This window comes from Gemmatimonas sp. (assembly GCF_031426495.1).
GTDB lineage: Bacteria > Gemmatimonadota > Gemmatimonadetes > Gemmatimonadales > Gemmatimonadaceae > Gemmatimonas.
The window spans coordinates 230687-321014 of record NZ_JANPLK010000059.1 but is presented as its reverse complement, the minus strand read 5'-3'; the positions used below and the strand labels follow the sequence as shown (position 1 = coordinate 321014).

At 65.4% G+C, this 90328-nt stretch carries 82 protein-coding genes and 1 pseudogene; 47 read left to right on the top strand and 36 right to left on the bottom strand.

All coding sequences use genetic code 11. The features are described from left to right. Nucleotides 1-202 precede the first annotated feature (202 nt). Nucleotides 203-310 carry a hypothetical protein gene (locus tag RMP10_RS23435; protein ID WP_345785811.1) on the bottom strand — a complete coding sequence of 36 codons (108 nt, stop codon included), beginning with the start codon at nucleotides 308-310 and terminating at the stop codon, nucleotides 203-205. Nucleotides 311-682: 372 nt separating this feature from the next. Beyond that, nucleotides 683-1249: a hypothetical protein gene (locus RMP10_RS16170; protein WP_310571206.1), complete on the bottom strand. Its 567-nt coding sequence runs from the start codon at nucleotides 1247-1249 to the stop codon at nucleotides 683-685. A gap of 213 nt (nucleotides 1250-1462) precedes the next feature. On the opposite strand from RMP10_RS16170, the gene RMP10_RS16165 reads away from it, so the two are divergent. The 3 genes from RMP10_RS16165 to RMP10_RS16155 are packed head-to-tail and all read left to right on the top strand — an operon-like array spanning nucleotide 1463 to nucleotide 2784. After that, nucleotides 1463-1738, top strand: a complete 276-nt coding sequence (locus tag RMP10_RS16165) for a hypothetical protein (protein ID WP_310571205.1) — start codon at nucleotides 1463-1465, stop codon at nucleotides 1736-1738. Beyond that, complete coding sequence (locus RMP10_RS16160) at nucleotides 1735-2130, top strand: PIN domain-containing protein (RefSeq protein WP_310571204.1); 396 nt, start codon at nucleotides 1735-1737, stop codon at nucleotides 2128-2130. The genes RMP10_RS16165 and RMP10_RS16160 overlap by 4 nt, the downstream gene beginning before the upstream one ends. A gap of 30 nt (nucleotides 2131-2160) precedes the next feature. Continuing rightward, the gene (locus RMP10_RS16155; RefSeq protein ID WP_310571203.1) at nucleotides 2161-2784 is read left to right on the top strand and encodes an AAA family ATPase; all 624 of its coding nucleotides are present in this window, start codon (nucleotides 2161-2163) and stop codon (nucleotides 2782-2784) included. Nucleotides 2785-2801: 17 nt separating this feature from the next. Here the strand turns inward: RMP10_RS16155 and RMP10_RS16150 are convergent, their stop codons facing one another. From RMP10_RS16150 to RMP10_RS16140, 3 genes are all read right to left on the bottom strand, one after another. Then, on the bottom strand, nucleotides 2802-3746 hold the full coding sequence (locus RMP10_RS16150) for a VOC family protein (RefSeq protein ID WP_310571202.1): 945 nt from the start codon (nucleotides 3744-3746) through the stop codon (nucleotides 2802-2804). A 128-nt stretch (nucleotides 3747-3874) separates the two neighbouring features. Next, complete coding sequence (locus RMP10_RS16145) at nucleotides 3875-5806, bottom strand: potassium transporter Kup (protein WP_310571201.1); 1932 nt, start codon at nucleotides 5804-5806, stop codon at nucleotides 3875-3877. A 64-nt stretch (nucleotides 5807-5870) separates the two neighbouring features. Next, nucleotides 5871-7487, bottom strand: coding sequence for an ATP-binding protein (locus RMP10_RS16140; RefSeq protein ID WP_310571200.1), 1617 nt, complete (start codon nucleotides 7485-7487; stop codon nucleotides 5871-5873). Nucleotides 7488-7544: 57 nt separating this feature from the next. On the opposite strand from RMP10_RS16140, the gene RMP10_RS16135 reads away from it, so the two are divergent. Next, nucleotides 7545-8279 carry a response regulator transcription factor gene (locus RMP10_RS16135; protein WP_310571199.1) on the top strand — a complete coding sequence of 245 codons (735 nt, stop codon included), beginning with the start codon at nucleotides 7545-7547 and terminating at the stop codon, nucleotides 8277-8279. A 28-nt stretch (nucleotides 8280-8307) separates the two neighbouring features. On the opposite strand, the gene RMP10_RS16130 is transcribed toward RMP10_RS16135, so the two are convergent. Further along, nucleotides 8308-12897 (bottom strand): ATP-binding protein, encoded by a 4590-nt coding sequence (locus RMP10_RS16130; protein ID WP_310571198.1) that lies wholly within the window; start codon nucleotides 12895-12897, stop codon nucleotides 8308-8310. A 184-nt stretch (nucleotides 12898-13081) separates the two neighbouring features. Here RMP10_RS16130 and RMP10_RS16125 point away from each other — a divergent pair, with 184 nt between their 5' ends. The 6 genes from RMP10_RS16125 (at nucleotide 13082) to RMP10_RS16100 (ending at nucleotide 19011) form a co-directional block, all read left to right on the top strand. Then, complete coding sequence (locus RMP10_RS16125) at nucleotides 13082-13522, top strand: hypothetical protein (protein WP_310571197.1); 441 nt, start codon at nucleotides 13082-13084, stop codon at nucleotides 13520-13522. Nucleotides 13523-13663: 141 nt separating this feature from the next. Further along, nucleotides 13664-14509: a hypothetical protein gene (locus RMP10_RS16120; protein ID WP_310571196.1), complete on the top strand. Its 846-nt coding sequence runs from the start codon at nucleotides 13664-13666 to the stop codon at nucleotides 14507-14509. Between the two features lie 15 nt (nucleotides 14510-14524). Beyond that, complete coding sequence (locus RMP10_RS16115; RefSeq protein ID WP_310571195.1) at nucleotides 14525-16105, top strand: nuclear transport factor 2 family protein; 1581 nt, start codon at nucleotides 14525-14527, stop codon at nucleotides 16103-16105. Between the two features lie 23 nt (nucleotides 16106-16128). Beyond that, nucleotides 16129-16689 (top strand): DUF305 domain-containing protein, encoded by a 561-nt coding sequence (locus tag RMP10_RS16110; protein WP_310571194.1) that lies wholly within the window; start codon nucleotides 16129-16131, stop codon nucleotides 16687-16689. Nucleotides 16690-16730: 41 nt separating this feature from the next. Continuing rightward, the gene (locus RMP10_RS16105; protein WP_310571193.1) at nucleotides 16731-18494 is read left to right on the top strand and encodes a hypothetical protein; all 1764 of its coding nucleotides are present in this window, start codon (nucleotides 16731-16733) and stop codon (nucleotides 18492-18494) included. A gap of 121 nt (nucleotides 18495-18615) precedes the next feature. Beyond that, nucleotides 18616-19011, top strand: coding sequence for a hypothetical protein (locus RMP10_RS16100; protein WP_309670648.1), 396 nt, complete (start codon nucleotides 18616-18618; stop codon nucleotides 19009-19011). A 73-nt stretch (nucleotides 19012-19084) separates the two neighbouring features. Here the strand turns inward: RMP10_RS16100 and RMP10_RS23430 are convergent. Continuing rightward, a pseudogene (locus tag RMP10_RS23430) lies at nucleotides 19085-19293 on the bottom strand (LLM class flavin-dependent oxidoreductase); the annotation flags it as partial. A 142-nt stretch (nucleotides 19294-19435) separates the two neighbouring features. Here RMP10_RS23430 and RMP10_RS16095 point away from each other — a divergent pair. The 7 genes from RMP10_RS16095 (at nucleotide 19436) to RMP10_RS16065 (ending at nucleotide 27294) form a co-directional block, all read left to right on the top strand. After that, nucleotides 19436-20134: a PEP-CTERM sorting domain-containing protein gene (locus RMP10_RS16095; protein WP_310571192.1), complete on the top strand. Its 699-nt coding sequence runs from the start codon at nucleotides 19436-19438 to the stop codon at nucleotides 20132-20134. Nucleotides 20135-20261: 127 nt separating this feature from the next. After that, the gene (locus tag RMP10_RS16090) at nucleotides 20262-21305 is read left to right on the top strand and encodes a serine/threonine-protein kinase (protein ID WP_310571191.1); all 1044 of its coding nucleotides are present in this window, start codon (nucleotides 20262-20264) and stop codon (nucleotides 21303-21305) included. 173 nt (nucleotides 21306-21478) lie between these two features. Then, on the top strand, nucleotides 21479-21835 hold the full coding sequence (locus RMP10_RS16085; RefSeq protein ID WP_310571190.1) for a PCYCGC motif-containing (lipo)protein: 357 nt from the start codon (nucleotides 21479-21481) through the stop codon (nucleotides 21833-21835). Nucleotides 21836-21860: 25 nt separating this feature from the next. After that, the gene (locus RMP10_RS16080; RefSeq protein ID WP_310571189.1) at nucleotides 21861-22775 is read left to right on the top strand and encodes a DUF2911 domain-containing protein; all 915 of its coding nucleotides are present in this window, start codon (nucleotides 21861-21863) and stop codon (nucleotides 22773-22775) included. 87 nt (nucleotides 22776-22862) lie between these two features. Continuing rightward, complete coding sequence (locus RMP10_RS16075; RefSeq protein ID WP_309670643.1) at nucleotides 22863-23381, top strand: 2Fe-2S iron-sulfur cluster-binding protein; 519 nt, start codon at nucleotides 22863-22865, stop codon at nucleotides 23379-23381. 10 nt (nucleotides 23382-23391) lie between these two features. Then, nucleotides 23392-25629, top strand: coding sequence for a molybdopterin cofactor-binding domain-containing protein (locus tag RMP10_RS16070; RefSeq protein ID WP_310571188.1), 2238 nt, complete (start codon nucleotides 23392-23394; stop codon nucleotides 25627-25629). A 36-nt stretch (nucleotides 25630-25665) separates the two neighbouring features. Continuing rightward, complete coding sequence (locus RMP10_RS16065; RefSeq protein WP_310571187.1) at nucleotides 25666-27294, top strand: alpha-D-glucose phosphate-specific phosphoglucomutase; 1629 nt, start codon at nucleotides 25666-25668, stop codon at nucleotides 27292-27294. A gap of 248 nt (nucleotides 27295-27542) precedes the next feature. On the opposite strand, the gene RMP10_RS16060 is transcribed toward RMP10_RS16065, so the two are convergent. The 5 genes from RMP10_RS16060 to RMP10_RS16040 form a co-directional block, all read right to left on the bottom strand. Continuing rightward, nucleotides 27543-28412 carry a protein phosphatase 2C domain-containing protein gene (locus RMP10_RS16060; RefSeq protein ID WP_310571186.1) on the bottom strand — a complete coding sequence of 290 codons (870 nt, stop codon included), beginning with the start codon at nucleotides 28410-28412 and terminating at the stop codon, nucleotides 27543-27545. 74 nt (nucleotides 28413-28486) lie between these two features. Further along, the gene (locus RMP10_RS16055; protein WP_310571185.1) at nucleotides 28487-28888 is read right to left on the bottom strand and encodes a DUF779 domain-containing protein; all 402 of its coding nucleotides are present in this window, start codon (nucleotides 28886-28888) and stop codon (nucleotides 28487-28489) included. Continuing rightward, complete coding sequence (locus RMP10_RS16050) at nucleotides 28885-29463, bottom strand: aldehyde dehydrogenase family protein (RefSeq protein ID WP_310571211.1); 579 nt, start codon at nucleotides 29461-29463, stop codon at nucleotides 28885-28887. Before RMP10_RS16050 ends, RMP10_RS16055 begins: the two co-directional genes overlap by 4 nt. Then, nucleotides 29463-30257 carry an aldehyde dehydrogenase family protein gene (locus RMP10_RS16045; protein ID WP_310571184.1) on the bottom strand — a complete coding sequence of 265 codons (795 nt, stop codon included), beginning with the start codon at nucleotides 30255-30257 and terminating at the stop codon, nucleotides 29463-29465. The genes RMP10_RS16050 and RMP10_RS16045 overlap by 1 nt, the downstream gene beginning before the upstream one ends. 599 nt (nucleotides 30258-30856) lie before the next feature. Beyond that, complete coding sequence (locus tag RMP10_RS16040; protein WP_310571183.1) at nucleotides 30857-32002, bottom strand: PepSY-associated TM helix domain-containing protein; 1146 nt, start codon at nucleotides 32000-32002, stop codon at nucleotides 30857-30859. 108 nt (nucleotides 32003-32110) lie between these two features. Between RMP10_RS16040 and RMP10_RS16035 the strand changes: the two genes are divergently transcribed. From RMP10_RS16035 to RMP10_RS16025, 3 genes are read left to right on the top strand one after another with little or no spacing between them, the layout of a single operon-like run. After that, entirely contained in the window at nucleotides 32111-33178 is a 1068-nt protein-coding gene (locus RMP10_RS16035) for a patatin-like phospholipase family protein (RefSeq protein WP_310571182.1), read from the top strand. A gap of 2 nt (nucleotides 33179-33180) precedes the next feature. Further along, nucleotides 33181-34095, top strand: a complete 915-nt coding sequence (locus RMP10_RS16030; RefSeq protein ID WP_310571181.1) for an alpha/beta hydrolase — start codon at nucleotides 33181-33183, stop codon at nucleotides 34093-34095. A gap of 9 nt (nucleotides 34096-34104) precedes the next feature. Beyond that, nucleotides 34105-34929 carry a matrixin family metalloprotease gene (locus RMP10_RS16025; protein ID WP_310571180.1) on the top strand — a complete coding sequence of 275 codons (825 nt, stop codon included), beginning with the start codon at nucleotides 34105-34107 and terminating at the stop codon, nucleotides 34927-34929. A 16-nt stretch (nucleotides 34930-34945) separates the two neighbouring features. On the opposite strand, the gene RMP10_RS16020 is transcribed toward RMP10_RS16025, so the two are convergent. Genes RMP10_RS16020 through RMP10_RS16010 form a run of 3 tightly spaced genes read right to left on the bottom strand, consistent with a single transcriptional unit; the run spans nucleotide 34946 to nucleotide 37536 of the window. Further along, nucleotides 34946-36196 (bottom strand): PDZ domain-containing protein, encoded by a 1251-nt coding sequence (locus RMP10_RS16020; protein WP_310571179.1) that lies wholly within the window; start codon nucleotides 36194-36196, stop codon nucleotides 34946-34948. A 1-nt stretch (nucleotide 36197) separates the two neighbouring features. Next, entirely contained in the window at nucleotides 36198-36971 is a 774-nt protein-coding gene (locus RMP10_RS16015; protein ID WP_310571178.1) for a hypothetical protein, read from the bottom strand. Further along, nucleotides 36952-37536, bottom strand: coding sequence for a sigma-70 family RNA polymerase sigma factor (locus RMP10_RS16010; protein ID WP_310571177.1), 585 nt, complete (start codon nucleotides 37534-37536; stop codon nucleotides 36952-36954). The genes RMP10_RS16015 and RMP10_RS16010 overlap by 20 nt, the downstream gene beginning before the upstream one ends. 145 nt (nucleotides 37537-37681) lie before the next feature. On the opposite strand from RMP10_RS16010, the gene RMP10_RS16005 reads away from it, so the two are divergent. Then, a complete protein-coding gene (locus RMP10_RS16005; protein ID WP_310571176.1) occupies nucleotides 37682-39199 on the top strand; it encodes a serine hydrolase in 1518 nt (505 codons plus the stop codon). Between the two features lie 37 nt (nucleotides 39200-39236). Then, nucleotides 39237-39578, top strand: coding sequence for a metal-sulfur cluster assembly factor (locus RMP10_RS16000; RefSeq protein ID WP_309670816.1), 342 nt, complete (start codon nucleotides 39237-39239; stop codon nucleotides 39576-39578). Nucleotides 39579-39606: 28 nt separating this feature from the next. Here the strand turns inward: RMP10_RS16000 and RMP10_RS15995 are convergent, their stop codons facing one another. Continuing rightward, nucleotides 39607-40170 (bottom strand): signal peptidase II, encoded by a 564-nt coding sequence (locus RMP10_RS15995; RefSeq protein ID WP_310571175.1) that lies wholly within the window; start codon nucleotides 40168-40170, stop codon nucleotides 39607-39609. A 297-nt stretch (nucleotides 40171-40467) separates the two neighbouring features. Further along, a complete protein-coding gene (locus RMP10_RS15990) occupies nucleotides 40468-41637 on the bottom strand; it encodes an HRDC domain-containing protein (protein ID WP_310571174.1) in 1170 nt (389 codons plus the stop codon). 112 nt (nucleotides 41638-41749) lie between these two features. Here RMP10_RS15990 and RMP10_RS15985 point away from each other — a divergent pair, with 112 nt between their 5' ends. The 3 genes from RMP10_RS15985 to RMP10_RS15975 are packed head-to-tail and all read left to right on the top strand — an operon-like array spanning nucleotide 41750 to nucleotide 44520. Continuing rightward, entirely contained in the window at nucleotides 41750-43066 is a 1317-nt protein-coding gene (locus tag RMP10_RS15985; RefSeq protein ID WP_310571173.1) for an AI-2E family transporter, read from the top strand. Further along, nucleotides 43063-43869, top strand: a complete 807-nt coding sequence (locus tag RMP10_RS15980; RefSeq protein WP_309670812.1) for an alpha/beta fold hydrolase — start codon at nucleotides 43063-43065, stop codon at nucleotides 43867-43869. Before RMP10_RS15985 ends, RMP10_RS15980 begins: the two co-directional genes overlap by 4 nt. A 45-nt stretch (nucleotides 43870-43914) precedes the next feature. After that, on the top strand, nucleotides 43915-44520 hold the full coding sequence (locus RMP10_RS15975; protein ID WP_309670811.1) for an isoprenylcysteine carboxylmethyltransferase family protein: 606 nt from the start codon (nucleotides 43915-43917) through the stop codon (nucleotides 44518-44520). Between the two features lie 75 nt (nucleotides 44521-44595). Here RMP10_RS15975 and RMP10_RS15970 read toward each other — a convergent pair whose 3' ends face one another. The 4 genes from RMP10_RS15970 to RMP10_RS15955 all read right to left on the bottom strand — a co-directional run bounded on the left by RMP10_RS15970 (nucleotide 44596) and on the right by RMP10_RS15955 (nucleotide 46373). Beyond that, nucleotides 44596-44859, bottom strand: a complete 264-nt coding sequence (locus RMP10_RS15970; RefSeq protein WP_171227231.1) for a ferredoxin family protein — start codon at nucleotides 44857-44859, stop codon at nucleotides 44596-44598. A gap of 98 nt (nucleotides 44860-44957) precedes the next feature. Further along, nucleotides 44958-45308, bottom strand: coding sequence for a YhbY family RNA-binding protein (locus RMP10_RS15965; protein ID WP_310571172.1), 351 nt, complete (start codon nucleotides 45306-45308; stop codon nucleotides 44958-44960). Next, a complete protein-coding gene (locus RMP10_RS15960) occupies nucleotides 45292-45963 on the bottom strand; it encodes a M23 family metallopeptidase (RefSeq protein WP_310571171.1) in 672 nt (223 codons plus the stop codon). Before RMP10_RS15960 ends, RMP10_RS15965 begins: the two co-directional genes overlap by 17 nt. Then, on the bottom strand, nucleotides 45960-46373 hold the full coding sequence (locus tag RMP10_RS15955) for a hypothetical protein (RefSeq protein WP_309670808.1): 414 nt from the start codon (nucleotides 46371-46373) through the stop codon (nucleotides 45960-45962). The genes RMP10_RS15960 and RMP10_RS15955 overlap by 4 nt, the downstream gene beginning before the upstream one ends. Nucleotides 46374-46629: 256 nt before the next feature. Between RMP10_RS15955 and RMP10_RS15950 the strand changes: the two genes are divergently transcribed. The 10 genes from RMP10_RS15950 to RMP10_RS15905 all read left to right on the top strand — a co-directional run bounded on the left by RMP10_RS15950 (nucleotide 46630) and on the right by RMP10_RS15905 (nucleotide 54783). Further along, a complete protein-coding gene (locus RMP10_RS15950; protein WP_309670807.1) occupies nucleotides 46630-47316 on the top strand; it encodes a winged helix-turn-helix transcriptional regulator in 687 nt (228 codons plus the stop codon). Continuing rightward, on the top strand, nucleotides 47313-48746 hold the full coding sequence (gene sufB, locus RMP10_RS15945; RefSeq protein ID WP_310571170.1) for a Fe-S cluster assembly protein SufB: 1434 nt from the start codon (nucleotides 47313-47315) through the stop codon (nucleotides 48744-48746). The genes RMP10_RS15950 and sufB overlap by 4 nt, the downstream gene beginning before the upstream one ends. Before the next feature lie 102 nt (nucleotides 48747-48848). Then, entirely contained in the window at nucleotides 48849-49595 is a 747-nt protein-coding gene (sufC, locus tag RMP10_RS15940; RefSeq protein WP_309670805.1) for a Fe-S cluster assembly ATPase SufC, read from the top strand. Beyond that, nucleotides 49592-50935: a Fe-S cluster assembly protein SufD gene (gene sufD, locus RMP10_RS15935; RefSeq protein WP_310571169.1), complete on the top strand. Its 1344-nt coding sequence runs from the start codon at nucleotides 49592-49594 to the stop codon at nucleotides 50933-50935. The genes sufC and sufD overlap by 4 nt, the downstream gene beginning before the upstream one ends. 42 nt (nucleotides 50936-50977) lie before the next feature. Continuing rightward, nucleotides 50978-51481 (top strand): Fe-S cluster assembly sulfur transfer protein SufU, encoded by a 504-nt coding sequence (gene sufU / locus RMP10_RS15930; protein WP_310571168.1) that lies wholly within the window; start codon nucleotides 50978-50980, stop codon nucleotides 51479-51481. After that, nucleotides 51478-51810: a non-heme iron oxygenase ferredoxin subunit gene (locus RMP10_RS15925; RefSeq protein ID WP_309670802.1), complete on the top strand. Its 333-nt coding sequence runs from the start codon at nucleotides 51478-51480 to the stop codon at nucleotides 51808-51810. The genes sufU (RMP10_RS15930) and RMP10_RS15925 overlap by 4 nt, the downstream gene beginning before the upstream one ends. Before the next feature lie 48 nt (nucleotides 51811-51858). Continuing rightward, the gene (locus RMP10_RS15920; protein WP_310571167.1) at nucleotides 51859-53085 is read left to right on the top strand and encodes a SufS family cysteine desulfurase; all 1227 of its coding nucleotides are present in this window, start codon (nucleotides 51859-51861) and stop codon (nucleotides 53083-53085) included. 13 nt (nucleotides 53086-53098) lie between these two features. Next, nucleotides 53099-53569, top strand: a complete 471-nt coding sequence (gene sufU, locus RMP10_RS15915) for a Fe-S cluster assembly sulfur transfer protein SufU (protein ID WP_310571166.1) — start codon at nucleotides 53099-53101, stop codon at nucleotides 53567-53569. Nucleotides 53570-53591: 22 nt separating this feature from the next. Beyond that, entirely contained in the window at nucleotides 53592-54425 is an 834-nt protein-coding gene (locus RMP10_RS15910) for a carboxypeptidase-like regulatory domain-containing protein (protein ID WP_310571165.1), read from the top strand. 64 nt (nucleotides 54426-54489) lie between these two features. Continuing rightward, nucleotides 54490-54783 (top strand): YciI family protein, encoded by a 294-nt coding sequence (locus RMP10_RS15905; RefSeq protein ID WP_310571164.1) that lies wholly within the window; start codon nucleotides 54490-54492, stop codon nucleotides 54781-54783. A gap of 205 nt (nucleotides 54784-54988) precedes the next feature. Here RMP10_RS15905 and RMP10_RS15900 read toward each other — a convergent pair whose 3' ends face one another. After that, nucleotides 54989-56179 (bottom strand): phosphodiester glycosidase family protein, encoded by a 1191-nt coding sequence (locus RMP10_RS15900; protein ID WP_310571163.1) that lies wholly within the window; start codon nucleotides 56177-56179, stop codon nucleotides 54989-54991. A gap of 51 nt (nucleotides 56180-56230) precedes the next feature. On the opposite strand from RMP10_RS15900, the gene RMP10_RS15895 reads away from it, so the two are divergent. The 7 genes from RMP10_RS15895 to RMP10_RS15865 all read left to right on the top strand — a co-directional run bounded on the left by RMP10_RS15895 (nucleotide 56231) and on the right by RMP10_RS15865 (nucleotide 66050). Beyond that, nucleotides 56231-56806, top strand: coding sequence for a VTT domain-containing protein (locus RMP10_RS15895; RefSeq protein ID WP_309670796.1), 576 nt, complete (start codon nucleotides 56231-56233; stop codon nucleotides 56804-56806). Continuing rightward, nucleotides 56803-57429 carry an HD domain-containing protein gene (locus RMP10_RS15890; RefSeq protein WP_310571162.1) on the top strand — a complete coding sequence of 209 codons (627 nt, stop codon included), beginning with the start codon at nucleotides 56803-56805 and terminating at the stop codon, nucleotides 57427-57429. The genes RMP10_RS15895 and RMP10_RS15890 overlap by 4 nt, the downstream gene beginning before the upstream one ends. Then, nucleotides 57426-58655, top strand: coding sequence for a tRNA guanosine(34) transglycosylase Tgt (locus RMP10_RS15885; RefSeq protein WP_310571161.1), 1230 nt, complete (start codon nucleotides 57426-57428; stop codon nucleotides 58653-58655). The genes RMP10_RS15890 and RMP10_RS15885 overlap by 4 nt, the downstream gene beginning before the upstream one ends. Before the next feature lie 55 nt (nucleotides 58656-58710). Then, nucleotides 58711-61581 (top strand): protein kinase, encoded by a 2871-nt coding sequence (locus RMP10_RS15880; RefSeq protein WP_310571160.1) that lies wholly within the window; start codon nucleotides 58711-58713, stop codon nucleotides 61579-61581. 98 nt (nucleotides 61582-61679) lie between these two features. Then, the gene (locus tag RMP10_RS15875; protein ID WP_309673118.1) at nucleotides 61680-62213 is read left to right on the top strand and encodes a sigma-70 family RNA polymerase sigma factor; all 534 of its coding nucleotides are present in this window, start codon (nucleotides 61680-61682) and stop codon (nucleotides 62211-62213) included. A gap of 718 nt (nucleotides 62214-62931) precedes the next feature. Further along, nucleotides 62932-64872: a von Willebrand factor type A domain-containing protein gene (locus RMP10_RS15870; protein WP_345785810.1), complete on the top strand. Its 1941-nt coding sequence runs from the start codon at nucleotides 62932-62934 to the stop codon at nucleotides 64870-64872. 245 nt (nucleotides 64873-65117) lie between these two features. Continuing rightward, entirely contained in the window at nucleotides 65118-66050 is a 933-nt protein-coding gene (locus RMP10_RS15865; protein WP_310571158.1) for a hypothetical protein, read from the top strand. Nucleotides 66051-66062: 12 nt separating this feature from the next. On the opposite strand, the gene RMP10_RS15860 is transcribed toward RMP10_RS15865, so the two are convergent. Genes RMP10_RS15860 through RMP10_RS15845 form a run of 4 tightly spaced genes read right to left on the bottom strand, consistent with a single transcriptional unit; the run spans nucleotide 66063 to nucleotide 70104 of the window. Continuing rightward, on the bottom strand, nucleotides 66063-66404 hold the full coding sequence (locus RMP10_RS15860; RefSeq protein WP_309670482.1) for a hypothetical protein: 342 nt from the start codon (nucleotides 66402-66404) through the stop codon (nucleotides 66063-66065). A 20-nt stretch (nucleotides 66405-66424) separates the two neighbouring features. Then, entirely contained in the window at nucleotides 66425-68965 is a 2541-nt protein-coding gene (locus RMP10_RS15855) for a penicillin acylase family protein (RefSeq protein WP_310571157.1), read from the bottom strand. Between the two features lie 2 nt (nucleotides 68966-68967). Further along, the gene (locus tag RMP10_RS15850; RefSeq protein WP_310571156.1) at nucleotides 68968-69714 is read right to left on the bottom strand and encodes an MIP/aquaporin family protein; all 747 of its coding nucleotides are present in this window, start codon (nucleotides 69712-69714) and stop codon (nucleotides 68968-68970) included. A gap of 6 nt (nucleotides 69715-69720) precedes the next feature. Continuing rightward, nucleotides 69721-70104 carry a hypothetical protein gene (locus RMP10_RS15845; RefSeq protein WP_310571155.1) on the bottom strand — a complete coding sequence of 128 codons (384 nt, stop codon included), beginning with the start codon at nucleotides 70102-70104 and terminating at the stop codon, nucleotides 69721-69723. 158 nt (nucleotides 70105-70262) lie between these two features. Here RMP10_RS15845 and RMP10_RS15840 point away from each other — a divergent pair, with 158 nt between their 5' ends. Beyond that, complete coding sequence (locus tag RMP10_RS15840; protein ID WP_310571154.1) at nucleotides 70263-70829, top strand: PepSY-associated TM helix domain-containing protein; 567 nt, start codon at nucleotides 70263-70265, stop codon at nucleotides 70827-70829. Here the strand turns inward: RMP10_RS15840 and RMP10_RS15835 are convergent. From RMP10_RS15835 to RMP10_RS15825, 3 genes are all read right to left on the bottom strand, one after another. After that, nucleotides 70826-72922, bottom strand: coding sequence for an MASE1 domain-containing protein (locus RMP10_RS15835; protein WP_310571153.1), 2097 nt, complete (start codon nucleotides 72920-72922; stop codon nucleotides 70826-70828). The genes RMP10_RS15840 and RMP10_RS15835 overlap by 4 nt on opposite strands. A 27-nt stretch (nucleotides 72923-72949) precedes the next feature. Further along, nucleotides 72950-74107: a putative sulfate/molybdate transporter gene (locus RMP10_RS15830; RefSeq protein ID WP_310571152.1), complete on the bottom strand. Its 1158-nt coding sequence runs from the start codon at nucleotides 74105-74107 to the stop codon at nucleotides 72950-72952. Nucleotides 74108-74225: 118 nt separating this feature from the next. Next, nucleotides 74226-75086: a class I SAM-dependent methyltransferase gene (locus tag RMP10_RS15825; RefSeq protein WP_310571151.1), complete on the bottom strand. Its 861-nt coding sequence runs from the start codon at nucleotides 75084-75086 to the stop codon at nucleotides 74226-74228. A gap of 123 nt (nucleotides 75087-75209) precedes the next feature. Here RMP10_RS15825 and RMP10_RS15820 point away from each other — a divergent pair, with 123 nt between their 5' ends. Then, complete coding sequence (locus tag RMP10_RS15820; protein WP_310571150.1) at nucleotides 75210-76622, top strand: glycosyltransferase; 1413 nt, start codon at nucleotides 75210-75212, stop codon at nucleotides 76620-76622. Here RMP10_RS15820 and RMP10_RS15815 read toward each other — a convergent pair. Next, nucleotides 76619-78142 carry a hypothetical protein gene (locus RMP10_RS15815; RefSeq protein WP_310571149.1) on the bottom strand — a complete coding sequence of 508 codons (1524 nt, stop codon included), beginning with the start codon at nucleotides 78140-78142 and terminating at the stop codon, nucleotides 76619-76621. The two genes, RMP10_RS15820 and RMP10_RS15815, sit on opposite strands and share 4 nt — an antisense overlap. A gap of 371 nt (nucleotides 78143-78513) precedes the next feature. Beyond that, complete coding sequence (locus RMP10_RS15810; RefSeq protein ID WP_310571148.1) at nucleotides 78514-80460, bottom strand: hypothetical protein; 1947 nt, start codon at nucleotides 80458-80460, stop codon at nucleotides 78514-78516. Between the two features lie 101 nt (nucleotides 80461-80561). Here RMP10_RS15810 and RMP10_RS15805 point away from each other — a divergent pair, with 101 nt between their 5' ends. Next, complete coding sequence (locus RMP10_RS15805) at nucleotides 80562-82046, top strand: NAD(P)/FAD-dependent oxidoreductase (protein ID WP_310571147.1); 1485 nt, start codon at nucleotides 80562-80564, stop codon at nucleotides 82044-82046. Nucleotides 82047-82077: 31 nt separating this feature from the next. On the opposite strand, the gene RMP10_RS15800 is transcribed toward RMP10_RS15805, so the two are convergent. Together RMP10_RS15800 and RMP10_RS15795 are read right to left on the bottom strand one after the other, a co-directional pair. Next, nucleotides 82078-83241, bottom strand: a complete 1164-nt coding sequence (locus tag RMP10_RS15800; RefSeq protein WP_345785802.1) for a glycosyltransferase family 2 protein — start codon at nucleotides 83239-83241, stop codon at nucleotides 82078-82080. After that, entirely contained in the window at nucleotides 83238-84824 is a 1587-nt protein-coding gene (locus RMP10_RS15795; RefSeq protein WP_310571146.1) for a hypothetical protein, read from the bottom strand. Before RMP10_RS15795 ends, RMP10_RS15800 begins: the two co-directional genes overlap by 4 nt. On the opposite strand from RMP10_RS15795, the gene RMP10_RS15790 reads away from it, so the two are divergent. Continuing rightward, nucleotides 84812-85786: an ATP-binding cassette domain-containing protein gene (locus tag RMP10_RS15790; protein WP_310571145.1), complete on the top strand. Its 975-nt coding sequence runs from the start codon at nucleotides 84812-84814 to the stop codon at nucleotides 85784-85786. The two genes, RMP10_RS15795 and RMP10_RS15790, sit on opposite strands and share 13 nt — an antisense overlap. Continuing rightward, a complete protein-coding gene (locus tag RMP10_RS15785; protein ID WP_309668910.1) occupies nucleotides 85779-87065 on the top strand; it encodes an ABC transporter permease in 1287 nt (428 codons plus the stop codon). Before RMP10_RS15790 ends, RMP10_RS15785 begins: the two co-directional genes overlap by 8 nt. Nucleotides 87066-87121: 56 nt before the next feature. Here the strand turns inward: RMP10_RS15785 and RMP10_RS15780 are convergent, their stop codons facing one another. From RMP10_RS15780 to RMP10_RS15770, 3 genes are all read right to left on the bottom strand, one after another. Further along, nucleotides 87122-87814, bottom strand: a complete 693-nt coding sequence (locus tag RMP10_RS15780) for an RES family NAD+ phosphorylase (protein ID WP_310571144.1) — start codon at nucleotides 87812-87814, stop codon at nucleotides 87122-87124. A 62-nt stretch (nucleotides 87815-87876) separates the two neighbouring features. Continuing rightward, entirely contained in the window at nucleotides 87877-88326 is a 450-nt protein-coding gene (locus tag RMP10_RS15775) for an antitoxin Xre-like helix-turn-helix domain-containing protein (protein ID WP_310571143.1), read from the bottom strand. Nucleotides 88327-88488: 162 nt separating this feature from the next. Continuing rightward, the gene (locus tag RMP10_RS15770; protein ID WP_310571142.1) at nucleotides 88489-90024 is read right to left on the bottom strand and encodes a hypothetical protein; all 1536 of its coding nucleotides are present in this window, start codon (nucleotides 90022-90024) and stop codon (nucleotides 88489-88491) included. Nucleotides 90025-90328: the final 304 nt, after the last annotated feature.

Below are 90328 nucleotides of genomic sequence, written 5' to 3'. Positions count from 1 at the left end.
GCGCCGACCTGCGACGCCAGCACGCTCTCGCTGGCCACCACGCCCTGTTTGGACGACACCATCGACCGCGACTGCGAGCGATCCTGGGCCGCGGCGAGACACGGCGTGAGTACCGATGAAAGCAGTGTGGCAGCCACAGATGCGCGGAACGTCGAACGAGCGATCATCCTGCAACTCCGAAAAAGAGGACGGGTCGGGGAGCCTACATGAACATCGCCGGATTGATCTCGAGCGACACTTCAGAAATCTTGTTCGCCGGAATACCGCTGCGGCGCGCGTGCTCGAGCACGGCTTCGGAATTCGGCGCGATGTACTCGCACTAGATCTTGCCTTCCGCGTCCGAGACGTAGCTCTTGACCCAGACTACTTCGGGCATGTCGGCCAGCACGGAGTTCGACATGCGACCGGCGGCGGTCAACTGGTCAGCGGTGCAACGCCGACGCGTCGCCGCTGCCAGCGTCGTGCAACATTCTGGTGATGTCGCCCTGCTCACTCGTATCCGAGCTGCCCATGCGGTGCCTGTCGGGAAGGGGTCTGTCGCGTGTCCTAAGCTGGCATGAGAGGCGCCGGGCGGCCAGCGTCCGGTGCCTCCACAAACCCAAGTCGGGAATTGCGCGCACATCAGCTCATGAGCGGCTCGTCATCAGTCCTGGAACTGGTACTTGCAGCTGACCGCAGGATTTCATGGATAGAACGTGCCATTGACATTCGAGCGCCAGGCCCAGATGTGCAGCGCCCAGACCTGTTGGCCCTGCACGTCGACCGACTTGAACTCCATCCCCAGCAGTGGGTCGGGCTTGGGGAAGCGGCGCGGCACCACGTAGTCGACACCCACGAGTTGCAGCGAGCCGTTCTTCTGCGGTTCGTACATGAGCAACTCCGGGCGCTCGAGATTGATCACGCCGTCTTCCACGAGCGCTTGGTTCATGTAGTGGTAGGCCTGTGCTCCCTCGCTGGGGTCGTCGGGGCCACCGCTCGCGTCGACCGCGCAACCCGCCGGAAACTGTATGCTATAGCCCGCGTCCTCGGCGGCCTTGAAGTTGCGGAAGCGTGCCGTCGCGTTGCGGACCGCCGCAACGCCCTGCTTCTGATCAACGGTGAGGGCCCCGGTCAAGCTTTTGGTGTGGGCGCCGTGGCTATCGCTCACGGCGGCGTGCGTCGAGGTCGGCGCGGCCGTGTCGCCGGCACAGGCGGCGAGCACCGCGGCGATCGAGGCCGTGAGGATGAACGAGGGGGTGCGTAAGGTCATCAGCGTGTCCGGTGAACGTGGCGTCGCGCGGTGTCGAATTCGTCCGCACTGGAGACGGCGGCGCGAGGCGGACATTCGGCTCATCGGGGGAAACCCGCGTTCTGATCATCCGACCAGCACGGATTGGATGACATGTGATGCATGGTTTCGCGGTAACATGGACGCACGCAGGACGTGCCTGTACTGGTTTACTGGGTAACTGGGTATATTGCCATGATGAAAGCCACGATCGAGTTCGACGACGTCCTGTACCGACGCCTCAAGGTGGAAGCGGCGCGACGCGGCCGCACCGTGCGCGATCTGGTCGCCGAAGGGGTCCGCCACGTGCTCGACGCGCCGCCGTCGACCGCCGACGCCAGTACTTCAGCCCTTTGGCAGCCGGCTTGGTTCGGGTTACTTCGAACATATGCCGCCGCCGTCGACGACCACGCGATGAGCGCGGTGAAGCGCAGCGTGGCGCGCGGGCGCGGAGCGGAACCGGCAAGATGAGCGTCGGGCTCGATACGTCGGTCGTGCTCCGACTCCTGACCGGTACGCCGGCCAAACAGGCTGATGCGGCCCGCAGCATGCTCGCGGCAGCGCGTGACACCATCTGTGTTTCTGATCTCGTGGTCAGCGAGTCGTACTTCGCCTTGCGCCATCATTATGCCGTGCCGCACGCTGACGCCGCGCACGCGTTGGCCGCGCTCTTGGACGATCCGCGCATTCAGTGCACCGGCATTGCGCGGCACGTACTGCGGGAAGCGACCGCGCGATCATCACGCTCGGCGCCAGGTCTGATGGATCAGCTTGTCCTGGCGGACTATCGCGCGGATCTGTGTACGATCGCCACATTCGACCGTGAGCTCTCAAAAGCGGACGGCGCCCAGCTCGTCGTCTAAACACGACGCCGTCGCGCTAGTTTTCGCGACATGACCGCTGTCTCCGAACTGCTGCCGCTCGACGCGCATGGACGCCACCGACTGAAGGTGGCGTTCGTGGGCACGCACGGCGTCGGCAAGACGACGCTGTGCTTCGACCTCGCCGCGCAGCTCAAGCGACTCGACTTGGGCGTCGACATCGTGAAGGAAGTCGCCCGTCGCTGTCCGTTGCCGATCAATGAGGACACCACACTCGAGGCGCAGCGCTGGATTCTGCACACACAGATCGCTGAAGAGATCGCGGCGGCGGCCGCGTACGAAGTGGTGATCTGCGACCGGTCGGTGCTGGACAACTACGCGTATCTCGTGGCCCGCGTAGGCCGTCGGCCCGAGCTCGATGCGCTCGTACGCGACTGGGTGTACGGCTATCACGCGTTATTCAAAGTGCCCGTGCTCGGCGCGCCGACCTTCGATGGCAAGCGCGCCGTCAGCGTCGGCTTTCAGCAGGAGATCGATGGCATCATCGACGATCTCATCGCCGATTTCGCCGTCCCCGTGTATCGGCTCGATCCTTCGGCTCGCGACGGATGGACCCTCGATGCCGTCGTACGACTCGGACTGCCAACGCAGCCACCGCAGATCGATCTCTTCGCGTCCGAGCGTCCGGCGGTCTAACCCGGGCGGCGCACCGTTTATGCGCGCACCCGCACGGGGGTTCCCCACGGATCCGCGAACAGGATGCCGGTTGGTTCGTCGGTGACGGCGATACCGTGTGACACCAGGTTCGCGCGCAACGCCGCGACGTCGTTGGCCGATGGCAACACGATGGTCCACGCCAGCAGCTTCGCGTCCTGCGCTCGCGACGGGAGTGCACCACGCGCCCAGGTGTTGGTGCCGAGATGGTGGTGGTAGCCACCCGCCCCGAGGAACAGGGCGCCCGGATATCGCCACACCATGCGGTCGAAGCCGAGGCCTTCGGCGTAGAACGCGACGGCGGCATCGAGATCGCCTACATGCAGGTGCACATGCCCCATGACCGTGTCGCTTGGCATACCGGTCCACGGCGCACCATTCGCCGCGCGTACGAGGTCGGCCAGATCGAGGGGATCGGTCGCCATCATGAGTTCTCGATCAGCGCGTCGCCAGGCATCGCGGGGGCGGTCCACGTACACCTCGATGCCGAGACCATCGGGATCCTGCAGATACAACGCCTCGCTGACGAGATGATCGCTGGAGCCCGCGCGCGCACCGATCTCCGACAGGTGCGTGATGAAACGGCCCATCGCCGGCCGATCAGGGAGCAGGATCGCGAAGTGATAGAGCCCGAGTCGAGATCCCGGAGTTACCGGCCGCGTGCCTTCCACGTGCCGCAGGATCACGATCGGTTCCGTCGCCCCAACGCCGCCGAGCGACACCGTTGCCGCGTCCTGATCGATGACCGCGATGCCGAGCAGGTGCTGGTAGTACTCGAGCGAGCGCTCGAGATGGCTGACCTGCAGCTCCACGGCGCCAAGCCGCGTGGCCGGCGGCAAGCGATAGCCGGCGGGAGGACGGCCATAACTGCCGTCCAGCGCCCGATCGGCGCCCGTATCGGACTCGGCCGGAGCGCCGAACATATCGTGGCTGCTGACACGCATTACACGGGCCTCCCTGCGGACATCGACGGTGACGGACTGAAGGCAGCGCCGAGGGGGCGCCCTTTCCTCAATCTACCGTTTTAACAATGGTTGTCAAGCCAACTATACACGTTACCGACCGACCGGATCTAGAACTCGATCTGCGCCCCCATCTCCACAACCCGGTTCGACGGGAGGTGGAAGAACTGCGCCGCCGACTGGGAGTTCCGCGCCATCAGGACGAACAGGCGCTTCCGCCAGCCCGCCATCTTGGTCGAGCCCGTGGTCAGCAGTCGCTCGTGTCCCAGGTAGTAGCTGGTTTCCATCGGTCGGGCGATGATGCCCTGCTCCGCACATTGGGCGAGCACCGCCGGCACATCCGGGCTTTCCATGAAACCGTAGCGGGCGGTCACGCGCCAGAATCCGTGGTCGAGCGACGACACGGTGACCCGATCCTCGCGCGGCACGGTGGGCACGTTGCTCGCGGTGATCGACAACAGGACGACCTGCTGGTGCAGCGCCTTGTTGTGCTTGAGATGATGCAGCAGCACCACCGGTGCGCCCTTGCTGTCGCTGGTGAGAAACACGGCCGTGCCGGGCACGCGTGGCGCGGGCCGGCGCCCGAGCTCATCGAGCATGAGGTCGAGCGGCAAACCCGCCCGCTGCAGCAGCTGCTGCAACGCCAGACGTCCTCGCTTCCACGTGGTCATCAGCAACACCAAGGCGGCAGCGAGCACGAGCGGCACCCAGCCACCGGCGGCGATCTTGATCACGTTGGCGCCGAGAAAGGCGAAGTCCACGATGAAAAAGAATGCCGCCAGCGATCCCACTTGCCACAGCGGCCAGTTCCATCGCGTCCGTGCCACCACCGCGAACAGCAGTGTAGTGATCGACATCGTGCCGGTCACGGCGATGCCATACGCGGCCCCGAGCGCCGCCGACGACTTGAAGCCAAGCACGATGCACACTGTGCCGATCATCAGCGCCACGTTGATCTGCGGGATGTAGATCTGTCCATACTCTTCATGCGACGTCTGCACGATGGTCATGCGCGGCAGATAGCCGAGCTGAATCGATTGACGCGCCAGCGAGAAGGCGCCGGAGATGAGCGCCTGCGACGCGACGATCGCCGCCAGCGTGGCGATGATCAGCAAGGGGATGAGAAACCACGACGGCGCCAGCAGATAAAACGGATTGCTCACCGCCGCCGGATCCCGCAACAGCAGCGCCCCCTGGCCGAAATAGTTCAGGAGCAGCGCGGGCAGCACGACCGCGAAGAATGCTCGGCGGATGGGCACTTTGCCGAAGTGGCCCATATCCGCATACAGCGCCTCCGCACCGGTCACGGAGAGAAACACTGCACCAAGCGCGACGAATCCGTGGGTCCCATGGTGCACCAGGAAGCGCAGTCCATACAGCGGATTGAGCGCTGTCAGTACCTGCGGAGTGTCGACGATCGACCTGACACCGAGCGAGCCAATCACAATGAACCACACCAATGTGAGCGGGCCGAACGCACGACCCACGGTGGCGGTGCCGAACCGTTGCGCGGCAAATAGCGCCACGAGAATGACCAGCGTGATCTCGACCACATACGCGGAGAGCGTCGGCGTCACGATGTCGAGCCCTTCCACGGCACCGAGCACGGAAATGGCCGGCGTGATGATGCCGTCTCCGTACAGCAGGGCGGTACCGAACACCCCCAGCAGAATCAGCACGGTGCGTCGGCGCCGCCCGATCCGGTCCGAGGTGTCCTGCAACAACAGCGCGAGCATCGCCAGCACGCCGCCTTCGCCGTTGTTATCCGCCTGCAGGATGAACACGAGATACTTGGCCACCACGACCAAGAGGATCGACCACGTCACGAGACTCAGGATGCCGTACACGTTGACCGCGTTCGGCAACAGCCCGTGCGACGGACCGAAGGCCTCTTTCATGGCATACAGCGGGCTGGTGCCGATGTCCCCGTAGACGACCCCCAGTGCCGCGAGGGTCAGCAGTGAGAGCCGGCGCCCGGTCGGGGTGTCGTGCGAGGAGTGCGGCGAGGACTGCGGCGAAGGATCGTGCGACGCGTGTGTCATGCCCGGACGGTAGGGCTGTCGGCATCAAGACCGCACAAAGACGACGGACCGACGCATCAAGATTTCACAAAGATGCGACGGACTCCGCCGCGAGCGACGTGAGATCGGCGGCCGGAAGCTCGAGCACAAAGCGGCTGCCACCGCCCTCGCGCGGCTCATGCAGCAGGCGCCCGCCTTGCATCTCGGCGAGGCGACGGGCGATCGACAACCCGAGCCCGGCCCCGTTGGCATCGGGGATCTCACCGAGCCGGTGAAACGGTTCAAAGATCCGCTCACGTTCCGCATCGGAAATGCCGCGACCTCGGTCGGCGACCGCGAGTCGCACGAGGTGTCCAACCCGCTGTGCGCTGACGTCGATGGGCTGGTCGGCCGGCGAGTACTTGTCGGCGTTTTCGAGCAGGTTCACCACGATGCGCAGCGACTGCGTGAAGTCGAGGCGTGCCAGCAGCAGCGGCTCGTCCGGCGGAAGCTCCACATCAATCACGCGGTGCGTCATCGCGCCGGATACCCGCTGCAGCGCGGCACCGAGCAGATCCTCGATGGCGGTGATCTGCGGCGCGATGGGCGAGACACCGCCATTCAGCCGCGAGAGATCGAGCAGATCAGCCACAAAGCGATTCAAGCGGTCCGCTTCTTCCTCGATGATCGCCGCCCGATCGTCGCCTTCGAGCCGAATGGCGTTGGCTAATGCCTTGATCGTCGTGAGGGGCGTACGCAGATCGTGCGACACCGAAGCCAGCACGGCGTCCTTCATCTTGTCGGCCCGGCGTAGCGCCTCGGCGTGCTCGGCCTCTGTCACCAAGCGCGCACGCTCGATGCCAAGAGCCGCGTAGTAGCTGATTGCCCGCAGGAAGCGCTGGCGCGACGGCGTGAGGTCGAGCAGCAGGCGGCGCTCGATGTGCACCACGCCCACCACGCGACCATGCACGCGCAGCGGCAACAGCAGCCCGCACGCGTCGGCGATGCCGGCTCCGCCGGTGATATCCAGCGGACTGCCGGCGCTCCCGTTCAGGCTCGGCACGGCGCCCACACGCATGGAGCCGTCGCAGCGCTCCACGCCCACCCGCCCGTTGTCCGCCACCCATTGGAGCAGATGGGCGCGCGTGGGCATACCGAGGTCACGCGATGGCGACGCCGCCACCGTCGCGGTTGGTTCAGGGGCCACCACGACCAGGGCGGCGCGTTCAGCCACCAGCGTGAGCGCACCACCTGATTCACTGACGGCATGGATGCGACAGCGATCGACCGCCAGCGCTTCCTGGATCACGCCGGCAATCGCCGCGAGTGCCTGCTCGGCGGGCCCGGCGTTCAGTGACTCGGCGCCGAGTACCGCCAGGCGGTCGATTTCGGCGGCGCGCTCCCAAGCAATGCGCGCCTCGCTTTGCGCCACCGACAGCAGGTGGGCGGCCACCGCGCTCGTAATCAGCAGCGCTACCAGCACCAGCCAATCGAGCGGCTCGGCCACGACGAACGAGTACAGCGGCTCGAGAAAGAAGAAGTTGAAGCAGAAGAACGACACGACCGACAACACGAGCCCGACCCGACGACCGGCACGCGCGCTCGCCGCGAGAATGAGCAGCAGATACGCGAGGGCAACGTGCGCCTTGTCCAGCGACGGGCGCAACGGCAGTAAGCTGAGCGTCAGTAACGAGAGGGCGAGGAACCAGCGGAGCAGTCGCATGCGTGAACGTTACCGTGCCCCTCGTGCGCGGCGCTATCAGCGCCTAGGTTGCCTCACATGGCCTCCAGCCCAGGATCACCGACGGCGCTTCCAGGACCAGTGGTTCTGGTGATCGAAGACGAGCCATCGATCCGCTCGATTGTTCGCGCCGCCGTGGAGTCGGAGGGTGGCATTGTGTATGAGGCCGCGACGGCGCGGACCGCGCTCGAGCTGGCGCGCAACTGCAAACCGTCGTTGATCGTGCTCGATCTCGGGCTGCCCGACGCCGATGGCGCCCAGGTATGTGCACAGATCCGCGCATGGTCTTCCACGCCGATCGTGGTGCTGTCAGCCCGCCACGATGAAGCCGAAAAGGTGCGGTTGCTGGATGTCGGCGCCGACGACTACCTCACCAAGCCATTCAGCACGATCGAGCTGCAGGCGCGCCTGCGCGCTCAGCTTCGGCGCGCGGCGATGGGGCCGGTACGCGGTGGAGACGTGCCGTACGCGTACGATGGTCTGCGGATCGATCTGGCCAGTCGCACCGTGTCGCGCGATGGACAGTCGATTCACGTGACCCCGACCGAGTGGGAGCTGCTGCGGGCGCTGGTCACGTCGGCCGGCCGCACACTCACGCACCAGCAGCTGTTCGATGCCGTGTGGAGTCGCTCGCACGGCGATGCCCAGCAGTACCTGCGCGTGTACGTGGCCAATCTGCGACGGAAGGTGGAGCAGGATCCCATCCGGCCCACGTTGATCGTGACGGAGCCGGGCGTGGGGTACCGGATGTCGCTCCCGACGGCAGCCAGCTAGCGCTCCCGCGCCCCGCGATCGGTAGCGGTCACAGGAACGTGGCGAGCACACGCAACAACGCGGATCGATCGACCGGTTTGACGAGATGCTGACTGAAGCCCGCATCGGCCGAGCGTTGTCGATCGTCGGCCTGGCCCCAGCCAGTGAGGGCCACCACGGGAATATCCTGCCCCCAGGCGTGTTCACGAATCTGCCGACACGCGTCGTAGCCGTCGACGAGTGGCATGCCGATATCGAGCAGAATCAAGTGCGGCACGAAGGTTTCCGCCGCCGCCACAGCATCGGCACCGTCGTGCACCGTACGTACCTCATGCCCCATCATGCCAAGCAGCAGACTCAGCGTCGCCGCCGCATCGATGTTGTCATCGGCTACCAAAATGCGTCGACCGCTGCTCGGGGCCGGGAGTACGGCCGGCGAGTCGGTATGCGACAGCGTTCGCGCTGAATCTTCGTCTTGCCCGATGGCCGGCAGCCAGACGGTAAACAAACTCCCCTCTCCACTGCCCGCACTGTGGGCCTCCACGCGCCCACCGTGCATCTCGACCAACTTTCTGACCAACGAGAGACCGATACCGAGTCCTCCCTGTGCCTTGCTCAGCGAACGATCGCTCTGCGTGAACAGGTCGAACACGATCGGCAGCATCTGCGACGTGATTCCGATTCCGGTATCGCGCACGCGCAGTCTGACTTCGTCTTCACACCGCGCGTAGTCGAGGGTGATCTGCCCTCCGGGCTCACTGTACTTGGCGGCATTGTTTAACAGATTCGAAAGAACCTGCGCCAGGCGCGTAAGATCGCCGTACACCATGATGGCGTTCGACGGCGCCACGATGGTCAGCTCATGCCTGCTCGCATCGATAAGCGGGCGGCTGGTTTCGACGGCGTGCTGCACCACGTGCGCAAGGTCGATCGGCGCGCACTGCAGTTCGACCTTTCCACGCGTAATGCGACTGACATCCATCAGGTCATCGACCAGTCGAACCATCTGTGCGAGTTGCCGCTCCATCATGGCGCGGGTACGCACCACGGTGGCACTCGAGTCTGGCGTCAGGTTCAGCAACTGCAACCCGTTGCTGAGCGGGGCAAGCGGATTGCGCAGTTCGTGGGCAAGGGTGGCCAGAAACTCATCCTTCCGCTGGTCCTGTTCTCCGAGACGGGCCACCAAGCGCTCGCGTTCCTCCTCGTCCAGTTTCCGCTGCGTGATATCGGCTACCGTGCCATCGAAACTCACGACGCGACGCGACGCCCCCGTTCCATCGATCGTCGTACGCCCCTTGGCCACGACCCAACGCAGCGATCCGTCCGGACGGAGGATGCGATACTCAATTGCGTACGGTACTGGATCGTCCAACCGCGTGGCTGCCGCCGCGGCCAGCTCCACGGTCGGCCGGTCGTCGGGATGGATGACGTCGAACACCTGGGCGTAGCTGGTCCACCGCTCGGTGATGCCGAAGATGGCCTGAAAGCGAGCGTCGATACTGATCGCGCGTGTGGACGGATCGACGAACCACATGCCCAGCTCGGCGCCTTCGAGCGCCAACCGGCGTCGCTCTTCACTCGCGCGCAGCCGCTCCTCCGTTTTCTTCTGCGCACTCACGTCGCGGAAGTACACCGACAGGCCGTCTGGCGCGGGGTATGCCGTCACTTCGTACCAGCGGTCGAGACTCTGGTAGAAGGCGGTAAAGGATTCGCCCACGCCCTGGAGTGCGACCCGTCGATAGATCTCCTCGAACTCGCTCCCGACCACAGCGGGAAACTCTTCCCAGATCGACTTCCCGATGAGATCACCCGGCATCCGATCGAGAAGGCGCTCGCCCGCCGCATTGATGTACGTGAACCGCCACTCGGCGTTGATCGCCATGAATCCGTCGGGAATCGACTCCAGAATCGTGCGCGTCCGACCCTCGCTGGACTGGATCGCGTCCTCGGCCCCTTTTCGCTCGGTGATATCCATGGCGACGCCCACGAGCCGCACGCTCTCGCCCGGCACGTGCGCCACGGCATGCCCGCGCTCTTCCAGCCAGACGACGCCACCGTTGTCGGACCGGATGGTGCGAAACTGACTCAGATAACTTCCGCCGTCCGCGACAGCGCGCGCCACCGTGTCGCGATACTGCGCCGCGTCTTCGGGATGAACAAGCGCGAATCGCTGCTCGATGTGATCAAGCGGGGAATCAGAGGTGCGCCCGAAGACATCGTCGGCGTTGTCCGACGCCGCGAACTTTCCGCTCGACGCGTCGTACCGCCACGCCACCATCCGCGCCGCGGTGAGGGCCATCCGCAATCGTTCCTCGCCCTCGCGCAGTGAGGCGCTCGCCTCACGACGCAAACGCGCCATCTGCAAGTGCGCCGAGACGCGCGCCAGGAGCTCCTTGGCGCTGAATGGCTTCACGAGATAGTCGTCGGCGCCGGCTTCCATACCGTCCACGCGACTGTCCTCACCGGCACGTGCGGAGAGCATGATGATCGGCACTCCGCGCGTACGCGGGTCGGCGCGCAGTTCCTTCAGCAAGCCGAAGCCGTCCAACCGCGGCATCATCACATCGGTCAGAATCAAGTCAGGCGGCTGCCGTTTGACAGCGGCCAACGCGGACTCCCCATCCTGCGCGGCATCGACGCGAAACTGCTCGGCCAGGATACGCACGACGTACTGTCGCATATCGGCGTTGTCGTCAGCGACCAGCACCAGCGGGCGGTCGTCGACATCGGCCGACTCCACCGTGGTGCGCACGGCCGACATTGCCTCGGTAACTCCGGGCCCTGCCGTGCTGATCTCCGTATCGTTCGGCAGCCATCGAAGCGCTTCCTCGACAAACGCCGTGGCCCGCGTTCCTGCGTCGGCGGACTGGCCATCCGGTCGAATCTGGTTATCGGGCAGGTGCGCCGATCCTAGCGGCACGCGGACCGTGAAGGCCGTGCCGACGCCGAGACTGCTCTCGGCCGAAATCGTGCCTCCGTGCAGCTTGAGCAGCTCCTGCACCAGCGCGAGTCCGATCCCACTGCCTTCGTGCGTTCGACCACGCGCGTTCTCCACCCGGTGAAATCGCTCGAACAGCCGAGGCATTTCCGCAGCCGGCACACCGGTGCCCGTGTCACGAACGACGAGTTCCGCGTGGTCGCCGGACCGACGGATGGAGACGGCGATGTCGCCCGCGAAGGTGAACTTGAAGGCGTTTGACAGCAGGTTGAGCACGATCTTTTCCCACATGTCCCGGTCCACGAACACCGGTGCTCCAAGTGGCAAGCAATCAACCGTCAGCGTGAGCCCGGCCCGCTCGATCGTCGACCGAAAGACACTAGCGAGCTCGCGGGTCAGGGCCGCCACGTCGGTCGGCTCGAAGGTGGCCCATGCCCGCCCGGCCTCGATTCTCGAGAAATCGAGGAGTGAATTCACGAGTCGCAGCAATCGCCGACCATTGCGATTGACGACCTCAAGCTGATCAGCGACGGTCGCCGTGAGTTCGGTTTCGCGATCGGCCAGCAGGTCCTCGACCGGCCCAAGCATCAGCGTGAGGGGCGTTCGGAACTCGTGGCTGATGTTGGAGAAGAACGCCGTTTTAGCGCGGTCGAGTTCTGCCAGCGACTCGGCGCGCTGCCGCTCTTCGTCAAACGCATGGGCATTGGCGACCGCCGTGGTGACGGCGGACGCCACGAGGTCGTAGAAGCTCCGATAACTGTCGTTCAGTGGTAATCGGCTGCTCACGCCGGCCACCATCACGGCAGTCGGACGCTTGGCGCCAGGCGGAATGATGGGGAGAGCCAGCGCCGTCGTCGGCGATTCCGGATATGGGCCGCACTGCACATCACCCAGCCGCGCGCGCACGTCGCCCACCTGCACCGTCGATCCGGAGCGCAGTACTTCATCGATGGGCCACACGCAGTGGTTTGTCGCTTCCCACTCAACGGTGCTCGAGCGATCGACCTCGGCAGAGCTCATTCCGGATGAACCGGCCAGAAGCACGAGATGCCCACTGGGGTCGAGCGCGTAGAGCTGAACGAACGGCAAGTCGAGGTCGAAGTCGGCCAGCGTTTGCGCAGCCAACGCGAGGGCCTCGTTGACCGATTTGGCCTGACTCGTGCGAGCGGCCAGATCACGCAGCGCGCGTGTGCGGCGTTCGCCGAGCATCTTGGTCGTCATCTCGATAACGGGGTGAAACAGGCCGCCGACCAGACCTGCTTCCTCACGGATCGGGCTGAAGGAAAACGTGAAGAAGCACTCCTCGAGGAACCCGTGCCGCTCGAGAAAGATGCGCTGCGTCTCCAGGAAGGCCGTGTCGCCCGTGAGGGCCAAATCGTGCGCGTCGCCGATCACTGGCCAGGCTTCCTTCCAGCACTCGGGGAAGTTCTGCCCCATGGACCGCGGATGCTTACCACCGCAGATCACGCGATAGCCGTCGTTGTACAACTGAACGAGACCTGGCCCCCAGATCACGCAAATGGGCAGATCGGAGGCCAGGCAGATGTTGACGGTGGTGCGCAGGCTTTGCGGCCAGGAGTCGATCGGCCCGAGCGGCGTGGTGGCCCATTCCATTGAACGGATCAGGCCTCCCATCGCACCGCCACCCGCCAGGAAGGCGATCGGATCGGGGGCCGGGCTGGTCGCGTCACGCTGATTCATGGCCACAATGGTACTCCGGCACCGTACGGCATGCTGACGATGCAAAACGAAACGTGATCAGTCGGGGCGCGCGACCGGCGGCGTACGGCAGTACTCGCTTGCGCAAGAATTGTGCAAGAAATCGGCCTGATGGTCGGTATTCCGCATATACCCCTCTCGGGCATGCGTCATTACGTTCCACTGTATGGACGTCCGCCGACGCATCGCCGCCCTCGCGCTCTTCGGAGTGCAGCTACTGCAGGGAGTGCTCCCTGCCGCCGGCGCGGCCTGTGAACGGACGGCCATCCTCGACGCGCCCGCCCGCGTGGCCACCACCGCCGATCTGCATCAGCATCACGCAGCACAACATGCAGCACATGCCGCAGCGGTAAACGAGGCGTCGGCACCCGGCACCGCCGGCAACGAGCACACGGCCCACCCTGCCCCCCGGCCGGTGCCGGTTAAGCACTCGCACGCGCCGGCGGCCTGTCCTATGGCCATGGCCTGCACCGTGGTCGGCGTCATGAGTGCCGCCGTGGCCGCGACGACCGTCGATGTCGCGGTCGATGTGCACCGCCCCCTGCACGTGGCCGATTGGCCCGTGTCGCTCGACATCGCCCCCGAGCCCCCGCCGCCGCGAGGCTGAGCGTCCGGCCCTCCGGTTTCTCCGGATCGAGCCGTCTCCACGCCATCGCTGCCGATGCCCGCCCGCGCCCTTTGCGTCAGGCGCGAGCATCCGCTCACCGTTGCGCTGCGCGGTCGCGCACCGCTCGCCTCTGTCCCTCCCATGAATCCGTTGATCAACGCCCCACGCTTCGGCGCCAAAGGGCTACTTGTGGCTATCACGGCCCTGTCGGCGCCCCTGGCGTCACTCTCGGCGCAAACCGACTACTACAACACCGATGCCGGACGTCCCGTCCGCACTGAAGACGCCTATGCCATCGAACGACGCGCGGTCGAACTACAGCTGGCGCCGTTTCGTCTTGAGCGTGCCCGAGGTGGCGGCTACCGCTGGGGTATTGAACCCGAGTTCGCCGTCGGCCTCTTCCCACGCACCCAGGTGGAGATCGGATTTCCCATCGCACATGTGGAAGGCGTGGCCGGGACGCGGCGCACCGCGCTCGGCGGCATCGACGCGTCGGTGCTCTACAACCTGAACACTGAGACCCGACTTCCCGCGCTCGCCGTCGTCGCGGATGTGCTGCTCCCGGTCGGCGCCATGGCGCCCGACAAGGCCTATCCATCGTTCAAGGCGATCGCCACCAAGACCTTCCCGTGGGCGCGCTTTCACCTGAACGGGCAGGTGACGATCGGCGACGCACCGAGTACGACATCTGCCGGCAGCGGAACGACCGCGTCGGCCGAACTCTCGCGGTGGCACGTCGGCATCGCGGTGGATCGGACGCTGCCGTTGCGTTCGCTCCTGCTGACCGCCGAGGTGGTGACGTCGCAGCCCCTCGATGCGGCCGAAACACAGGCGTGGGACGTGGCGGGTGGCGCGCGCTATCAAGTCAGTCCACGACTCGCCGTCGATGGCGGTGGTGGCTACCGACTCTCGCGAGCCGACGCCGGTTGGTTTCTCACCGCTGGTGCCGCCGTGTCGCTTGGACTGCCCTGGTCTCCCCGTCGCTAACCACGAGCCGATCTCATGACGTTTTTCCGCTCACACCGCGCTCTGGCTCACAGCCTCGTCGGCACCGCCCTGGCGCTGGCCTCGCTCGCCACGCCGCGTACGGCGCAGGCCCAGTGGACCACCACCTACGAACAATTCTATCTGCAGGCGTCGCACAACTGGACGTTTCGCAATCAGTACGCGTCGGCCGACCGCCTGTTCAATGCTTTCGACTACGGCCACGCGATTCTGTACGAAACGCTTTGGACGAAGCCCAAGGCGCCCGCGTCTCGCCTCGAGGAAAAGGAGTTCGACTTCCTCACCAAGACCGTGCTGGTGAAGCCGCCGCGCGTGCCGCTCGAAGAGGCGGCCATCGAGCCCAAGTACGCACAGCTCGCGCCGGAAGCCAAGGTGATGTTCGACTGGGCACATCTGCTCCACCGGCAGTTGTACGACGTGCTCGCCGACGAGCGCCTCAGCGATGCTCAGCGTGACCGCGAAGCACAGCGGCTCATCACCTACTACAAGAGCCGCCCCGACGTGGCGTTCAGCTCGAAGCCGAAGACGATGGCGTTGATGCAGGAGCAGTCGTATTCGCTCGCGTTCCGCAAGAAGTATCCGAAGTTCAATGGGCTCATCTGGGGATATCACTGGCTACAGATCGGCCTGTACGAACCGCTCGTGGTCGGCAACACGATCGCCGCGAAACAAGCGGGCGTGCGCGCCACGGTTGCGCGATTCTGGCAGATGGTGGACGGCGCGCCCAAAGCCCTGCCGTACCAGATGCCGATGACGGCGGCCGTCGCGCCCGCCTTCGCCGCGCGCTTCCCGGAGGCCGCCATCATTTTCGACAATCTGCATTCGATGCATGATGTGGTGTCGGACATCCTGACCAACGACGCCGTGCCGCGAAGCGCCAAGCGTGCCGAGATCCTGCGCGCCGCCCGCCTGTACCGCGACGACACCTCGTACGTGATGCCGGTGGCCGCCTGGCTTGCGATGTCGAAGCATATGGGTATCGAAAACATGGGCGGAATGTCGGCGGGATTCCTGCCGGCGCTGCCGACCCCGTCGGTGACCTACGGCGCCGTGATGACGCACGACTGGGAAACGGGCGCCATGAAGGGCTTCTCGTACGGCTCAGCGGCGGCCGGTGTTGCTGCTGGTGGTGAGCACGCGGGCCACGACATGGCGGCCATGGCTACGCCTGCGGCAATGCCTGCAACGGCGCCGGCAGCGAACGACAGCGCCGACGTGGCCGCCCTGGTGCACCGCTTCCACGACGCACTCGCACAGGGCGACAGTGTCGCGGCGATCGGCCTGCTCGCGGACGACGCCGAGATTCTGGAAAGCGGGTCGGTGGAAACGGTGGCAGACTACCGTGCACATCACCTGCCCGCCGACATCGCCCTCGCGAAGGCGATCAAGAGCGTACGGGCGCCGCTCCGCGTGCTCGTACAGGGTGACGTGGCCACCAGCACCTCCACCTCGGTGACCAAGGGCACGTTCCGTGACCGTGCCGTCGACTCGGCGGGTGCGGAACTCGTGGTGGCGCGACGGACGGCACTTGGCTGGCGGATCTCGGCCATTCACTGGTCGGCACGGCGACGCAACTGAGTCGGAGCGGGGTACTTCGGGTCATGACGCTCTCCCGAGTTGCACCGTGCGCGATCGTCGCGCTTGCGCTGATAACCGTCGCTCCGGCGGTGTCAGCGCAAGCGGTATCAGCCGCCGACGTGGCGTTCATGCAAGGCATGATCATGCATCACGCGCAGGCGGTTACGATGACGGCGATGGTGCGGACGCACACCTCGCGCGCGGCCCTTCACCTGCTCGCCGAGCGCATCGAGGTGTCGCAGCAGGACGAGCTGGCGGTCATGCAACGATGGCTCGCCGACCGTGGCGCGTCGCTCGAGATGCACACCACGCACACCACGCACACCACGCGGACCATGCCGGGGATGCTGTCGGCCGAGCAGTTGGCGGAGCTCGCGACCGCTCGTGATCTGGCGTTCGACCGCCTGTTCCTGCGCTTCATGATTCAGCATCATGACGGCGCACTGCAGATGGTTGCCGACCTGCGCCGCGTGCCCGGTGCGGCGCAGGCGCCGATGCTGTTGCAGTTCATCAATGACATCGATGCCGACCAGCGTGCGGAGATCCGCCGCATGCAGCGACTGCTGGCGACATGGTCGAAGTGAGCACGCCTCCCGGTTCCACCATTCACATCAGGACGTCTTTCGTGCCACTTTTTCGTTCATCGACCCGCTGCATTCCGGTTGCCTTGTCGCTCACGCTCTCGCTCGCGGTGCTGTCCACTGCCGTTGCGGCGCAGGGCGTCCGCACGGCCGACCCGCGCGCCTCGCTCAAAGGTGGCGTGAAAGACGCGCAGCAAGCGATCAAGCATCTCGAACTCGTCTCGAGCACGCCGAAGGTCGAGGGCTGGTTCAATCCCCGGGATCTCGGGGATTTTGGTTTCGCGAACTCGGATCTCGCGTTCCAGAAGCACCTCGTGTTTCAGGGCGGTTGGCACGGATGGCAGGCGTGGGATATCAGCGATCCCAAGGCGCCGAAACGACGCGCCGCCGTCGTGTGTCAGGGCGGTCAGGGCGACCCCTCGGTGTACGGCAACCTGTTGTTCATGTCGGTCGAAGACGGCGGCGGCCGTCTCGACTGCGGTACGCAGGGTGTTTCCGACACGGTGAGCGCAGCGCGCTTCATGGGCGTGCGCATCTTCGATATCTCGAACCTGGATGCACCGAAACAGATTGCGGCAGTGCAGACCTGCCGCGGTTCGCACACGCACACGCTCGTCACCGACCCGAAGGACAAGGCCAATGTCTACGTTTACGTGCAGGGCACCGGTGGCGTACGCTCGCCGAATGAGCTGGCTGGTTGTGTGCGCAGTCCCGACGACACGAGCACGGCGCTGTTCCGCATCGAAGTGATCAAGGTGCCGCTGGCGTCGCCGCAGGACGCGAAGGTCGTGAACATGCCGCGCATTTTCGCCGATGCGTCGGGGAAGGTCGCGGGATTGTGGAAGGGCGGCGATCACGGCCGCGGCACGCAGAATTCCGACCGCACCGATCAGTGTCACGACATCACAGCGTATCCGGACATCGGCCTCGCCGCCGGCGCCTGCTCGGGCAATGGGATCCTGCTCGATATCTCGAATCCTGCCAATCCCAAGCGCATCGACGAAGTCATCGACCCAAACTTCGCGTACTGGCACTCGGCCACGTTCAGCAACGATGGCCAGACAGTGCTGTTCACCGACGAATGGGGCGGTGGAACGCAGGCGCGCTGCCGTGCAACGGACAAGCCGGAGTGGGGTGCCGACGCCATTTTTACGTTGGACGTGAATCGGAAGCTCAAGCCGGCCGGCTCCTACAAGCTGCCCGCCGCGCAGGGAAGCACCGAGAACTGCGTCGCGCACAACGGCTCGCTCATCCCTGTACCGGGGCGCGACATCATGGCGCAGGCCTGGTATCAGGGTGGCATCTCGGTGTTCGATTTCACCAATCCCGCAAAGCCGCAGGAGATTGCGTACTTCGATCGCGGGCCCATCGACCCGTCACGTATCACGCTAGCCGGCTTCTGGTCGGTGTACTGGTACAATGGTCACCTGATCGGCTCTGAGATCGCCCGCGGACTCGACATCTTCACGCTGCAGCCCAGCGAGTTCCTGTCGAAGAACGAGATCGACGCGGCGAAGCTGATCACGCGCGATGAACTCAACGCCCAGCTTCAGACGAAAATCGTATGGCCAGCGCATTTCTCGGTCGCGCGCGCCTACGTCGATCAACTGCAGCGCGACAAGGGCCTGTCGGAATCACGGATTTCTGCCGTCCGTGGTGCGCTCGATGCGGCCGAGCAGTCGAGCGGCGGCCCGCGCCGAACGGCGCTGACGGCGCTCGCCGCGTCGCTGGTGCAGGACGTCGCCGCATCCAGCGATGCTGCCAAGGTGCGTTTGCTCAGTGGCGTGGTGCGCGAACTGGCGAAGTAAGCCGGTTCAACGTCGGGACCGCTTCCAGACCGATTTCCCCGGGGGTACCTCCTTCCCGCGTGGGGGATCGATTACGTTTCTGAAGAAGTTTTTTTGACGCCCATCAGCGAAGGTTTTGCCCATGTCGGACGTACTGCAGGAATTTTCCTTCGTTGACCGAGGTCGGACGTTTCAGTGTCGTGTGGCCGCGTCGCGCGTAACGGGACCGGATCCGTGGTGGTGGTTCGAAGTCTCGACCGAACAACATCAGCGCCATGCGCCGTTCCGCGCGGACCCCGATGATACGCTCGAAGTGGTGCAGCAGCGGATGGTCGCCTACTACGACAATCTGCTCGAGCGTCGCGCCGCCCCGGTGGTGAAGAAGTGGAGCCGTCCCGCGCCGCAGGCTGCCGCCGCCACCAGCGATGAAGGCTCCGACGTCATCGAGATGGACGCTGAGACGGAAGAGGTCGTGGCCGAGATCGAGGAAGAGATCGCCGAACTTCCGGCAGACGACGAAGACGCGCCCGCGGCCTGATACGGCCTGAGTGCAGATCACCCCGGCGACGTCGCCGGGGTGGCCACTCCGAGCACTTTGCGGGTTCACAAAGAATGAGCAGCTCCGCGAGCTTCGCCGCGATGAGCACATCGTAGTCATAGAGGCTCTGCTCGAACAATGAATACGATTCGGTAAAGCTGACGTGTCCGGCCGTGATTTCGGCCCGACCGTTCAAGATGAGGTCGCGTGTGGCAACGACCTGGAACACACGCCCGGATCATCCGAGCTCAACACCGTCACCGCGACGTAGTGTCGTACATGAGTGAGTGGTTAGCGACATCGATCACGCACGTGCAGCGGCGGGCCAGAACTTGCGTTGCGTGCACGTTCGGTGCGCACGCAGTCGAGCTTCGGGTCACGTGCGTGTACCGTATGTCGTTTCACTCGTACACGAGGGTGCTCCATGAAGAAGTCTCACAAGCTGGGCTGGATCGCGGCGGCGATGTTTGCCGCAGTACCAGCGCAAGCGCACGCGCAGCTCACGCTGCTCGGGCAATCGGCAGCAAGCGGCGGCGGCTTGGGTGCCGTGGCTACGGTGCTCGTGCTGCAGTCTCCGGGCAGCACGACCGCCGAATCAGGCTGCATCGGACCCACGGGTGTGACCGGCTGCGGATTCGCCGACGCGAACGTGCAGACGGGTCAGTCACAGTTGCGTCTGGCATCGGCGTTTCCAGGGCTCACGGGAAGCAATTTCCGTCTGTTTCTGAATGCGGCGGAGCCGGGCAACGACAACACGATCACAGTGAACAACGCGGTCGTGCGGCTGTACAGCGGTAACACGCAGGTGTTCACCAGCACGGCGTTCACGTCGCCGCTCACGCTCAACAACACGCTGCCGGGGACCGGGAATTACGGGTTCTTGTTCGGCTTGTCGGCGGGCGATCAGGTACTGTTCAACGCGGCACTCGCCGCAAATCCGACCGCAATGATCGGTGTGGGCGCGTCGCTTACGGACGTGTCAGGTGGTCAGGAGTCGTTCGCGATCGGCACCGCTGCTGGTGGTGGTACGACTTCGGTAGTTCCTGAGCCGTCAACCTATCTGCTGATGGCGAGCGGGCTGGTTGCGCTCGGCATGCTGCAGCGCAAGCGTCGCACGTCGTAACGTTCGACGACGCGTCGTTTGAGTCGTACACGAAGGGTAGCGAGACGAAAGTCCTGCTACCCTTCGTGATATTTGTCACGCAACCTCCTGATTGCGGCGCCCCCTCGCCGGCGTAGTTTCTCCTTGGATGTCCACCGCACCGATCGATGCCGGCGCTCTGCGCGCCCGGCTTCAGCGACAGCTCGAGGGCACGTACGTCATTGAGCGCGAGCTCGGTGGCGCCGGCTCGTCGCACGTGTTTCTTGCGACCGAGGTGTCGCTCGATCGCTCGGTGGTGTTGAAGGTGTTGCCACTCGAGCTGACGGCCGACGTCGACGCTGAACGCTTCCGTCGGGAGATCCAGTTCGCGGCCAAGCTGCAGCATCCGCACCTCGTGCCGCTGCTCAGTGCAGCCCTCGTCGCCGCCGATGGCGACTCGGATCAGGTGCGCTGGTACAGCATGCCGTATATCGAGGGACAGACCCTCCGCGAGCTCCTGGTGCGTCGGGGAGCGCCGCCGTACGCCGAAGCGATTCGCCTACTGCGGGAGATGGCGCTCGCGCTCGCGTACGCCCACGCGCGAGGCGTCGTGCATCGCGACATCAAGCCGGAGAATGTGCTGCTGAACGACGGCATCGCCATGATCTCCGACTTCGGCGTGGCAAAGGCGCTCGACGACGCCAGCGACACGGCGTTGCGCACTGGGCGACGCGTAACCACGGTGAGCACGGTCTTGGGCACACCGGACTACATGTCGCCCGAGCAGATCGGCGCAGCGCACGTGGTCGATCATCGGGCCGATCTGTACGCCTTCGGTTGCGTCGCGTATGAACTGCTGACCGGCGCACCGCCATTCGCACGAAGCTCGCTACGCGCCACGCTCGCCGCCCAGCTCGCCGAGGCGCCGGTGCCGATCCGACAGCGACGCCCCGAGCTCCCGCCGCCGATCGCCGATATGGTCATGCGCTGCCTGGCCAAGAACCCGGCCGAGCGTCCGGCGTCGGCCTCGTGGATTATTCGCGCCATCGAAGCCGCGAGTGGCACTGAGGTGCCCGCGCCCGCATCCGCGCCCGCGTCCGCTGAGCCGGTTGCGCCTTCACGGGAAACCGTGGCGGTCGCGTCGCGAACGGTGATCACTGGCCTCGTGGTCGCGGTCGCTGCGGCCGCCGCCGTCTGGATGATGCTCCGATAGTCATGACGCCCTCGCGCTGACTTGTGCCGATCATGCCCAGCGGTACATTGCCGAAGCTCGCCCCTTCGGAGGCACACGTGGACCACACGAATTTATCCACTCACACCACATACACCACTCACACCACTCGACGCGCGGCGCTGGTCGCGCTGTTGTCCGCCGGGGTGGGAGTCGTGCTACTGCCCCGTCGGGCGTCGGCGATCGGCGCGCGCGGTGTCTCGCATCCGACGCCGCGCGCTGGCATCACGGGCGCGAAGGTCCTGACGGCGGCCGATCTCACCAAGTCGCCGCATCTGGTCGAGCTCTTTGATGGCATTCGCGCGATTCCGCAGATCGCCGATGGCATCGGTTGCCATTGCGGGTGCGCTGAATTGAGTGGCCATTACTCGCTGCTGAGTTGTTATGAAGGCGAAGCGATGGCCAAGTCCTGCCCGATCTGTCAGGGTGAGGGCCGGGTCACCGTCCGCCTCGCCAAAGCCGGGAAATCACTGAATGACATCCGCGCCGCCATCGATGCCCAGTTCGGCTGATCGGATTCCCCTCATCCCCGCCACCATGTCGCCATTCCGTGCTCGTCTGGTCACGCGCGCTCTTCTGCTGGCGGCGCTGTCGTCGGTGTTCTCGCCTACCGGGGCGCAGGCGCAGATCAAGGCGAGCGAGTTGCAAAGCATCGCACAAACGGTGGACGGTACCACGGTGCGGGTGACCTATTCCCGGCCGCGCATGCGCGGTCGGTATCCCATCTTCGGCACCAAGAAGGTGCAGTGGGGCGAAGTGTGGACGCCTGGCGCCAATTGGGCCACGCTGCTCGAGGTGAACAAGGACCTCACGATCGCGGGCACGAAGGTCCCCAAGGGCAAGTATGGCGTCTGGATGATCGTCGACCGGAGCGCCAGCTGGACCATGCTGCTTGACCCCAAGTGGAAGCAGTACCACACCGATCATCCCAAGCCGAACGACACGCAGATCCGGGTGGCCGTTCGCGCCGACTCCAATGCCGTTCGCGAGGAGGTGCTGACCTGGTCGTTCCCGTCGATCACCGTGCGCGGCGGAACGCTGGCGATGCACTGGGCGAACATGCGCGTGACCACCGACTTCGCGGTGGAGCCGTCGATCTCGGAATTGCTGCCCGAGGCTGAGGCGCGCCCCTATCTCGGCACCTTCGAGCTCACGAACGGCAAGACGGGAAAGGTTGATGCGAAGATGATCGTGACCTACGCCCGCGGCGGTCTCAAGGCGCAGTTCGATCCGAAGGACGACTATCTGCAAACCTTCGCGCTCATGCGGACCGGGCCGCATGTCTTTACTGTCGGCCTGTATGAAAGCGCCGAGGTGTACGCCGGCGGCGAGATCTACGAAGTACTCAAGCCCGACATGATGTTCACGTTCAAGGTCGTGGGGGGCGTCCTGACGCTGGAGTGCCGGGGTGAGGACGACGAGCTGTATTTCACGGGAAAGAAGCTGCCGTAGCTCTGGACGGCCTGAGCACGCGGCACGAGATTCAGGGGTTGGATTGTCGCCCGACAGTCCGCCCCCGCCCCTGTCCCGCCTGGTCCCATGCCGATTACGCTCAAGGTCAACGGCACGCCGCGCACGCTCGACGTGCCAGCCGACATGCCCCTGCTGTGGGCACTCCGTGACGAACTCGATCTCAAAGGCACCAAGTTCGGCTGCGGCATCGCCCGCTGCGGCGCCTGCACCGTGCATGTAAACGGTGTCGCCACGCGCTCCTGCAACACGCCGCTGTCTCGCGTGGCGAACGCCGACATCACCACCATCGAAGGGCTCTCGCCCGATGGCCTGCACGCGGTGCAGCAGGCGTGGGAAGAACTCGACGTACCGCAGTGCGGCTATTGTCAGGCCGGCCAGATGATGGGTGCTGCGTCGCTGTTGGCCAAGACGCCGAAGCCCACCGACGCCGAGATCGACACCGCGCTGAACACGAATCTCTGCCGGTGCGCGACGTACATCCGCATTCGCAAGGCGGTGCACCGCGCGGCGGAGATCAAGTCGGGCGCCACGCCGGCCGTGGGTGGATCGACGCCGTCGAAGAACGGCTCCCCTGACAACCGCTGAGGCCACGACGATGACGACCCAATCCGACAAGCCGGGCGTGAACCGTCGCGACTTCCTGCGCGTCACGGCGCTCGCCGGCGGTGGCATTCTGCTCGCCAGCTACGCCGAACCGCTCGAGGCCATCGAACGGCTCGGTATGAGCGGCGCGCTCCCGCCCGTTGCTGACCCGATGCTCAGTGCCTTCGTGCGCATCACGCCCGATGGGATCGTTACGATCACCGCCAAGAATCCCGAGATCGGCCAGGGCATCAAGACGATGCTGCCTATGCTCATCGCCGAAGAACTCGACGTCGACTGGGCGAACGTACGCGTGGAGCAGGCCGACTTCGATCCGGCCAAGTATCAGGCGCAGGTCGCCGGCGGCAGCACCGCCACGCCCACCAACTGGTTGCCGCAGCGGCGGGTCGGTGCCGCCGCACGCGCCATGCTGGTATCCGCCGCCGCGACGCAGTGGAACGTGCCCGCCGCCGAACTGGAGACCGAGAAGGGTGTGGTGCATCACCGCGCCTCGAAGCGATCGGCCACCTACGGTTCCCTGGCCAGTGCCGCGGTGTCGGTGACACCGCCCGACCTCGCCACGGTGCCACTCAAAGATCCCAAGAAGTTCACGATCATCGGCACCCGCAAGAAGACCGTCGGCCTGCGCGACATCCTGATGGGCAAGCCGATGTTCGGCATCGATGTCACCGTGCCGAACATGCACTACGCCACGTTCGTGAAGAGCCCCGTGTTCGCCGCCAAGGTGGCGAGTGCGAACATCGAGGCCATCAAAGCGATGCCGGGCGTGACGCATGCATTTGTGGTCGAAGGCACGACGAACTTGCAGGGGCTCATGCCCGGCGTGGCCATCATCGGCAAGAACTGGTGGATGGTGCAGCAGGCGCGCAAGAAGCTCGTGGTTGAATGGGCCGCGCATCCCACCGCGCAACAGTCGAGTGCCGCATTCGCCGCCAAGGCCGCGGAGTTCTTCGCCAGCCCGCCGCAGCGCACGATCCGCAACGACGGTGATTTCGACACGGCCATCAAGGGGGCGGCCAAGGTCGTGAAGGGCGAGTACAGCTATCCGTTCATCGCCCACGCGCCGCTCGAGCCGCAGAATTGCACGGCGCACGTCACGGCCGACAAGTGCGAGCTCTGGACGACGTCGCAGACGCCGCAGGGTGGACGCGCACTCGTCGCCACCACGCTCGGCCTCAAGGAAGACCAGGTCACGCTGCACATGGTGCGTGCTGGTGGCGGCTTCGGTCGTCGCTTGTACAACGATCCGCTGGTGGAAGCGGCGTGGATCGCGCGCGAGGCCAAGGTACCGGTCAAGCTGTTGTGGACGCGTGAAGATGACATGCAGCACGACATGTTCCGCCCGGGTGGCTTCCACTCGTTCACCGGCGGACTCGATGCCAACGGCAAGCTGATCGCGTTCCGCAATCACTTCGCGACGTATGGCGAAGGCGAGCGGTTCGCACCGAGCGCCGACATCGGCCCCACCGAATACCCGGCGCGCTTCGTGCCGAATCTTAAGATGGACGTGTCGGTGATGCCGCTCGGCGTGCCCACGGGCGCGCTGCGTGCGCCGCGCTCCAATGCGCTGTCGTTCGCGTTCCAAGGCTTCATCGACGAGTGCGCGGTGGCGGCCGGAAAGGATCCGCTGCAGTTCCGCATCGACACGCTCAAGGCCGAGATTGCGCCGACGACACCCCTCACGCCGCAGCAGCAGGCCGGACAGATGGATGCGCAGCGCGTGATCGGCATTCTCGAGAAGGCGCGCGACGTCTCGGGTTGGGGTAAGACCACGTTGCCCAAGGGCACGGGCATGGGATGTGCCTTCTACTTTAGCCATCGCGGATACTTCGCCGAGGTCGTGCAGGTCACGGTGAGCAAGTCGGGCGACGTGAAGGTGGACAAGGTGTGGGCGGTCGGTGACGTCGGCAGTGATATCATCAATCCCAACCACGCCGAGCAGCAGGTCCAGGGCGCCGCGATGGACGGTATGAGTCAGGCCTTCGGACAGGAGATCACCTTCACCGCCGGCAAGGTGGATCAGGCGAACTTCAACAACTATCCGATGCTGCGCATCCGTCAGGCGCCGCCGATCGAAGTGCACTTCGTGAAGACGGCGTTCTCACCGACTGGTATCGGTGAGCCGGCCCTGCCGCCCGTGGTGCCGGCGATGATCAACGCGATCTACGCCGCCACCGGCAAGCGCGTGCGTCAGATCCCGTTGTCGAAGGTCGATCTCAAGTGGACGTGATCGTTTCGTAAGTATTTCCTGATCCCAACAGATTCGATGACTGTTCATTCGATCACCACGTCCCCGTTCGCCGACCAGCGACCGGGGACGTCCGGTTTACGGAAGCGGACCACCGTCTTCCAGCAAACGCACTACCTCGAGAATTTCGTGCAGGCGCTGCTCGATGTGGCCGCGCTTCCGCCCGATGCCACGTTGGTGATCGGCGGCGACGGACGGTATCACAACCGCGAAGCGACCGAAACGATCATCCGCATGGCGGCCGGCAATGGCATCACGCATGTGATCGTGGGGCGCGCCGGACTGCTCTCCACGCCGGCGGCGTCGCACCTCATTCGTTCGGGCGCGCACGGTGGCATCATTCTGTCGGCCAGTCACAATCCCGGCGGCCCCGACGGGGACTTCGGCATCAAGTACAACACCGGCAACGGTGGACCGGCGCCGGAATCGTTCACGAATGCCGTCGCCGAGCGCGCGCGCGTCATGCGTGCGTACAACATCGCCGATCTGCCGAGTTTCAGCCTCGACGCTCTCGGCACCCAGCAGATCGGGCCGTTACGACTCGAGGTCGTCGACCCGGTCGCTGCGTACGTAGCGCTGATGGAATCGCTGTTCGACTTTGACGCGATCAGCGGGCTGTTTGCGAGTGGCTTCCGCATGCGCTTCGATGCCATGCATGCGATCACCGGGCCGTACGCCGTGGAGATTCTCGAGCGGCGGCTCGGGGCGCTCTCTGGCACGGTGATCAATCGCGTACCGCTTCCCGATTTCGGCGGCGGCCACCCCGATCCGAATCTCACGTACGCGAACGACCTGGTCGAAGAACTGTTCGGTAACGACGCGCCCGACTTCGGCGCGGCGTCCGATGGCGACGGCGATCGCAACATGATTCTGGGGCAGCGTTTCTTCGTCACGCCCTCGGACTCACTGGCGGTGTTGGCGGCGAACGCCACACTGGTGCCGGGCTACGCGCGTGGTCTCATCGGCGTGGCGCGCTCGATGCCCACCAGTGCCGCTGTCGACGCGGTGGCGGAGTCGCTGGGTATTCCCTGCTTCGAAACTCCGACCGGTTGGAAGTTCTTCGGCAACCTGCTCGACGCCGGTCGCATCACGCTCTGCGGCGAAGAGAGCTTCGGCACCGGCTCCGATCACGTGCGCGAGAAAGATGGGCTCTGGGCCGTCCTCTTCTGGCTCAATATCGTGGCCGAACGCGGCCAAACGGTGGAAGCGATCGTGCGCGAACACTGGGCGCGTTTCGGTCGCAACTACTACACGCGCTACGACTACGAAGGCGTGCCCACCGAGGCCGCCAATGATGTCATGGCGCATCTGCGCGCGCAGTTCGCCACGCTGCCGGGCACGGTGGTCGCCTCATGTCGCGTGCGCAGCGCGGATGATTTCAGCTACACCGATCCCGTCGACGGCAGCGTGAGTGAGAACCAAGGCATTCGCGTGCTCTTCGACGATGGCGCCCGCATCGTGTTCCGGCTGTCGGGCACGGGCACGGAAGGCGCCACGATCCGCCTGTACATCGAGTCGCGTGAGACGGATGCGACGCGGCTTGGCATGGACACCTCGGTGGCACTCGCCGAGCTGGTGACGGCCGCCCTATCGATGAGCGATCTGGTAGGCCGAACGGGCCGTAACGAACCGACGGTCATTACGTAGTTTTCGAGCGTCGATGCTTTTTCGATCCTACACGGAGCGCCCAATGAATGCTGTCGTGAGCACCACCATGATCCTGCTGGCCGCACCAGCGGAGTTGCCGGTCGGCGACTATCGAGTCACCGGCAGGGGGTGAACGACCGCAGTCTTCAACTCAGCTGTGGGTCGGTTCTGTTACGGCTCGCGGTGGCCTCGGGTTCTCTCGCGCCGGCTGCGTCTCGGGACGCCGGGCAGGGCCGCACCGGCGAGAACTACGGCAGCGCCCGACCCGCTACGAGCGTGACGTTGTCGCTGCCGCCGCGTTCCAGCACGAGCTCCAGCAGGTCACGGCACAGCTGCTCAGCCGACGTCATCCGCCCAATGGCGTCGCCGATTTCCGCGTCAGAGACGTGCTTGGTGAGACCGTCCGAACACACCAGTGTGACCGTGCCCCGCTTGCCCACATCAACGCGCGAAATCACCGGCAGCGCTTCCTCAGCCCCGATCGCGCTCGAGAGCACGTGATTGAGCGGCGAGTTCTGGGCGCGCTCAGGTGACAGCGCGCCGCGATCGATCATCTCCTGCGCGATAGTCTGATCGCGCGTGACCTGACGCAGCACACCGTCATGGTACGTGTAGCAGCGGCTGTCTCCGACCTGTACGACGTACAGCCACGGCCACACCACGATCGCCACCGAGAGCGTGCTGGCCATACGGCGCCCTTCGAACTGCGCCTCGGCCTGTGTACGGACGCGGTTGTGGGCCTCGATGGCCGCTTCGCGCAGCGCTTCCGTGAACTCATGTTCGCTGGCTGAGCCGACGGTGTGATAACACCGCATCGCCGACGCGAAGTACTCGGTCACAGCGATGGTGGCGAGGCGACTCGCTTCGCTGCCGTCCACGCTTCCACCCACGCCGTCGGCCACCAGCATGATCGTGGCGAGTCGCTCTCCGCGGAGTGTAATCTCGTCGATCGTGGGGAGACTGGTCGAACGCACGACCACCTGTGGGTGCACCGTACAGAGCAGGAAATGATCCTGGTTGCTGGTGCGGACACGCCCCTGATGCGTGATCCCGAAGAGATCGAGTTCATCGTCCTTCGGACGAGGGAGCCCGGCGATCTCGGATAGCGGTGACGTCATGGCCTGACTATCGCACAACGGGGCCGTCGACGGCAACCGCCAGACTCGACCATGTTCGCGAATTTCGCACAATCTCAGCCGGGCTGTTCGCCCCGTAGCGGCGGACCGGCGGCTTCCAGCGCCGCCCACTCGGCGTCGTCGAAGAGGCGCGAACGCGTAAGGAATCGCAGCCCCTCCGGCGTTTCGAGCGAGAAGCCGGCACCACGGCCGGGCACGACGTCGATGGTGAGATGCGTGTGCTTCCAGTACTCGAACTGCTGGTGGCCGATGTAGAACGGCGTGTCCGCAATGGTCCCCAGGTAGACATCCCGTTGACCGATGCGGAACTCCTTGCGCGAAAAACACATGGGCGTGCTGCCGTCGCAGCAGCCACCCGACTGATGGAACACCAGCGGTCCGTGCTGGGCTTGCAGCTTGTGCAGCAGGGCTGCGGCAGCCGGGGTGACACCCACCCGTGCCACTGGCGAATCCATCATCGGGTCACCCACGTGTCTCTGCCCGGGGTCAAAAGAAGCCGAGCGCGTCCGGCCTTGATCCCGCGACCCATGCGGTACAGCGTGTTCACGTCGCGGCGACCAGACGCCGGCGCCGAGTCCGTACAGCCGTTGGCAATGGCGAGCGCGTCGTCCATGTCCGTGAACGAGGTGACGGAGACGACCGGGCCGAAGATCTCCTCCTGAAACACGCGCATCTTGTTGTGCCCTTCGAAGATGGTCGGCTCCACGAAGTAGCCGCCGGCCAGTTCGCCCTCGTGCGTGGCGCGCTTGCCACCGGTGAGCACCTTGGCGCCTTCCTTCACGCCGATGTCGAAGTAGCTGAGAATCTTCTCGAGCTGATCGTTTGACGCCTGCGCACCGATCATCGTGCTGGGATCGAGCGGGTGTCCCATCGTGATCCGCTTCACGCGATCGATCGCGCGCTCCATGAACTTCTCATAGATCGACTCCTGCACGAGGGCGCGCGACGGGCATGTGCACACTTCACCCTGATTGAGCGCGAACATGGCGAAGCCTTCCAGCGCCTTGTCGAAGAAGGCGTCGTCCTGCTGCATCACGTCGGCGAAGAAGACGTTCGGCGACCGGTCGTGGTCTCGCCGGTGAAGGCGATCTTCGCCACGCGCGGACTTGAGGCGAGTGGCTTGCCGGCTTCGACGCCGAAGCCCTGCACGACGTTCAGCACACCGGCCGGGAGCAGATCGGCGATGAGTTCGACGAAGGCCATGATGGCGACCGGCGTCTGCTCGGCGGGCTTGAGCACCACGGCGTTTCCGGCCGCCAGCGCCGGGGCGAGTTTCCACACCGCCATGAGCAGCGGGAAATTCCACGGGATGATCTGCGCGACCACGCCGAGGGGCTCGTGGAAATGATACGCCACCATGTCCTCGTCGAGTTCACCAGCGCTGCCTTCCTGGGCGCGCAGCACACCCGCGAAGTAGCGAAAGTGATCGACGGCGAGCGGCAGGTCGGCGGCCTTCGTTTCGCGAATCGGCTTACCGTTGTCGATGGTCTCGATCACGGCGATGGCTTCGAGGTTCTCTTCAAGTCGATCGGCAATCTTGTTGAGGATGATGGCGCGATGCGTGGCCGACGTGCGTCCCCAGGCCGGCGCGGCGCGATGCGCGGCGTCGAGTGCGAGTTCCACGTCTTCGGCGGTGGAGCGGGCGACGTCGCACAGGTGCTGACCAGTGATCGGCGTCGGGTTGCTGAAGTACTGGCCACGAACGGGCGCCGAGAACGTGCCATCGATCCAGTTCTCGTACCGTCTCTTGATGGGGATCGTGATTGCGTACTGCGCCGCGCCCTGCGGAAGAGTGGCGGTGCTGCTCGGTACAGCTGACGTGGCCATGCTCGCCTCGATGAATCCAGTGGATGCCGAAGGTGACTGCTCCCGACGGCGAGCTAGGCAAAGGGAATGCCGTGAACCACCGGCAGATCCTGCCGCACCGGAGCGTTTGCGCAAACGCATGTGGGTGAGGGCATTGGGGTATGTCGGGGGGATCGATCGCGGCTGCGTGCTTGCTTCGTGAACTGCGGGAGGGCCGACAGCGCGACAGATGTCGCACGCGCGATGTCGCACGCGCGATGTCGCGTGTCGCGCGACAGATGGCGCGGGCGACTGGTGCTGCAACGGCAACGGCCTGAACACGGAGACCACCGATGACACTGAACGAGCCACAGATAAGCGAAAAGCGCTGTTGGCTTATCTGTGTGGTCGGTGCAATCGGTTCACTCCGTGTTCTTGCTGTGGGCGGTGTGCGGTGGGCGGTGGGCTGTGGGCTGTGGGCCTTGGGCCTTGGGCCTTGGGCCTTGGGCGGTGGGCGGTGGGCGGTGGGCTTTGGGCCTTGGGCCTTGGGCCTTGGGCCTTGGGCCTTGGGCCTTGGGCCTTGGGCCTTGGGCCTTGGGCCTTGGGCCTTGGGCGGTGGGCGGTGGGCGGTGGGCTTTGGGCTACAACAGAGCGGGGCTGGAGCGCCGGCGCAGCCAGGCGCGGAGGCGGCGGAGGGAGAGGGTGATGCCGGTGACGACCAGCACGGCGCTACCGAGCGAGATGAGGCCGGCTAGGGTCTGCCCGAACACGCCCAGCACTTCACCGGTGTGGGCGAAACGCAAAATCGAGCGCAGGCGGCGGCCGGGGGACTGGCTGGCGAAGGACTGCAGCTCGGAGACCTGACCCTCAGTCGTGATCACGGCTGTCGCGCGCTTGTGGGGTTCGCCGCCCATGCCGCGGTCGAGGGCGAAGGAGGCATCGGCGTGGGGCTTGGTGGGCAGCGTGAGCGAGATCGTGCGCCAGTTGGGCATCTGTGCCTTGGCGACGGCCAATCGCGGCTGCAGCGCGCCGGGGATGGCCCCCGCCGGTCGGTCCGGCGCCGCTGGACCGGCGGCGGCTCGCGCCGGCGGCGCCTCGCCCGCCACACGGAACACCAGCGCGCTGGCCCAGGGATACGAGATCACCACGCCCGACGCCACCACGATCACCAGCGGGATCGCGCTCCAGAATCCGATCACGTTGTGCCAATTGAAGTCGCGCGCCTTGCCCGAAAGGCCTCGACGGAACCACGTCACGCTGCGCACTGAGGCCCACGTGAGGTTGCGCGGCCACCAGAGCCACATGCCGCTCAGCACGATCAGAAGAAACGCCAGATTGGCGGCGCCGGTCGCGGCGCGCCCCAGATCGCGCGTGTCGCCTTTCGCGGCCAGCCAGCGGTGCCAGTCGGTGACCTGTCGAAAGAAGCCACGCATCGTGGCCGACCCCGTGCCGAGCTCCTCCGCCGTGTAGGCATTGGCGAACACGCGGGACTCCCGTCCGAACTGCACCTCCACCGGCGTGTTCGCGCCCTCACGCCACACGATCGCCGTCGGGGTCGCCTGCCGGGAGGCGGCGACGCGGGATAGGAGCGTATCGGCCGGCAGCGCCAGCAGCCCCGCCGCCGGCGGTGCACCGTCCAGCCCCCGGAGATCGGCCCAGACCGTCATCTGCTTCTGGTACGTAAGTAGCACGCCAGTCACGGCCATGATGAACACGAGGGCGCCGGCGGCGAGGCCGATCACGAGGTGGGTCCAAAATAGGAAACGGCGGAAAAGGCGCACGGACATGTTTGTTGAGAATGATTCTCATGAAGGGAATTGAAGGGTAAGCGAGGTATCCCGACCAAGTCAATCGGCTATCGAACACGCCTTGCCCCTGTCGCCAAATTGCCGGGAATGACCTCCCTGCTCACCCTCCGCGCCGGCCCCGCTGCGCTCGCCCATCTCCGCGCGCATGGCGGTCTTCGCGGCGACCAGATCGACATCGTTCCGGGTGCGTCGGGAGGCGCCAAATGGATCGGGATCGGCGGACTCGATCGCTACCTCTTCGGGCACCTGCTACCACAGCCACGAACTCGCCCGCTGCACCTCATCGGCTCGTCGATCGGCAGCTGGCGCATGGCGTGCCTCGCCCAACGCGATCCGGTCGCCGCCCTCGCTCGCGGACACGAGGCGTACATCTACCGCCAGCGCTATTCGCCGAAGCCCGGCGCGCCGGAGGTGAGCGAGGTCCTTATGCGCGCCCTCGACGATCTGCTTGGTCCCGAGGGCGTGCACGAAATCCTGTCGCACCCGACGTTTCGCGTGCATGTGATCACGGCCGAGTCGCGCGGCCTCGCGTCGAGCCAGCGACGGCCCGTGCTGGCCACGGCCATGGCCCTCGCCGCCGCCGCCAACGTCGTGACGCGGCGTTCGCTCGCCTGGCAGATGACACGCACGATCTTTCACTCGGCTGGCAACGACTCACCGTTTCTGCATCTGCGCGATTTGCCGACGGTGCATCGCACGCTCACGCCGGAGAATCTGCGCGCGGCCCTGCTCGCCTCGGGGTCGATTCCGCTGCTCATGGAAGGCGTGCGCATTCCCGGTGCCCCCGGCCTGCACTGGGACGGCGGCGTGACCGACTACCACCTGGACCTCGACTACGGGCCCGGTCCCGGCCTCGTGCTCTATGCGCACTTTTATGATCATGTCGTGCCGGGCTGGTTCGACAAATCGCTGCCGTGGCGACGCGCGGGTGCGGTGAATTTCTCGCGCACGCTGTTGATCGCGCCATCGCCGGCATTCGTCGCCTCACTCCCCGGCACACGCATTCCCGATCGGCGTGATTTCTTCGAGTGCACCGAAGCCGAACGGATGACGCGGTGGCAAGCGATCCTCGATGCCAGCACCGCGCTCGGCGATGAACTGCATGAGCTCATCGAGACCGGGCGACTGGTCGATGCAATCATCCCGTGGGCGTAGGGATGTCCACCCTCGATCGCTATCTCGCCTTTCGCCGTTCACTCGGATCGCGTCCGGCGCTCGAGCCGCTCATCGTGCGCGCCCGCGGACTCGACTTCGCCGTGTATCACACGCCGGCCGTGGCCGGCACGTTGCCGCTGCTGTGCATCAACGGTGGTTTGTTGTTCGATCACACGCTGCTCTGGCCAGCGCTCGCCGCACTCGCCAGGCACCGACAACTCATCTTCTTCGATCAACGCGGCCGCGGCCGAAGTGCATCACCGCCGGGTATGCAGGCGTCGCGCATCGAGTTCGATGCGGGTGACGTGCCCGCGTTGCGCGTCGCGCTCGGCATTGCCCAATGGGACGTGCTCGGTCACTCGTGGGGCGGCGGCATCGCAATGCTCGCTACTGCGCAGGACCTCGAGGCCACGCGACAACTGGTGTTGGTCAACGCGGTCGGCGTGACCAGTGCGTGGCTCCCACCACTCCACGACGCCGGCGTGGCCCGACTCACGGGCGTAGCGCAACAGCGATTGGCCGCCTTCGACACCGCCGCGCTCACCAGCCCCGATCTCGACGCGCACGCCCGCTACGCGCAGGCGTTCTTCCCCGCCTGGTTTTTCGACCAGCAGTTCGCCGGTAGTGTGACGCCTCCGAAAGGCACCAGCGCCACCGGCGCGGTCGTCGCGGCACGCCTGCGCCGAGACGGCTACGACTGGCGCAATGCGCTGCGTGACCTGCCCACGCCAACGCTCGTCGTCCATGGAGCGGCGGACGTGCTGCCGTTTGAAGAAGCAGCACGCACGGCGGCGCACCTCGGCCACGCGCGTCTGCTGCCGATCGCGGAGGCGGGCCACAATCCCTTCTGGGAGGCCCCCGACGCCTTCTTCGCTGCGGTGCACACCTTCCTCGCGGAGGGACCACCAGACTCCTGACGCGACTCGATGAAGACCGCGGAAACGCTGCTCGCCTGCTGTGTGGTCGGATTGGCCTGCTTCATTGGCGGGCAGAGCGTCGGCGTGCGCCCATCTGCCATGCGCAGCGAGGCCGCCGGCGCGATCGATGAACGCGCCCCTCGTACGGGTCGCGGCCTGCGCATCGCCGTCGACAGCGGTTCGATCGTGCCGCGCGCGCTGCTGCACGGCGAGGAGTTTCTGGTGCCGTCGTCGCTGCTCGTGCGCCCGGATCGCCCGTCGATCTCGGCCGACGAAATGCGCCGTCGCCTCGCGCCCGGCATCAGCGGCACGTACATGAACGCGCTGTTGCGCTCCCGCGATTCGGCGCTCACCCGCTGGCCCGACCGCACCACCCGGCCGCTGCGTGTGTTCATACGCGACGGCGAGGACATCGAGGGCTGGAAGTCGGACTATCTCCCGGTGGTACGCGATGCGTTCGACACGTGGGTGCAGGCCGGTATTCCCGTGCGCTTCACCTTCGTGATCGACTCGGCGAGTGCCGATGTGCACGTGCGCTTCACCAGCTCGTTCGCCAACGGCATCAGCGGCAAGACGATCTGGAGCCGCGATGCCGCCTATTGGCTCGTGTCGAGCGACATTCAGCTGGCCGTGTCACATCCGGGCGGCGGCTACGTGACGCCCCCGCAGATGCGCGCGATTGCGTTGCACGAAGTCGGTCATCTGCTCGGCCTCGATCACGCCGAGTCGTCCGACGATATCATGTCGGCGCGCGTGCGCGTGCGTGAACTCAGCGAGACCGACCGCGCCACCGTGCGACTGCTGTATACGGTGCCCGCCGGCAGCCTGAAGTAGGCGATCGACGCCGCGCCTACCAGCGCAGCGTGACGGTCCGCGTGCCGTTCGCGCGGGAGAACACGGTAAGCCGCGCCTCGCGGGAGCCCGCCCCGGCAATCGCCCGACGCATCGCCTGCACATCGTGCACCGCCGTTCCGTTGAACGCGCGAATGATCTCGCCCCCCCGAAGTCCGGCCTCGGCGAATGGGGATCCCGGCATGGCACGCAACACGAGAATGCCCGGCTCGAGTCCCAACACCTCGGCAAAATCGTCATCGACCGTGGAAAGCTGCGCGCCCAACAGGACCGCGACGCCATTCGCGGCCGCGGGACCCGACACCGTGCCCATGCTCGGAGACGAGGGCGAGGGCGACGGTGCCGCGGATGAAATCATGAGACGACCGCTGAGCGCCCGCGGGGCGTCCGGCGGCAGCGCCGACATCGGTACCTCGGAGCCACGCATCACCACGAGCTGTCGCTCCACCTGTCGCGCGACGACCGTGACCGGAATCTCACGGGCCTTCGCGCCGCGCTTCACGCGCATACGCACCGTCTCACCCGGCACCAGCATGCTCTGGTAGTTGATGGCGCGCTGCGTGAGATCACGTCCATTGTAGGCCAGCACCGTATCACCGGCCAGCACACCGGCCCGCGAGGCGGGCGAGCCGATATCGACGGTTTCCACGACGGGATAGCCGCAGTGACTGACCAGCACGCCGTCGGGCGTGACCGTGCGTACTTGCGCGCCGAGCAAGCCGACGCCCATGTAGCCGACCTCGCTGACCGAGCGGCCCGACTGTGCCTCCGCCGCAGCGATGAACGCGGTGATCTGCGGCTGCAACGACCGGATGTTCGCCTCGATCGTGGGCGCGCTCAGTCGCAGCGTGCGGATACTGTCGCCGCGCTGCACGGTGATGATCTCACCATCGGGACCGTCGCGACGCTGCACCCGCACGATGATCGTTTGCATGAGCGAATCGACACCGCGCTGCACCTGGGTGATCCGCTGCACGTCGATACCCTGCAGCTGTTGTTGCTGTTCGAGCGTGAACGCCGCGCTTTCCAACTCACGCTTGAGACGCAGCAGCGCCATTCCTTCCGGCGCATTCACCAGCGCCGACGGGGTCGCCGCCAGCTCGGCGCAGGCGTTCGCGGCGGAACTGGCGATGATCGTGCCGCGCACGCGGGTGGGCGTGCGCACCGTGGTCTGGGCGCGCAGCGCGTCGGCACTCAGCGTGCCGGCGGTGACGAACACGGCGACGACGGGCAAGAAACGGAGACGCATATCAATATCGCTCGATGGTCTTACCCACGGGCAGCGAGGTGCCGAGCTGCTGCAGCGTGGCCTCGCGCGCGGAGAAGGCGGCGAGATAGTACTGGTTGAGGACAGGATCCTGCGGTGCGTCGCTGAGGGCGGCGCGCGAGGCGGCCATCATCTGATCGAGGGCCGCCAAACGGGCGCGGTACACGTCGGAGTCGTGCGGCGTACTGTCGTTGGCGGCCAGCCACAACGACGCGCGTTCGTAGTCCCGCTGTGCGCGGTTCAACAGGCTGGTGGCCTGACTCACCGACGCGAATTCACCGGCGGCGCCATAGGTCGCGGGACGCAGTGACACATCACCGAGTCCCAGCGATTCGGCCATCACGCCGGCCACACCGGCGGTGCGGGCGGACGAGACCAGCGGCGACCCAGCGGAAACGCGTCCCAGCACGGCACCACCGGCCATCAGGGCAACGGCCGCCGCGACGCGCAGCGACGAGCGGGCCCACCACGGGGTGACGGGCGCCGACGTCAGGCTGATCGGGGCCTGTTGCACGACCGGAGCCGGCGTCGAGCGGTCACCCTGCCGCAGGCCACTGGCAATGGACTCCCACGACGAGAGTCGATGCTCGGTGTCCGTCACATCGTGCGTGACCAAGGCGCCGGCCATCTGCACCAGCTGCGCGTACGCGGCGACCTCGCCACGACAGGTGGCACAGGCCGCGAGGTGCGCGTGCTCCTCGGGCGAAAACGCGTCGTGATCGAACGCGGCGAGCCGCTCAGAATCCAGGTGCTGCATAGCTACGATCCATGCCGGTTGATGAGGTGTCGACAAGCGGGGCGAGCAACCGGCGAAGCTTCGCCCGCGCCTTGAAGAGCTGCGACTTCGATCCGCCGGGGGTGATCCCCAGCTCCGTCGCGATCTCCTCGTGGGTATAGCCTTCCACATCGTGCAGCAGGAACACGGTCCGCGCGCCGGGCGACAGCTTGCGCGCCGCCTCGTCGATGGTGTGCGCCAGCATACTGCGATCGGCGTCCTGTTCCACGTACGCTGAGTCTTCTTCGATCGCCGTCTCGGTGGCGGCGAGTCGTTTGGTCCGCCGGAGCGCGTTCAGCGTGCGATTGATGGCCACGCGATGCACCCAGGTGCTGAACTTCGCATCGCCCCGCCATGACGGGAGCGCGTGAAAGATCTGGATCCAGACCTCCTGCGCGATGTCCTCGGCAAGGTCGGGATCCGCGGCGAGTCGACGGACGACGGCATCGACATGCGCCGCGTGCTGATTCCACAGCAGGCGCATGGCTCGCTCGTCGCCCTCGATCGCCCGGCGGACGATAGCGGCATCGGTTTCCATAGGTTCCATCGAATCTGTCACCAGATGTCGGGAATGGGTTGCCTGTGCAGCGCAGATGCAGCGACATCACCAAGCCCGCGTTGCTTTCGGCGAACCGGATCGTGAAATCAGGGTAGATTCGCTTGACGGGCGTAGCGGTCCGTCTTAAATGCCCATGGTGGGCTATTCAGCGCCCACCGATGGCTCTTCTCCCTACGGCCGGCCACCTCTGGTGTTACTGCTCGCCGCACTCGCAATCGCTGCCGCCGACATGACGGCCACCAGCGGGCTCCCGGAACGGGAGCCGGCAGCCGTTGGCATGTCCTCGGCGCGCCTGTCGACGATCGACCGCGTGGTGCAGCGGGGGGTCGATGCGGGCGGGTATCCGGGCGCGTCGGTCGTGGTTGGACGGAAGGGCTACTCGGTGCTGTCCCGTGGTTTCGGTGCGCTCGATTGGTCGGGCCGAACCCGGGTCTCGTCGCAGGAGAGCATCTACGACCTGGCATCGCTCACAAAGGTTGTCGCAACCACCACGGCCATCATGGTGCTGTACGATGCGGGCAAGGTGGATATTGACGCCCCCGTGTCGCGGTATCTCCCTGACTTTTCCGGCGGACTGCGCGATCAGGTGACGGTTCGCCATCTGCTTACGCACCGTGCCGGTCTCCCGGCTGGACGTGAACTCTGGCGTATCGCGAAGACCCCGGCCGAAGCGCGTGCGGCGGTGTTGGCCTCGCCGATCCAGTGCGCGCCCGGCAACTGTTACGAGTATTCCGACCTCGGCGCCGACTTGCTGGGCTTCGTCGCCGAAGCGGCCAGCGGTCAAAAGCTCGACACCTTCCTCGAGCGCACCGTGTTCGCGAAGCTCGGCATGTCGGATACGCATTTCCGGCCAGACGCGATGTCGGCGGGACGCACAGCGCCCACGGAGATCGCACCGCCGCGCGGCTATCCGCTGCGGGGCGAAGTGCACGACGAGAATGCCTACGCGCTCGGCGGTGTGGCCGGACATGCCGGGTTGTTCAGCACCGCCGAAGACTTGTCCGTGTTCGCCCAGATGCTGCTCGACGGCGGCGTGTACAACGGCGTGCGGGTGGTCTCCGATTCGGCCGTGGCGCTGTTCACCAAGCGGGCTGCCGGTCACCGTGCCTTGGGTTGGGATACCTGCGACGGCGGCGCCGGCTGCGGGCAGTACATGTCCGAGCGCGCCTTCGGCCACACCGGCTTTACGGGCACGTCGCTCTGGATCGATCCCGACCGGCAGATGTTCGTCATTCTGCTCACCAACCGGGTGCACGCGGCGCGGGCCCGCCGTCCCAGCAAGGTCATCGCCGACGTGCGCAACGACCTCGCCGATGCGGCCGTGCTGGCGGTGATGGACGACCCGACCGGCGTCATGGCGATGCCGGTCAGTTTCCGGGCCGACCGCGCGCAGGACTGGAACCGGCCCCTTCGCTCAAGCCGTGCCAGCAGCGCGGCGTCGCGTCGCCGGGTCGCCGCCGCCAAGCGAGCCTCGGCCAAGCGGGCTTCGGCCAAGCGCACGACCGCCAAGAAGTCGTCGGTCAAGTCGTCGTCGAAGAGCACCGCGAAATCGGGCACCAAGGCGTCGGTGTCCAAGTCTTCCGCCGGCGCCAAGAAGAAGAGCCCGGTGAAGAAGCCCGTGTTCAAAAAGAGCGCGAAGAAGAAGCGCTAGCGGAACAGGGACTGGACTGATCGGTTATTGTTCTTGCATGGATCAGATCCAAGACCCGACGCCTGACGCGGAACCCGCTGGCGAGATTTCTGCCGATCAGGCGCGCCTGGTGCTGCGGCGCGTGAAAGACCCTGAGCTCAATCTCAACATCGTCGATCTCGGCTTGATCTACGATGTGCACGTGAATGGAACGAACGTGCAGATTGATATGAGTCTCACGTCCCCCGGCTGTCCGTCAGGACCGGAAATCATGGGCGAGGCGGAGCAACAGCTGCGCACGATTCCCGGCATCGGCGACGTCACGATGAACCTGGTCTGGTCGCCGCCCTGGACTCCGGAGCGCATCGAGCCCCGGGTCCGTGCCTACATGGGCTTCTAGCTCGGCGCCTACGCGTCCGCCCTAAACCTCAGGACAGCTCGACGCGCATCACCGCGTTGCGCTCGGCCCGCTCGGCTCGCGCCATGCGGGCCAGCAGCAGGGCCACGGGCACCAGCATCACCGCACCCGTCCAGAGGGCGAAATCGGCCACGTTGGCCACGATCGTGGTGTCGCCGGTCAAGCGAATCGCCAGAAAATCGGCAACGCCTTCAGGGCCGAAGAGCATGCTGAGCAGATTGCCCACCGCGCCGCCGGCGACGAACGCCAGCGCCCGTGTCGCGCGACGGTCCACCGCCGCCATCGCCTGCACCACCGACGCGATCAGACCCACGGCCAACAGCGTCACCAGCACGTTGAGCTGCCAGGTGTAGGGGCCGACCTGCACGCCGCCGGCACTGCCCGTGTTGAAGACGACGAACAGCGAGAACCGATCGCTGACGGGCACGACGCCCGTGGATCCCAGTGACCGGACCGCGACTTCTTTGGCCAGCAGATCAACGGCGGTAACCAGCGCCGTGATCCCGATGAAGCGGGCACGGACGGTGTCGAACAAGCCCTGGACGCGTGGAGCGCGAAGCGTATCGAGTCGCATGCTGTGGGGCGGCGGGAGAAATCAGGCAAACCCGAGCGGGTCTTGCCCTCTCCTAGCGCACTCTGCGTGCCGCGACGACATGAATGCCTCGACATGTGTCAGGCGACCTGAGCGGGCCCGCATTATCCAGGTAAGTCATTTTATCACTGACACTTCCATCGACCTGCGCGATTCGCTCGACGATGATTTCCGGTCGAGTTCGCAAAAACTGGGGTGTGGCGTGCGGTGAACAGCTAGTGCACTCACGATACGGTCGTAGCGACCGCGCCACAGCGCAGTGCGGCGGGCCGAAGCGGACTACTCAGCCCGGTACGGGGAGTCGACCGCGGTCGCGAACGGGGCGAGCGCTTTCACGAAGCCCGAGCCGAGGACTTCGGCCTGCCACTTCCGGAGTTCAGGGAGCTCCTGCAGCTCGTCGACATGGCGCGGACGACGACGCGCCACGGCCTCCATGCGATCGCGTGAGCAGAGCACACCCGGATCAAGATCGAGATCGGTCGCGACGGCATCACGTACGGACTTGAGGCGCGCGACGCGATCATCGAAGTCGGCCTCACGATCCCAGCGCGCCGCTTTCGGGAAGCGCGGCAGATCAGCCTCGGCCACGTCGTTGCCTCGCGCGATGGCCTGCAGTGCTTCCTGGGCGCGTGCGTCATTCATGCCGCGAGGAAAGCCTTTCACGGCGAACAACGTATCGCGCGACGTCGGCGCCAGGCGCGCGAGATCGAGCAGTGTTTCGTTGCCGGCCACGCGGAAGGTGGCGCGATCCAATTCGGCGGCGATTGAGTCGCGCCACTTCACGAGCTCACGCAGACGCGCCAGCTCACGACGCGTGAGATCGCGCGCGCCCTTCATGCGGAGAAAGCTATTTTCGGCTTGATCGGGATCCCACCGCGTGGTTTCCGCGCGAATGAATTCTTCCTGCGCCCAGTGCCATCGGCCCTTCGCCACCAGCTGCTGATGCAGCTTGTCGCGAAGGCCGAGCAGGTGGCGTGTGTCTTGCGCTGCGTAATCGAGCATGTCCGCCGTGAGGGGGCGCATGCTCCAGTCGGCGCGCTGATGCTTCTTGTCGAGCTTCAGGCCGAAATACTGTTCCAGCAACGCGGCGAGACCGAATGCCCGAATCCCCAAGAGCTGCGCGGCCACGCGCGTGTCGAACAGGTTCTTCACCTGCCACCCATAGTCCTGATGCAGCAATCGCAGGTCGTAATCGGCGTCGTGCAACACGATCTCAACCTGCGGGTCCTCGATCAGCGCGCCCAGGCGTGACGGCTTGCCGATCGGGAGCGGATCGATCACGGCTTCATGACGATCCGTGGACATCTGCAGCAAATAGATGCGGTCCACGAAGCGGTGAAAACTCGCGCCCTCGGTGTCGAGCGCTATGGCTCGGACCGGCGAGAGACTCGCGAGGAACTGATCGACGGAGTCGACCGTATCGAGATAGAGCGGTGCGGATGCTGACATGGCTATCCGAAAGGTACATCGGTCCGCTTCACAGAGGGGAAAATTCGGCGAATGCGTCCGACTGGTACCTCTACCACCGCGTTGGCGTGTCTTCCGCAGTAGTTTCGTCGCTATGACCACCATCGATCAGGATCTGCTCCCCGAGCCGCTGTCCCCTGAGCGGCGAGGCTGGCGTACTGCCGACCTCGCCCGGGCTTCCGTCGTGGCGCTGGCCGTCTGGTTCGGGCTGCAGCTGGCCTGGTCCGTGAGCTCGCTGCTGTTCCTCGTCTTTCTGGCCACGCTGTTCGGTCTGGCCGTCGGCCGAGGGGTGGACTACCTCGAACGGTTCCGCATCCGGCGTGGCATCGCGTCGGCGCTGATCGTGCTTAGTACGCTTGGCGCCATCGGCGGGGTACTGGCGTGGACGGCGCCAACGCTGATCGAGCAGGGGAAGCAGCTACAGACCGAGTTCCCGGAAGCGATTCACAAGGTCCAGACCTGGATCGACTCGAAGCGCACGGGGCTGGTCGGCACGCTGATCAAGTCGGCGGCCACGCCACCGGCCACGGCCGGCGGCGTCACGGTCGCCCCCCCGGTGGCGGTGGGCGTCCCGGCGACGAGCACGCGCAAACCGACCGCCGCGCAGGTGTTGCGCCAGGCGGCCGATTCCATCGCGGCGTCACCCAGCGAGGCAATCAAGAAGCGCATCACGGAGCAACTTGGCGGTGCGTCTCGCTACCTGTTCTCGTTCGTGTCGAACACGCTGACGGCGGTAGCGGCGTTCGTTCTGCTGGTGTTCCTGGCGATGTACATCGGCGCCGAGCCCGAGGTCTATCGCGGGTGGCTGCTGTCGGTGGTTCCGGCCACCTCGCGGGCGCAGGTGCGGCTGGTGCTCGCGGAAATCGCCACCGTGCTCCGGAAATGGCTTGTCACGCAGATGATCGCGATGGTCGTGATCGGTGTCGTGAGCATGATCGTGCTGCTGTTGCTCGGCGTGAAGGCCCCATTTGCGCTGGCGTTCATCGCCGGCCTGTTCGAGTTCATCCCCACGGTGGGTCCGGTGATGAGCGCCGTGCCGGCCGTGCTGATGGCGTTCGTGGACTCGCCGGAGAAGGCGCTGGCGGTACTGATCGCGTACTGGGGGATCCAGTTCCTCGAGAACAATCTGCTCATCCCGTATCTCATGCGCGGTGAGATGGATTTGCCGCCGGCGATCACACTGGTGGCGCAATCGTTGATGACGCTGGTGTTCGGCTTCGTGGGGCTCATGGTCGCGGTGCCGCTGACGGCCGCGGTCCTGGTGCCACTGCGCATGATGGCCGAGCGCGAAAACGCCCGGGAGAAAGCGATGGTGAAGCAGGGCAAATTGGAGGACATGGCGCGGGCCGACGTGGATCCTGACACGGTCATGGACGTGGCCGACAGCGGTCCTGTCCCGGCGGCCTCATGATCGCCCAGCTCCCCGGATATCAGGTTGGCTTTGACGACAGTGGTGACGGCCTACCGGTGGTTTTCCTGCACGGCTTTCCGCATGATCGCACCTTGTGGACGGCCCAGCGCATGTCGCTGGCGCCGCACGTGCGGTGCATCGTGCCCGACCTGCGTGGCTTCGGCCATTCGAGCACGTTCGGCCCATTCTCGATGGACCAGTACGCCGATGATGTCGCGGCACTGCTGGACTGGCTCGGGATCGAGGCGGCGGTGGTGTGCGGACTCTCGATGGGCGGCTACGTGGCCATGGCCATGTGGCGGCGGCACCCCGATCGCATCCGGGCGCTGATCTTCTCGGATACCAAGGCCGGGGCCGACGACGAGGACACCCGGAGCAAGCGGGACGACCTGATCGCGCTCGTGAAGCGGGATGGCTCGCGGGCGATCGCCGACGCGCAGTTGCAAGGGATGCTGGGGAAGGAGTCACGGGCGCGGCGTCCCGACGTGGTGAACACGATCCGGGTCATGATGGCGCGGCAGTCGGTGGCGGGGATCACGGGGGCGCTGCAGGCGCTTCGGGACCGCCCGGACTCACGGGAAACGCTCGGGACGATTACCGTTCCCACACTCGTGGTGGTGGGAGAAGACGACGTGCTGACGCCGATCAAGGAGGCGCGCGCGATCGCCGAAGCCCTTCCCGCTGCGGCGCGCGTCCGCATGGAGATCATCGCGGGGGCGGGACACCTGCCCTGCGTCGAGCGCCCTGCGGCGACGACGCATGCGTTCTCCGATTTCCTCGCGACGCTCGCCGATTCGGCCTGACCGACTCATCGACCGCGCCTTTCATTTCGCTCTTTTCCGCCGTCGATGACTGCTCCTGTTTCCGAAGCCGAACGTTCAACCGCTGCCCGTATCGGGCAGGTGCTGTTCAAGAACCGCGGCTGGCTTCCCGTGCCATTTCTGGCGGTGCCGCTGCTGGTGCCCGGCGTACAGTCGGCACAGACGTGGATCGCCGGCCTGCTGCTGGTGCTGCTGGGCGAGTTGGTGCGCACCGCGGGTGTGGCGGCGGCGGGGACCGTCACGCGTCGTCGCTCGCGCGATGTGCAGCGCCTCGTCACGTACGGCGCATTCGCGTGGTGCCGGAACCCGCTCTACGTGGGCAACTTTCTGGCGTGGATCGGCTTCACGGTGGTGTCGGGCGTGAACTGGTTCATTCCGGTGGCGATCGTGATCTTCGCGATCGAGTACACGCTGATCGTGCGCTACGAAGAAGGCGTGCTGGAATCGATCTTCGGACAGGAGTATCTGGACTACAAAGCACGCACGCCGCGGTGGTTCGGTCGTCCGCCCAGCGGCAGCACGGAAGGGCAGCATGATTGGGCCGAAGCCATCTGGAGCGAGCGCTCGACGGTGCTGCAGTACGTGGTGTTGTGCGGGCTGTTCTGGCTCAAGAACCGCGGCTGGGCGGTGTAAGCAGCCTGCAGCCACAGGCAAAAGCGGGCCGCGACATGACGTCGCGGCCCGCTTTTCAATCATCGTGCATACGCCTTAGCGCGTGGGGCGTCCCGGTGGAGTCGGTCCGGCGAAGACTTCCTTGTTCTTGCCGATGAAGCTCTTGAGCTGCACGGGCACGTCTTCCTCAGGGAAGATCGCGGTGACAGGGCACTCCGGCTCGCAGGCGCCGCAGTCGATGCACTCGTCGGGATGGATGTAGAGCTGGTCCTCTCCCTCGTAGATGCAATCCACGGGGCAGACGTCCACGCACGACTTGTCCTTGACGGAAATACAGGCTTCAGTAATGACGTAGGGCATGAGCGAAGTCTCGGGTCCGACGCGACCAGGAATGGCGGCGATTGAGAAGGGAAGATACTCGACCGTGCACGCGCGACAAGCGCGAAATTCGCGGGAACTTATCCGCGCCAGGGCGGCAATTCGCCGCGCTTCAGCTCGGGATTCTCGCGATAGAGCGTGAACGTCCGGCCGATCACCTGAATCACCTCGGCGCGCGCGCGTTCCGCCGCGTCACGGGCGGCGTCCTTCGCCGTGAGATCCCCAGCCTTGGCCACCTGCACCTTCACCAATTCATGCGTGCGCAACACGTCATTGAGACTGGCGAGCAGCGCCGGCGTAAGCCCGGCGTGACCGATATGCACTTGCACGCTCAAATGGTGTGCTTCCGCGCGCAACGCCGCACGGTCCTTGCCCTTCATGCTCATGAATCCCTCGAGCGCCGGCGAGCCGACGTCATGGACGCAGGGCATCGAGCGCAAAAAACGAAAACGGGTTGATGGCGGGACCGTCCCACCATGCGCGCCCCACGACCCGCTTCATCACCTGAAAATGGAGATGCGGCGTATCCGGTGGTGCATTGCCCGTCGTTCCAACGTAGCCGATCACCGACCCCTTGGCGACTCGGTCGCCCACCGCGAGCCCTTTCCGGTACCGCTGGAGATGGGCGTAGTAATACACGAATCGCTGCGCCGGGTCGTACGCGTAGATCACGATGCCGCCTACCGGCCCCGAGAACAGACGCCCGATGATGAGGTCATCGGAGGCCACGACGGCGGAATAGCGCGGGGCAAGGATATCGAGCGCCCCGTGAATGCCCACGGTGCGCTTGGCCGTGAAATTGTCCCGGAGCGTACCGCGCGGAATCCCCTCCACCGGCACCATCAATTGGCGCTGCCAGAGGGCGGCAAGGTCCTCGTCGCTGACCCGCGCATCGAGCGGGCCGACGTGGGATGGCGTCGGGCCTATCGGGCCCGACGCGGCCACTGGGGACCGGGCGGCCGCCGGCAATGGCTCGAGGGCCGGTCGGGCGGTGTGCGATGACGAGCAGGCGGCCATCATCAACAGCAGCGCCACCGCAGTCGCCAACCGGGTCGGGGACGGGGCCGGCGCGCGCCCCACACTCACCCCTTGACCACTTCCGGGCGGAAGAATGGCTCGAGGTAGCGTAAAAGATCGTCCACCGAGCGCACCTTGACCTTCAGCTCATCGAGTTCGTTCGCGCGCGGCAGACGCGCCCCGGCACGATCGGCGATCACCAGAACGGCATCCTCGAGATCAAGATCGATCAGGCCGTATTCGTGCTCGAGATTGTCGTTGGGATTCACGATGTAGTGCGGCGCCACGGCGCCATGGCGCTCGGCGAGATACGCGTACACCTGCGAGAGGAGCAGCTCGGGATAGCGACCCCGGAACGCATCACGGAAGCGCGACAGCCCGTCGCGTTCGATCGACGCCTGATTGATGCGCTGCGCGCGAATCAGGGCGATCAGTCCAATAATCAGCACCACAACGGCAACGATAACAGTCAGACGCACGACGTTCGATGCCTCCGGTGGGGACGGCGTTCAGAAGGGGCTGCGTGCAATCGCGCAACATCGATATGCTACTCGTTTCGCCGCGTCCGCGCGATGCTGCGGATGAATTTTCTTCTTTCGGCGACTCGCGAGCATACGTGGCTCAGGCGTCGTCCGCTGAGATTTCCGGTTGAGAACGCCTGGAGGAACCACCGGTGCAGCAATTCGTCAACAGATTCGTTGACGTAATGATCAAAGCCGAGTTATACTGTCCCTCATGCAGGATGTGATCGGAGCACTGGGGGGCTTTCGGGGGGTGCGTGCCGAGTTGTTGGTGGCGCTGAAGAAGGCGCAGCCGCTGTCGGCGCACGAGCTCGGGCAACAGTTCGGCCTCACGGCGAACGGGCTCCGTCGCTACCTCAAGGCGCTCGAAGAGGATGGTCTGGTGCGCTACGAGCGCGCGGTGCATGGCGTCGGTGCGCCGGTGTTCGCGTACTCGCTCACGCCGGCCGGTGAAGCCCTCTTTCCGCGCAGCTACGTCTCGGTGCTCGCCACGGCGCTCGATGCGCTGCGAGCCGAGCAGGGAACAGCGGCGGTGGCTGGTGTGCTGGAATCGGAGTGGAATCGGCTGGCCGACGAGGCCGGGCCGGTGCTGAATGCATTGCCGCTCGAGGAGCGCATGCCGTTGGTGGCCGAGCTGTTGACGGCCAAAGGTTATATGGCAGAGGCGGTGCAGGTCGACCGCGCCGACGGGGAACCCGCTGTGACCACGCTGCGCATTCATAATTGTGCGGTGCGTGAAATCGCCGAACGGTTCCCTGAAGCGTGTGCGGCGGAAGCAAAGTTCGTGGAGCGGCTGCTGGGCGTTCCTCTGGTGCGCAGTGCGCATCGGAAGGATGGCTGCGGCCGATGTGAATACGGCGTGTTGAGCCACCTTTTGGCTGAGAAACAGGAGCAGGCATGAGTTCGACCATCGAGTCGCTGGTCAATCGCGAGTACCAGTACGGCTTCACGACGGATTTCGAGGCGGAGACGCTCCCGCCCGGTCTGTCGGAAGACACGGTCCGCTTCATTTCGGCGAAGAAGGGCGAGCCCCAGTGGCTGCTCGACTGGCGCCTGAAGGCGTTCCGCCGCTGGCTCACGATGACCGAGCCGCATTGGGGCAACGTGACGTATCCGCCCATCGACTATCAGGCCGCGAGCTACTACTCGGCGCCGACGTCGGTGAAGCCGTTGGCGTCACTCGACGAAGTTGATCCGCAGCTGCTGGACATGTACAACAAGCTCGGTATCTCGCTGAGCGAACAAAAGCGCATGAATGGCGTGGCCGTCGATGCCGTCATCGACTCGGTGTCGGTGGGCACGACCTACAAGGAAGAGTTGGCCAAGTTCGGCATCATCTTCATGTCGTTCGGCGAAGCCGTGCGTGAGCATCCGGAGCTGGTACAGAAGTACCTCGGCTCGGTCGTGCCCTACAGCGACAACTTCTTCGCCGCGCTGAACAGCGCGGTGTTCTCCGATGGCTCCTTCTGCTACATCCCGAAGGGCGTGCGCTGTCCGATGGATCTCAGCACGTACTTCCGCATCAACGCGGCGGAGACGGGTCAGTTCGAGCGCACCCTGATCATTGCTGACGAAGGCTCCTACGTGAGCTATCTGGAAGGCTGCACCGCGCCCAAGCGCGACACCAACCAGCTGCACGCGGCCATCGTGGAGATCATCGCGCTCGATGGCGCGACCGTGAAGTACAGCACGGTGCAGAACTGGTACGCCGGCGACGAGAATGGCCTGGGTGGCATCTACAATTTCGTCACCAAGCGCGCCAAGGCGATGGCGAATGCGAAGGTGTCGTGGACGCAGGTCGAGACCGGCTCGGCGATCACGTGGAAGTATCCGAGCGTGATCCTGCAGGGCGACAACAGCGTCGGCGAGTTCTACTCGGTGGCCGTGGCGAGCAAGATGCAGCAGGCCGACACGGGCACGAAGATGATCCACATCGGCCGCAACACGAAGTCGACCATCGTGTCGAAGGGCATCTCGGCGATGAAGGGCCAGAACAGCTACCGCGGCAAGGTGCAGATTCTGCCCAAGGCCGAGGGCGCGCGCAATTACACGCAGTGCGACTCGATGCTGGTAGGCAATGCCTGCGGCGCGCACACGTTCCCGTACGTCGAGGTGGGGAACAACAGCGCCATTCTCGAGCACGAAGCCAGCACGAGCAAGATCGGCGAAGATCAGATCTTCTACCTCAAGGCGCGCGGGCTCGACGCCGAACAGGCCGTGTCGATGATCGTGAGCGGGTTCTGCAAGGAAGTGTTCAAGGAGCTGCCGATGGAGTTCGCGCTCGAAGCGCAGCAGCTGCTCGGGATCACGCTCGAAGGTTCGGTCGGATAGGAACTGCGAAGTACGGGGTAGGGAGTACGGAGTACTCCCTACCCCGACCCTCCGCTGTTCCTACTCCCTACCCGTACTCCCTACCCCCTACTTCGCTTTTCTATGTTGCAGATCAACGATCTCCACGCCGCCATCGACGGCAAGCCGATTCTCAAGGGTATCTCGCTCACCGTGAACGCCGGTGAAGTGCATGCTGTGATGGGACCGAACGGCTCGGGCAAGAGCACGCTGGCGCAGGTGCTGGCCGGCCATCCGTCGTACGAAGTGACCGGCGGCTCGGTGACGTACAACGGTGTGGACCTGCTGGAGCTGGCACCGGAAGTGCGCGCGCAGCACGGTGTGTTCCTGGCCTTCCAGTATCCGATCGAGATCCCGGGCGTGACCAACGCGTATTTCCTGCGTGCCGCCTATAACGAGATCCGCAAGTCGAAGGGCCTCGAGGAAGTCGATCCCATGGAGTTCCTCGACGTCGTCGAGGAGAAGCTCAAGCTGGTGGACATGGATGTGAGCATGATGAGCCGCTCGGTGAACGTGGGCTTCTCTGGTGGTGAGAAGAAGCGCAACGAGATCCTGCAGATGGCCGTGCTGCAGCCGATGCTGTCGATCCTCGATGAAACCGATTCCGGTCTCGACATCGATGCCCTGCGCATCGTGGCGAACGGCGTGAACGCGCTCAAGCGTCCGGACAATGCGGCGATCGTGGTCACGCACTACCAGCGTCTGCTCAACTACATCGTGCCCGACTACGTGCATGTGCTGGCCGGTGGCCGCATCGTGAAGTCGGGCGACAAGTCGCTGGCGCTGGAGCTCGAAGCCCGCGGATACGACTGGGTGTTGGAGGCGGCGTGAGCGCTTCTGTGAGCTCTCCGGTGAGCGCCACGCAGACCTTGCAGGCGCAGGCCAGCGCGTTCGCCGCGGCGTCTGTCGAAAGCGCCCCTGCCCCGCTCACCACGTTGCGCGCCGCCGGCGCCGAGGCGTTCGCGCGCCTTGGCTTCCCGACCACGCGCAGTGAAGACTGGAAGTACACGAGTGTATCGGCGATCGCCAACACGCCGTTCGTCGCCGCGCAGGATCGTGCCGTGGGCACGCTCGACGCCACGGCGCTCGAGCCGTACACGTTCGGTGGCACGTGGCCATTGATCGTGTTCCTGAACGGCCGCTACGCGCCGGCGCTTTCACACATCAACGCCCTGCCTGACGGCGTGCGGGTGATGACGCTGGCGTCCGCCGCGCAGCAGGAGCCGGAGTTGCTGGCGCGCCACCTCGGCGTGGCGGCTCCGGCCGACCGCGATGGCTTCAGCGCGCTCAACGCCGCGTTCGCCGGCGAGGGCGTGCTGATTCATGTGGCGAAGGAGATGGTGACCGACGTGCCGGTGCACATCCTGCACGTGACCGACGCCAATGGCGCCGGCGTGATGAGCAACACCCGTCATCTGTTGGTGGCAGAGCGTCACGCGAAGGCCTCGGTGATCGAGAGTTACGTGTCGCTGGCCGACGTGTCGTACTTCACGAATTCCGTGGTCGAAGTATCGGTGGACGACGGCGCCACCCTGCAGCTGCTGCGCATTCAGCGGGAGTCGCCCACGGCGTTTCATGTGGGCACCGTGGAAGCGCGTCAGGGTCGCGATAGCCACTTTATGGCCTTCACGTTCCAGACGGGCGCGGCGCTCTCGCGCAGCAATGTGTTCACCGTGCTGGCCGGCGAAGGCTGCGGCACGACGCTGAACGGCTTGTATATGCTGGGCGGCGCGCAACACGGTGACCACCAGACGCGCGTGGAGCACGTGGCGCCGAACTGCTTCAGCCGCGAGGCGTACAAGGGTCTGCTCGACGACGCGTCGCACGGCGTGTTCAACGGGAAGGTCTACGTGCATCCCGAAGCGCAGAAGACCGACGGTAAGCAGACCAACAACACGCTACTGCTGTCGAAGGACGCGCAGATCGACACCAAGCCGCAGCTCGAGATCTTCGCGGATGATGTGAAGTGCACGCACGGCGCCACGGTAGGACGCATCGACGAAACGTCGCTGTTCTACCTGAAAAGCCGTGGCGTAGGCCAGCTGCTCGCGCGTCAGTTGCTCATGTACGCCTTTGCGGCCGATGTGCTCGAGACGATCGAGAACGACGCGGTGAAGGAAGCGCTGGAGCAGCTGACGATGGTGCGGTTTACTGGTGCTGTGCACCATTAACTGCGAAGTACGGGGTACGGGGTAGGGGGTACGGAGTACTCCATGCGCTTTCCCCATACCCCCGACTCCCTACTCCCTACTTCGTTGTCAGACCTACAAGAACTTTATCAATCGGTCATTCTCGACCACAATCGCAAGCCGCGGAATTTCGGTGTGCTCGAGGGTTCGAACCGCGCGGCGGACGGCAAGAATCCGTTGTGCGGTGATGAAGTCCATGTGGCGTTGCATGTGGACGGCGACGTGATCACCGAGGTGAAGTTCACGGGCCACGGCTGCGCGATTTCGAAGGCGTCGGCCTCGCTGATGACGGCGGCGGTGAAGGGCAAGACGCGAGAGGAGGCGGAGACGCTGTTCGCGCGTTTCCACGCGTTGGTGCTCGGGCAGGATGCCGGCGGCGGGAAGGATCTGGGACAGCTCGTGGTCTTTTCGGGGGTGTCGCGCTTTCCGGTGCGGGTGAAGTGTGCCTCGCTGGCGTGGCATACGCTCAAGGCGGCGCTGGACGACGGGCCGACTGATGCGGTGTCGTCGCTCAGTACCGACGCGTGAGCGTGCCCGACGGGTTTGTTCGTGCGGCGGCGTGGCGGGAGATCGAGGCAGGACTTCCGCTGGGTGTGGTGATGACTGACGGCCGGCGGGTGTGTCTGGTGCGCGACGGGGACACCGTGCACGCGGTGGACGATCGCTGTCCGCATCGGGACTTCGCGATCTCCGGTGGTGATCTGGTGGAGCCGTGTGTGCTCGAGTGTCCGTGGCATGGCGCGCGCTTCGATGTGCGCACCGGCGCGGTGCTCTCCGGTCCATCCACCGACGATCTCGGCACGTATCCCGTGCAGGTCGCCGATGGTGATGTCTTTGTCGGGCCGCGTCGCACGTAGGTCGTCGTGCGTGGCAGGCTGGTGGCCCGTTCGTATTCGAGAGGTTTTATGTCGATCGCGTCTCTGGCGCCCCGCGCTGATTTTCCGTTGCTCGCCGCCAACCCGGCCTTACACTACCTCGACTCGGCGGCCACGTCGCAGAAGCCGGCGGCGATGCTCGATGCGCTGCGCCACTTCTACGAAACGTCGAACGCCAATCCGCACCGCGGCGCGTACGCGCTATCGGCGCTGGCCACCGATGCCTACCACGATGCCCGTGCGACGATCGCGCGATTCGTGGGCGTAGCCGACGCCGACTGTCTGATCTTCACGCGCGGCACCACCGAATCGATGAATCTGGTGGCATCGAGCTGGGGCGGCGCCCATGTGGGGCCAGGCGACGAGATCGTGGTGTCGGCAATCGAGCACCACGCCAACTTCGTGCCCTGGCAGCAGCTCGCGCTGCGCACCGGCTCCACGCTGCGCATCGTGGAGCTCACCGCCACGCAGACGATCGATCTCGACATGCTGCGCGATGTCGTCGGGGCGCGCACCAAGATCGTGGCGATCACCCACGTGTCGAACGCGGTGGGGTCGATCACGCCGCTGCAGGATGTGGTGCGCATCGTGCGCTCGCGGTCGGCGGCAGTGATTGTGGTGGACGGCGCGCAGGCCGTGCCGCACCTGGCCGTCAACTTCGATGCGCTCGATATCGACTTCTACGCGTTCAGCGGCCACAAGCTGCTCGGCCCGATGGGTATCGGCGTGTTGGTGGGGCGTCGCAAGCTGCTGGAGGCCATGCCGCCGTATCAGTTCGGTGGCGATATGATCGAGTGGGTCCGCGACGCCGACAGCACGTGGAATGTGCTGCCGCACAAGTTCGAGGCTGGCACCCCCAACGCCGCCGACGCGGTGGCCCTGGCGGCCGCTGTGCGCTATTTGGACGGTCTGGGCATGGCCAAGGTGCGCGCCCACGAGATCGCGCTGCTGGAGGCCGCTGAGGCCCGTGTGCGAGCCCTGCCGGGCGTCACCGTGTACGGCCCGCCGGCGGCGCAGCGCAGCGGGGTGCTCAGTTTCTCGCTGGCCGACGTGCATCCGCACGACCTGGCCACGATTCTCGATCAGCATGGCGTGTGCATCCGGGCCGGACACCACTGTGCACAGCCGCTGATGCGGCGGCTCGGCGTCAGTGCCACGGCGCGGGCCAGCTTCTACGTGTACAGCGACGGCAGTGACGTGGAGGCGCTCGTAGGCGCCCTCACCGCCGCGCAGCAGCTCTTCGCGACGGTCGAGTGAAGGCGCAACGCCGATGAGCACCGCTGCTCCGTTCACCGCCAGCATTGCGGCCATGTACCAGGACGCGCTGCTCGCGCACCATCGCGCGCCACACAATCGGCGGGTGATCGAATCGCCCACCGCCGTCGGCGCGCGCAAGAATCCGGTGTGCGGTGACGACATCACGGTCATGGTTTCGCTCGAATCCGACGCGGTGCGCGATGTGGCCTTCACCGGCCGCAGCTGCTCGATCGCCACGGCATCGGCGTCGATGATGACCGACGCGGTGCGAGGGCTCTCCGTGAGCGAGGCGCTGGCCCTGGCCGACGCGGTCGATCGCATGCTGCATCCTGACCTTGGCGGCGCCAGCGGCGCGGACGCCGCTCCCGAGCCGTTGCCCGACGCCCTCACGCCGCTGCGTGGCGTGGCGCCGTTTCCGGGGCGTCACGGGTGCGCCATGTTGCCGTGGCAGGCACTGCGCGAGGCGCTGACGGCGAAGCGGTAGATCTAGCAGTAGTTTTTCTGGTATGCGCTTTGACATCTTGGATTGGTCTCGAATCGGGTTGCTCGGTCTTGTGCTCGGTGTGACGCTGTCACTCCGCACCCGCGAGGCATCGGCGCAGACGACGTCGATCTCCGGCGTTGTGCTCGTCGATTCGCTCGAGCGGCCAATCGCCGGCGCGGAGATCGTGATCGGGGGAACCGAGCGCGTCACGCGCTCCGACTCGGCAGGTGTCTTCGTGCTCCGCAGCGTGCCGATCGGGCGTCGCCAGTTGCAGATCCGGGCTGTCGGCTACCAGTCGCTCAGTGTGAGCCTGGACATTCCCGCCGTCGGGTTGGACGGCCTCGAAATTTTGTTGCGCCCGAATACCACGGAGTTGGAGAAGGTCGCCGTACGTGCCGACGCCTCCCCGACGGCCCGCTGGCTGCGTGACTTCGAGAGCCGCCGCCGCATGGGGATCGGACGGTTCATGGACTCCACCGAGTTGTGGGCGGGTGGGGATCCGCGGAACTGGGCGCAACGCGTGGCCCAGCGCGTGCCCGGGGTGCGATTGATCGGCTACGGGGGCAGCTTGGCCATGGCGACCGGGAATCGTGGACGCAATTCGTTCCGGGGACTGCCCAGCGGTGACCGGAGCGACCGGATGCGCGGCGCGCGGGCGAATTGCTACGTCCGGGTGATGGTCGATGGCGTGTTGCGTTACGACACCCAGCCCGATCGGCCGTTGTTCGACGTGTCGAACTGGGATGGTCCCCCGATTGTCGCGGCGGAGATCTACACGCCGGCGCAATTGCCGGTGGAGTTCAACCGGCTTGGGTCGTCGTCCTGCGGCGCGCTGGTGCTCTGGACCAAGCGCTAACACGACTCATCCTGCAGCGCTGAAACAGTTGACGCAGCAAAGGCACGGCGTTCCATTCCGCGTTATGTACGCACTCGCGATCATCCGCTACCGTCGCCCGTTCGAAGAGATCGCTCCGTATGTCGAGGAGCACCGGGCCTACCTGAAGGAACTCAAGACGCAGGGGCTGTTGCTCGCGTCAGGACCGTTCGATCCCCGCGTCGGCGGCGGATTGCTGCTGAGGGTGCCCGACGCCGACGGTCCGGCCGCACTCGATCGCATCCGCAATGGTGATCCATTCACGCGCCTGGCGCTGGCGCAGTATGAACTGTTGCCGTGGAATCCGGTGATCGGGAAAGAGGGGCTCGACACGCTGTAGGCGGCTTCGTCCGCGTTGTGTGCGTACGGACGGTTCGTACTGGGCGGACGGTCTGCTGGTTCACGCGAAGCTCGCGAAGGCCGCGAAGGGGCGCGAAGAACAGCGGTGCGACCAAGCGGGACCGTCGCCCACGCTGTCTAATTTTTCTTGTTGCTGTTCTTCGCGTGCCTTCGCGTTCTTCGCGAGCTTCGCGTGAACCTACAGACTATCGATCCGCGCAGACGCCGAGCACCGCCAGCGCGTTCCCCACCGGCCGTTCGCCGGTTGGATCGGACGGTTTGTTGCGCACACGCAGCGCACCCGTGGCGTTATCACGTACAACCATGGCTGACGACCCGCCGCCGTCGAGATTGATCGCGCGCTGCGCACCAAGTGACTGCAACAGCTCGGCCGTTTGCCGCAGCGTCATCCCCACGCTGTAGCCGGGCTGACGTCCGTCGATGACGGCCAGCAGCAAGCGCTGCGAGTTGCCCACCCGCGCGATGCCGGCCGCCGTGCGTGGGTTGAGCCCTTGAAAGCCCGCGTTCCCTTCACGATCTACGTCGGCGCCCACCACGCTGTCGATGAGCAGCACGCCGCGACCACCCACGGATTCACGCGGCCAAAAAGGCGTGAGCCGTCGCTGCACGGTGACCGTATCACCGGCCACCGCCCGCGCACGCATGGCCGGCGGTACGATCAGCACGAGCGTGTCGCCAAACACCAGCGTGTCGCTCGCTCGCGCGGCCCGCACGATGTAGCGGCCGGCGCTCGTATCCTGTCGCACCGGCACGATGGGGTCGAGCCGCATCGCGCGCGTGCGCACCAGCGTGTCGAGCGGCACGCCCCAATGCGCGTCGACCAAGCCCGCGCGATTGGCGGCAGGGCGATTCCAGGTTTGGAGTTCAACCGTGCCGTGTGCACTCATGACCGCACCGCTCACGCGCACGGAATCGATGAACAGTCCGCGCTGCGCGTCGTACCCCAGCAGCACGTTCGGGCCGGGGCCGGCGATCACCGTGCCGCGCTCGATGTGCGCATTAGTGAGCACTCCCGGCGGCGCGAACAGGAAGAAATCGGCGTTCACCGCCGCGATGGGGTGCGAGGCGGCTGGCAGGCGCGACAGCAGCACGCTGGTGGTGTTCCGCCCTACGGCCGTGGCCTCGCCCTTGAGCGCCTGCACGCTGGCGCAGGCCGACATGTTCACGTCGAGCACCCACGCCCGCCACGGTGCCTTCACGTTCACCAGGCGATGCAGTCGCACCGCGTGGGAGAGCACCTCGGTGTCGATGGTGTCGGCGACACGAGGCGACACCACGAAGGGGAACCGCGCCGCGCGGCCCGGCACGAGGGTGCGACAGGCCGAGAGCAACGGCAGGGCGGTCAGCAGCGGCCACACGAGAGCGCGAATTCGCATGCGCGGAATATGCGTGCCGACCCCGCGGTCTGCGCTGTTATCATTCCCGTTATGTCACGCGAGTCGACCTGGCTGGCGCGCACGCACGCGCGCCTCGAGCACTGGGCTGATGCGGGATGGTCGAACAGCGTGGTATTCGGATGGGGACTGCTGCAGGGCTGCGTCTTCCCCGGTTTCGCGGACCTGTTCTTCCTCCCGTTGGCACTCGCGCGTCCGGAACGCGCCTATCGCTACGCCCTGATCGCCACCGCCGGCACGTTGATCGGCAGCATCGCGCTGTACTTCGCCGGTGCCGAGGCGCTGTCGTGGCTCGAGGGACCGGTGTCGCGCTACTTCGCGCTCACCCCCGAGTCGATCACCGAGTACCGCGGCACCATCGCGCAATACGGTGGCTGGGCGATCTTTGCCAGTACGATGTCCCCGCTGTCGACCAAGCTCACGAGCATCGCGTCAGGCGCGGCCGGTGTACCGTTTTTGGAGTTCCTGCTGGCACTCGCCGCCGGGCGTCTCTCGCGCACATTGCTGTTCGCGTGGCTCGTGCGTCACGGTGGGGCCGACGCGGTGTCGAAGTTCACCAAGCACACGCCCATCGCGCCTCCTGATTCGTCGTCAACCAAGCCGTCATGAGTGAAGCTCCCGCGTCGCCACTGGGCGCCGATTTGCAGGGCACGCTCGCGTTTCTGCGAGCGGCCGAGTCGCTGAAGTACATGACGCGGACGTCGTGGACATCGAACGGCCAACAGGAAACGGTGGCCGCGCACACGTGGCGGCTCTGCCTCATGGCGTTGGTGCTGGCACAGCACTTCCCGGGCATCGACGTGGGCAAGCTGCTGCGCATGTGCCTCGTGCATGATCTTGGCGAGGCGATCAGTGGCGACATCTCGGCCGCGCTGCAGGCGTCGCTGCCGAACAAGGCCGAGCAGGAGCGCGCGGACCTGGTGCAACTGGTGCAGCCATTGCCGGACGCCGTGCGGGCGGATCTCGTGGCGCTGTGGGATGAGTACGAAGCGGCGGCGAGCCCCGAAGCCAAACTGGCCAAGGGCCTCGACAAGCTCGAGACGATCCTGCAGCACAATCAGGGTGTGATGCCGGCGGACTTCGACTTTCTGTTCAACATCGGGTACGGCGCGGCGTACACGCGGGATCATCCGGTGCTTGCCGCGCTGCGCGGCGTTCTGGATGCGGAGACACACGAGCGCGCGCGTGAGCAGGTGGCGACGCGACGATCCGTGTCCGGCGAGGCCTCGTGAGCATCACGAGTTCACCGGAGTTCTCGTTCCGCGCGTCGCACGATCGCGAAGGGGCACGGCTGGGCTGGTTCACGACACCGCACGGCGTGGTACAGACGCCCGAGTTCATGCCGGTCGGAACCCGCGCCGCCGTGCGCGGCATCGACATGCGCGAGATGCGCGCGATGGGGACGCAGATGCTCCTCGCCAATGCGTACCACCTGTATCTCAACCCGGGCGACCGCATGGTGCGCGCGCTGGGGGGACTACACGCATTCTCGCGCTTCAGCGGCCCGATGCTCACTGATTCCGGCGGCTATCAGGTGTTCTCGCTGGCCAAGTTCCGGCAGGTGCGTGAAGAGGGCGTAACGTTCAAGAGCATCGTCGACGGCTCGCGCCACAATTACACGCCGGAGCGCGTGATGCAGATCGAGCGCAATCTTGGCGCCGATGTGATCATGCAGCTCGACGAATTGATCGAAGGTGGCGCCGAGCATGAGGCGTCGCGGGCGGCGATGGAGCGCAGCCTGCGCTGGCTCGAGCGCTGTCGGATCGAGTTTGACCGCCTCGAGCGCGAAGGGCGCGAGCCCGCCACACCGTTCGCCGTACCTGACGGCGCGCCGGCGATGTACGGCGGCGACGCGGAACAGGAGCGCATGGCGCCACCACAGGCGCTGTTCCCGATCATTCAAGGCGGCACCAGCGACGACCTGCGCACGGCGTCCATCAACGGCATTCTGCAAACGGGCGACTGGGCCGGCATCGCCATGGGCGGATTGTCCGTGGGCGAAGCCAAGCCGCTCATGTACGCCACGTTCGATACGTGCGCGCCGCTGCTGCCGCGCGACAAGCCGCGCTACCTCATGGGCGTCGGCTTCCCCGACGACCTGATCGAAGCCGTGCGGCGTGGCATGGACCTGTTCGACTGCGTGGCCCCAACGAAGATGGGGCGGCACGGCACCGTGTTCACCGAAGACGGCAAAGTCTCGATCCGAAAGAGCAGCCATCGCACCGACCGCCGGCCGCTCACCGATGCATGCCCCTGCCCGGCCTGCACCGACTACGATCGCGCCTATCTGCGGCACCTGCACGCCAACGAAGAGCCGTTGGGACAGCGCCTGCTCGCGCTGCACAACCTGACGTTTCTGTTGCGGCTGATGGAGCAGATCCGTGCCGCGATCAGGGACGAGCGGTTCGAGAGCTGGTCAACGGCATGGTTGGAGCGCTACCGGGCCAAGGGCGCGTAACAAGGGCGCGTAGCCTGAGCGCGTGGCGCGGTCGTTCGGGCGTTATTTTATGGCCATGAGCGATTTGCTAGTCGACCTCCGGGCCCAGCTGGGCGACCGCTATCGTATCGAGCGGGAGCTCGGAGGCGGTGGCATGAGTCGCGTGTTCGTGGCGGAGGAGCTCGCGCTCGGCCGGCGCGTCGTGTTGAAAGTGCTGCCGCCGGATATGGCAGCGACGGTGAACACCGACCGGTTCCGTCGTGAAGTGCAGTTCGTCGCGCGGTTGCAGCACCCACATATCGTGCCGGTGCTTGCTACCGGCGAAGATGCGGACACACTGTGGTACTCGATGCCGTATGTCGACGGCGATACACTGCGCGGTCGGATGAGCGCGGGCCCCATGAGCGTGCGCGAAGCCGTGACCGTGTGGCGTGACATGCTCGACGCGCTGTCGTACGCCCACAAGGCCGGCGTGGTGCACCGCGACATCAAGCCAGACAACGTGTTGCTGAGTGGTCGTCATGCCGTCGTGACCGACTTCGGTATCGCAAAAGCCGTGGCATCGGCCACCAGTACCGATGGTGGATCGGCCGCACTCACCGGCATCGGCTTCGTGGTGGGCACGCCGGCGTACATGGCGCCTGAGCAGGCGGCGGGCATGACGGAGATCGATCCGCGAGCGGACGTGTACTCCACCGCGCTTGTAGCGTACGAGATGCTCACGGGGAATTCTCCGTTCGGCGGGATGACGCCGGCGCGCGCACTCGCGTCGCAGGTGCAGACCATGCCGGCCTCGCCTCGAACACTGCGCGCGGACTTGCCGCCGACGATCGATGCGCTGCTCATGCGGTGTCTGGCGAAAGAGGTGAGTGATCGCCCGGCCTCGGCGGACGCGGTGCTGGAAGCGCTGGACGCGATCGACACGGCCGGTGGTGTCACGACGCCTGCCTCGCAAACCACTGGCGCAGGTGCCGCACCGGGTGCGCGCCCGACGTCGCGTGGCCGTGGCCTCGCGTTCCTCGGCGTAGCCCTGGCGGCGGCGGGTGCGGCCACGTGGCTGTTGATCAAAGGTGGTTCCACTGGCTCGGCCGGCGTTCCGGTGGAGCGCGATCTCCTCGTCGTCGCGTCGTTCGCGCACGAGGCGAAGGATTCGTCCTACTCGCGCGCCGTGACCGAAGCGCTGCGCATCGACTTACAGCAGTCGCCGAAGCTACGCGTGGCCGAGCCGCAGCTGGTGGCGAGCACGCTGCAGACGATGCGCGTGGCCGCGGATGCCGAGCTGACCGACAGTCTGGCGCGCGACTTGGGCAGACGCACCGGTGCGAAGGCCTTCGTGACCGGCGCGCTGCGGCCGCTGGGTTCCGGGTACGCGTTGACCGCACGACTGGTGAGTGTGGCCGATGGCAGCGAAGTGGCCGCGCTGCGGGAAACCGCGAAGTCGTCGTCGGAACTGCTCGACGCGATCGACCGGTTGTCGAAGGCGCTGCGTGAGCAGGCCGGTGAGTCGGTGGCGTCGTTGAAGGCCAGCCCCGCGCTGCCGTCGGTGACGACGTCGTCGATCGAGGCGCTGGTGGCCTACTCGGCGGCCACGGAGTACATGCGTAACGGCGAACAGTTTCTCGGCTCGCAGCAATACGAGAAGGCGCTGCAGATCGACAGTACCTTTGCCAGTGCGTGGAGCGGACTCTCGACGACGCTTAGCAACATGGGCGTGCGGCGCGCCGATCGTGATCGCGCCGTGCTCCGGGCGTTCAACTTGCGCAGCAAACTGCCCCCGGTCGAACGGCTCAAGATCGAGTCGCGCTATCACTCGTCGCGTGGGGAATTCACGGAGGAGATGGCGGCGCACAAGGCGCTGCTGGCGATCGAACCCACGAACTATGCGGCGCTGAACAACCTGGGCCGGTTGATGATCGGACGCGGGCGTTACGCCGAGGCGGAGCCACTGCTGCGCGCCGCGATCGCCAGCCGTCCGGGCGCCGTCGCACCGTGGGAAATGTTGTACGACGCCGCGCTCGCGCGTGGCGATGCGGCCCTGGTGGATTCGCTCCGGCGCACGATGTCGAGCGTGCCCTCGCCACGCACACCGATCGTGGTGGCGAATGACCGCGCGGTGTCAGCGGGCGAGTACACGTCGGTGGCGAAACGGCTCGACAGTATTCTCACCACCAAGCCCGACATCGACATTGCAGGACCTGTGAGTTCACAGCGGTTCCGGCTGCAGTTGATGCGCGGGCAACTCAGCGCGGCGGAGCGGGACATCACCGGGTTGCTCGAGGCGATGGCCGCGAAGGTCGATCCGTCCGCGCTGTTCGAGGGAGAGGCCAACATCGCCGAAGCGCGCATCGTGGCGCTCGACGACAGCGTGGGTGCTCGGACGCGTCTGGCCAAGCTGGATGCCGCGATTGCGCGTTCAAAGACGCCGCTGGAGGACCAGAAGACGTTGTATCGGGCGTTTGCGCATGCGCGAGCGGGCAACGTGGCGCAGGCGCGACGGTTGCTGGCCTCGGCGGAGCCGTTGCTGCCGCGTGATACCACCTGGCGTCTCTGGATCAGCGGCGAGATCGCGCTGGCGGAAGGTCGGCCAGCCGATGCCGTGCGGGCGTTCCGCCGCTTGGTCGGCGCCGAGATGTTTTGCGTCATCTGCGGCTCCGGCGCGTTGGCCCGCTCTTACGACGCGCTCGGCCAGCGCGATTCCGTGGTGGCGATCTACGAGCGTATGCTGGCGAGTCACGACCCGGAGAATCGCTGGGGGGAAGACGTGTTCGAGCGCGCCCGCGCCCTGAAGCGACTGGGTGAGCTGTACGAGGAGCGCGGCAACGTGGCGCAGGCCGTCCGCCGCTATCGCGACTTCGTGGAACTGTGGAAGGACGCGGACCCCACGCTGCAGCCGGTGGTACAGGACGTGAGGGAGCGCATCGCGCGACTGGAGCAGAAGCGGGGCTAGCAGCGGAACTAGCACCGGGTCGGTCCGGCTCCTGACCGGGCGTGTGCAAGTTTTTGCCGCACCGGCGTCCAACTCGTGAACCCCCAGCTCCCGAGGCGATGGACGACATCGACCGACTGTTCCGCGACTATCACCAGCCGATCGTGCGCTACCTCGCGCGACGACTGGGCGATCGTGATCTCGCCGACGAACTCGCGCAGGAGACCTTTCTCCGCGCCATGCGGCATTTGCCGCTCACGAATGAACGCTCGTGGCTCTTTTCCGTGGCCACGAACCTGGTCCGCGACGAAGGGCGGCGTGACGTACGACGCCGTCGCCATCTCGAAGCATTGCGGGCCGACGAATCGCAGACGCTGACGATCGAGCACGAATCGATCACGCGCGAGCAGCAGCAGGATCAGCTGCGCGAGCAGGCGTTCGCACGATCGGCCATCGATGCCCTCGGCGAGAAAGACCGCGCGGCGTTGCTGCTGCGCGAAGAAGGACTCGACTATCACGAAATTGCCGCCACGCTTGGCCTGTCGGTGGGATCCGTGGGCACGACGCTCTCGCGCGCCCGACGCCGCCTGGTGGACATCTACGAGTCGCTCGTTCGCGAGCGCGACGCACAGGGAGGAGTCGATGTCGCATAACGAGAGGACGGACAGCGGACTGACGCCCGACGGTGGATCGTCACACGACACACTGGCGATCGTCTGGACCGACGCGGGACACCCCGACGAAGGATCGCTGCAGACGTGGGCGGACGATGCGTTCGACGTGGCGATTGCCGCGCAGGTACAGGCGCATGTGGATGGCTGCGCGGTGTGCCAGGGCGACGTCGCGACGCTGCGCGGATACACGGCGGCAGCGTCACGCATTCTGGGTGCGCTCGACGACGCACCGATTGGTGTGGTGTCGCCGGCGGATACCGCGAAGGTAGCAGCCGCGATCGTGGCGCGGGCTGATGTACGCACGCGCGCAGAACAGAGGGCCGCGCAGGCGTGGTTCACGCGGCCGGCGTTTCGGGTGGCGGCGGTGTTGGCGTTGATGGCGGGCGGTACGACGTGGGTGATGTCGCGGGCGCCCGTGGTGGAGCCTGCCCCTGAGTCTACCGGCGCGCCGACAGTGGCGGAGTCGATGGTGGTGGCCGCGGCACCGGCGGCAGCGGCAGCCTCTCCCGTGCCTACGGCCCCTGTGGCCGCGACACTCGCGGCATCGTCACCCGCGGCCAAAGCACAGGCGGCGCCACCGCAGGCCGACGTGGCTGCGAAGCGCGAGAGCGTGGCATCAGCGGAGAAGGCGGCCGAGGTGGTCGTGGCGCCGGAGCCGTTGGTGGGTGGTCGCAGCATGGCGGCGATGGCATCCTCGATGACGTCAGCCGTGGCGCCGGTTCCCGGGATCGTGACGGTTCGCGGCATCGTTCGCGACGGGAGCACACAACGTCCGATCGAGGGTGTGCAAATTCAGGCGAGCGTCGTCGCGAGTACCGTACCAGCTCGCACCACCACGACCTCGCTCAGCGGTGCGTATTCGCTGCAGATCGCCGGCGTCACGCCGAGCAGCTCGATTCGGGTCATGTATCGTCGGATAGGCTACAACGCGGCGACCGTCATCCGCGCGGTATCGGGCGATACGATCGCGATGGACCAGATGATGTCGACGGCGGTGATGGCGCTGAACCAAGTCGTCGTCTCGGAGCAGGATGCGCGTCGCGAGAAGCGTGCGACGGCTCGGCAGAACGTCATGGCGGCCGCCGCCAGCGCGCCCGCCGTGCAGGACTTCAGCGGACGTGGCGTCGCCGGCGGCATCGCACGCGGCGTGGCTGCTCCCGTGTCACCGTCGACCGTCCGTCCGCGTGACTACCCGCGGCGCGACGGCGGTGGCAATCGCGAACAGTACGACAAGATCGACGACAATCCGTTCCTCGCGGTGTCGGTGCATCCACGTTCCACATTCTCCGTCGACGTCGATCGCGCCTCATATAGCAACGTGCGCCGCTTCATTTCACAGGGGCAGACGCCGCCGCCCGACGCGGTACGGATCGAGGAGCTGATCAACTACTTCCCGTACGATCTGCCGTCGCCGCGCGGTGACGCACCGGTATCGATCACCACCGAGACGATGGCCGCACCGTGGCAACCGAAGCATCGCCTCGTGCGCGTCGCCCTCCAGGCGCGTCGCATCGAGACGGCCGCGCTGCCGCCCAGCAACCTGGTGTTCCTGATCGACGTGTCGGGCTCTATGAACCAGTGGAACAAGCTGCCGTTGGTGAAGTCGTCGCTGCGCTTGTTGGTGGATCAGCTGCGACCGCAGGATTACGTGGCGCTGGTGGTGTACGCCGGCGCGGCCGGACTCGTGCTCCCGAGTACCAGCGGCGAAGAGAAGGCGACGATTTCCGCCGCGATTGATCGACTCGAAGCTGGTGGTTCCACCGCCGGTGGCGCCGGCATTGAACTGGCCTATCGCACGGCCCGCGAACACTTCAAGCCCAACGGCAACAACCGCGTGATCTTGGCCACCGACGGTGACTTCAACGTGGGCGTCAGCAGCGATGGCGACATGGAGCGTCTGATCGAAAGCAAGCGGACCGAGGGCACGTACCTCACCATACTCGGCTTCGGTCAGGGCAACTACCAGGACGCGAAAATGGAGAAGCTCGCCAAGCGCGGTAACGGCAACTACGCGTACGTGGACGACATCGCCGAAGCACGCAAGGTATTGGTGAAAGAGATGGGCGCCACGCTGGTCACTGTCGCGAACGACGTGAAGCTGCAGGTGGAATTCAATCCGGCGGCGGTCAGTGCATATCGCTTGATCGGCTACGAGGACCGCGTGCTCGCCACGGAAGATTTCACCGACGACAAGAAGGACGCCGGCGACATGGGCGCGGGACACTCGGTCACCGCACTCTTCGAAGTGGTGCCGACCGGCGTGACCGGCACCATAACCCTGCGTGAACAGGATTCGCTGCGATACCAAGTGCCCGCCACCGAGGCACCACGCAGCAACGCGGCGAAGAACGAACTGATGTTTGTCCGCATGCGCTACAAGACACCGGGCGAGAACACCAGCAAGCAAGTCACGCAGCCCGTGATCGATGGCCGCAATGGCAGTGCCTCCAACGACTTCCGCTTCGCCGCATCAGTGGCCGCGTTCGGCATGGTGCTGCGCAACTCCGAGCACAAAGGCACGGCGACCCTGCGCTCGTCCCTCGACATGGCGACAGCGGCGCGCGGAGAAGACGACGGCGGCTATCGCTCCGAGTTTGTGGAGATGCTTGGGCGGCTTTTGAACAGCGAACGGCGCTAAGAGTGAAGAGCGCTAAAAGTCAGGGGCGCGAAGAGTCAACGGCGCCAAGAATCAGAAGCGCAGAGGGGCGCATCAACAGCGCGGGGGCCGCCAGCGTAGTCTGGGTGTCCCCGCGCTGCTCGCCGTTCCGCAGTTCCCGCCGTTGATTCTTAGCGCCGTTGATTCTTCGCGCCGTTGACTTTTAGCGCAGTTGATTCTTAGCGCCCCTAGCCGTTCACCGCGCCCCTAGCCGTTCACCGCCCCCCATGCGCCTCGCCTCCCTTCTTGTTCTCATCGCCGCCGCGACCTCGCTGCAGGCACAGTCCCCCGTCCGCACCGCCGACCCTGCGGCGCGTGGCATTGCCCTCAGCGAGTTCCCCCGCTTGGTAAAGCTGAGCGACAAAGTGTACGGCTACGAGGAGATCCGTCAGCCGGGTTTCACTACCGTCAGCCTCATCGTCATCGGGCGCAACGGCGTACTCGTCGCCGATGGGCAAGGCAGTGTGCAGGCTACGCAGACCATGCTCGACAAGGTCAAGACGATCTCACCGCTGCCGGTGAAGTGGTACGTGGTCGGCTCTGACCACGGCGACCATACGGCTGGCAACAGCGCACTGCCGAAGGACATTCAGTTCGTCGTGCACGCCAACTCGCTCGCGCAACTCAAGAAGGATTCGGCTGCGGCCGCTGCGGCCAACCGACCGGCGGTGGTGATGCCGACGACGGCTATGACGAGCGACAACCAAGCCATCGACCTCGGTGGCATCAGCGTGCGCGTGCGCTTTCTCGGGCGCGCACACACCGGCGGGGATCTCCTGGTCGAGGTGCCGTCGGAAAAGCTGCTGTTCATGAGCGAGGCCTACCTCAACCGCGTCTTCCCGGCCATGCGGTCGGCCTACGGCGCGGAGTGGGTGCGCACGATCGACAACGCCCTCGCGCTCAAGAACGTGGACCGGTTCATTCCCGGTCACGGCTTCATCGAAGAGGCGAAGGTGTCGCGCGAAGAACTGGTGGCCTTTCGCGAGTCGCTCGTGGCGGTGATCGCCGAAGTGAAGCGGCTCAAGGCGGCGGGGCTTACGATCGACCAAGCCATCGCGCAGGCGAACTGGGGACCGTATGCAAAATGGTTCCTGGCCGAACAGCAAAGCCCCATCGCCATCCGTCGCCTGTGGACGGAGCTCGATGGGGCCTCGAAGTAACCACATACCACATTAGCGAATCGCGACGCGTTCCTTTCGCAACACACGACTCACCAAGCCGGCAAACCCGCCCGCCTGCAGCGCGGGGAGCACGAGCGTAGCGACCAGCACCGCCCATCCGGGCAGTGCGAAGTTACGTCCGATCGTCGAAGCGAACTCCGTGAGCGCCGCGCCACGCTCGGCCGCTACCACGAGCAACACGGCCGCCGCGATGGCCGCCGACAGTGCACCGGCGCGAATCGCGCCGCCTTGCCGAAACATCACGCCCGTCAGCGCACCCGCCACTGCCGCGCCCCACGCGCCCAGGAATCGCTGCGCCACAAACTGCAGCAACACGGCGCTGATAAAGTTCATCCACATAGTCAGCGACCCGGCTAGCGAGTGAGCGTGAGCACGGCGCGTGTATCCAACGCCGCAAGGTCCTTCGCGCTACGCGGAGTGCGCACGCTGTCGAGCTGTCCGTTGGCCCACATCGCATAGCGATCGAGATAACGCGTGCTGGCAGGATTGCCGCTCTGTCCGCCTGGATACACGGCGCGAATGCGCGGTTCCTTGTCCATCTCGACCACCATGCGCCAACTCGCACCGAAGTTGGCGCGCTTCGAGCCCACCGACGGATTGAGTGTGCCGCGCCCGCCGTCGATCGGCATCTCCGGCGCCGCGAAGCCCGGTAGTCGCAGCAGGTGATTCGGCTTGGCCGGCGCCACGCGTCCCCAGGTCCACGGCGTGGTTGCCGGGTCGCCGTACTCCGCAACCAGCGTGTCGTACGCCGCGCGGAGCGCCTTGGCCAGAATCACGTTGCGATCCTCGCGCACGTTGGTGGTGCGACGATCATCCCACCATCCGTTCGCCGAATCAGCAATCAACTGCAGCAGCCGCGACTCACTCGGTGTCACCGCGCGCGTGTCCGACTTGGCCGGAATGAACTCGTCGTATAACAGCGCGGTAGTCTGCGCGATCGCCGTCTCGAACAACCGCGCGCCGGTGTTGTCGCGTGTGTACTGGCGATTCCACGAGGCCAACAACGACTCGGCCGACTTGAGCGACGCCGAGTTGTCGCCCGCCGCGATACGCGCCTGCGCCGCCGAGACAAGCGCCGAAACGAGCAAGTCGGCACGCACACTACCGGGGTTCGTATGAAAGCTGCGCATCTCGTCAGCCGTGACTGTGCTGTCGGCACGAAGCAAGCGGTTGATCTGCAACGCGCGCCAGATTTCAAAGTTCGGATCGGGGCCGAGATACAGCGCATCCTGCTGCGGGTCGATCGGCTGCTGATTGGCCGACGCCAGATAGCCCTGCGCCGGATTCCGCCCCTGCGGATAGCGCGCCACCGGCCAGTCGCCGATCCAGTCGTTTCTCGCCAACCGACCGTCGCGCACCTCGGTGCCGCGTCCACTATCGGCGCGCACGGGATAGCGGCCGGTGGAGCGGATCATGATCGTACCCGACGTGTCGGCCGTGATGAAGTTCTGCGCCGGCGCGTGATAGTATTGCGCCATCGAATCCAGGAACGCTGGCGCGGTCGTGGCGTGAAAGGCCGCGAAGTATCCCTGGAGTTCCTTGCCCGACTCGAGCACCGTCCACCGCATCGACAGCCACTCGCGCCCCTGCCGCTGCATCGGGCCGCGATGCGTGTAATAGATCGTGTCCACGTCGATCACGCGGCCGGCTTTGTCGCGATACGACTCGATGCGCGTGTCGGTGAACGTTGTCATCACGCCATCAAGTTCGTACGCCGTGGGCGCGGCGTCGTTGTTCACCTTCTCGCGCCAGAAGTCCATCACGTCGGCGCCGGTGTTGGTGGCGCTCCATGCCACGGCACGCGAGTAGCCAATCGGCACGCCGGGCAAGCCGGGAATCGAGACACCGCCGATTTCAAAGCTCCCGGGCACCACGATGTGCACCTCGTACCAGATGCTCGGCAACGTGAGCTCGAGGTGCGGATCGCCAGCCAGCAGCGCGTGTCCGTTGGCCGAGCGTGACGGTGCAACCGCCCAGTTGTTGCTGGCGAAGGCACGGGCCTGTTCAACCGTGGGATCGATGTCCTTGAGCCATGACAACGGTGACATGCCCGGTGCGTTTGCGTTTGCACTCGCATTCGTGCGTAACGACGCCACCATGCGCGCCGCCAGACTGTCGGGCGCTCCTGGTGCCGGAATCGCCGACAGGGCCACGCGCGCGGCGCTGCGATTCATCGGCTGAATCGGCTCCTGCACCGCCGAATTCTCTTCCATCAGCGCATTCGCCGCCGCGTTGCCGACGAGGGCGCGCGCTTCCAGCAGTTCGAGTTCACCCGGCCCTCGAGCGAGCGTGTAGCCCATACGATTGAGCACATGCACCGAGTGCAACGGCACCCATTCGCGCGGTGCACGATTGAGCAGCTTGTACTCCACCGGCCACTGCGCCGGTGATAGCGAGGTGCGATACGCGTTCACGCCTTCCGCGTACGCGAGTAGCAGCTTCCCGCTGGGCGTGCGCTCACCGATGTCGCGCCACTTCCGTTCGGCCGAACGCGGCATGCCGAGCCGTCGCGTTTCCTGATCGGCCGGCAAGGCGACCTCACCCACCAACTCGGTGAGTGTGCCTTCGCCGGCGCGTGACTGAATCTCGAGCTGGAACAGCCGGTCGCGCGCCGTGACGTAGCCAAGCGCGCGCATGGCGTCGGCATCGGTGGTCGCGAAGATGTGCGGCACGCTGCGCGAGTCGTAGCGCACGTCGACCGTGCCATCGAGCGAGGGAATGCGGCTCGTGGCCTCGGCGGGCAGATCGTCTACGGCATTGGCCCAGAGGCCGACGGCCGGCGAGAGCAGACCGCCCAGCGGCGGCAGCGGACCGGCGCCGGCCACGCCGACGTAGGTAGTACCAATGCCAACGGCGGCACAGAGCGCCGCCGTTATCAACCGTCCCCTAGTCATGCTCACTTCGGTACTCCGTTTGCGGCGGATAGTGCGGACCAGAGCAGTGCGGCGAGTGCACCGCCGGCCAGCGGCCCGACAACGGGGATCCAGGCGTATCCCCAATCGTTGCCACCCTTGCCGGCGATCGGCAGGATGGCGTGAGCGAGGCGCGGACCGAGGTCTCGCGCTGGATTGATGGCGTAGCCGGTAGGACCGCCAAGCGAGAGGCCAAGACCCCACACCAACGCGCCGACGAGCGCCGGTCCGAGGTTGGTGGCGGGCGAAGCACCCGACGCGCCGGCGGTGCCAATCGCACTGGCCACCAGCACCAAGACCATCGTGCCGATGATCTCGCTGATCAGATTCGGCACGGCGCTGCGAATAGCGGGCGCCGTACAGAAGCAAGCGAGAATGGCCCCCTGATCACGCGTTTCGCGCCAGTGCGGCAGATAGTGCAACCACACCAACGTCGCGCCGACGATCGCCCCCGCCATCTGCGCGGCCACGTGGGCGAGCGCGTCAGGCACGGTGCGAGTGCCTGTCACCACATTGGCCAGCGTTCCGGCGGGGTTGAGCTCACCTGGCGCCCCGAGCCCCACGGCCACCAACACGCCGCACAGCACGGCGAAGGCCCAGCCGGCGGTGATCACCATCCACCCCGCGCCGTTCGCCTTCGACTTCTCCAACAACACACCGGCCACCACACCATTTCCGAGCAGAATCAGTACGAGCGTTCCGACGAACTCGCCGAGTGCGGTGGACGGCATGTGCGCTTAGTTCGGCTGACGCGCAGCGGCAAACGGGAAGGCGCCGAGTCCCTCGGCTTCCATGGTGCCGGTCATCTTGTCCTTCTCGCTCATCACGCCGGTGCCACGGATTTTGATCTGCTGGCCACCCATGTCGAGGGCAAAGCCGAAGAAGATCGAATCGCCCTTGACCACGCCGTCAAAATTGGCGGTGCCGATTTGCGACTCGGTGGTGCCCGACACCGAATCACCCTTCTGCGTGACGGTCATGAGCGACTGCATCGACTGTCCCTGCGCGTCGATGGCGACGTTCCACTTGCCACTGAAATCGGCGAACATGCGCTGCGCGGCGGCGACGGTCACGGAGAGCGCGAGTGCGGCCGAAACGACGGCCATACGGATCTTGGTCATGATGAGAGCTCTGGAAAGGTGGGGGAGGACGCTCAACGGCGGTCAACCGGGGTCCACGCCGTAAAAGGTATCACCAATACGGCGGTTTGCGAGCGGGGGTGTCACGCGTCAACTTGCCCGTGCACGTCCCGCCCACGGCCTCATACCCCATAGTTCGTATGCCTACTCCAGCCTTCTGGCGTCGCTGGCACCGATGGATCGGCGCGCCGGCGGCGCTCTTCCTGGTCTTCGCGTCGGTGACCGGCGTCATCGTCGCCGGGACCGAGTTCTTTGGTGAAGACGAGGCCCTCCGCGAGGCGAATCGCAACCTGGTGAGCGCGGTGCACACCGACTCCCCTCCCGACGCCTGGATGGGGGCGATCAACACCGCCATGGCCAGCGCCGCCACGGAGGCGCCCGGGGCGCCGATCGACAAGATCGCGATTGAGCTGAAGGGGAAGGCGCCCGTCATCACGATGTATCTGGGCACGAATACTGGCGGCGAAGACCGCCGTCTGCTGTTCGATGCGCGGACCGGGAAATTCACGCATAGCGAGGGCTACGCCGACAAGGCGTTCATCAATCGCGTGCATAGCGGCGAAGTGTTCGGCGACGGCGGGCTGGTGGCGTCGATGCTCTGGGGCATCGCCTTGCTGGCGCTGACCGTGAGCGGCTTCACCCTGTATTGGCGACTCGCGGGCGCAAACCGCCAAGGGCGCACCGGTTTGCAGCGCTGGTTCTTCTAGGGCGCCGTCGTGCGCGCGGCGAGCTGCCGGCGCACGACGGCAAGAATGTGCTCGGCTTTGGACGGTTTGGGGATGAAGTTCTCCCCCGGCACCATGGTTTCGTTGGACGGGTCAAACTCGGGATCATATCCGCTGGTGAAGACGATGGGGAGCGACGGCTTGAGCCGCCGCAACTCGGCGGCGAGCTGGGTACCGCTCACACCACCGGGCATGACCAGATCGGTGATCACGAGGTCCACTGAGAACTCGTACAGGTTCCAGTGGTCGAGGACCTCGCGACCGCTGGACGCGGCGCGGACTTGATACCCGTCGCGTTCCAAGACGCGCTGCATCAGTCGACTGACCGTGGGTTCGTCTTCAACGACCAATACCGTGGCCGTCACCGCGTGCTCTCCCGAGTCGGACGTCGCGACATAAGTCGATGTGTTTTCGTCGGGGAGCGCGTCGGCCACGATCGGGAGCCAGACTTCGACCGTGGTGCCGACCCCCACCGTCGACGACACGCGCAGGCGTCCGTGATGCTGCTGCGCAATACCGTAGGCCGTGGCGAGCCCGAGGCCCGTGCCCTGTCCCGGTGGCTTGGTGGTAAAGAATGGCTCGAAGACGCGCGGCATGTGCTCGGGCGAGATACCGGAACCGGTATCCTGCACGAACAGGACCGCGTACGGACCAGCCGTGAGCTCGCCGGCGTCGGCGTTGTCGATGGTGCGGCGCTCCGTACGGATCACGATCAGGCCGCCCTCGGCGAGCGCGTCACGCGCATTCAGCACGAGATTGAGCAGCACTTGTTCGATCATGCCACCGTCGACCAACACCACGAGCGCGTCGGGAGCGGTGTCCACCGTGAGCTTGTGCGTGGTCGGCACGACCCGTCGTAGCAGGCGCACGTGCGCGCGCACGAGGAGATTCAAGTCGTGCAGACTCGATTGCATGGCCTGCTGTCGACTGAACACGAGCAGTTGCCGCGTGAGTCGCACAGCGCGTTGCGCGGACGTTTCGACGTCGCGCAGCAGCTCGTGTGCTTCGCGTGGCATCGCCCTGAGCAAGCGGAGTTCATCGAGCTGCATCAACACGGCAGCGAGCACGTTGTTGAAGTCGTGCGCCACGCCGCCGGCCAACTGACCGATCGCTTCCATCTTCTGACTTTGACGCAAGCGCTGTTCGCTCGTCGAGAGCGCTTCCAGCATATGCGCGTTCGACTCGGCCGTCTCGCGTTGTTCGCGTAGCGCGGTGGCGAGCACGAGGCCGATGAGCGCCTGGACGCCGATGTATACCTGTAAAATCACGAGCGCGTCGCCGCCGGTTTCGCCGCCGAGGGAGAGCGACTCTCCAGTCAACAGCAGGCGAATGCCGACGCTGGCGATACCGATCTGACTCCACAGCGCGCCAAGCTGACCGAAGCTGAGCGTCGCCCACAAAACGAGCAGCGAGAGCATGTACGGATGCGCCTGCAGCACGCCCATGAGGGCGTCGCCGCGGAAAGCCATGAGCGATCCCAAGACTATCAGCAGGCTTAGTACGAACGCATCGCGCCACCAGCGAAATGCACGTCGATGTGCAGTGCGCGACTCATGGCGCGCCAGGAGCAGCAGCGTGAGTGGCGTCACGATCACATAGGCCAGCATGTCGCCGATCCACCACACGGTGGCACTCTTCAGAAACGCCTCACCGCCAGCCGCCTGAGCAATGAAGGCGGCGGGTACGCTGCCGATTGTCGTGGCGACTGCGGTGGCCGACAGCAACACCGCCACGTCGCGCAGACGGGCGAACGTGAGCGGCAGTGGAGTGAGCCGCCGCAGCATCCAGTCGGCGATCCACAGTTCTGAGAGCGTGACGCAGGTATAGCCGATCGTCCGCAACGAGGCGTATCCCTGCAGCGCATTGGAGAGCGTGTCGAGGACGATCACGCCAACGAACACGAGTCGACGGTGCGAGGGCGGCAGCCAGATGAGCGCGGCAAGGGCGACGGCGATCGGCGGCCACGCGGGTGCCAATGGCCCGCCGTATCGTATGAGCTGCAGCGACAGTACATGCGTCGCAAAAAACGCTATCGCGAGTCGGATAGCGGGCGACGACGACATCGGTTCAGGCACCAGCCAGCGCGGCCGCATCCGGATTGGTCAGATGGAAACGTCTTGGCCCGGCCTGCGTCGGAGGGCAACGGCGATCAATGTACCGCCCACGAGTGCGACCGCGTAACCATATGGCAGAAAGGCCGCGGCGAGTCCGCAGACGACGGCGAAGGCCAGCCAGGCCGGCGTCTCGCGCAGATCGCGCACGAGCATCAGCACGGTGATGGCCTCGACGAGCAGCAGCGTGCCCAGAATCGGACCGGGGAACAGACGCTGAAACGCGGCCGGTTCGCCGACGAGCAGTAGCCCCGAGAGCACGAGGAAGGCGCCGTAGATGATGCCACTGGCACCGGTGCGGGCCCCGAAGGCGTAGTGCCCGGCGATCCCGCCGGAGCCGTGGCAGACGGGAATGCCGCCAAGGGGCGCGGCCACGAGGTTCATGATCGCGTAGGTGGTGCCAATGCGCTTGACCGTGAGCGGTTCACGGTCGGGGAAGAGATCGGCGACGACCTGTTTGGTGGCGAGTACCGAGTTGCCGAGCGACAGGGCGAGCTGGGGGAGCGCGAGCAGGAGCGAGGCCTGGGCGAACTCCATGGGCGTAGGCCAGCGTGCGGGGAGCGTGGGCAGGCGGAACCCGAGTGGCAACGGCGCACCGGCGGGCCACGTGAGCGCGGCGACGACGAGGCCGAGGGCAAGCACCACGAGGGCGGCGGGGACGCGATGACTCTCGCGCAGCCAGAGGACGATCACGAGAGCGACCGCCGCGAGTAGCCAACCACGAGGGCCATCGGCCGGGATGAAGCGGGTAAGGGCGAGTAGGGCGAGTTGTAACCCAAGTCCGACCTGAATGCCGCGCACGACGGGCTTGGGGACCGTGCGGGCGATCCACCCGAGGGCGCCGGATCGGGCGAGGACGAGCATGACGACGCCGACGATGAGGCCGCCGGCGGCCAGGAGCGGAGGGGCCAGCTTGCCAGCGATAGCGATGGCCGCCATGGCCTTGAGCGGCTGGACCGGCATAGGGAGCCTATAGGCGAGGCCGGAGGCAATCTGCAGCGCGCCGAAGATCACGAAGGCCGTGGTGGCGTCCATCCCAGTGGCAACGACAATGCCGACGAGCAGCGGGAGGTCGGTCCCGAGGTCGCCGAAGGCACCGGCGAACTCGGCGCGGGTGAAGCGGAGGGGGTGGGGGGCGGGGGGTAGCATTTCGTGAAAGGCGGCCGCAGAGCTGCTCTGAAAAATCGCATCAGATGTCAGTCGTTGTGCGTGCTGAAGCTAACACGCGCACTCCGCGGCCGATGGACTCCATGCACCACCTACGCCATCACAACGAGCGCCGGCGACCGACGATCAACAAGCATCCCGTTTCATGTGGGGACGTTGAGTCATCTGAAAGTACGCCACGACCCGCAGCCCACGCCAATGGTCGGGCAAGTAGCTTGATGGGTCTCGGAATCGCACGTCGCATACCCAACTGCCGCTGAATTTCGATCGGACGGAGTTTGGCTCCGTTGAGGCGATAGAGAAGACCGCCCGTGCCATTGGTCCAACGCTCCCAACGCCGTACCTGACTCGATGTGAGATATCCCCGGACAGACGCGAGATCAAAACCGGCTTCGAGAAGTAAGTTGCGCCAGTCTTCGACGGAGGGGTAACGGAGATGGAGAAGTCGGCGATCGGTTTCGGCAAGATACTCGGCTCGACTGATACTTCGCAGCTTGCTCGGCCCGCGTAATAGCGCGTGTAGTCCGGGCGATGGCACGGTCGCGTAGAACAATGCTCCTGGCTTCATCACTCGTCCGACTTCCGCAAGGCACGCTGGCAGGTCGACGATGTGTTCTAGAACACTGTTTGCAAATGCAAAGTCGAACGATGCCTCTGCTTCGGGAATCCGATCGGCCCCACTGGTGTGAACGGCCGAGTAGAACCCTTCGGCAGTAGCAAGTGCGGTCTCAGCCGGATCGACATCGACGCCGACCAGCGACCAGCCCGTCCGATCGGCAGAAACACGGGCGCTCGACCCCTCCAAAGTCGCACCGGCAAGCTCAGCGAGCAGTCGAGTCAGCACACCGTCGCCACAGCCAACGTCGAGCCCACGTCCACGATGCGGTAAGGCATCCGCGAGGATCGGGATCTCGATGGCACGCCAGAGATTCGTTGCGGGTTGAAACGGCGCGTCAGCCATGAATTTTCGCAAGAGCTGACGAGCGCGATCAGCTCGAGCCTCACTCGACATTGCGTGTGTACCCTGCGCGAGAGTTGCCCGGGAATTCTTCATCGGACTCTGAGTTACGATAGTGGGCGCTTCGTGACCGGAAAGTCGAGTTTGAACACGACCTCGGTGACGAAGATAGCCACTTTTAACAACCGTTGGCAAAAGCTAAGACGTTGTGTTCAATTCGCCTGGGACCGGCTACAGACCTCCTTCCGAATATCACTCTCGTTGGCGATGCTCGTTCAACGAGGAAAGCGGCTTTTGACAACGTCTCATGAGCAGGACACCAATCGCGTGAAAATCGGATTCGTCTACGACGCGGTCTATCCGTGGAGCAAGGGTGGAGGTGAGAAGACGCTCTACGAGCTCGCATGCTCCCTGCGCGATCGCGGCCACGACTGTCACCTCTTCGGAATGCATGTGTGGGAGGGACCCGCGAACATCACACGCGATGGCCTACATTACCACGCCATTTGCAAGAACTTGCCGCTCTATGGACCAACCGGACGACGAACCATCTTGCAGCCGCTGAAGTTAGCATGGGGCCTGCTGAACAATCTGCGGCGATACCAACCCGAAACATTTGATCTATTCGACGTCCACGCATTTCCGTTCCTCTCCGTCCCGGCATTTCAGCTCGCGCGACTATCTCGATTCCACCACGTTCCATGGCTTCTCACTTGGCTCGAGGTCTGGGGACGGAGCTACTGGCGGCGTTACATGGGCGTGAGAGGTAACCTCGGTGCCCTCGTGGAGCGTTGGTGTGCTAAAACTGCGCCGCATCACCTGTGCATCTCACCGACGACCGGACGACGACTCCGCGAACTGCTCGATGGACGGGAATCCAGCGTCACCGTTATTCCTCGCGGCTTTCGATCGCCGGAGCCCGATGCATTCGCACGCCACGCCAAGCCTCGCAATCCGCACAAAGTGGTTATCGCAGGGCGATTGATCGACTACAAGCATGTCGATGTCGCTATCCGGGCCTGGCCTGCTGTGCGTCTCTCGGTACCAGCGGCGCAACTTCACGTCATCGGCGACGGCCCTGACGCAGAAATGCTGATGATGCTGACGAAGGCGCTTGGTGTGCACGGCGAAGCTGGCGGTGTCTTTTTTCGCGGTCAACTCGGCGACCGTGCGGAAGTGCTAGCTGAAATCGCATCAGCCGCGCTGGTGCTTCAGCCCTCAGAGCGAGAAGGCCAGAGCACGGTGGTCCTCGAAGCGCTGACATTAGGCACACCCGTACTCGCTGCCACGGGACCCGAAACAGCCGTCGGCGACTTCCTCGGCAGCGGACCGTTAGCATACATGGCGAGGCTTGAGGCTACCGCCGGACCGGTCGAGTGGGCGGAGAGAATCGTAGCTCTGCTACTGGATGAAGACTCGCGAACGACGTTGGCGGCGATCGGTACGCGCGAAGTTGCCTCACTGGGCTGGGATCAGGACATCGCTCCTCGCGTCGAGCGACTCTACGCGTCTCTATTAACGAAATCAGGGCGACGCTAACGCGAGCCGCGACGCGCCGGTTGTATCGGCTCGAGTCCGAGAATGACCAATTCTTTAACACTGATGCGTCGGACCCGCGGGACGACTGGAAGCGGCTTGCTCGTTCGCATTGAATCTGCCGCGTACGTACCGTAAACAAGAATCGGGCGCGAAAGTGCAGGATCATTTCGCACCAAGTCACGTCCGTACCAGATCGAGTCATTGGGCACGATAACGACGTCAGCATCTTGCGCACGGAGCCAACGAGCAGCATCTGCAAACGACGCCGTCGCGTTCCGCAGCAAGGTCGCACGAACAGGAACCTGCACAAATATTGTCACACCGATTGACGCAAGCGCGAGCCTACGTGCGCGCGAGCTTCCCAGCGCCCTTTCGAAAGTGGGCCAGGCAGTCGCGCAAATCAGCGCGATGTTGCCGAGCGCCTGATGTCCATACCGCCATCCCCAACCGTGCCCTTGGGTTACTAGCCGAAAAAACACATAGAATACGAGACTGATGAGCAGTCCGCCCAAGAGATCTTGCTCTAGCGGTCTGAGTGTCCCTACTCGCCTTAGGCAAACCGCCAATGAAAGCGCCGCAAGCGGCGTCTGCCATGTCGCGAGTAGCACCAAATGCATCAGCGCGACGTGCCAAGAGATCAGTTGCGGCGCTGCTAGCGCTGAAATCAGTCCGCCTGTTGCCGCAGCGAAGCCAACATACTCGTGCCAGGCGAGCGAAAGGTAGAGCGCGGCGCCATAACAGAGGCCCATCCATGCAGCGAGCCGCCATTGGCGATCACGAAGCAATCGAATGCCGAACGGTGCCGCAAAAAGCAGATGTGGCACAGGCTGGTGCAGCAGAATGCCGACCATGCCGATCGGACCAGCGAGGTACGCCACCGGTCCTCCTCGAACCCAGACGTACAGCCAACACAAATTGACGGCGAGATGCGCCGTCATGGCGTATGGCGTTCCGGCCACGACGAGAAACTGTGTGGACAGCGCTAGTGCGCCTATCGCGACCAGCTGGCGCACTCCCTCATTCGGCCAAAGTCTTCTTGCTATTCCACTGATCGCAGCAACACATAAGATCGCGAGCAGAACGCCAGTCATCCAACCAACACCTGCTCGCTCGAACGGGGCGCGAATGAGAGCGTTGCCCGGGAGATACAACGAGACCCACGCCGAGTCCGCGGGTCGCGCATTGACGAATACCGGCGTGATGGCCTCCGCATGTTCTCGCCATTCCGCCGGTATGCTCACAGATAGGCGTCCGGCCGCGAACAGACGTGCCTGAAAGACCGCCCCAAGCTCGTCCATCGAGAAGGGGTAGTCGTGTAGTACCACTAAGGCGATGACGGTGACGAGTGTTGCGACCGACAGCGCAATGCATCCAACCAGAACCGGCGAAGCATCCGAAACGTCTAACCGAATATTTGGCGTCTGCGGCGTCGCGGCGAGATACCACTGCGTCAGTGCGGCGAAGACGCCAAGCAGACCAATGGGAACCGGCTCCCCAAAATAGAAGAGTCGGTAGAACATCTGGACCGATGATGAATCCGGCTCGGGAGCGCGAGCTAGGAATAGCAACACTATATAGCACGCTCCTAAGAGCGTCAGCATCATCAGTCTTCTTAGAGCCCATCGAAGATCTTCGGATGCTGGAGTATGGGCCGCGATCAATGGCTCACCCGCGTTTGTAGATTGACCTTTCGTCACTGTCCATCACGAACGAGTCGATACGGAAGTTCTGAGGAATTCTCGTCACGCTAAGAACGTTCCGAAGGGTGCCAGACTCGCAGTCATCTATCAGAATATAGTAGCTCACGGGATTGCGAGACTCGAGCGTTCACTCTTTCAGACGCGTCGACGTTCGACCTTCGTCATTCACGTCAGCGATGAGGCGATAGAGCTCAGCAGCGAATAGCTGAATATGCCTCAATGCTACCCCAACTCTGTCCCATTGAGCTCGGGTACAACGGTCGAGACACCATCGGACGAAATGTCGATGCCTGGGCAAGGTGCGGGTCGGTCACTCTTGGGAGTATGGCGACGAACGGTGGATCCGACTGAGCGCATATACTCGCGATCACACGATCACCAAGGCTGGTTTGGAGCACCGCAATCGTCTCGGCACCAGTCTGCCCTAAGGGCAAGAGTCCGGCCTTCCGTAGTCGTGCAGTACGCGATGCCCACATGATCGCCAACTCCCGGTCGAACACACTCGGTATCCCCTGCACGATCGTGCCCCACCCCGGCGCGCCGGCGAACGCCCACGGCTCCAAGTCGGCGTAGGGCCACAGCACCGTGCTTCCGCGCGCGACCCGTATCGGCGCCGGAGCGCCCCGCGCGCGCGCGTCCAACTCCCGCTCGACGTACCGCTGATACGTCGAGCGCGCATCGAGCACCGAGACGGCAATCAGCGCCAGGGCCACGACGGCGGCGACGGTCGGCAATCTCCGCGCCCAGTGTGTAGGAGACGGGGGTGGCTGCCGTAGCCCGCGAGCCAATAGCAGCAGCACGACGAGCGCCGGTATTCCGCTCGCGATGACGTAGTACCACGCCCACCGCATCGACCTGTCCGGCGAGCTCCACGCCGTCTGACTCGTGACCCACGCTTGCACGGCCACCACTGCAACGATGAGCACCATGGCGACGCCGCCGACTACGGTTGCGCCGTTATGAGGAAGCGAGAAGCCCGGGCGTACACGCGGCAGCGCCCAGAGCGAGGCGGCAAGTAGCGTGAAGGTGAGGGCCGTCGAATTGATCTCGACCATGTACCACGCGAGAAGCAAGAGCAGGGACGCCGCCCTCCGAAGATCGCGTGCCGCGGAATCGTCGTTCGCGGACGCATCGCGCCAGACGGCATGAAGCAGCACACCCTGCAAAACTGTCGCGACCGCGGCCATCACCCACAGCCCACGCCACGCCTGCCCCTGCGTCACCAACACATTGTGCGCCAGATCGCCACCGAGGAACGAGACGATCACACCCGCGGCCGAAATGATCAACACACTCGACACCAACCGCTGAGCGCTTCGACTAAGCAGCGGCATCGCCAACGCGACGGTCACCACGTGCAACAGGATTCGAATGACGTCGCCACCCCGCCAGGTGCGCAGAAACACCAGCGCATGCTTCGTGTTGATGGCGGCCATCCACTCCGCATCAAATCGTCCGAATGGCTTCCCTTGAACGTCGAGCAACAGTGTGCCGGCGATGAGCACAACCGTGCCGGTAACTCCCAACAGCACGAGCAGACGCCGTGCGCGCGGGCTCTCCGCCGTATACCACAACGCCACGCCCAACCCCGGCGCCGTCATCAAGGGGTGAAACGCCATTCCGATACCCAACGCGACGGCCACGCAGAGCATACGCCCGGCCAGCATCGCCGCGATCGCCGCCAGCACCGATGCCTCGGCGAAGGCTCTGGGTGTCGCGAAATGCTCCGCGAACCGGAACACCCCCTGCCCGCCGTAAAACGACGGCAGCGACGCCGCCAGCACGATCACGGCAATCACTTGCGCGTCGCTGAACCGCTCGTCAAGCAGTCGCCGAACCAGTGCCGCAAACGCCGCAAACCACAGCGTCAGCCCACCGTACGTCAGCGCCATCGCCGCCCGCGACGGGCCGACCCACTCGGCCAGGCTCCGCATCAGCAGCGGATACACCGAGAATTTCGACTGACCGTCGTTCACGAACACGATGTCGCGACCGATCCCCTCCGGATCGATCGCCGCCATGGCGTAGCCCACATACAGGCGGGCGTCATGGATGATGCCTTGATACGGCCGAAAGAGCAGAAACACCAGGAACGCCCCCACCAGCAGCACCGCACTGCTTGGGGCGTAGCCGAGCATTCGGCGGCTGTCTGAGGGCGGTGCAGGTCTCTTCATGCTGAGGCGTTAGATTAACGCCCGTTACGCTCGGAAGCACGCTGTATTCTGCCCCGCCCCGCCCCATGCCCCCTTCCACAATTGTTATTGGTGCCGGTCCCGCCGGTCTGTCGGCGGCCTATCACCTCAGCAAGCTCGGATTTCCGGTCACGGTGCTGGAGAGTGACCCGCAATACGTGGGCGGCATTTCGCGTACGGTGCATTTCAAGGGCTTCCATTTCGACATCGGTGGACACCGCTTCTTCTCGAAGTCGGAGCGCATCGAGGCCTTGTGGCGGGAGATTCTCCCGAATGACTTCCTCGAGCGGCCCCGGTCGAGCCGGATTCTCTACAACGGGCACTTCTTCGCCTATCCGCTCAAGCCGATGCAGGCCCTGTTCGACCTGGGCGTCTTCGAGTCGATCCGCTGCGTATTGTCGTATGCCTACGCGCGCCTGCGGCCCATTCGCAATCCGCGCAGCTTTGAAGAATGGGTGACCAACGAGTTCGGATCGCGGCTATACCAGATCTTCTTCAAGACCTACACCGAGAAGGTGTGGGGGATGAGCTGCACCGACATTTCCGCCGATTGGGCCGCCCAGCGCATCAAGGGCGTGTCGCTCTTCTCGGCCGTGATGTCGGCGCTGACCCCGGCCGCGCTCAAAGGCGGCACGATCAAGAGTCTGATCAGCACCTTCCGCTATCCGCGACTGGGCCCCGGTATGCTGTGGGACGCGTGCGCCAACGCGGTGCGCGAGCAGGGTGGCACGGTCACGCTGGGTCGTACCGTCGTGGACCTGCGCTACGACGAGGCCACGCAAAAGTGGACCGTGGGCCACACGGCCCCCAGCGGTGACCGACAGGAGCTCTCGGCCGACCATGTGATTTCGTCGGCGCCGCTTCGTGAGATCGCCCAGTCGCTCACTCCCGCGCCGACGGCGACGCTGACGGCGGCGGCCAAGCAGCTGGCTTATCGCGATTTCCTGACCGTGGCGCTCGTGCTGAAGGAACGTGAACGCTTCGCCGACAACTGGATTTACGTGCACGACTCCAGTGTGAAGGTGGGCCGCATTCAGAACTTCAAGTCGTGGTCGCCGGAGATGGTGCCCGACCCTTCGCTGACCTGCTACGGACTGGAATACTTCTGTTTCGAGGGCGACGGACTCTGGACATCGACCGACGCCGCACTCGTCGCGCGGGCGACCGATGAACTGGTGAGGTTGGGGCTGGCCGATCGCGATGATGTGCTGGAGGGATGCGTGGTACGTCAGCGCAAAGCCTATCCCGTGTACGACGACGCCTATGCCACGCATGTGCAGACGATTCGCGACGAACTCGCCGAGCGGTATCCCAACCTGCATCTCGTGGGCCGCAACGGCATGCACAAGTACAACAATCAGGATCACGCGATGATGACCGCGCTGCTCACGGCCGAGAACATCGTGGCTGGACATGCCTTGCACGATCCGTGGCGCGTGAATGAGGACGCCGAATACCACGAGGAAGTGGGGAGCAACTCTGGCGCGTCAGGGCTTCGTGCAGTGCCCACGCGCGTGGGAAGCGGCGGCTAATCGGGAAGGCGACGCGCGAGACGGCGAGACACTATCGGCGACCGAGCGTGAGCAGGCTGACCAGGAAACTGCCAAGCGCGATCAGCGTACCGCTCACCATGGCGGTGACCGCCGGGATCACCACGCGCAACGTGATCTGGTAGTCGAGGCCACCAAAGTTCTTGGCCTTCCACGAGAAGACGGCTTCCGCCGCGAGCCAAAGTCCCACGCCGAACACGGCGCCGCCGACAATCAGCCCACGCTCGAGCGTAAACAGCCGCTGTAGCCTCGAGGCCCGCGCCGAGTCGGGAAGAAGTCCCGCGGAAGACGCGAAGGTGCGCGCGAACCACCAGAAGTACATCGACAGCAAGCCCAGCTGAATTCCCGCCGAGGCGAAGAGCAGCGTGTGCACGTCGAGCCCGAAGCCACGGAACACCACTGGCCCCGGTAACAACCACGCAAACACCGCCGTCGACACCAGCAACAGCGTCGCCCCGGGATAGAAAAACAAGAACCGCGGACTGTACAACAACAGGAACCGCAGATGCCGCCAGCCGTCGCGCCACGTACGCAGATGCGGCGGACGACTGCGCCCATCGGGTGACAGCGTCGTCGGGACTTCCGTGACGCGCAGTTCGCTCAGCGACGCTTTCACCACCATCTCGCTGGCGTACTCCATGCCCGTCGTGCGCAGATCGAGGGCGAGGATCGCCTCGCGACGAAAGCCGCGCAGTCCGCAATGAAAATCCCGCGCCGGGCTGCCGAAGAACACCCGCCCGATCGTGGTCAGCACCGGGTTGCCGAGGTAGCGATGCAAGAACGGCATCGCGCCCGGGGCGATGCCGCCTCGAAAGCGATTCCCCATCACCAGATCGTGCCCGCCCCGCAGCTTTTCAACGAACGCATCGAGCTTCGAGAAATCGTAGCTATCGTCGGCGTCACCCATGATCACGTATCGACCGCGCGCGCCGGCAATACCGGCCTGCAACGCCGCCCCGTACCCGCGCACCGGCACATGCACCACGCGCGCGCCCTCGCGCTCGGCGATCGCCTGCGACCCGTCGGTACTGCCGTTGTCGGCGATGACCACTTCACCGACCACGCCGCTCCGCGCCAGAAATGAGCGCGCCTTGGCGATGCAGACCGCCAGCGTTTCCGCTTCGTTCAAGCACGGCATCACAATCGACAGTTCGATATCGGATTCGCTCACGATCATTCGTTCGCCACGGGAAGAGACACGGCAGCCGTCGCCGATGCGCATGAACCCACTGTGCTCTGACGATCCAACCACGCCCGCCGTACCCACAGTCGCAGGCGCGCACGCCCCGCGACGCTATCTGTCGGTACGGAGCGCCACAACGAGTCGGCGTCGAGTGCAGCTGCCGACGCGTGTTGTACCGGCAATAGCGCGATGTCACCATGCTGCCACGGTGGGCTGAGTACGGCGCCATATCGCAGTTGCTGACCCGCCTCAGCCTTCGCCACCGAGTCGGGGAAGATGGCGCGCCCGTCCACCGACCACGACACCGATGGCACCCGCCACACCAGATAGCTCCCGTCGTCGAACATCGTCGTGCCGCGGGGCACGCCACGCGTGGAATCCGCGCCCGCCGTGGCGCACTCCAGCCAGCGGACCGCCGGCGCCAGCGCCTTCGCTTCGGGATGCGGCAGCCCGTCCACACGGCCAAGCAGTTCACGCGCCTTCACCGCATGCCCGATCGGCGCGAACACGGCCACCACCCACGCGCCCACCACCGCGCGCTGCGTGGACACGAGCCTGGGCAGCGGGATACTCGCCAGCGCCAACGCCACCACCGGCATCGCCAGCAGCCACCAGAGCAACAGCCCGCGAATGGCCAATCCGAACAGTCCAAGCCCCGCCAACCATGCCATGCCCAGCCACCACCGCTCACGCTGCGGCAGCCGAGCGTAGAACGGCAGCAGCGGCAACACCAGTAGGCCGCCCGCCACGAGCTTCGTGCCCACGGCCGCCTTGATCAGAAAGCCGAACCCTGGTTCGAGCTCCATGATTGGCGACGCGGCGCCCAATAGCGCATTGGCACCGAGATTGAGCCGCAAAATGTCCAGCAGATGCAGCGCGTTCGGCGTGCAAAGCCACCCGACGACCGTGGCCACCACAAATCCCGCCACGCGACTCACCCGAAACCGCTCGGCCCCCAACAGCACCACCACCGGGACGATCGTAAGCGGAAACAACAGGTGTGAGTTCACCGCCATCGCCGCTGCCAACAACGTCATCGCGAGCCCGAGCACCGGCGACGCCGCGCTCCGCAGCCGATACGCCGCCGCCCACGCCAACGGCAGCGCGATCGCCAGCACCAGCTGCGGCCTGGTGGCCGGTTGCACCAACAGCCAAAAAATGACGTGCACCGATAGCATCAGCCGAGTGGCCCACAGCGACCACCGTGCGGCCCGCGCCAGATCCCACACAGCCACCACCGCGCCCGCTACGGCCACCGCATGCACCACCGAGACCCCGCCCAGTCCCATCGCGCGCCGTGCGGTCTCATAGGCTACCTCGGGGAGCCACGAGTAGGCGTAGAAGGGCGCCCCCATGCGCGTCCAGGCAAAGGGCTCGGTGAGCGGCAGCCGCCCGTGATCCAGGATCCAGGCGCCTGTCGCCAAGTGCATGGGCAGGTCGGCGTCGTCGAGCGGCATTAAAAGTGCCGCCACCGTCGCCACCAGCAGGCACAGCACGAGATCCCAGCCGAAATCCACCTCACGGCTGAGCTCGGCAAACCCCGAATCGGTATTACTTTGTTCTGGTGACTTCTTCATCTGTTGCCATTCGCGTGGACCACGTCCGAAAGGCCTACGCCAATCACGTCGCCGTGCGTGACGTCTCCCTGTCAGTGCCCAAGGGTACGGTGTACGGTCTACTCGGTCCCAACGGGGCCGGGAAAACGACGACTATCCGGATGATTCTCAACCTCATGGTGCCCGACTCGGGACACATCGAGGTGCTAGGGAAGCCAGCCGGCGACCCGTCCGTCTCCGATCGCGTCGGATACCTTCCGGAAGAACGCGGACTCTACCGCAAGATGGAGGTCCGTCGCGTTCTTCGCTTCCTCGGGCGGCTGAAAGGGCTGCCCACCAAGGAAGCCGACCGGCGCATCGATCTCTGGCTCGATCGCATGGGATTGCGCACCGCCACCCAGGACTGGGGTAGTGCCAAGGTCGAAGACCTCTCCCGCGGCATGCAGCAGAAGGTGCAGTTCGTGGGCACGATGCTGCACGAGCCCGAGCTGGTCATCCTCGACGAACCGTTCAGCGGTCTCGATCCGGTCAATGCCCAAGTGCTCAAGGACACGGTGCTCGATCTGCGTCGCGAAGGACGCACGGTGATCTTCAGTACGCACCTCATGGACAACGCCGAACGCATGTGCGATGCGGTGGCCATCATCGCGCGTGGCGAAGTGGTGGCCGACGGCGCCATGAGCGCGCTCAAGAAGCAGTACGGCGGACCGGGACGCGTGAGCATTGAATTCGCCGGCAACGGTCGCGATCACGCTCGCGCGGTCCTCGAGAATACGTTGCTGGTGGCGTCGTACGACGATCATGGGCAACGGGTCGAACTCGATCTCGCCGCCGGCGCGACCACGCAGCAGTTGCTGGGGCAGTTGGTGGCGCACGACGTCGAGATCGTGAAATTCGATCGCTCCGAAGCCTCGTTGCATCGGATCTTCCTGGAACGTGTGGGCGCCACCGGCGTCGAAGCGGGGCTCAGTGGCAATGGGTAAGCTCTACGCCGTCATCTCACGCGAGTTCGGCGAGCGCGTGCGCTCGCGCTGGTTCCTGCTGACCACGCTGTTCGGACCGTTTCTGTTCGCCGCGCTCACGCTTGGGCCGCCGTGGCTGGCGTTTCGCTCCGCGCGCTCGGTCGACCTCTCCGCCATGGTGATCGTCGACGCGACAGGGAAGGACGTCGGCGCCGGCATCGCCACCGAGCTGTCCGGTGGATTGATGGGCACGTCGAAGGCACCGAGGGTGCTGGCGACGTCCGACGTGACTACCGCGAAAACGCTCGACTCACTGCGCATCGAGATCGCGGCCGACCGCTTGCCCGCGGTCGCCTATCTCGATGCAACGTCGATCGAGTCGGGCGCCGTGTCGGTACTGCTGTCCAGCAGCGCGCCGATCTCGACGTCGGAACGATTGCAGAAAGCGATCGAGCGGGAAATGCTGCGGCAGCGCGTCGCAGCGGCCGGCCTCGACGCCGAATCAGCGCTCAAGCTGGCGCAGGTGCGCGTGGCTCTGAAGGTGGAGCGCGTGATGCGCGACGGCCGCACGGGATCGGCCCAGGTGAACCTGATCTTCGGCGCCGGCGTAGCCGTGCTGCTGTACATCGTGATCGTGCTGTACGGCCAGATCGTGTTGCGCAGCGTGACCGAGGAGAAGCAGTCGCGGGTGTCCGAGCTCGTGCTGGCCAGCGTGTCACCGCGCATTCTGCTCTCGGGCAAGGTGCTCGGCATCGGTGGCGTGGCGCTGGTGCAGCTCGGCTTCTGGACGACGTCGATGATCACGCTCATGGCAAACCGCGGACGCATTCTGTCCGCACTGGGCGTGGCGTCGTCGAGCATGTCCCTCCCGTCGGTGTCATGGACGGACATGATCCCGCTGTTCGCGTACTTCCTGCTGGGCTACGTACTGTATGCCGCACTCTTTGCGGCGGTCGGCAGCATCGTGAGCTCCGAACAGGAAGCGCAGCAGGCCCAGACGCCCGTGCTCATGCTGCTGGTGGGCAGCGTCGCGCTGTTACAGCCGGCGCTGGCCGACCCCGATGGCCCGATCGCCCGCACGCTCTCGCTCGTGCCGTTCTCGTCGCCGATCATCATGCCGTTGCGACTTGGGTTGGTGGCCGTGCCCGCGTCGGAACTGGTCGTCTCGATCGGCTTGCTGTCGCTGCTGGCGATCGGTGCGATGGTTGCGGCCGGCCGACTCTATCGCACGGCGCTGCTGATGTATGGCAAGCGCCCGTCGATCCGTGAGATCATCCGCTGGATCCGGCTGGACGGGTAAGAACGGCGTCGGTGGCAAATCGTCTTGAACCACGCACGGATTCGTCTGCGCGCCGATTACCGCACTGCGATGCCGTGGCCGTCCCAGTGATACTCCACCGTCTGATGGACGCGCACCGGGGGCACGAGCGCCGGAGGGCGAAGGATCGCAACGCACTCGCCCGCTGGCCGGTCGCGAACGCTGTCGTACGCAAGACCGAACGCCTGCTGCCGACGGACCGTCGCGCCAAACGCCTGGGCAAGTCGATAGTCCAGCGGGTCGTAGATGCCGGGCGGTGCGGGCTGTGGATGACGCACGTCGACCAGCGTTTCCTGCACTGCGACGAGGAGCACCGTCTTCTCAACCGCCACTGGCGGTAGGCCGGCGAGAAAGCGCGCTTGATGATAGGTGGTTTCGGCGATGGCTGTCTCGATCGTGCCGGCAGCGTAGAACACGCCGAAGGTCCCATCTGAAAAGCGCGATTCGCGACCGGGCCAGCTGAATGCGCTCATGATCAGGCCAGCCCCAGGCCCATAGAGGCGGTCCTCCAGCGGCACGAGGTCGATCTCGCCTTGCGCCGCACGGATCGTCGGGCTGGTCAGGTCCGCGAGCGCGAGCAGATCGTCGACATCGCTCGATGAGGCGACCTGATCGAACAGATTCTCTCCGGAGTACTCACTGCCGATGATGCGGGCGGCGGCGGGCCAGTCGATCGGTGACGCCATGAGCGTTCCGCCAGCACCACCGCTCGAGCCGAGGGCGATCGTCATCCCCGGCATAAGGCCAGGAGGCGTCCACGGGCTACTCATCCGACCTGCGTGATCAGCATGGGTCAGGCCTCACGGGGCGGGGTCGGGTATTCCGCGCGACTGGGCGGCCCGCCGTTCACGTGGTCGACCAGCGCGCGCACCGCGGCCAAGTCTGCGCTCCGCCCGTTGAGCATGAACGCCAAGGCGCTTTTGCCATAGAACGGATGCTCAGCACGAGGCAGTTCGAGCCAACGCACCGATAACTCCGGGGCACGGCGAAATACGCGCATCAGCCCCTCGTAGATGGCGACGACGTAGCTGCAGCGCTCAATCTGGTCCACACTCAAAGTGCGCGGTGTGCTGTCCTTCCAAGTTTGCAGCGTCGACCGGGCCACCGACTCGCCCAAGAGGACCAGGCGTTGCTGATCCGTGAGACCCCAGCTGTCTGTGATCCGAAAAAATGCTCGGATCGCAGGCCCGGCAAGCTGCGCCCGTGTCTCTGCGTCCTGCGCGCTCGAGGTCACCACCGGCATGGATAGCTCCTGTCCTGTTTTGAACAATGGTATGTCAAAACTGGACAATCGTCAAGAGCGGCGCATGAGGTGTCGGCCGGCGGCCGACACCCATTACGCACGCCTGACTGTCGTGCGTCGTGATCGCGCAGACGTGTACTGCTGGCGTCTCGAGGATCTCTACTAGTTCGCGCCGGTCGCCACTTTGGTGCGCGGCGCGATGCAGTTGGTGGGCAGACGTAGGTAGCGCAGCAGCGGCTCGTTGGCCAACCCCACCCGACGCGGATCGCGACAGGAAATGCGCAGAAGGGCCCGCTGCGCTGCCGCCGGCGTGGTGAGGCTGTTCGCCACCGCGGCGCGGAGCACGAGGTCGAGCCAGCCGGCCGAATCGAGGCTGCTCGCCGTCATGAGCGGCATCACGCGGGTGCGAGCGCGTACGGTGTCGCGCACGGCCACATCGATGAGCGCGCCGGTGAGTTCGCCCCAATCGGCACGCCCGAGCCGCGACGCCACTTCGGCATCGCCCCATCCTTCGCGCAACTCGCCGAGGTTGCTGCGCACGATGGCGCGCCATACGTAGGCTGGGGCGTGCGTGGCGTCGAGCGCGATGGCGCGATTCAGCACGCGACAGGCGACCACGCGATCGCCCACGCGTCGCTCGAGATCGGCGCGGACCATGAGGGCGTCGATGCTACGCTCGGTGGCGGCGGCCGACGCGCGCACGGTTTTCAGGGCCTCGTCATCACGGCCCAGTGCCCGCGCCACGCGCGCATCGAGTTCCACGGTGGCCGGTTCGTCCGGCGCCAATGCACGGAGCGCGAGCACAATGGGCTGTGCGAGCGCCGGCGTTCCCTTGTGCAGGTACAGTCGCCCCAAAAGGGCCAGCGCCTGCACGTCGTACGGCTCCTTGAGCAGCACCGCGCCAATCGACCAGAGTCCCGTCTGCACCAGTTGCGCGCGCGCACGATCAGAGTGTTCGACCCAGTCCAGTTGACGCACACTCAATTCGGCCAGTCGAAAGCGCGCGGCGACGAAGGCGGGGTCGAGATCGATCGCGCGTTGCAGCGCACTGTCGGCGCGCTGCAAGCGGCCCCGATCGAATGCTTCGACCTCGGCGAGTCCACGCAGGAAGGAGAGAATGGCGTCGGGCGAGCGGGAGTGCAGTCGGTCGCGCGCTGCGGGCTTGGTGGCCGTACGCCCGAGCGCGCGCGTCATCACCGACGTCATCGCATTCACGAGACTGTCCACGGCACCAACCGGCTCGCTGGCCACGCCACTCGAGGTCTGCTTGCCGGAGCGCGCGTCGACCAGGCGCCAGTCGATCACCGAGCGATCGTCGCGCCGCTGCACGGTGCCGACCAACACATAGCGCACCCCCAGCACACGACCCTCGGCCACGGCGCTGGCCGCATCGGCGCTGCCCGAACCACCGCTCAAGCCGCGCGAACGCACGTCGATCGACAGCGTCTGACGAATGCGCTCGGCGACCAGCTTGCCAAGGGCGCGCGCGAGGAATGCATCGTCGGTATCGGACGCGAGACCGGCGGCGAAGCGGATCAGCACACGCGTATCGGCCACCGCGCTATCCGGCTGCACAGTGACAGTGCGTTCGCCGCACTGCGAGGCCGGCGTTGGATCGAGTCCCTGCGCACGAGCGCCCGTCGCACAGAGTGCGGCGAGCGCGAGGGCGACGGCGCCCGGCGCGAGGGAGGTGCGCATGCGGATGGTCAGCGAACGAGAATGAGGCGCTGGCCGAGCGACGGTGCGTTGCCGAGGGACGTGCCTTGGCCGAGTCCAGGAGCAGTAGTCACCGGATAACCAACAATCGTACCCTCGGGCAACACCGCGGGTACTCCGATCCCAGTAAAGTAGGCTCGATTGGCCCCATCTGCCCATGCACAACTCTGCGCACTGGGTTGCTTCTTATCCTCGTCACGAATGATGCACATCACGCGAAACCCGCCAATTGTTAGCGCTTTGCTGCTGGCTCCCGTCGTCGACTCAAGCCACGCGACTGAAACCT

Coding starts and splice junctions, on each gene's coding strand:
- RMP10_RS15990 (WP_310571174.1), bottom strand. CDS start 41,637: ATGTCAGCATCCGCACCGCTCTATCTCGATACGGTCGACTCCGTCGAT.
- RMP10_RS15880 (WP_310571160.1), top strand. CDS start 58,711: ATGAGCGATTTGCTAGTCGACCTCCGGGCCCAGCTGGGCGACCGCTAT.
- RMP10_RS15815 (WP_310571149.1), bottom strand. CDS start 78,142: ATGTTCTACCGACTCTTCTATTTTGGGGAGCCGGTTCCCATTGGTCTG.
- RMP10_RS15995 (WP_310571175.1), bottom strand. CDS start 40,170: ATGCGACTCGATACGCTTCGCGCTCCACGCGTCCAGGGCTTGTTCGAC.
- RMP10_RS16030 (WP_310571181.1), top strand. CDS start 33,181: ATGTCCACCCTCGATCGCTATCTCGCCTTTCGCCGTTCACTCGGATCG.
- RMP10_RS16005 (WP_310571176.1), top strand. CDS start 37,682: ATGGTGGGCTATTCAGCGCCCACCGATGGCTCTTCTCCCTACGGCCGG.
- RMP10_RS15980 (WP_309670812.1), top strand. CDS start 43,063: ATGATCGCCCAGCTCCCCGGATATCAGGTTGGCTTTGACGACAGTGGT.
- RMP10_RS15810 (WP_310571148.1), bottom strand. CDS start 80,460: ATGCTCGGCTACGCCCCAAGCAGTGCGGTGCTGCTGGTGGGGGCGTTC.
- RMP10_RS15920 (WP_310571167.1), top strand. CDS start 51,859: ATGTCGATCGCGTCTCTGGCGCCCCGCGCTGATTTTCCGTTGCTCGCC.
- RMP10_RS16165 (WP_310571205.1), top strand. CDS start 1,463: ATGATGAAAGCCACGATCGAGTTCGACGACGTCCTGTACCGACGCCTC.
- RMP10_RS15875 (WP_309673118.1), top strand. CDS start 61,680: ATGGACGACATCGACCGACTGTTCCGCGACTATCACCAGCCGATCGTG.
- RMP10_RS15825 (WP_310571151.1), bottom strand. CDS start 75,086: ATGGCTGACGCGCCGTTTCAACCCGCAACGAATCTCTGGCGTGCCATC.
- RMP10_RS15800 (WP_345785802.1), bottom strand. CDS start 83,241: ATGATCGTGAGCGAATCCGATATCGAACTGTCGATTGTGATGCCGTGC.
- RMP10_RS16000 (WP_309670816.1), top strand. CDS start 39,237: ATGGATCAGATCCAAGACCCGACGCCTGACGCGGAACCCGCTGGCGAG.
- RMP10_RS15780 (WP_310571144.1), bottom strand. CDS start 87,814: ATGACGATCGCCCTCGGCTCGAGCGGTGGTGCTGGCGGAACGCTCATG.
- RMP10_RS16100 (WP_309670648.1), top strand. CDS start 18,616: ATGTCGGACGTACTGCAGGAATTTTCCTTCGTTGACCGAGGTCGGACG.
- RMP10_RS15855 (WP_310571157.1), bottom strand. CDS start 68,965: ATGACTAGGGGACGGTTGATAACGGCGGCGCTCTGTGCCGCCGTTGGC.
- RMP10_RS16065 (WP_310571187.1), top strand. CDS start 25,666: ATGACTGTTCATTCGATCACCACGTCCCCGTTCGCCGACCAGCGACCG.
- RMP10_RS15830 (WP_310571152.1), bottom strand. CDS start 74,107: ATGCTACCCCCCGCCCCCCACCCCCTCCGCTTCACCCGCGCCGAGTTC.
- RMP10_RS16145 (WP_310571201.1), bottom strand. CDS start 5,806: ATGACACACGCGTCGCACGATCCTTCGCCGCAGTCCTCGCCGCACTCC.
- RMP10_RS16150 (WP_310571202.1), bottom strand. CDS start 3,746: ATGCGTGTCAGCAGCCACGATATGTTCGGCGCTCCGGCCGAGTCCGAT.
- RMP10_RS15910 (WP_310571165.1), top strand. CDS start 53,592: ATGCGCTTTGACATCTTGGATTGGTCTCGAATCGGGTTGCTCGGTCTT.
- RMP10_RS16130 (WP_310571198.1), bottom strand. CDS start 12,897: ATGAATCAGCGTGACGCGACCAGCCCGGCCCCCGATCCGATCGCCTTC.
- RMP10_RS15795 (WP_310571146.1), bottom strand. CDS start 84,824: ATGAAGAAGTCACCAGAACAAAGTAATACCGATTCGGGGTTTGCCGAG.
- RMP10_RS15975 (WP_309670811.1), top strand. CDS start 43,915: ATGACTGCTCCTGTTTCCGAAGCCGAACGTTCAACCGCTGCCCGTATC.
- RMP10_RS15970 (WP_171227231.1), bottom strand. CDS start 44,859: ATGCCCTACGTCATTACTGAAGCCTGTATTTCCGTCAAGGACAAGTCG.
- RMP10_RS15785 (WP_309668910.1), top strand. CDS start 85,779: ATGGGTAAGCTCTACGCCGTCATCTCACGCGAGTTCGGCGAGCGCGTG.
- RMP10_RS15805 (WP_310571147.1), top strand. CDS start 80,562: ATGCCCCCTTCCACAATTGTTATTGGTGCCGGTCCCGCCGGTCTGTCG.
- sufB (WP_310571170.1), top strand. CDS start 47,313: ATGAGTTCGACCATCGAGTCGCTGGTCAATCGCGAGTACCAGTACGGC.
- RMP10_RS16060 (WP_310571186.1), bottom strand. CDS start 28,412: ATGACGTCACCGCTATCCGAGATCGCCGGGCTCCCTCGTCCGAAGGAC.
- RMP10_RS16090 (WP_310571191.1), top strand. CDS start 20,262: ATGTCCACCGCACCGATCGATGCCGGCGCTCTGCGCGCCCGGCTTCAG.
- RMP10_RS16135 (WP_310571199.1), top strand. CDS start 7,545: ATGGCCTCCAGCCCAGGATCACCGACGGCGCTTCCAGGACCAGTGGTT.
- RMP10_RS15905 (WP_310571164.1), top strand. CDS start 54,490: ATGTACGCACTCGCGATCATCCGCTACCGTCGCCCGTTCGAAGAGATC.
- RMP10_RS16110 (WP_310571194.1), top strand. CDS start 16,129: ATGACGCTCTCCCGAGTTGCACCGTGCGCGATCGTCGCGCTTGCGCTG.
- sufU (WP_310571168.1), top strand. CDS start 50,978: ATGCGCTTTCCCCATACCCCCGACTCCCTACTCCCTACTTCGTTGTCA.
- RMP10_RS16040 (WP_310571183.1), bottom strand. CDS start 32,002: ATGTCCGTGCGCCTTTTCCGCCGTTTCCTATTTTGGACCCACCTCGTG.
- RMP10_RS16025 (WP_310571180.1), top strand. CDS start 34,105: ATGAAGACCGCGGAAACGCTGCTCGCCTGCTGTGTGGTCGGATTGGCC.
- RMP10_RS16115 (WP_310571195.1), top strand. CDS start 14,525: ATGACGTTTTTCCGCTCACACCGCGCTCTGGCTCACAGCCTCGTCGGC.
- RMP10_RS16080 (WP_310571189.1), top strand. CDS start 21,861: ATGTCGCCATTCCGTGCTCGTCTGGTCACGCGCGCTCTTCTGCTGGCG.
- RMP10_RS15775 (WP_310571143.1), bottom strand. CDS start 88,326: ATGCCGGTGGTGACCTCGAGCGCGCAGGACGCAGAGACACGGGCGCAG.
- RMP10_RS15950 (WP_309670807.1), top strand. CDS start 46,630: ATGCAGGATGTGATCGGAGCACTGGGGGGCTTTCGGGGGGTGCGTGCC.
- RMP10_RS15860 (WP_309670482.1), bottom strand. CDS start 66,404: ATGAACTTTATCAGCGCCGTGTTGCTGCAGTTTGTGGCGCAGCGATTC.
- RMP10_RS15840 (WP_310571154.1), top strand. CDS start 70,263: ATGCCTACTCCAGCCTTCTGGCGTCGCTGGCACCGATGGATCGGCGCG.
- RMP10_RS15895 (WP_309670796.1), top strand. CDS start 56,231: ATGTCACGCGAGTCGACCTGGCTGGCGCGCACGCACGCGCGCCTCGAG.
- RMP10_RS16125 (WP_310571197.1), top strand. CDS start 13,082: ATGGACGTCCGCCGACGCATCGCCGCCCTCGCGCTCTTCGGAGTGCAG.
- sufC (WP_309670805.1), top strand. CDS start 48,849: ATGTTGCAGATCAACGATCTCCACGCCGCCATCGACGGCAAGCCGATT.
- RMP10_RS15865 (WP_310571158.1), top strand. CDS start 65,118: ATGCGCCTCGCCTCCCTTCTTGTTCTCATCGCCGCCGCGACCTCGCTG.
- RMP10_RS15965 (WP_310571172.1), bottom strand. CDS start 45,308: ATGCCCTGCGTCCATGACGTCGGCTCGCCGGCGCTCGAGGGATTCATG.
- RMP10_RS16095 (WP_310571192.1), top strand. CDS start 19,436: ATGAAGAAGTCTCACAAGCTGGGCTGGATCGCGGCGGCGATGTTTGCC.
- RMP10_RS16015 (WP_310571178.1), bottom strand. CDS start 36,971: ATGCAGCACCTGGATTCTGAGCGGCTCGCCGCGTTCGATCACGACGCG.
- RMP10_RS15870 (WP_345785810.1), top strand. CDS start 62,932: ATGACGTCAGCCGTGGCGCCGGTTCCCGGGATCGTGACGGTTCGCGGC.
- RMP10_RS16155 (WP_310571203.1), top strand. CDS start 2,161: ATGACCGCTGTCTCCGAACTGCTGCCGCTCGACGCGCATGGACGCCAC.
- RMP10_RS16075 (WP_309670643.1), top strand. CDS start 22,863: ATGCCGATTACGCTCAAGGTCAACGGCACGCCGCGCACGCTCGACGTG.
- RMP10_RS15850 (WP_310571156.1), bottom strand. CDS start 69,714: ATGCCGTCCACCGCACTCGGCGAGTTCGTCGGAACGCTCGTACTGATT.
- sufU (WP_310571166.1), top strand. CDS start 53,099: ATGAGCACCGCTGCTCCGTTCACCGCCAGCATTGCGGCCATGTACCAG.
- RMP10_RS16170 (WP_310571206.1), bottom strand. CDS start 1,249: ATGACCTTACGCACCCCCTCGTTCATCCTCACGGCCTCGATCGCCGCG.
- RMP10_RS16035 (WP_310571182.1), top strand. CDS start 32,111: ATGACCTCCCTGCTCACCCTCCGCGCCGGCCCCGCTGCGCTCGCCCAT.
- RMP10_RS16010 (WP_310571177.1), bottom strand. CDS start 37,536: ATGGAACCTATGGAAACCGATGCCGCTATCGTCCGCCGGGCGATCGAG.
- RMP10_RS15900 (WP_310571163.1), bottom strand. CDS start 56,179: ATGCGAATTCGCGCTCTCGTGTGGCCGCTGCTGACCGCCCTGCCGTTG.
- RMP10_RS16055 (WP_310571185.1), bottom strand. CDS start 28,888: ATGATGGATTCGCCAGTGGCACGGGTGGGTGTCACCCCGGCTGCCGCA.
- RMP10_RS15890 (WP_310571162.1), top strand. CDS start 56,803: ATGAGTGAAGCTCCCGCGTCGCCACTGGGCGCCGATTTGCAGGGCACG.
- RMP10_RS15770 (WP_310571142.1), bottom strand. CDS start 90,024: ATGCGCACCTCCCTCGCGCCGGGCGCCGTCGCCCTCGCGCTCGCCGCA.
- RMP10_RS16050 (WP_310571211.1), bottom strand. CDS start 29,463: ATGCAGCAGGACGACGCCTTCTTCGACAAGGCGCTGGAAGGCTTCGCC.
- RMP10_RS16120 (WP_310571196.1), top strand. CDS start 13,664: ATGAATCCGTTGATCAACGCCCCACGCTTCGGCGCCAAAGGGCTACTT.
- RMP10_RS15985 (WP_310571173.1), top strand. CDS start 41,750: ATGACCACCATCGATCAGGATCTGCTCCCCGAGCCGCTGTCCCCTGAG.
- RMP10_RS16160 (WP_310571204.1), top strand. CDS start 1,735: ATGAGCGTCGGGCTCGATACGTCGGTCGTGCTCCGACTCCTGACCGGT.
- RMP10_RS16070 (WP_310571188.1), top strand. CDS start 23,392: ATGACGACCCAATCCGACAAGCCGGGCGTGAACCGTCGCGACTTCCTG.
- RMP10_RS16140 (WP_310571200.1), bottom strand. CDS start 7,487: ATGCGACTGCTCCGCTGGTTCCTCGCCCTCTCGTTACTGACGCTCAGC.
- RMP10_RS15845 (WP_310571155.1), bottom strand. CDS start 70,104: ATGACCAAGATCCGTATGGCCGTCGTTTCGGCCGCACTCGCGCTCTCC.
- RMP10_RS16020 (WP_310571179.1), bottom strand. CDS start 36,196: ATGCGTCTCCGTTTCTTGCCCGTCGTCGCCGTGTTCGTCACCGCCGGC.
- RMP10_RS16045 (WP_310571184.1), bottom strand. CDS start 30,257: ATGGCCACGTCAGCTGTACCGAGCAGCACCGCCACTCTTCCGCAGGGC.